115 protein-coding genes, 2 pseudogenes and 1 riboswitch are annotated in these 115,343 nt (G+C 38.1%); of the genes and pseudogenes, 30 read left to right on the plus strand and 87 right to left on the minus strand.

Annotated features, from left to right (window positions below; all coding sequences use genetic code 11):
• Window positions 1-475: 475 nt before the first annotated feature.
• The 4 genes from K9B36_RS08375 to K9B36_RS08390 form a co-directional block, all read right to left on the minus strand.
• Window positions 476-1,219, minus strand: a complete 744-nt coding sequence (locus K9B36_RS08375) for a YqcI/YcgG family protein (RefSeq protein ID WP_223701593.1) — start codon at window positions 1,217-1,219, stop codon at window positions 476-478.
• A 103-nt stretch (window positions 1,220-1,322) separates the two neighbouring features.
• Window positions 1,323-2,336 carry a DoxX family membrane protein gene (locus K9B36_RS08380; RefSeq protein WP_223701594.1) on the minus strand — a complete coding sequence of 338 codons (1,014 nt, stop codon included), beginning with the start codon at window positions 2,334-2,336 and terminating at the stop codon, window positions 1,323-1,325.
• Between the two features lie 49 nt (window positions 2,337-2,385).
• Window positions 2,386-3,132, minus strand: a complete 747-nt coding sequence (locus K9B36_RS08385; protein WP_317889867.1) for a DUF2161 family putative PD-(D/E)XK-type phosphodiesterase — start codon at window positions 3,130-3,132, stop codon at window positions 2,386-2,388.
• Between the two features lie 34 nt (window positions 3,133-3,166).
• On the minus strand, window positions 3,167-6,346 hold the full coding sequence (locus K9B36_RS08390) for a DEAD/DEAH box helicase (protein WP_223701595.1): 3,180 nt from the start codon (window positions 6,344-6,346) through the stop codon (window positions 3,167-3,169).
• Between the two features lie 209 nt (window positions 6,347-6,555).
• On the opposite strand from K9B36_RS08390, the gene K9B36_RS08395 reads away from it, so the two are divergent.
• Complete coding sequence (locus tag K9B36_RS08395) at window positions 6,556-6,711, plus strand: YpzG family protein (protein ID WP_223701596.1); 156 nt, start codon at window positions 6,556-6,558, stop codon at window positions 6,709-6,711.
• 317 nt (window positions 6,712-7,028) lie between these two features.
• A complete protein-coding gene (locus K9B36_RS08400) occupies window positions 7,029-7,238 on the plus strand; it encodes a heavy-metal-associated domain-containing protein (protein WP_223701597.1) in 210 nt (69 codons plus the stop codon).
• Window positions 7,239-7,362: 124 nt separating this feature from the next.
• Here the strand turns inward: K9B36_RS08400 and K9B36_RS08405 are convergent, their stop codons facing one another.
• The 3 genes from K9B36_RS08405 to K9B36_RS08415 all read right to left on the minus strand — a co-directional run bounded on the left by K9B36_RS08405 (window position 7,363) and on the right by K9B36_RS08415 (window position 9,939).
• The gene (locus tag K9B36_RS08405; protein WP_223701598.1) at window positions 7,363-7,989 is read right to left on the minus strand and encodes a metal-dependent hydrolase; all 627 of its coding nucleotides are present in this window, start codon (window positions 7,987-7,989) and stop codon (window positions 7,363-7,365) included.
• A gap of 145 nt (window positions 7,990-8,134) precedes the next feature.
• Window positions 8,135-9,220, minus strand: coding sequence for an ABC transporter permease (locus tag K9B36_RS08410; RefSeq protein WP_223701599.1), 1,086 nt, complete (start codon window positions 9,218-9,220; stop codon window positions 8,135-8,137).
• The gene (locus K9B36_RS08415; protein WP_399201599.1) at window positions 9,220-9,939 is read right to left on the minus strand and encodes an ABC transporter ATP-binding protein; all 720 of its coding nucleotides are present in this window, start codon (window positions 9,937-9,939) and stop codon (window positions 9,220-9,222) included. Before K9B36_RS08415 ends, K9B36_RS08410 begins: the two co-directional genes overlap by 1 nt.
• Window positions 9,940-10,283: 344 nt before the next feature.
• On the opposite strand from K9B36_RS08415, the gene K9B36_RS08420 reads away from it, so the two are divergent.
• Window positions 10,284-10,901 (plus strand): TetR/AcrR family transcriptional regulator, encoded by a 618-nt coding sequence (locus K9B36_RS08420; protein ID WP_223701601.1) that lies wholly within the window; start codon window positions 10,284-10,286, stop codon window positions 10,899-10,901.
• Here K9B36_RS08420 and K9B36_RS08425 read toward each other — a convergent pair.
• On the minus strand, window positions 10,894-11,394 hold the full coding sequence (locus tag K9B36_RS08425) for a hypothetical protein (protein WP_223701602.1): 501 nt from the start codon (window positions 11,392-11,394) through the stop codon (window positions 10,894-10,896). The genes K9B36_RS08420 and K9B36_RS08425 overlap by 8 nt on opposite strands.
• Before the next feature lie 97 nt (window positions 11,395-11,491).
• Here K9B36_RS08425 and K9B36_RS08430 point away from each other — a divergent pair, with 97 nt between their 5' ends.
• Window positions 11,492-12,079, plus strand: a complete 588-nt coding sequence (locus tag K9B36_RS08430) for a vWA domain-containing protein (RefSeq protein ID WP_223701603.1) — start codon at window positions 11,492-11,494, stop codon at window positions 12,077-12,079.
• A gap of 53 nt (window positions 12,080-12,132) precedes the next feature.
• Here the strand turns inward: K9B36_RS08430 and K9B36_RS08435 are convergent, their stop codons facing one another.
• The gene (locus tag K9B36_RS08435; protein WP_223701604.1) at window positions 12,133-12,408 is read right to left on the minus strand and encodes a hypothetical protein; all 276 of its coding nucleotides are present in this window, start codon (window positions 12,406-12,408) and stop codon (window positions 12,133-12,135) included.
• The gene (locus K9B36_RS08440; RefSeq protein WP_223701605.1) at window positions 12,405-13,880 is read right to left on the minus strand and encodes an amidase; all 1,476 of its coding nucleotides are present in this window, start codon (window positions 13,878-13,880) and stop codon (window positions 12,405-12,407) included. Before K9B36_RS08440 ends, K9B36_RS08435 begins: the two co-directional genes overlap by 4 nt.
• Before the next feature lie 528 nt (window positions 13,881-14,408).
• Here K9B36_RS08440 and K9B36_RS08445 point away from each other — a divergent pair.
• The 6 genes from K9B36_RS08445 to K9B36_RS08470 all read left to right on the plus strand — a co-directional run bounded on the left by K9B36_RS08445 (window position 14,409) and on the right by K9B36_RS08470 (window position 21,660).
• Entirely contained in the window at window positions 14,409-15,839 is a 1,431-nt protein-coding gene (locus K9B36_RS08445; protein WP_223701606.1) for a hypothetical protein, read from the plus strand.
• Between the two features lie 384 nt (window positions 15,840-16,223).
• On the plus strand, window positions 16,224-17,351 hold the full coding sequence (locus K9B36_RS08450; RefSeq protein WP_223701607.1) for a GerAB/ArcD/ProY family transporter: 1,128 nt from the start codon (window positions 16,224-16,226) through the stop codon (window positions 17,349-17,351).
• On the plus strand, window positions 17,326-18,903 hold the full coding sequence (locus K9B36_RS08455; RefSeq protein ID WP_223701608.1) for a spore germination protein: 1,578 nt from the start codon (window positions 17,326-17,328) through the stop codon (window positions 18,901-18,903). The genes K9B36_RS08450 and K9B36_RS08455 overlap by 26 nt, the downstream gene beginning before the upstream one ends.
• Before the next feature lie 3 nt (window positions 18,904-18,906).
• Entirely contained in the window at window positions 18,907-20,091 is a 1,185-nt protein-coding gene (locus K9B36_RS08460; protein ID WP_223701609.1) for a Ger(x)C family spore germination protein, read from the plus strand.
• A gap of 292 nt (window positions 20,092-20,383) precedes the next feature.
• Complete coding sequence (locus K9B36_RS08465) at window positions 20,384-20,944, plus strand: RNA polymerase sigma factor (protein ID WP_223701610.1); 561 nt, start codon at window positions 20,384-20,386, stop codon at window positions 20,942-20,944.
• Complete coding sequence (locus K9B36_RS08470; RefSeq protein WP_223701611.1) at window positions 20,941-21,660, plus strand: anti-sigma factor; 720 nt, start codon at window positions 20,941-20,943, stop codon at window positions 21,658-21,660. Before K9B36_RS08465 ends, K9B36_RS08470 begins: the two co-directional genes overlap by 4 nt.
• Before the next feature lie 97 nt (window positions 21,661-21,757).
• Here the strand turns inward: K9B36_RS08470 and K9B36_RS08475 are convergent, their stop codons facing one another.
• From K9B36_RS08475 to K9B36_RS08490, 4 genes are all read right to left on the minus strand, one after another.
• Complete coding sequence (locus K9B36_RS08475; protein WP_223701612.1) at window positions 21,758-22,672, minus strand: GNAT family N-acetyltransferase; 915 nt, start codon at window positions 22,670-22,672, stop codon at window positions 21,758-21,760.
• A gap of 524 nt (window positions 22,673-23,196) precedes the next feature.
• A complete protein-coding gene (gene ptsG, locus K9B36_RS08480) occupies window positions 23,197-25,224 on the minus strand; it encodes a glucose-specific PTS transporter subunit IIBC (protein WP_223701613.1) in 2,028 nt (675 codons plus the stop codon).
• 188 nt (window positions 25,225-25,412) lie between these two features.
• Window positions 25,413-26,243: a glucose PTS transporter transcription antiterminator GlcT gene (gene glcT, locus K9B36_RS08485; protein WP_223701614.1), complete on the minus strand. Its 831-nt coding sequence runs from the start codon at window positions 26,241-26,243 to the stop codon at window positions 25,413-25,415.
• An 84-nt stretch (window positions 26,244-26,327) separates the two neighbouring features.
• Entirely contained in the window at window positions 26,328-27,257 is a 930-nt protein-coding gene (locus K9B36_RS08490; protein WP_223701615.1) for a GNAT family N-acetyltransferase, read from the minus strand.
• A 180-nt stretch (window positions 27,258-27,437) separates the two neighbouring features.
• Between K9B36_RS08490 and K9B36_RS08495 the strand changes: the two genes are divergently transcribed.
• Together K9B36_RS08495 and K9B36_RS08500 are read left to right on the plus strand one after the other, a co-directional pair.
• Window positions 27,438-28,811, plus strand: a complete 1,374-nt coding sequence (locus tag K9B36_RS08495; RefSeq protein WP_223701616.1) for a copper amine oxidase — start codon at window positions 27,438-27,440, stop codon at window positions 28,809-28,811.
• A gap of 95 nt (window positions 28,812-28,906) precedes the next feature.
• Complete coding sequence (locus K9B36_RS08500; RefSeq protein WP_223701617.1) at window positions 28,907-29,563, plus strand: class F sortase; 657 nt, start codon at window positions 28,907-28,909, stop codon at window positions 29,561-29,563.
• A 133-nt stretch (window positions 29,564-29,696) separates the two neighbouring features.
• Here the strand turns inward: K9B36_RS08500 and K9B36_RS08505 are convergent, their stop codons facing one another.
• The 7 genes from K9B36_RS08505 to K9B36_RS08535 all read right to left on the minus strand — a co-directional run bounded on the left by K9B36_RS08505 (window position 29,697) and on the right by K9B36_RS08535 (window position 34,923).
• Window positions 29,697-30,716 (minus strand): DUF3231 family protein, encoded by a 1,020-nt coding sequence (locus K9B36_RS08505; RefSeq protein WP_223701618.1) that lies wholly within the window; start codon window positions 30,714-30,716, stop codon window positions 29,697-29,699.
• A gap of 460 nt (window positions 30,717-31,176) precedes the next feature.
• Window positions 31,177-32,106, minus strand: coding sequence for an EamA family transporter RarD (rarD, locus tag K9B36_RS08510; RefSeq protein ID WP_223701619.1), 930 nt, complete (start codon window positions 32,104-32,106; stop codon window positions 31,177-31,179).
• A gap of 137 nt (window positions 32,107-32,243) precedes the next feature.
• The gene (locus K9B36_RS08515) at window positions 32,244-32,528 is read right to left on the minus strand and encodes a hypothetical protein (protein ID WP_223701620.1); all 285 of its coding nucleotides are present in this window, start codon (window positions 32,526-32,528) and stop codon (window positions 32,244-32,246) included.
• Window positions 32,529-32,885: 357 nt separating this feature from the next.
• Entirely contained in the window at window positions 32,886-33,359 is a 474-nt protein-coding gene (locus tag K9B36_RS08520; protein WP_223701621.1) for a hypothetical protein, read from the minus strand.
• Window positions 33,360-33,505: 146 nt separating this feature from the next.
• Entirely contained in the window at window positions 33,506-33,757 is a 252-nt protein-coding gene (locus K9B36_RS08525) for a histidine kinase (RefSeq protein WP_223701622.1), read from the minus strand.
• A 50-nt stretch (window positions 33,758-33,807) separates the two neighbouring features.
• The gene (locus K9B36_RS08530; RefSeq protein ID WP_223701623.1) at window positions 33,808-34,209 is read right to left on the minus strand and encodes a hypothetical protein; all 402 of its coding nucleotides are present in this window, start codon (window positions 34,207-34,209) and stop codon (window positions 33,808-33,810) included.
• Between the two features lie 114 nt (window positions 34,210-34,323).
• Window positions 34,324-34,923: a GNAT family N-acetyltransferase gene (locus K9B36_RS08535; protein ID WP_223701624.1), complete on the minus strand. Its 600-nt coding sequence runs from the start codon at window positions 34,921-34,923 to the stop codon at window positions 34,324-34,326.
• A gap of 91 nt (window positions 34,924-35,014) precedes the next feature.
• On the opposite strand from K9B36_RS08535, the gene K9B36_RS08540 reads away from it, so the two are divergent.
• Entirely contained in the window at window positions 35,015-35,173 is a 159-nt protein-coding gene (locus tag K9B36_RS08540; RefSeq protein WP_223701625.1) for a hypothetical protein, read from the plus strand.
• 59 nt (window positions 35,174-35,232) lie between these two features.
• Here the strand turns inward: K9B36_RS08540 and K9B36_RS08545 are convergent, their stop codons facing one another.
• From K9B36_RS08545 to K9B36_RS08580, 8 genes are all read right to left on the minus strand, one after another.
• On the minus strand, window positions 35,233-35,733 hold the full coding sequence (locus tag K9B36_RS08545; RefSeq protein WP_223701626.1) for a hypothetical protein: 501 nt from the start codon (window positions 35,731-35,733) through the stop codon (window positions 35,233-35,235).
• 88 nt (window positions 35,734-35,821) lie between these two features.
• Complete coding sequence (locus K9B36_RS08550; RefSeq protein WP_223701627.1) at window positions 35,822-36,244, minus strand: hypothetical protein; 423 nt, start codon at window positions 36,242-36,244, stop codon at window positions 35,822-35,824.
• Window positions 36,245-36,281: 37 nt separating this feature from the next.
• Complete coding sequence (locus K9B36_RS08555; protein ID WP_223701628.1) at window positions 36,282-37,109, minus strand: GNAT family N-acetyltransferase; 828 nt, start codon at window positions 37,107-37,109, stop codon at window positions 36,282-36,284.
• Between the two features lie 171 nt (window positions 37,110-37,280).
• Entirely contained in the window at window positions 37,281-37,835 is a 555-nt protein-coding gene (locus K9B36_RS08560; protein WP_223701629.1) for a hypothetical protein, read from the minus strand.
• A 1,199-nt stretch (window positions 37,836-39,034) separates the two neighbouring features.
• Complete coding sequence (locus tag K9B36_RS08565) at window positions 39,035-39,415, minus strand: glyoxalase superfamily protein (protein ID WP_223701630.1); 381 nt, start codon at window positions 39,413-39,415, stop codon at window positions 39,035-39,037.
• Between the two features lie 39 nt (window positions 39,416-39,454).
• Complete coding sequence (locus tag K9B36_RS08570) at window positions 39,455-40,057, minus strand: hypothetical protein (protein ID WP_223701631.1); 603 nt, start codon at window positions 40,055-40,057, stop codon at window positions 39,455-39,457.
• 320 nt (window positions 40,058-40,377) lie between these two features.
• Complete coding sequence (locus K9B36_RS08575) at window positions 40,378-41,244, minus strand: hypothetical protein (RefSeq protein ID WP_223701632.1); 867 nt, start codon at window positions 41,242-41,244, stop codon at window positions 40,378-40,380.
• A gap of 58 nt (window positions 41,245-41,302) precedes the next feature.
• Window positions 41,303-41,740: an RNA polymerase sigma factor gene (locus K9B36_RS08580; RefSeq protein ID WP_223701633.1), complete on the minus strand. Its 438-nt coding sequence runs from the start codon at window positions 41,738-41,740 to the stop codon at window positions 41,303-41,305.
• 356 nt (window positions 41,741-42,096) lie between these two features.
• Between K9B36_RS08580 and K9B36_RS08585 the strand changes: the two genes are divergently transcribed.
• Window positions 42,097-42,984 (plus strand): EamA family transporter, encoded by an 888-nt coding sequence (locus K9B36_RS08585; protein ID WP_223701634.1) that lies wholly within the window; start codon window positions 42,097-42,099, stop codon window positions 42,982-42,984.
• 27 nt (window positions 42,985-43,011) lie between these two features.
• Here the strand turns inward: K9B36_RS08585 and K9B36_RS08590 are convergent, their stop codons facing one another.
• The 4 genes from K9B36_RS08590 to K9B36_RS08605 form a co-directional block, all read right to left on the minus strand.
• Complete coding sequence (locus K9B36_RS08590; protein ID WP_223701635.1) at window positions 43,012-43,464, minus strand: helix-turn-helix domain-containing protein; 453 nt, start codon at window positions 43,462-43,464, stop codon at window positions 43,012-43,014.
• 238 nt (window positions 43,465-43,702) lie between these two features.
• Window positions 43,703-45,124: a dihydrolipoyl dehydrogenase family protein gene (locus tag K9B36_RS08595; RefSeq protein ID WP_223701636.1), complete on the minus strand. Its 1,422-nt coding sequence runs from the start codon at window positions 45,122-45,124 to the stop codon at window positions 43,703-43,705.
• Between the two features lie 6 nt (window positions 45,125-45,130).
• The gene (locus tag K9B36_RS08600; protein ID WP_223701637.1) at window positions 45,131-45,718 is read right to left on the minus strand and encodes a CDP-alcohol phosphatidyltransferase family protein; all 588 of its coding nucleotides are present in this window, start codon (window positions 45,716-45,718) and stop codon (window positions 45,131-45,133) included.
• Entirely contained in the window at window positions 45,711-46,385 is a 675-nt protein-coding gene (locus K9B36_RS08605; protein ID WP_223701638.1) for a TVP38/TMEM64 family protein, read from the minus strand. Before K9B36_RS08605 ends, K9B36_RS08600 begins: the two co-directional genes overlap by 8 nt.
• Window positions 46,386-46,422: 37 nt before the next feature.
• Here K9B36_RS08605 and K9B36_RS08610 point away from each other — a divergent pair, with 37 nt between their 5' ends.
• Window positions 46,423-47,499 (plus strand): FAD-dependent oxidoreductase, encoded by a 1,077-nt coding sequence (locus K9B36_RS08610; RefSeq protein ID WP_223701639.1) that lies wholly within the window; start codon window positions 46,423-46,425, stop codon window positions 47,497-47,499.
• Between the two features lie 23 nt (window positions 47,500-47,522).
• Here the strand turns inward: K9B36_RS08610 and K9B36_RS08615 are convergent, their stop codons facing one another.
• Genes K9B36_RS08615 through K9B36_RS08630 form a run of 4 tightly spaced genes read right to left on the minus strand, consistent with a single transcriptional unit; the run spans window position 47,523 to window position 51,363 of the window.
• On the minus strand, window positions 47,523-48,479 hold the full coding sequence (locus K9B36_RS08615; protein WP_223701640.1) for an ABC transporter ATP-binding protein: 957 nt from the start codon (window positions 48,477-48,479) through the stop codon (window positions 47,523-47,525).
• A 6-nt stretch (window positions 48,480-48,485) separates the two neighbouring features.
• Window positions 48,486-49,286, minus strand: a complete 801-nt coding sequence (locus tag K9B36_RS08620; RefSeq protein WP_223701641.1) for an ABC transporter permease — start codon at window positions 49,284-49,286, stop codon at window positions 48,486-48,488.
• A 3-nt stretch (window positions 49,287-49,289) separates the two neighbouring features.
• Complete coding sequence (locus K9B36_RS08625; RefSeq protein ID WP_223701642.1) at window positions 49,290-50,153, minus strand: ABC transporter permease; 864 nt, start codon at window positions 50,151-50,153, stop codon at window positions 49,290-49,292.
• Entirely contained in the window at window positions 50,131-51,363 is a 1,233-nt protein-coding gene (locus K9B36_RS08630) for an ABC transporter substrate-binding protein (protein ID WP_223701643.1), read from the minus strand. Before K9B36_RS08630 ends, K9B36_RS08625 begins: the two co-directional genes overlap by 23 nt.
• A gap of 429 nt (window positions 51,364-51,792) precedes the next feature.
• On the opposite strand from K9B36_RS08630, the gene K9B36_RS08635 reads away from it, so the two are divergent.
• Window positions 51,793-52,143 (plus strand): hypothetical protein, encoded by a 351-nt coding sequence (locus tag K9B36_RS08635; RefSeq protein WP_223701644.1) that lies wholly within the window; start codon window positions 51,793-51,795, stop codon window positions 52,141-52,143.
• A 205-nt stretch (window positions 52,144-52,348) separates the two neighbouring features.
• On the opposite strand, the gene K9B36_RS08640 is transcribed toward K9B36_RS08635, so the two are convergent.
• Both K9B36_RS08640 and K9B36_RS08645 read right to left on the minus strand, forming a co-directional pair.
• The gene (locus K9B36_RS08640) at window positions 52,349-52,903 is read right to left on the minus strand and encodes a GNAT family N-acetyltransferase (RefSeq protein WP_223701645.1); all 555 of its coding nucleotides are present in this window, start codon (window positions 52,901-52,903) and stop codon (window positions 52,349-52,351) included.
• A gap of 27 nt (window positions 52,904-52,930) precedes the next feature.
• The gene (locus K9B36_RS08645; protein WP_223701646.1) at window positions 52,931-53,290 is read right to left on the minus strand and encodes a YybH family protein; all 360 of its coding nucleotides are present in this window, start codon (window positions 53,288-53,290) and stop codon (window positions 52,931-52,933) included.
• Between the two features lie 567 nt (window positions 53,291-53,857).
• Between K9B36_RS08645 and K9B36_RS08650 the strand changes: the two genes are divergently transcribed.
• The gene (locus K9B36_RS08650) at window positions 53,858-54,484 is read left to right on the plus strand and encodes a LysE family translocator (protein WP_223701647.1); all 627 of its coding nucleotides are present in this window, start codon (window positions 53,858-53,860) and stop codon (window positions 54,482-54,484) included.
• Between the two features lie 47 nt (window positions 54,485-54,531).
• On the opposite strand, the gene K9B36_RS08655 is transcribed toward K9B36_RS08650, so the two are convergent.
• The 4 genes from K9B36_RS08655 to K9B36_RS08670 form a co-directional block, all read right to left on the minus strand.
• Entirely contained in the window at window positions 54,532-55,824 is a 1,293-nt protein-coding gene (locus tag K9B36_RS08655; protein WP_223701648.1) for a DUF4179 domain-containing protein, read from the minus strand.
• A complete protein-coding gene (locus tag K9B36_RS08660; RefSeq protein WP_223701649.1) occupies window positions 55,817-56,362 on the minus strand; it encodes an RNA polymerase sigma factor in 546 nt (181 codons plus the stop codon). The genes K9B36_RS08655 and K9B36_RS08660 overlap by 8 nt, the downstream gene beginning before the upstream one ends.
• 225 nt (window positions 56,363-56,587) lie before the next feature.
• Window positions 56,588-57,589, minus strand: a complete 1,002-nt coding sequence (locus K9B36_RS08665) for a hypothetical protein (protein WP_223701650.1) — start codon at window positions 57,587-57,589, stop codon at window positions 56,588-56,590.
• Entirely contained in the window at window positions 57,579-58,130 is a 552-nt protein-coding gene (locus tag K9B36_RS08670) for a sigma-70 family RNA polymerase sigma factor (protein ID WP_223701651.1), read from the minus strand. The genes K9B36_RS08665 and K9B36_RS08670 overlap by 11 nt, the downstream gene beginning before the upstream one ends.
• Before the next feature lie 206 nt (window positions 58,131-58,336).
• On the opposite strand from K9B36_RS08670, the gene K9B36_RS08675 reads away from it, so the two are divergent.
• Window positions 58,337-59,461 (plus strand): YibE/F family protein, encoded by a 1,125-nt coding sequence (locus K9B36_RS08675; RefSeq protein ID WP_223701652.1) that lies wholly within the window; start codon window positions 58,337-58,339, stop codon window positions 59,459-59,461.
• On the plus strand, window positions 59,458-60,216 hold the full coding sequence (locus K9B36_RS08680; protein ID WP_223701653.1) for a YibE/F family protein: 759 nt from the start codon (window positions 59,458-59,460) through the stop codon (window positions 60,214-60,216). The genes K9B36_RS08675 and K9B36_RS08680 overlap by 4 nt, the downstream gene beginning before the upstream one ends.
• Before the next feature lie 61 nt (window positions 60,217-60,277).
• Here the strand turns inward: K9B36_RS08680 and K9B36_RS08685 are convergent, their stop codons facing one another.
• Window positions 60,278-60,856, minus strand: a complete 579-nt coding sequence (locus K9B36_RS08685; RefSeq protein WP_223701654.1) for a hypothetical protein — start codon at window positions 60,854-60,856, stop codon at window positions 60,278-60,280.
• Window positions 60,857-60,925: 69 nt separating this feature from the next.
• The gene (locus tag K9B36_RS08690) at window positions 60,926-61,354 is read right to left on the minus strand and encodes a VOC family protein (protein ID WP_223701655.1); all 429 of its coding nucleotides are present in this window, start codon (window positions 61,352-61,354) and stop codon (window positions 60,926-60,928) included.
• 186 nt (window positions 61,355-61,540) lie between these two features.
• Here K9B36_RS08690 and K9B36_RS08695 point away from each other — a divergent pair, with 186 nt between their 5' ends.
• Window positions 61,541-62,092 (plus strand): complement C1q domain-containing protein, encoded by a 552-nt coding sequence (locus K9B36_RS08695; protein WP_223701656.1) that lies wholly within the window; start codon window positions 61,541-61,543, stop codon window positions 62,090-62,092.
• Between the two features lie 41 nt (window positions 62,093-62,133).
• On the opposite strand, the gene K9B36_RS08700 is transcribed toward K9B36_RS08695, so the two are convergent.
• Together K9B36_RS08700 and K9B36_RS08705 are read right to left on the minus strand one after the other, a co-directional pair.
• Window positions 62,134-62,412, minus strand: coding sequence for a hypothetical protein (locus tag K9B36_RS08700; RefSeq protein ID WP_223701657.1), 279 nt, complete (start codon window positions 62,410-62,412; stop codon window positions 62,134-62,136).
• A 271-nt stretch (window positions 62,413-62,683) separates the two neighbouring features.
• The gene (locus K9B36_RS08705; RefSeq protein ID WP_223701658.1) at window positions 62,684-63,619 is read right to left on the minus strand and encodes an NADP-dependent oxidoreductase; all 936 of its coding nucleotides are present in this window, start codon (window positions 63,617-63,619) and stop codon (window positions 62,684-62,686) included.
• Window positions 63,620-63,979: 360 nt separating this feature from the next.
• Here K9B36_RS08705 and K9B36_RS08710 point away from each other — a divergent pair, with 360 nt between their 5' ends.
• The 3 genes from K9B36_RS08710 (at window position 63,980) to K9B36_RS08720 (ending at window position 66,450) form a co-directional block, all read left to right on the plus strand.
• Window positions 63,980-64,942: a calcium/sodium antiporter gene (locus tag K9B36_RS08710; protein ID WP_223701659.1), complete on the plus strand. Its 963-nt coding sequence runs from the start codon at window positions 63,980-63,982 to the stop codon at window positions 64,940-64,942.
• 436 nt (window positions 64,943-65,378) lie between these two features.
• Window positions 65,379-65,504, plus strand: coding sequence for an FbpB family small basic protein (locus K9B36_RS08715; protein ID WP_223701660.1), 126 nt, complete (start codon window positions 65,379-65,381; stop codon window positions 65,502-65,504).
• A gap of 160 nt (window positions 65,505-65,664) precedes the next feature.
• A complete protein-coding gene (locus K9B36_RS08720) occupies window positions 65,665-66,450 on the plus strand; it encodes a TerC family protein (RefSeq protein WP_223701661.1) in 786 nt (261 codons plus the stop codon).
• Window positions 66,451-67,054: 604 nt separating this feature from the next.
• Here the strand turns inward: K9B36_RS08720 and K9B36_RS08725 are convergent.
• From K9B36_RS08725 to K9B36_RS08750, 6 genes are all read right to left on the minus strand, one after another.
• Window positions 67,055-68,353 (minus strand): hemolysin family protein, encoded by a 1,299-nt coding sequence (locus K9B36_RS08725; protein ID WP_223701662.1) that lies wholly within the window; start codon window positions 68,351-68,353, stop codon window positions 67,055-67,057.
• A 474-nt stretch (window positions 68,354-68,827) separates the two neighbouring features.
• Window positions 68,828-69,364: a sigma-70 family RNA polymerase sigma factor gene (locus K9B36_RS08730; protein ID WP_223701663.1), complete on the minus strand. Its 537-nt coding sequence runs from the start codon at window positions 69,362-69,364 to the stop codon at window positions 68,828-68,830.
• Between the two features lie 65 nt (window positions 69,365-69,429).
• Window positions 69,430-70,638: a hypothetical protein gene (locus K9B36_RS08735; RefSeq protein WP_223701664.1), complete on the minus strand. Its 1,209-nt coding sequence runs from the start codon at window positions 70,636-70,638 to the stop codon at window positions 69,430-69,432.
• 13 nt (window positions 70,639-70,651) lie between these two features.
• Complete coding sequence (locus K9B36_RS08740; protein ID WP_223701665.1) at window positions 70,652-71,485, minus strand: hypothetical protein; 834 nt, start codon at window positions 71,483-71,485, stop codon at window positions 70,652-70,654.
• A complete protein-coding gene (locus K9B36_RS08745; protein WP_223701666.1) occupies window positions 71,482-72,171 on the minus strand; it encodes an ATP-binding cassette domain-containing protein in 690 nt (229 codons plus the stop codon). Before K9B36_RS08745 ends, K9B36_RS08740 begins: the two co-directional genes overlap by 4 nt.
• 2 nt (window positions 72,172-72,173) lie before the next feature.
• Window positions 72,174-72,554 (minus strand): GntR family transcriptional regulator, encoded by a 381-nt coding sequence (locus tag K9B36_RS08750; RefSeq protein ID WP_223701667.1) that lies wholly within the window; start codon window positions 72,552-72,554, stop codon window positions 72,174-72,176.
• Window positions 72,555-72,808: 254 nt separating this feature from the next.
• Between K9B36_RS08750 and K9B36_RS08755 the strand changes: the two genes are divergently transcribed.
• Complete coding sequence (locus tag K9B36_RS08755) at window positions 72,809-73,204, plus strand: VOC family protein (protein ID WP_223701668.1); 396 nt, start codon at window positions 72,809-72,811, stop codon at window positions 73,202-73,204.
• Between the two features lie 118 nt (window positions 73,205-73,322).
• On the opposite strand, the gene K9B36_RS08760 is transcribed toward K9B36_RS08755, so the two are convergent.
• From K9B36_RS08760 to K9B36_RS08790, 7 genes are all read right to left on the minus strand, one after another.
• Window positions 73,323-74,132, minus strand: coding sequence for an aminoglycoside N(3)-acetyltransferase (locus K9B36_RS08760; protein ID WP_223701669.1), 810 nt, complete (start codon window positions 74,130-74,132; stop codon window positions 73,323-73,325).
• A gap of 363 nt (window positions 74,133-74,495) precedes the next feature.
• Complete coding sequence (locus tag K9B36_RS08765; RefSeq protein WP_223701670.1) at window positions 74,496-75,587, minus strand: alpha-hydroxy-acid oxidizing protein; 1,092 nt, start codon at window positions 75,585-75,587, stop codon at window positions 74,496-74,498.
• 10 nt (window positions 75,588-75,597) lie between these two features.
• Window positions 75,598-76,263, minus strand: a complete 666-nt coding sequence (locus K9B36_RS08770; RefSeq protein WP_223701671.1) for a methionine ABC transporter permease — start codon at window positions 76,261-76,263, stop codon at window positions 75,598-75,600.
• Window positions 76,260-77,273, minus strand: coding sequence for a methionine ABC transporter ATP-binding protein (locus K9B36_RS08775; protein ID WP_223701672.1), 1,014 nt, complete (start codon window positions 77,271-77,273; stop codon window positions 76,260-76,262). Before K9B36_RS08775 ends, K9B36_RS08770 begins: the two co-directional genes overlap by 4 nt.
• A 57-nt stretch (window positions 77,274-77,330) precedes the next feature.
• Window positions 77,331-78,140: a MetQ/NlpA family ABC transporter substrate-binding protein gene (locus tag K9B36_RS08780; RefSeq protein ID WP_223701673.1), complete on the minus strand. Its 810-nt coding sequence runs from the start codon at window positions 78,138-78,140 to the stop codon at window positions 77,331-77,333.
• A 15-nt stretch (window positions 78,141-78,155) separates the two neighbouring features.
• Window positions 78,156-79,334: an iron-containing alcohol dehydrogenase family protein gene (locus K9B36_RS08785; RefSeq protein ID WP_223701674.1), complete on the minus strand. Its 1,179-nt coding sequence runs from the start codon at window positions 79,332-79,334 to the stop codon at window positions 78,156-78,158.
• Window positions 79,328-79,445, minus strand: a riboswitch (SAM riboswitch). (Overlaps the previous gene by 7 nt.)
• Before the next feature lie 253 nt (window positions 79,446-79,698).
• Window positions 79,699-80,577, minus strand: a complete 879-nt coding sequence (locus tag K9B36_RS08790) for an SMP-30/gluconolactonase/LRE family protein (RefSeq protein WP_223701675.1) — start codon at window positions 80,575-80,577, stop codon at window positions 79,699-79,701.
• Window positions 80,578-81,341: 764 nt separating this feature from the next.
• Between K9B36_RS08790 and K9B36_RS08795 the strand changes: the two genes are divergently transcribed.
• Window positions 81,342-82,241 (plus strand): macrolide 2'-phosphotransferase, encoded by a 900-nt coding sequence (locus K9B36_RS08795; RefSeq protein WP_223701676.1) that lies wholly within the window; start codon window positions 81,342-81,344, stop codon window positions 82,239-82,241.
• A 525-nt stretch (window positions 82,242-82,766) separates the two neighbouring features.
• Here K9B36_RS08795 and K9B36_RS08800 read toward each other — a convergent pair.
• The 15 genes and pseudogenes from K9B36_RS08800 to K9B36_RS08870 all read right to left on the minus strand — a co-directional run.
• Window positions 82,767-83,447, minus strand: a pseudogene (locus K9B36_RS08800) (HAD hydrolase-like protein); the annotation flags it as partial.
• A 632-nt stretch (window positions 83,448-84,079) separates the two neighbouring features.
• On the minus strand, window positions 84,080-84,523 hold the full coding sequence (locus tag K9B36_RS08805; RefSeq protein ID WP_223701678.1) for a GNAT family N-acetyltransferase: 444 nt from the start codon (window positions 84,521-84,523) through the stop codon (window positions 84,080-84,082).
• Between the two features lie 107 nt (window positions 84,524-84,630).
• Window positions 84,631-85,092 (minus strand): annotated as a pseudogene (locus K9B36_RS17050) (DUF1648 domain-containing protein); the annotation flags it as partial.
• A gap of 406 nt (window positions 85,093-85,498) precedes the next feature.
• Window positions 85,499-86,140, minus strand: a complete 642-nt coding sequence (locus tag K9B36_RS08815; RefSeq protein WP_223701679.1) for a Type 1 glutamine amidotransferase-like domain-containing protein — start codon at window positions 86,138-86,140, stop codon at window positions 85,499-85,501.
• 115 nt (window positions 86,141-86,255) lie between these two features.
• Window positions 86,256-86,420: a PspC domain-containing protein gene (locus K9B36_RS08820; protein ID WP_223701680.1), complete on the minus strand. Its 165-nt coding sequence runs from the start codon at window positions 86,418-86,420 to the stop codon at window positions 86,256-86,258.
• 812 nt (window positions 86,421-87,232) lie between these two features.
• The gene (locus tag K9B36_RS08825; protein ID WP_223701681.1) at window positions 87,233-88,870 is read right to left on the minus strand and encodes an ABC1 kinase family protein; all 1,638 of its coding nucleotides are present in this window, start codon (window positions 88,868-88,870) and stop codon (window positions 87,233-87,235) included.
• A gap of 303 nt (window positions 88,871-89,173) precedes the next feature.
• A complete protein-coding gene (locus K9B36_RS08830) occupies window positions 89,174-89,857 on the minus strand; it encodes a DNA alkylation repair protein (RefSeq protein WP_223701682.1) in 684 nt (227 codons plus the stop codon).
• Window positions 89,858-90,054: 197 nt separating this feature from the next.
• Window positions 90,055-91,581: a multicopper oxidase family protein gene (locus K9B36_RS08835; RefSeq protein WP_223701683.1), complete on the minus strand. Its 1,527-nt coding sequence runs from the start codon at window positions 91,579-91,581 to the stop codon at window positions 90,055-90,057.
• 168 nt (window positions 91,582-91,749) lie between these two features.
• Window positions 91,750-92,463 carry an ABC transporter ATP-binding protein gene (locus tag K9B36_RS08840; protein WP_223701684.1) on the minus strand — a complete coding sequence of 238 codons (714 nt, stop codon included), beginning with the start codon at window positions 92,461-92,463 and terminating at the stop codon, window positions 91,750-91,752.
• The gene (locus K9B36_RS08845; RefSeq protein ID WP_223701685.1) at window positions 92,463-93,527 is read right to left on the minus strand and encodes an ABC transporter permease; all 1,065 of its coding nucleotides are present in this window, start codon (window positions 93,525-93,527) and stop codon (window positions 92,463-92,465) included. Before K9B36_RS08845 ends, K9B36_RS08840 begins: the two co-directional genes overlap by 1 nt.
• Window positions 93,528-93,554: 27 nt before the next feature.
• Window positions 93,555-94,208 carry a permease prefix domain 1-containing protein gene (locus K9B36_RS08850; RefSeq protein WP_223701686.1) on the minus strand — a complete coding sequence of 218 codons (654 nt, stop codon included), beginning with the start codon at window positions 94,206-94,208 and terminating at the stop codon, window positions 93,555-93,557.
• Entirely contained in the window at window positions 94,198-94,551 is a 354-nt protein-coding gene (locus K9B36_RS08855; RefSeq protein ID WP_223701833.1) for a PadR family transcriptional regulator, read from the minus strand. The genes K9B36_RS08850 and K9B36_RS08855 overlap by 11 nt, the downstream gene beginning before the upstream one ends.
• 501 nt (window positions 94,552-95,052) lie before the next feature.
• On the minus strand, window positions 95,053-96,300 hold the full coding sequence (locus K9B36_RS08860) for a DUF4153 domain-containing protein (protein ID WP_223701687.1): 1,248 nt from the start codon (window positions 96,298-96,300) through the stop codon (window positions 95,053-95,055).
• A gap of 41 nt (window positions 96,301-96,341) precedes the next feature.
• Window positions 96,342-96,557, minus strand: coding sequence for a helix-turn-helix domain-containing protein (locus K9B36_RS08865; protein ID WP_223701688.1), 216 nt, complete (start codon window positions 96,555-96,557; stop codon window positions 96,342-96,344).
• Between the two features lie 10 nt (window positions 96,558-96,567).
• A complete protein-coding gene (locus tag K9B36_RS08870; RefSeq protein WP_223701689.1) occupies window positions 96,568-97,050 on the minus strand; it encodes a DUF2975 domain-containing protein in 483 nt (160 codons plus the stop codon).
• Window positions 97,051-97,248: 198 nt separating this feature from the next.
• Here K9B36_RS08870 and K9B36_RS08875 point away from each other — a divergent pair, with 198 nt between their 5' ends.
• Window positions 97,249-97,599 carry a DUF2200 domain-containing protein gene (locus tag K9B36_RS08875; protein WP_223701690.1) on the plus strand — a complete coding sequence of 117 codons (351 nt, stop codon included), beginning with the start codon at window positions 97,249-97,251 and terminating at the stop codon, window positions 97,597-97,599.
• Window positions 97,600-97,694: 95 nt separating this feature from the next.
• Here the strand turns inward: K9B36_RS08875 and K9B36_RS08880 are convergent, their stop codons facing one another.
• On the minus strand, window positions 97,695-98,240 hold the full coding sequence (locus tag K9B36_RS08880; RefSeq protein WP_223701691.1) for an MFS transporter: 546 nt from the start codon (window positions 98,238-98,240) through the stop codon (window positions 97,695-97,697).
• Between the two features lie 322 nt (window positions 98,241-98,562).
• Here K9B36_RS08880 and K9B36_RS08885 point away from each other — a divergent pair, with 322 nt between their 5' ends.
• From K9B36_RS08885 to K9B36_RS08895, 3 genes are all read left to right on the plus strand, one after another.
• Entirely contained in the window at window positions 98,563-98,877 is a 315-nt protein-coding gene (locus tag K9B36_RS08885; protein WP_223701834.1) for an ArsR/SmtB family transcription factor, read from the plus strand.
• An 86-nt stretch (window positions 98,878-98,963) separates the two neighbouring features.
• Window positions 98,964-99,392: a DMT family transporter gene (locus K9B36_RS08890; RefSeq protein ID WP_223701692.1), complete on the plus strand. Its 429-nt coding sequence runs from the start codon at window positions 98,964-98,966 to the stop codon at window positions 99,390-99,392.
• Window positions 99,393-99,403: 11 nt separating this feature from the next.
• Window positions 99,404-99,868 (plus strand): DMT family transporter, encoded by a 465-nt coding sequence (locus K9B36_RS08895; RefSeq protein ID WP_223701693.1) that lies wholly within the window; start codon window positions 99,404-99,406, stop codon window positions 99,866-99,868.
• A 452-nt stretch (window positions 99,869-100,320) separates the two neighbouring features.
• Here the strand turns inward: K9B36_RS08895 and K9B36_RS08900 are convergent, their stop codons facing one another.
• From K9B36_RS08900 to K9B36_RS08920, 5 genes are all read right to left on the minus strand, one after another.
• The gene (locus tag K9B36_RS08900) at window positions 100,321-100,656 is read right to left on the minus strand and encodes a hypothetical protein (protein ID WP_223701694.1); all 336 of its coding nucleotides are present in this window, start codon (window positions 100,654-100,656) and stop codon (window positions 100,321-100,323) included.
• Between the two features lie 264 nt (window positions 100,657-100,920).
• A complete protein-coding gene (locus K9B36_RS08905) occupies window positions 100,921-102,294 on the minus strand; it encodes a PD-(D/E)XK nuclease family protein (protein ID WP_223701695.1) in 1,374 nt (457 codons plus the stop codon).
• 81 nt (window positions 102,295-102,375) lie between these two features.
• A complete protein-coding gene (locus K9B36_RS08910; RefSeq protein WP_223701696.1) occupies window positions 102,376-103,254 on the minus strand; it encodes a phosphorothioated DNA-binding restriction endonuclease in 879 nt (292 codons plus the stop codon).
• Entirely contained in the window at window positions 103,244-103,585 is a 342-nt protein-coding gene (locus tag K9B36_RS08915) for a nucleoside triphosphate pyrophosphohydrolase (protein ID WP_223701697.1), read from the minus strand. Before K9B36_RS08915 ends, K9B36_RS08910 begins: the two co-directional genes overlap by 11 nt.
• Before the next feature lie 75 nt (window positions 103,586-103,660).
• Window positions 103,661-105,457 carry a DUF262 domain-containing protein gene (locus K9B36_RS08920; protein WP_223701698.1) on the minus strand — a complete coding sequence of 599 codons (1,797 nt, stop codon included), beginning with the start codon at window positions 105,455-105,457 and terminating at the stop codon, window positions 103,661-103,663.
• A gap of 189 nt (window positions 105,458-105,646) precedes the next feature.
• On the opposite strand from K9B36_RS08920, the gene K9B36_RS08925 reads away from it, so the two are divergent.
• On the plus strand, window positions 105,647-107,017 hold the full coding sequence (locus K9B36_RS08925; RefSeq protein ID WP_223701699.1) for a Sau3AI family type II restriction endonuclease: 1,371 nt from the start codon (window positions 105,647-105,649) through the stop codon (window positions 107,015-107,017).
• A gap of 31 nt (window positions 107,018-107,048) precedes the next feature.
• On the opposite strand, the gene dcm is transcribed toward K9B36_RS08925, so the two are convergent.
• The 6 genes from dcm to K9B36_RS08955 all read right to left on the minus strand — a co-directional run bounded on the left by dcm (window position 107,049) and on the right by K9B36_RS08955 (window position 115,090).
• Window positions 107,049-108,296 (minus strand): DNA (cytosine-5-)-methyltransferase, encoded by a 1,248-nt coding sequence (dcm, locus tag K9B36_RS08930; RefSeq protein WP_223701700.1) that lies wholly within the window; start codon window positions 108,294-108,296, stop codon window positions 107,049-107,051.
• A 756-nt stretch (window positions 108,297-109,052) separates the two neighbouring features.
• Window positions 109,053-110,906, minus strand: coding sequence for an AAA family ATPase (locus K9B36_RS08935; protein WP_223701701.1), 1,854 nt, complete (start codon window positions 110,904-110,906; stop codon window positions 109,053-109,055).
• A gap of 70 nt (window positions 110,907-110,976) precedes the next feature.
• Window positions 110,977-112,752: an HNH endonuclease domain-containing protein gene (locus K9B36_RS08940; RefSeq protein ID WP_223701702.1), complete on the minus strand. Its 1,776-nt coding sequence runs from the start codon at window positions 112,750-112,752 to the stop codon at window positions 110,977-110,979.
• A 30-nt stretch (window positions 112,753-112,782) separates the two neighbouring features.
• Complete coding sequence (locus K9B36_RS08945) at window positions 112,783-113,037, minus strand: HNH endonuclease (protein WP_223701703.1); 255 nt, start codon at window positions 113,035-113,037, stop codon at window positions 112,783-112,785.
• Between the two features lie 9 nt (window positions 113,038-113,046).
• Window positions 113,047-113,538 (minus strand): hypothetical protein, encoded by a 492-nt coding sequence (locus K9B36_RS08950; protein ID WP_223701704.1) that lies wholly within the window; start codon window positions 113,536-113,538, stop codon window positions 113,047-113,049.
• Between the two features lie 418 nt (window positions 113,539-113,956).
• A complete protein-coding gene (locus tag K9B36_RS08955; protein WP_223701705.1) occupies window positions 113,957-115,090 on the minus strand; it encodes a PDDEXK family nuclease in 1,134 nt (377 codons plus the stop codon).
• Between the last annotated feature and the right edge of the window lie 253 nt (window positions 115,091-115,343).

Genomic DNA, 115,343 nt, shown 5'->3' on the forward strand with positions numbered 1-115,343 from the left:
TCCTCTTTTCATGTACTTACTTTGCCAGGGAATGTACATCATCCGATGCATTCCCCTCTTTTCATGTACTTACTTTGCCAGGGAATGTACATCTTCGGCTGCATTCTCCTCTTTTCATGAACTTAATTTGCCAGGGAATGTACATCTTCGGCTGCATTCTCCTCTTTTCATGAACTTAATTTGCCAGGGAATGTACATCTTCGGCTGCATTCTCCTCTTTTCATGAACTTAATTTGCCAGGGAATGTACATCTTCGGCTGCATTCTCCTCTTTTCATGTACTTACTTTGCCAGGGAATGTACATGATCTGCTACCTTTCCCTCTTTTCATGTATTTACATCGCCCTTGTTGATACATCATCTTGGGCCAACCTTTCTTTTCATGTACTTACTTTGCGCCTGCTCCATCCTAACTCTATAAAAAAGAAACCAGCCCCCACCGCTTCAAAGCAGTGAGGGCTGGTCTCCTATCTATACTACCCATTATGATGGAATGGACATTTTCCTTCTATTGGTTTTACATCATCACCAATAAAGTATTGCTTCCATTCACGATGCTCAGGGTCACCGTAATGACTTATGTTAGGATGCTTTGGAAGCTGATCCCATTTTTCTACGCGTTCTCTTACTTTTTCTCGTGACATGCTGCCACCTGGGGAGGTACCTTCTAGCCCTTCAAAAATGCGGCGTGGCTGGAATCCTAAGATCAAACTGTTTCCAAGATCTCTCGTTTTTCTCTGCTTATATGCTGGAGCGTTTCCAAAAACGAAGTAAGGTTCCTCTGCAAAGGAGAAAGCCCAGAGATGGTGGTCCGGATCGGTAGGATAATCCTCTGGCCAAGGCTTATCATCCTGGTTATGTAAAAATTGCAGGATGTTCCAAAAGTATTCACGATAATGTGGAATCGACTCTACTTCCTTTTCAGGCTCTACAAACAAAAAGAATCCATGCCTAATGAGCGGTTTATCTGGATCAAACAGGGCATTAAAATCTTTAAGTGTTTCCGGCAGGTGTGCCCAATCATCATGCGTAATGTACGAATATCGTAGCTCACCTTTCTTCTCTCCAGCCATTCCAAAATAGCAGGGGAATGTTTTATCTGTAACCACTTCATGGAATTTTTTATATTCTCGAATGACCCAATCTGGTACCTTCGTCGGATCTGTCATGTCTTTCTTTGTTAATAGTTTACCTTTCGTCCCACTAACTGCGGTTTCCATGCACTCACCTCATATGTTTTTCTATAAAGAAGAAAATACCCTATATTTAGATATTCTAAACATTGAAGCAATAGAACACAGTCAGCAGGTGAGGCGATAATTCTTAAGCAAATCGATAATAAATCAGCAAAAATGTTGCTAACACGAAGAGAAAATTAAGAAATACAAAAATTAGCTGGTTTATTTTACTTTTGTGAATTTTGATTGGCGGATCATAGAACGATACTCCTTCAATAATGAAAATGATCAGTATGAAATGAATCATTAAATGACCTATTATTTCTGTGACCCCAAATAGGAGGGTAGTCGAAAAGAAAATCAAGGTTAAAACAAAAGCTAAAACTCGGTTTAGAATTCCTACTATCAATAAATAACCTACTATGAATTCGATAAAAGCAGCTAATACCACAAAGGTTTCCGGTGCAAACCCGAATGTAGGGACACCATGCCTTTGAATGATATCGACACTCATTGCTGGATACACCCATTTTTCGGCAGCTACCCAACAAAGAGACAACCCTGTTCCTAGATATAAGAAAGGGAATCCCCAATTTTCTAATTTCGTTTTGCCTATTAATAGTACCGCAATAATGGCTAAGTAAAATCCATAATCAAGCATGTGGAATAAGCCAGATTCCATTAATTGATAAACGAACAATCCCAGTAAGACAATAGCTCCTGCCTTAGTTGCATAATGGATAGGAATCAACAGCAGAATGATACTTGCCCATAATGCCATTAAGACTCCTGTATTGCCTATTGCAAACTCGGGAGCAAAAATGGTACCAGACAAAGCTTGGACTATCAGAGCTATGGCCGTTCCGTATTTAAGTATATACCTAGAAGAAATTCGATATTGATCAAGATACGTATTTATCTTCTGCACAAAAGGAATCTTCTCGATAATTGGTTGCAATAGTAACGTTAATATCGCCAAGAATACTGCTGTGAAAAGGGCAAGACCCATAAATAGAGGGGTTAATATATTTTCAATCGTTTCTTTCTCAGGCGTGATTTCCGAAAACCACTTCACATGCGCTTCGGCAAAAATGGGAGTTAATATGATTAAAAAAAATAAGATAAGTATTGGAAAGCGTTTTCGTAAAAATAGTTGCATATTTACCTCCATTATTTAGATTTTTAGAAAATCGTTGCAACCTTCTTCCCTACTTTCCCTTATCTCCTTCCTCCTTATTCACTTTCTCTAAATAATAGCCTGCAAGCTCCCCGTACTCCCCCAATTCCTTTTTCCCTTTTTCACTTAAACAATAGGTTCCTCGTTTAATTCGATCGAACCAGTTATAGTAGTTTTTCGTTAAAATGGAGGAGGTTTTCGCTCCTGTTCCCAACTCAACTAATCTTTTCGGGGATAGCGGACCAAACTCGTGCAGATACGCTGCTATTTGAATGCAATTTTCCTTATAGGCTGTCATTATTTTTGTACGGTTGCTGCCTCCTATATTAGTATCAGTGCTTCGCCCGTTCATCTCTTTTAACAGTGCGTCCCGTTTTCGTTTTCCTTGACGGATGCTTTTGCTTCGATCAAACGGGGTGGGAGAAAAGACAACTTCTGCTTTGTCACGCTTGCCAGTTAAGGTAACAACAATTAACCCCAGCTCAAGCCTTCGAATTAAATGACAAAGATCTGTCCAGCGCTTGGACCTCAAACTGTAGGTGGGTCTCGGAATAGCGATGTATACCTGGTCTGTTAGTCGCTGCCGTTTGGTTGCCTGAATAAGCAGATGCACATTTAAGGTGAGTTTTAGCTCAATTACGACTACCTCTTCCTCCTTCACCATGGCAATATCGCAGTCGTTCACCTCTCCATACACCTCATAACCTTCTTTGACAAAGTGCTTTTGGATTGGCTTATACAAGTCCATTTCATAGATTTTTTTCTTTTCTTCCATCATTAACACCAACCATTACTTATTTCCCTTGCTCTCTTTAGATCATCAATATCTCTCTAATGTCCTCTTCCGTTAGTGCTGTAGAGGCTTTCCCATCATCCTGGATAATTTCTTCAATAAGGTGCTTCTTTTTTTCTTGAAGTTCATTCATTTTATCTTCAATGGTTCCTCTTGCCACAAGCTTAATCACCTGTACCACATTTGTTTGACCTATGCGATGGGCTCGGTCTGCTGCTTGTTCCTCTACTGCAGGATTCCACCAGATATCATAGAGAATGACCGTATCAGCCCCTGTCAGATTTAGTCCTGTTCCTCCTGCTTTTAAAGAAATGAGAAAATAATCCCGCTCTCCTTCATTAAATCGTTTGCAGGTTTCCACTCGCTCTTCTGATGGTGTTTGTCCGTCAAGGTAGAAAAATGGAACACCTTGATAAGATAGTTCATTTCCAATAAGTTTTAACATTTTCGTGAATTGGGAGAAAATTAACACCCTTCTTCCCGAAAGCTTGGATTCTTCAATTATCTGCAATAGCATGTCAAATTTGGCAGAGCTTCCTTTATAGCCATCCACAAACAAGGCTGGATGACAACAGATTTGCCGCAAACGGGTCAACCCTGCAAGAATTTTAATGCGGTTTTTTCGAATAGTATCTTTGTCAAGATGCTTCAGAGTGTCATGACGCAGCTTGGCCAAATAGGCCGCATAGAGCTTTTTCTGATCAGGAAGCAGCTCAACGGATTGCACCATCTCCAGTTTTTCAGGCAACTCTGCTAGAACATCCTCTTTTAAGCGGCGCAGCAAAAAGGGACGGATTCTTCGTGCAATCTTTTTTCTAGAAAGATGACTATATTCCTTCAAGCCCATAAACAACTCTGGGAATACTACATGAAAGATGGACCACAACTCTTCAATGGAATTCTCCACAGGTGTCCCTGTTAGGGCAAAACGATGGTCCGCCTTGATTCTTTTTACCGCCCGTGCAGTTTGTGTTACAGGATTTTTAAAAGCTTGCGCCTCATCGAAAAACACTGTATGGAAGTTATGCTTCTCAAACCAATTTAAATCGCTACGTAGCAATGGATACGATGTAATAATCACATCAATCTCTCCTAATTCCTTTTGCAACTTTGCTCTCGCTGCTTTTGTACCATCAATAATAATAGCTTGAATTTCAGGAGCGAACTTAATGATTTCACTTAGCCAGTTGTACGTTAAAGACGACGGGCAAACGATGAGAGCAGGCAGCTTTCTTTTTCGAATCTCAGGCAGTTCCGAAACTAAATATGTGATGCTCTGCAACGTTTTTCCAAGTCCCATATCATCGGCAAGAATCCCACCAAAGCCGTAGCTAGCAAGAGTCTTCATCCACTGATAGCCTCTTTTTTGATAATCCCGTAAAATGCTCTCCAAGCTGTTTGGGACCGTATACTGCATAGAAGAAGAATCGCTAAGATTGTCTAGAAATTGTCGAAAAGATTCTTCCATTGTGAAAGTACTTTGATCATTAACCGAATCTAGGAGCTTAAGCCCTTGAACAATCGGATAATCCAACTGGTGCTCGAAGTCCTCTTCTTGAACAGGCAATGCGTGTAAAAAACGTTGAATTTCTTCAAATTCCTTTGTCTGAAGCGATAATAACCCACCACTCGGCAAACGATAATATTTCCGTTTTTCTTCCAGTGCCATAATGACTTCTTTAATGTATTTTTCCGGGATGCCATCCATATCAAACTTAAACTCCAGCCAATTTGTCCGTTCCTTCTTTACCTTCACCCGTATCTTTGGACGTGTATTTTCACGAAATATCCGGTTTCTCACGGCGGTAGTCGCATATAACTGCACAAGTTTTTGAAGCTTAGGCACCGTATGATACAAAAATTCGTACTCTAGCTCTTCATTATGCAAATAGTAGCCTTCTTCCGTCGTGGCAAATTCACTATCTTCCATTAATTGTAGAATCGCTTCTTCCTTTGCTACATCGCGTACAAGCATGGGACCAGCTTTAATTTCCCGGTTTTCCAGTGGGTTAATTACTACATGGTCATAGTGAAATTCAATGCTTGCTAGAAGACGGTTTTTTACTCTGTCCAAATAAAGCTTGGCAATGAGTGGGGTTTTGTTAAACTTCTCATAAACAGATGCTGGGAGTTTGACTTCCCCTATTTTCCTTAACCCTGAGACCACCTTTTCGAGAAAGAATGGAAGTTGCTTAGGTTCAATCGGTATTTGATTGGTACCAGAGCCATCCAACATCCGTTTTAACTCTGAAAGACGCACGCAGTCGTCCTTTTTCACGGCAATAATCTTTCCATAATAAACAACCGAGTGATAATCCTTCATCACGATTAGCTGTTTAAAGCCAGTTACTGAAAGCAGATATTTTCCACCTGCTGTATCTGCTTCTGTTAGGTTGAAGAATAATGATAGTTTCTCTTTTGAAAGATGCAGGTCTTCATATACTTGTCCGCCATTCTCCAATTTTACTAATGGAGCCATAGTAAGAATCGGAAGCATTCTCTCCCATGTAGATGGTGGAAGGAGTAATGTCTCTTGTAATTTTGGCAGGTGTTCCAAATAGACCTTTTCATCATTAGTGACCCTGCTTAATTCCTGAAGCACCGCATCTGTTTCTTTTTGAAAACAATGCAGGCTAGGGTCAAAATGGTGTGTAGCCGTAAGCTGATATGGTGTACCTTTACTTACCCTCCACAGAAAATCCCTTATATTTTCAACTTCGTATGGACCAATGCTCATCCTTATACCAAACAGGTGCTGATCCTTACTTACTTTAACGGGTTTACAGATAAAGGTAGCATCAAGAACCTGTCTTTTTTCAAAATGAAGCTGACTGGCACTTGAATAGGTTGGTTTTTCATGAAAAAGCGTGAGCAACCCATTTGTCAATTCATCACCTGACGAAAGGTTAGGCACATTTCGTTGATGATTTTCAATTGCAAGGAGAACAGCGGCAATATGCTGGCAATCCTTTTTTACCGAAGCAAGCGTTGGACAGCTGCAAGTTGCTTGGAAATTCCCGTTCTCTGCTACCTCAACCGTAACATGAAAATCTTCCACACCCGCTACCGTAGCTTCACACCTCTCAGAGCTATAATGTTCTATTGTTACTTTTTGAGAACGATAAAAAGCTTCCCCTCTTTTGAAGGAGACAGTTCCGCACTTTTCTTTTATCGTTTTTTGAGTAATTTGTATGTTCAATGCCTTACTCCTTCTTAGAGGATATGCCATTTCCTTTACCATAATTGTATCACAAGGGGACAGGCGTTGAAGAACCTGGTGTCAAAAAGAGGCTAATGAAACATTCGCTAAAAATGTATTATTTCAGTTGCTTATTCACATACTTTTAATGATATTCCTAAGTATTCTTTGCTTGGCGATATCCTATTCTGACTATGAGGTGAGGACGAATGAGCTATAGAGATCAGTTAGATCAACAATCTCAAAAGTTTCACCATAATACGACAAGACGGAAACATGCAAGCTCCCAAGTTAATGGGCAATCGCAAATGTCACAGTCTGTTATTATAGCTCGTAGCGATGCAAAGGCACATAGGATGTTTTAGGAATATTGCTTAAGAAGAAAGAAGGTACTTGCTGCCTTCTTTCTTTTTGGTTGTTTTCGCATTGATTGTTGCTTATATGTATGAGGGGACCCCACGTTACAATCGTTGCTATCGTGCTCTTTTCCTTTTAAATTCAGAAATTACTCCTGAATTTGAGTGAATCGGACAGTTACGGACTTATCGCAAACAAACTTTACGAAAAGAGCCTCCTTTTTTCATAGCTGCATTTTATCCTTACAAATGAAGTATAAGACGAGATAGTGGGTATAGTTAATTATGTAGGCAAAATCAAAATCTTGGAGAGGAAGATTTTTTTTATGGCAGAAATGACGATTAAAGTAGAGGAAGCTGTGAAAGAGCAACCTATTAATTATTTGGAAAAAGTATTAATTCAACTGAACGGAATGGAAAGAGCTCTAGTCGACATTGAAACCGGCGAAGTGAAGATTGAGTATAATGAACACAAGGTCTCTAAAGAGCGGATCATGAAAAGCATCAAGGAGAATGGCTTCCGCCTGATTGATTAACTTTAAGAATTGGTAAATTAACACACATAAAATATAGCAGAAACGAGGATAGGCCTTTGTGGCTTTTATCCTCGTTTTACTATGCTCAGTATGTTATTCTATCCTTCGAGCACGATAGGAGCCTCTATATTTCTTTTGAGGAAAAAGGCAAGAATAGTTTAATTCCTCGTTTGCTGAAGGGCAATATTTTTAAATCCCCGACAAGGTGGGTGATATATCCAGCAAGAAGGGTATAGAAAACACCGTCAACCCCAAGAGCAATTTCCAGTTTTGCTGCAATAAATCCAAAGAAAATGACGCCAAGGATGGAATGGGTGTAACTGCGATGAGAAGTAAAAGAAGCAATTAAGATATAAATGCCAAAGAGAATCAACCATGTTTCCTCAAGCGAAAATCCACCAGCAGCAACACCTAGCCCCGTGATCGTCAGCATATGCTTTTGCTTAATAAACGAGGAGATGAGCATGATCGCTAATCCGAGTCCGATGCCCTGCCACCTTTCCGTTGCGTTGCCTTCGTAGAAACTATAGATAATCATCAGTACTCCGATCAACTGGGCCACCGACCTGGTAACCTTATGAGACAAAGTAATTTTGCCGCGCAACGTTCCATCAATATCTAGATCTGGTATCAGTCCAGAAACTCCTCCCAATCCTACTAAGATAAGCGTAGTGGTTGGAGTGGTATGGAAAGTGTTGGCGACAATAAAGCCTGATGCCGCCCCAATTGCTGCATGTGCTGTTCCATTCATGTTGGTATCCACCTTTAAAGTACAATTTTTCATCTTAATTTATTTTACTATAAAACATATGTTCTGGTTAGAGCAGAAATAAAAAATGCTACCTTAGTCCTAAAATATAGAAAAACCCTATCTAAAATAGATAAGGTAACTTTTGTTATATTTTTCGATACTTTTTTAAAGCTAGAACATTTAATAAGCTTATGGAAAAAGCGATAACTACTAGAATAAGTAGACTTATGGCGATTGCATCGATCCCCTGCCCCTTCATCATAATTGCTTGTAAAGCTTCCCCACCATAATAAAGCGGCATTAGCTTGGCGATAATTTGTAGCCAATCGGAAAGTGAACTGACTGGAAGAAGACCGGCGAAAAAAATTTGTGGAATCACAACAATAGGTATAAATTGCACCATTTGAAGTTCGGAATTTGCAAAGGTAGATAAAAGTAAACCGAGTGATAATGCGACAAAAGCGATTAGTATATTGGTTAAAAAAACGAGCCAAATATTGCCTGCAATCTGTATATCTAGAACGTAGATGCTATAGGTCACCACAATCAAGGTCTGTAAAATAGCAAAAACACCATAACCAAGCAGGTAGCCAAGCACAATCTCATAGCGTTGGATTGGGGTCGCAAGTAGACGATCCAGCGTTCCAGTTGTCCGTTCCCGTAAGAGAGAAATCCCTGAGATGAGGAAAACAAAGAAAAATACAAAGAAACCAATGAGAAACGGACTAATAGTATCAAAATAGGTTGTATTCTCTGTGCCGTGTACATACCGGTCTTCAAGTTCGATGAGGGTTGGAAGTTCTTCAGGAGAAAGCCCCCCTGTTGCCACTGTCTGTTCCAACACTTCCTGTACATCTTTCATAAAGCTTTGCTGCTGCAGCCCGTGAAGTTTTGCTTTAATTCCTGCTGTAGTAGAACTTGCGTCATAGGTAACAATCATCGTCGAATCGTTCCATTCGATGAATGCATCAAGGTCTTGTTCTCTGATTTTTTCAGAAATATCTCCCGGCTGCTCGTAATCTTTCAGGTTAAAACCTGCGTCTATCAACTGTTCCTCGTGCATCTCGGGCAAGGAGGTAACACCGAGAGTTGCTTCATTATCCGCATTGGTTTGAAAAAGAAAATAGACGAGCGTCAAAATAAACAAAGGAGCAAGCAACATCAAGGCAAGTGTGCGCCGATCACGAAATAATTGTTGCATTATCCGGCCAGCGATGGCAAATGTACCCATTATGATTCACGTCCCTTCTCTTGCAGAAAAATTGCTTCAATGGTATCTGTATTAAAGCGTTTCTTTAATTCCCTTGGCGATCCTGTAGCCAAAATCCCGCCTTCAAGCAATAGCACCAAACGGTCACACCGTTCTGCTTCATCCATAACATGTGTTGTGACAAGTATCGACTTTCCTTCTTCTTTTAAAGAAGTAAGCTCTTCCCATATTTCTTTTCGTAGACGGGGGTCAATCCCAACTGTTGGCTCATCTAGCACTAGAAACTCCGGGTTTTGCAGCAGTGCCATGGCAAGGGAAAGTCTCCGTTTCATTCCGCCAGAGAAATTCAGTACGCGTTTTTTCCTTTCTTCATGCAAATCAACAAGTTTCATCACTGTTTGGATCCGTTCTTTACGCTCCTTATTAGGAACATTGTAAAGCTTTGCGAAAAACATCATCTGTTGTTCGGCACTTAGCTCTAAATATAAGGAATCCGATTGCGCCATATAACCGATTTGACCAAGAATTTCCCGGTTGGGCATTAATCGATCATAGACCGTAACAGCACCAGAATCTACTTGCTCCATTCCGATAATCGTTTTGACAAGCGTTGTCTTTCCAGAACCGGAAGGACCAATAAGTCCGACTATTTCCCCTCTATCTATTTGAAAAGAAACATCCTGAAGTACAACAGTTTTCCCGTAACTTTTTGTAACTTGCTTTATGTGAATAACTCCCAATTTCATCCCTCTTTTCATTTGGCTCTGTTAATGTTGAGTTTTGATAATAACGCTATACCAGCGATGATCGGAGTAAAAGGCGGAGACTCCAACGGGCGATAGCGGTAGGCTGGAGACCCCGCAGGCACAGCCGAGTAGGCTCCAGCACAGCCCCGTGGAACGCGTAGCCTTTTGCGCAAATCAATAGCGGCGTTTAACACAGGCTTTCATTTATAGTGGATATTGAACACTCTGTTCATTATTATTATAAATAGAAGAAGAAATGTTCTACAATATGTAGTTTGGTACGTTCTGTTGAATAATAGACGAATGTAAGATTTATGTTCATTAAAGGTGGAATAAATATGACAGAAAAACAAGATTTGAGAGTAAAGAAAACCAAAAGGGCGATTCGTATGGCATTGCTGAAGTTGGTCAAAGAAAAAGATTTCCAAAAAATCAGTGTTCGGGATCTTTGTGCGTATGCAGAAATAAACCGTGGAACATTTTATCTTCATTATCAGGATAAGTATGATCTTTTGGAAAGTGTAGAACAGGAGTTGCTGGATAACTTACGCATAATTATGGGGGAAAGATTGGCGAAGAAGTTTGACAAACTTGTCGGTCAACCGGAGATTTTAATGTCATTTGCTACGGAGCTTTTCCACTACGTTGATGAGGAAGCGGAAGTTTTTAAGATGCTTCTGTTAGATTCGGTAAGTCCTTCTTTTCAAAACAAGCTAAAAACAGTGATTCGCGAAAATTTCCTGCGAGTTCAAAAGGAAGACTTTTCCCCAACCTCCCTGCCGATCCCTTTCGATTACATCATGGCTTATGTGACAAGCGCACATGTTGGTCTTTTGGAGCAATGGTTAGCGGAAGGAAGAAAGCATACGCCAGAAAAGATGGCAGAGGTGTTGGTAATGACAACCATGATGGGACCTGTGCGAGCCATGGGATTTAAGGGAGGACCACTTAATTAAGTCCCCCACCCAATGGTTTTAAGCTCAAGTAGTCTAGCGTCTCATTTATTTGCTGGAGATTATAGATTTCCCTCTCCAAGAAGAACTGGACGACAAGATCAAATGTATCGCTGTTCGACAAGGAGAAACCAGCCGCTCCAAGTAGCTCATCAACGTCCTCAGCCTTTAGCTCAAGGGCAAAAGCAAGCGACAGTACGGTTTGTTTTCTAGGTTTGTAGCTAGGATTAGTACGTATCTTGGAAAAATGCTTCCGATCCATCCCCGCTTTTTTATAAACATCCGCATCCTTCAGGCCCTTATCATCAATATAGCTAAACAAAAGCTCTTGCAAGGTAAGGGTCCGGTTTTTTTTAAGATAATCATCCAAGTCATATGGAATTTGTTCTTTCTCATATATTGGCTCTGCCATTTTAAAAGTAGATTCGTAGGTTTCTAGGAAAAGATGAGCTTGAATATACTCCTCTAGCTCCTCAAGTAGTTTCTTATCAAGCATTACCCCGCCTCCTGAAAATGTCGCTTATCAGGCGACCAAATAATGGATATATCACGCTATTATTATAGCATGATGAACCTTAGGAGGATGATGATTTATGAAAAAGAAATTAACAGAAATAATTTTTCTATTAGACAGAAGCGGATCAATGTGTGGGCTGGAACAGGATACGATTGGTGGGTTCAATGCTTTTATTTCAAAGCAGTGCAAGCTTGAGGGGGAAACCCGACTAACGACCGTACTTTTTGACGACACATACGAAGTGTTATGGAATGGTGTAGATGCCAACATGGTAAGGTTAACCGACAAGCAGTATTATGTGAGAGGAACAACTGCCCTCCTAGATGCAATAGGAAAAACCGTCTTAGATGTAGGTCACAGACTGGCAAACACTAGAGAAGACGAGCGTCTTGATCATGTAATATTCGTCATTACAACAGATGGGTTAGAAAATGCAAGCAGTGAATTCTCCTATAAAAAAGTCAAAGAGTTGATATCACACCAGCAGGAAAAATATAACTGGGAGTTCATTTTCATGGGCGCCAACATCGATGTGGCTAAGGAGGCAGATAGCTTAGGTATACATGTCGAGCATGCCTATAATTTTGAAGCAACAAATCAAGGTGTGGAGAAGATGTATGATATGGTTTGTGAGACGGTTTCGGAGAAAAGGTTGATGGAATAGAGTAATGTTGTGAACAACCTTTTAGCTCAGAGCCTATCAGCTCTGAGCTATTTTTAATTTGGAGTAGTTATCTTGTAGGCATCTATTATTTTTAATACCAAATAAAGTAAGATTCCTAGAATGGTAAAGACTCCCCCACCAAGTAGCACTTTTGTATAGGAAGTTGTTATGATAATTGTTTCATCACTGGCTTCCTTCACATACAGAACGGTCCACCAATCATGTGGAGAAGAGAAAAAGCTGGAACAGGAAAGCCAAATTAGAAAGCTTAGCCACGCAAAAACAAATACCCCTACTTTTTTATTCCATCTTCTCTCTATTCTATTCATTTAAGTTTCCACAATTCCGACTGTTCAAGCTGTCTCGCCATTTGTAAAAGCAGATCTTCCCTGCCTCTTGCCGCCATAAACTGCACCCCTACCGGCAAACCTTCCTCTGTAAGATGGAGCGGAACCGACATGGCTGGTTGACCTGTCAGATTAGCAAGTTGTGTAAATGGCACTCTTTTTAGACTATCCTTCACCAGCTGATCAACAATCCCCATTTTTTTTAGAAGTTTAGCGGAGCCGATTTTCCCTGTAACTTGAAGTGCTATTTTTTCCACAGACTTTAAATCATGTTCCCCTATTTTTGCTGGTGGAAAAGCTGTAGTGGGAGTGACATAGAAATCGTACGTTTCATGAAACCTTTCCATCTCATAGGCTGCAATGTCCCATTCTCGTAAACCTAAAACAAACTCCTGCGCAGTTGTCGCTTTTCCTAACAGACCAAGCAGCCAAGTGGTTGGCTCCACATCGCGAAATGCCGCTTTTCGACCTAACACTTGCTCCATACTTGCGAGACTCGCACTCACTTCTCCAAAGTACATCGTAAGATAGCTATTCGCAATTTTCTTACCGTCCACTGGTGCATCCACCTTTTCTATTTTGTAGCCAAGCGATTCAAGGTGCAGGACGGTTTTCATTACCGCTTCGACACATTCTGCGTGAACCTCTGTGCCAATTGGAGACTTTGTGGAAAACGCGATTTTCCGTTGTCTATCCAGAGGTTTATCCAAACTGATTAGATAGCTTTCATCATACGGTGGCGCAGAAAATGCACTCGCTTTTTCCGTTCCAGCAAGCTGATCCAATACTGCCGCACTGTCTCGAACCGAACGAGTTAATACATGCTCCGCCGAAGCCCCCTGCCAATAGCGTCCAAACTGTGGACCAACAGGGGTTCTCCCTCTTGTTGGCTTTAAGCCGAACAATCCACAATAGGCAGCAGGAATCCTGATTGACCCTCCTCCATCATTTGCTCCAGCAATTGGTACCATTCCAGCTGCAACAGCTGCACCTGACCCACCACTTGAGCCACCAGGTGTAAAATCAGGATTCCATGGATTCCGGCTAGGTCCATAATGGCTAGGCTCCGTTATTGCCATTAACGCCAATTCAGGCACATTGGTCTGTCCAAGAAAAAGAAAACCGCTTTGCCGTAAACGAATGACATACTCCGAATCTTCCTTCGATCTATAGTTAAGAAGCGCCTTGGAACCTGCTGTTAACGGTTCGCCTTTGATTTCTTGTGAGATATTTTTTAGCAGCATCGGAACACCTGCAAATGGTCCCTTCAGCTCCTGATTGGAAGCGTTTTTCGCTTGTTCGTACATCGTGTGGATAACTGCATTGAGTTCAGGATTTTTTGTCTCGATTCGAGATATAGCAAGTTCTACGAGTTCCCTCGGTGTAATTTGATTATTTTTAACTAGTTCTGCTAGAGCTAGCCCATCGTATTTTATATATTCTTCTAGTTTCATCGTGAATCACCTCAATAGATACTATTCTGCTGCTTGGATGAATACACCTGCTTTTGTGTGTGGAATTTGAAATAGACATGCACACCGTGGTGAGGTGGTGGATTCATTTATGCTCTTTGGGAGCATCGACACGACGGAATTAGCATGCCGGAGGGGCCATTCTCCCTCATTGAGACCACCGACCCGCCAAAAGGAGCATGCCGAGGGGTCCATTCCGGCCATTGAGACCATCGACCCTTCCAGAAGAGCATGCCGAGGGTTCTATTCCAACTCTTTGAGACCATCGCCCCCCTCAAAAAAGCAATCCGAGGGTGCCATTCCACCTCTTTGAGACCATCGACACTCCTAAATGAGCATGCCGAGGGTGCCATTCCGGCCATTGAGACCACCATTCTTCCCATATCAGCAATCCCACACCCCACACCACCCCAAACACCAAAGCCCACCCAAATTCATACACTACTATACAAACAAAACTTTCTTTTTCAGCTTTGCGTATTAAGTAATTTAGGAAAGGGGTTTTTTCACATGGAATTGGCAGCGGCTCATTGGATGTATTTGGCCGGTACATTGATAATAATTTTCACCATGCTGTTTCGGCAGAATGTGGTGGTTCCTGCAGTATTGGTTACCTTCTTGGTTGGCTGGATTTTTAGTGGATCCTTCGCATTTGGGTTACAGACGATTTTTAATGCCAGTTTAATTGCGGCTGGAGAGCTATTTAATATTTTTCTAATTATCGCGATAATGACGGCTCTTCTCCATTCTTTAAAGTCTCTAGGTGCAGATGAACAAATGATTACGCCGTTTCAAAGGGTGATGAAAAACGGGCATATTTCGTTTTGGGTGATTGTGTTTGTTACCTATTCCATCTCGTTGTTTTTCTGGCCGACACCGGCTGTACCTCTCGTTGGGGCTTTATTGATTCCGGTTGCTATCAGAGCAGGGTTGCCGCCTATTGGTGCTGCGGTTGCGATTTCCCTTGCAGGCCAAGGAATGGCGCTATCCTCTGATTACATTATTCAAATTGCTCCATCCTTAACAGCAATAGCAGCTGGAGTGGACATTGGAACGGTGGCGGACCGAGGATTAGTGCTGTCCATAATTACAGGGACGGTGGCAATTGTTCTAGCCTATCTTTCCATTCGCAAGCTTATTCTACAGCCTTCCACCAGTCATCTTGTTAAATGGAATAACGTAGAAAATCAATCGAATGTTTCCGAGGAAGCAGAAAAAACACAGCTCTCACAACGTAGCAAATATAGTCTCCTATTTGCCATTCTTGTACCAGGGACCTTTCTCACCATCATAATTTATATGATTCTTGCAAAGTTCTCCGATTTTCTTCCTTCTCTGGAGGGCGGCGCCGGAGCAGCGTTAATAGGGGGAGCATCTGTTATCCTTCTTATTGCCGCTTCGTTCTTTAAACAGGCTCGCACCTCTCTTACGAATGTTAGTGATCATCTTGTAAAAGGGTTTGTTTTTGCATTTAGAGCGATGGGACCTGTTATTCCGATTGCTGGTTTCTTCTTCATCGGCAGCGGGGAATTGGCAGCAAGAATATTTGGAACGAACGCAGAAGAAACGCCTTCCTTCCTATTTGATTTAATTTTGGCAGGTCAGTCCTATATTCCGGAAAGCTCATTTGTAGCAGGCTTTGGAATACTCTTGATTGGGATGATTACTGGGTTGGATGGCTCAGGCTTCTCCGGACTTCCACTAGTAGGGGCATTATCCGGTGCATTAGGGGAAAGTGTCGGTGTGGAGGCCGCAACACTTGGCGCCATTGGTCAAATGGGGTCGATCTGGGTTGGCGGTGGAACCCTTATTGCCTGGTCCTCACTTGTAGCGGTCGCCGGCTTTGCAAAAGTTCCCGTCATGGAGCTAGTGCGCCGAAGCTTTATACCGGTAATGGCTGGGTTAATAGTCTCCACCATTATAGGGTTATGGATATTCTAAATTTTAGAAAAAGGGGCCAGACCCTCACAGCGGTTTGGCTTCTCCTTTTTTAGTTTTTTACATATTTCTCCACCATGTATGAAACACTATACTAAGTGTAGCTATAGTTAGAAAGTGATACTTTGTTTTTCTAAGGTGGGATGGATAGATGCTGGTTACTCGCGTGACGGTGATGTTGTTTTTTCTAACTTACTTACTTGTAATTGGACTTGACTTTCTTCTTAAAAATCTCAATTTCCAGCATGTTTTGAGAGATCTGTTTGATACACAACACAATCCAGGAAATATTTATAGTTACTTAATGATAGCGGTTGCTCTTATCTATTCCTTTATTGCAGACTACAGGATCAAAAAAGGACACATATTTAAGAAAAGGACAAGCAAATGAAACCTACTTCAGAGAAAATTTCTCTTCAGCAGTTTATATTACTTATTGTGTTTTTTGAATTGGGAACTTCAATTGTTATCGGGATTGGGACAGAAGCCAAACAGGATGCATGGATTGCTGTTATCCCAGCTACAATAGCCGGTGTTATTCTTGTACTTATGTATTATAAAGCCTTTAAATTAGGTGATGGAAATTTATATGATTTATTTGCTCAGTGCTTTGGTAAATTCCTTTCGAAAATATTGATCTATACCTATGTGGTTTATTTTTTGTATGCAGCTAGTCGTGTTTTGCGCGATTTTAATGAGCTATTAGTTACCGTGGTTTTGCCAAATTCACCAATTGAATTTACTTCCTTTTTGTTCATGGGGGTTGTTATTTACGTCATTTACCTCGGATTAGAAGTGTTTTCAAGGACCGCAACTATCTTTGCACCATATATGATACTTTTTCTTTTAGCTATAACAGTTTTTCTATGGGTTAATGGAAATATCGATTTTTCTAACCTAAGACCTGTGTTAGCAGAAGGGATACAACCTGTGTATCAAGCCTTTTTCCCACAACTTCTTACCTTTCCCTTTGGAGAAATGGTTGTTTTCACGGTTATTTTTCCACATGTCAATAAACTCAAGAAGAGTAGCAAACCTCTTTGGATGGCGACAGCAGTCTCCGGCTTCATAATCATCCTCTACATAGTCATTAATATAGCTGTGTTGGGTCCGGAAGGATATGCTAGAACCACCTTCCCTTTATTAAGTTCCGCAAGAGAAATTAGCATAGCTGATTTCATAGAACGGCTTGACGCCTTGGTTGTTTTTATTGAGATGTTAGGGGTTTTTGTAAAGGTTTCGATTTATTTCTATTGCGTCTTAAAAGGACTTGAGGCAGTACATAAAGTTACCTATCGTTATTTTGCGTTTCCAGTCGGGATGCTTATAGCTACCTTCTCCATTATTATTGCCTATAGTTTTAACGAACATCTGATTGAGGGTCTAGATATAGTCCCTCTATACCTTCACATTCCTTTTCAATACCTGATACCTTCCTTGGTATTTGTTATCCTGCTAATCAAATCGAGGAAAGGAGGAAACTCAAATCATGAAAAGAAGAATTACGACACTTAAAGAATTGCTTGCTAAACAAAAAAAAGCAGAATCAAGTAAACCTAGTGAAGAATTTGTCAGTACAGAGAGCCTCGAGGAAAAATGCAGCACATTAGAGAAAATGATGAATCATTCCAGTGACGTGGTATTGGAGGACCTATTTATAGGCAACTTGCATGCAAAGCTCTGTTATCTCGAGTCGACTACTGAAATCAAGCTCATTATGGAACAAATACAGGACCCGATTATAAATATTGCACCTGGAGGTATTGAACAAGCAATCCTCTCTAATAGTAAAAAAGAACTTACTAGATTGTTTTCAAGCTCACAATTAGCTTTTTCAGAAAAATGGGAAGATGTTGGTCAAAAACTAGTTGCAGGCTACGCCGTTATAATAGTAGAGCAAATTTCAACATTTTGTTTTGTCCTTGTAAAAAGCACGCCAAGCAGAAGTATTACCGAGCCCACCACTCAAACGATCATTAGAGGACCAAAAGACGGATTTGTGGAAGATTTACCAACAAACCTAGGGATATTAAGAAGTAGAATTAAAAATCCAAACCTATGCTTTCAAGATTTTTTTATTGGCGAAGATACACAAACAAGAGTGACATTAGGGTTCATAAGTAATATTGTAAACGACAAAATCCTAAAGGAGGTTACCAAAAGAGTGGAGGAAATCAAAACCTATGCCATTTTTGAATCCTCCAACATCGAAGAGATGATTGCTGATAAAACTTTTACACCATTTCCTTTAGTCTATAATTCAGAGCGGCCGGATACCATCGCATCACACCTTGTTTCGGGGAAGGTGTGCATCTTTATAGATGGGACTCCATTTGTATTAACCGCTCCAGCAACCTTTCAAGACTTTTTTTCGATTTCAGAAGATTATTATCAACCATTTTTCATGGCAACGTTTTTACGTATCATCCGCTACTTTTCTTTTATAATTGCATTACTTCTTCCCTCCTTGTTTGTGGCAATTATAACGTATCATCATGAAATGATCCCAACCGCACTTATTGCCAGCATTATCTCTCAAAGGGAAGGAATACCCTTTCCGGCAGTAATCGAGGCTTTTATTATGGAAATCACCTTTGAGATCCTACGTGAAGCCGGTATCCGAATGCCAAGAGCCGTAGGACAGACTGTCTCCATTGTTGGGGGGCTTGTAATTGGTCAAGCTGCAGTTGAAGCAGGTGTGGTATCAAGCTTCATGGTAATTATTGTAGCGTTAACGGCAATAGCAAGCTTTGTTTCACCTGTTTACAACCTGGCGATATCTACAAGATTATTGAGATTTTTATTTTTGATCCTTGGTGGTTCATTGGGGTTTTATGGAATCATGCTCGGTCTTATCTTTATGATAGGACATATAAACAGCTTGCGTTCCTTCGGAGTACCCTATCTTACTCCTGTTTCTCCTTTTAAACTAACAGATCAAGAAGATGTCTTTTTTAGACTGCCTTATTACATGATGAAACAAAGACCAAGTTACCTTAAGACAAAGCAACCAAAGAAACAGTTTGCCGACAATTCACCAACGCCCCCTAAAGCAAAGGATGACTAGACCATGAAAACTATTAAAATTTTACACATCTTTATCCTTCTCGCTTTTCTGACCGCGTGTTGGGATTTACATGAGGTTAATGAGGTTTCTATTATTTCTGGCCTGGCAATTGATAAAGGGAAGGATGCTAAATTTAGGCTAACCGTAGAACTACTCAATGCTAGTGAAATGGGAACAGATAAAGCTTCAGGAAACACAGCAAGCATTGTACTAGGAGTAGAGGGACAATCTATCGGAGAATTGACTCATAAAATCAATCAGGCTATCTCAAGAAAGCCAATCTATTCTCATATGAAGACCGTAATCATCAGTGAGGAATTAGCACGCGAGGGGGTAGTAGAACTATTCGATCTGATGGACCGGCACAGGGAAATAAGAAATGACTTTAACATTCTTATAGTAGAAGCTCCCCACATGGCAGCGGATGTATTGAACATTACGTATCCTTTACAAAAGGTAGCCACTCAGAAGATCAATACTCAAGCAGATACATTTTATGAAGAATGGGGGGGATATTCTAGAGTAAGGTTAAAGGATTTAGTGGATGCATTTAGTACAGATGGAAGAGAGCCTACAACTGCAATGATTGGAATTGTAGGCGCATCTCAAAAAGGGGCCTCTGTTGAAAACCTCCAAAAAACAGAGCCCGATGCTTATATAGAATTCACTGGAAACAGCATCTTCAAAGATAATAAAATGATTGGCCAAATACCATTGATAGGAAGTAGGAGCTATCTTATTACACAAGATAATTTAGAGCGAACATCCATCTCCATTGAATGCGAAGAAAACAAAACGGTTGATATACGTCTTCAAAGCATTAAATCAAATACTTCTGTAAAAATGAAGGCCGGTGTTCCCCATATTCAGATTACCATTGGAGGAGAAGGAATCTTAGAAGGTACACAATGCTCAGATCCCATTTCCAGCTTTAAGGTTACAGATGAGTATGAAAAAAAATCTGGCGAACTACTGGAAGAAGAGGTTCGCAGCACGATCAACCTCGCTCAAAAAGAATTCCAAAGTGATATTTTCGGATTTGGCGAAATTCTTTACCGAAGTGAACCAAAAAAATTCAAGAAAGTAAAAGACAACTGGAATGAAACCTTTGCCAAAGCAACAGTCGAAGTTAATGCCACAATCAAGATTAGACGTAGTGGATTAAGAATTGACTCTTATTTGGATTAGGGGGTCGGGGGGACTTCCCTTCTTTTCCCCCTCCCCGATTCCTTCAACACTTTTTCAGATAGTTCATAACCTCTTTATAAAAATCCCTTAATGAAAGTAAATCCCACCCTAAGTTTTTCTAAATCTATTGTACTATACATCCCATAATTAGTAATATGAGTACAATAGAACAATAAAGTTTTCTCCCTGCACATCCAAATTACAGTTTGCAGCGTAAGGAAAGTAGATACTTTTCTTCTTTAATGACACAATTGGATGGTATAAAATAATCACATATAAAAGGAGAAAATCGATGCAGAATAAGGACTCTCTTCTATACGAGCGGATAAGGAGCAAGGATAAAGAAGCTCTAGAGGAATTGTACGATAGATATGAGAAAGTTTTATATTCCTTTTTAATAAAAGTCACTGGCGACGAAGAGATTGCTGAAGAAGCGATTCAAGATGTGTTTATGAAACTTTGGCAAGGTAGCACCGGGAGCTATGACTCCACAAAAGGGAAGTTCTCGTCTTGGTTGTTCACTGTAGCACGTAACAAAGCGTTGGATATTATCCGAAAGAAAGCTAGAGCCAAGAGCATCTCTATTGACGAGGTAGAGCCTTTCCTTTCATCCGATGACTCGCCAGAACAACAAACAGAGTGGAAAGAAGAACAAGAAAAAATCAGAAAAGCAGTTTCTACCCTCTCAGATGAACAGAAAAAGATGGTGCATTATATGTATTTTAAAGGTTATACCCAGCAAAAGATCGCAGAATTAACCGGCACACCGCTCGGTACGGTGAAAGGACGACTGCGATTGGCATTAAAGAAACTGAAACGAACATTAATCGAGGAAAGGAGGGGGAGTATATGAGCCACCAGTGTGAGAATCTCCTAGATTATTTTAACGGGCACTTATCAAAAGCAGATAAAGAGCAATTCGAAAAGCATCTAGCTGAATGTCCGGAGTGTCAGGAAGAATTACAAGAGCTTCAGGAGATATTAGGGGATACTGCCCTCCTATCTGAACAGGTTTCTCCCCCACCTGAAATGAAGGAAAGAATATTAGCGAATGTATTTGCTGAAGAAACGGTAAAGGCGGAACCAACACCTATTCCAGTCCATTCCACCGGTAAAAAGGCGTCAATATCCAAACCATGGCTTACAAGCTTTTTAGCCGCCTCACTTTTACTTTCGGTGCTAGGAAACGGCTATCTCCTATTAAATGAGAATAGGTCTGGAACAGAGGAATGGAAGCAACCTGATAATGTCGTTAAATTAGAACCATCAGACACCGCTGGAATCGGATTTGCGACCCTTTTCCAACAAGAGCAAACACTTTCTGTCATGATTCAAACACAAGAGCTTCCCGCACTTACTGGATCAGAAGTATACCAAGTATGGTTATTAAAAGATGGTACACCAATACCAGCAGGAAGCTTTACAGTAGACAATCAAGGAAAAGGCTATGTGCTTCACCGTATCGACGAGGCAGAAAGCCAGGAATGGGATACAATTGCCATCACCCTTGAGCCTCACGAAGGCAATGACTTGCCAGAAGGAAACATTCATCTTTCGGCTGGTTTATAAAGATAGGGCTCACTAAAAAACGATCTTTCCTATAAGCAGAGCGATTCGCTTTTGAATCGGCTCTGTTTTTTTTATTACAATGTTCTAGCATCTCTTCCTATAAATCAATCCCAAACTCAAGATGAATACTCAACATTTGATACCCTAGTGACTTATATAGAGCAATCGCACTTTCATTATCTCCGTAAACACTAAGAGTCGCTTCCTTCATGCCTTTGTTTTTTAGAAAATGCAATGCCTCAGTGATGACCGCTCTAGCAATTCCTTTTCTTCTCCAATCTGGAAGAACAAATATATTTTCGGTAGCACTTCTTTCCTCCCCAAGCCCCCAAGTCATGACGCTGCCGACAACCTCATCCCCTTTAAAAGCTGTGAAGGTATCCCATGCCGAACCACTCTTCATCCACTTTAGACGATTTAAACTCCAACTAATCCCATCCAAGGCAGCTTCAGCCTCCGCTCTCAGATATTTTTCCTGTTCAGCTTGAGTCTCCATTTTCCAATGAACCACTAGAATACCCTCTATCAGAGGCACATTTGGAATCTCCTCTGTTAAGTCCCGTTTCATAATAAAATGCGTTCGGCGTGCAGTAAAGCCTCTTGCTAGAAAATAGTCAACCTCCTCTAATTCATCAGCAGGAATAATGTAACTGACTCGAATATTTTTATCAGGAAAAAGGTCACTTATTTCACGTGCCCTTGCTAGCAAAGAGTTCAATAGTTCGTCCTGCAATTCTGATGGGCAGGGGACATGATGATTCCAGTACATATCAAGATTTAGTTTGTAGATAAAATTTGATTGTTTTAGAGGTTGATCCCTGGTAGTCCACGGTTGGTCCGGCTCCAGATGTCCCACCCCGACTATAGTATCTTCTGAATCAACTGCGCAAAATATGTTGGCAGGTTCATAATCTTTGTTATATCGGTAGGCAAGCATCGCCAAAAAATTAAATTCCGCTATTTTATCTGCATCCTGATCAAGGTAATTTCTTATCTTGTAATAACCATTCATGAAGGGGACTCCTTCCTTGCTCGTTTTATATAGATACTAACATAATAAACCTATTTGAATGTAGAATGGGAGGCTTTTGGAATAGTGGAGGCAGAGTTGTTAGCCAGTCTCCACGGTTATGGTTAATAAGGAGAGTAAAGTAACTGTCAGCAATGCACTAAACTAAGAAACAGGCAGGTTATTCGGTGATTTTTGAGTTGCGGACTAGGTTTCAACGGGGTGACGCTCGACGGGGAGTCAAATCACGGTGGTCGTGCTATAGCGAGATGCACGAAAATTCAGGTTCCGCACCACTTCTCATGATTTACGCACGGAACTAGCTTTTTTCGCTTCACTTCTCGTGATTTGCGCACGGAACTAGCTTTTTTCGTACCACTTCTCAACATTTGCGCACGAAACCAGCTCTTACCCACCACCCCTGCCCCCCTCATAAACAGCCCCCACCCTCACTCAATAAAATAAAAAGCCAGACCCCTCAAGCAGTTAAACATGCTTGAGGGTCTGGCCCTAATAATCCACAATCCTTATTTCTCCACTACCTCAACTCGACCCGTCTCCCCAAAACTAACTTTTCCATCTTTTATCTCAACCACTTCGCCAGCAGCTAAGTTAGTAAAGACTATTGGAGTGATTGTTGAAGTTGCTTCCCCTTTTATGATACTTAGATCCACATTCAACAACGGTTGTCCAAGATCGACAGTGTCGCCTTGCTCTACTAAACTTTCAAAGCCGCGACCTTTCAAGTTAACAGTATCAATTCCCACATGTACAAGAATCTCTCTGCCATCAGCAGTTTCGATTCCGATTGCATGCTTGGTTGGGAATAGGTTGACAATAGTTCCGGCAACCGGTGATACGACTGTTCCTTCCGTAGGTTCAATGGCAAAGCCGTCACCCATCATTTTTTCCGAAAAGATTTTATCCGGCACCTCACTAATAGGCAGAAGCTTTCCGCTCATCGGAATTGCCACTTCAAATCCAGTCGATGACACCGCTTCGGTCGTTGCTGCCACTTCACTCTTCACTGGCGTTTTGCCGCTAAGGATATCTTGGATTTGTCCTTTTATGATTTCAGAACGAGGTCCGAAGATAGCTTGGATGTTTTTATCGATTTGCATAACACCGGAAGCACCAAGCTTTTTCAATTTCTCTTTGTCTACTTTTTCTACTTCACGCACACTTACACGAAGTCTTGTGATACAAGCATCCAAGTCTGCTAGATTTTCTTTTCCACCAAGCGCCTGCAACACGCCATAAGGAAGATCAGTTGCTGCTGAACCTGATCCAGATCCATCTGCTTCTTCTTCCACTTTTTCCTCACGACCAGGTGTCATCAGGTTGAACTTCTTAATTGCAAAGCGGAATCCAAAGTAATAGATGACTGCGAACGCTAGACCGACTGGAATCACTAACCACCATGCGGTCTGATTCGGCAGGACACCAAACAGAATATAGTCAATGACACCTCCTGAGAAGGTCATTCCAATTTTCACATCTAAAATATGCATCACCATGAAGGATAATCCTGCAAACACGGCGTGAATACCGAATAGAACTGGTGCAACAAAAAGGAAGCTAAATTCTAGCGGTTCTGTGATCCCTGTTAGGAAAGAAGTTAATGCCGCTGAACCCATGATTCCTGCTACATACTTCTTCTGTTCTGGACGCGCACAATGATAGATTGCTAGAGCCGCTGCAGGTAAACCGAACATCATAAATGGGAATTTACCCGTCATGAACGTTCCTGCTGTCAGTTCTGCACCGTCTTTAACCTGCTCCATGAATATACGCTGATCGCCACGGACGATTTCTCCAGCCGCATTTGTATAAGAGCCAAATTCAAACCAGAATGGTGAATAGAAAATATGATGCAAACCAAATGGAATCAATCCACGTTCAATTACCCCGAAAATAAAGGCAGCAAGCGTACGATTCGATTCTGTCATAAAATAAGAGAATGTATTAAGCCCCTCTTGCGCAAACGGCCAAAGGAAGTTCATAACTACCCCTAATACCAAGGCAGAAGCAGCCGTTACAATTGGAACAAAACGCTTTCCTGCAAAAAATCCTAAATAGGATGGTAATTCAATATTGTAAAACTTATTGTACATATAGGCTCCGAGCACCCCGGCGATAATCCCGCCAAACACTCCGGTCTGTAGGGTTGGTATTCCGAGTACATTTGCTAATGCAGGATCACTTCCAACCTGATCGGCTGTGACACCACTAATTACACTCATCGTCACATTCATAATCAAATAACCGATCATCGCAGCAAGTCCGGCAACCCCGTCTCCTCCTGCTAAACCAATCGCTACCCCAACAGCAAATAGAAGCGGTAGATTCGAGAACACAATACTACCTGCCTGCTCCATAATTTGCGCTAACAGTACAAGTGCATCCGCTTCTAAAAAGCCAAGACGACTTGTCAGATTCGGATTTTGCATCGCATTACCAAACGCAAGCAAGATCCCGGCAGCAGGAAGCAACGCAACCGGCAGCATTAACGCGCGACCAATACGCTGCAGTAATCCAAAAGATTTTTTAAACATCACGATTCCTCCTAAATATCTTTCTGCCAGACAGAAATACTTTTTCTATGTAAAACAACAAAAAAGACATGAGAATTAAGAAAGGGTACAACAAGGAAAGTACATAAATGTACCTTCTCTTCTTTACCATCTTTCTTCCTCTCATGCCTGCATAACCAGTAACACGTGAAAAAAGTGTCTGAATTATTCTATTGTTTTGAAAGCCTTTGCAGATGTAGGGTCAAATAAACGGCCTCGGCATCTGGTACAGACTTTTGAAATTTCTGCTGCATAATCTTAATTAATTTCCATGCTAGATTGTAGCACACAGGGTATTCCTCTTGCAATACCTTTGCAAGCATTTCTTGTTGGTCCGGTCGGTATTGATTAAGTTGGATCCGCTCAATGGATGCATGAAAATGACGAATAAGCCTCAGATAGTTCACATCCGTGCGATCGATCGTAATCTTCAATGAATTTTCAATCAACTGTACCATCTCACTAATCAGCTGCGTATGGCGATTAATCTCCGATAGCTTCCGATTTGTCAGCGCACTATGAATGTGCAGTGTGATAAAACCTATTTCCCCCTCTGGAATCGATAGATTGAGCTTATCGTTCAACCACTCCACAATTTCCATCGCAGCGATGTATTCCTTAGGGTAGGCAAGCTCTGTCTCCTTCAGAAAAGGATTCTTGATATCCAATCCTTGCCGAATCCGCTTTACAGCAAAGTATAAGTGATCTGTCAGGCCAACATGGATATGTTCATTAAGCTTCACCTGAAATCGTGCTTCTATCCGTTCCATACACTCATTCATCAGCCCGATAAAGGACTCATCGACATAATCAAGGAGCTGCTTATACTGCTGCTGTTCCTTCTGGTCCCTTAGTACAAAGAATTTCTCCGCACGATCGACCGTTATAGTTTCATCCGTCTTTTTGCCAAATCCAATCCCTTTACCTGTAAGGATTACCTCTCCAAACTCAGGATGGGTAGCGATTAGGACGTTGTTATTTAAGACTTTTTTTACTTGCATACTTACGCCTCCACTGCTTAGAAACTGCAATATATATAAAAGTACGCTAGGATGGAGACAGAGTCAAGAGAGACTCACTCTTGTCTATTTTTTATGTACTTGATAATATGCTTTAAAAAGCTCTTCTACCGGAACATTATCAATCTTCATTCCAGTGATGTCGCAATCTTGAATTACAAGATTTTGAAGATTACTGTTGTTTATTGCAGTACCTTGCAGATCACAGCTTTCAAAAGAGATTGGCTTTTTGTCCTCTCCAAGAACTGTTTGAATAAAACGAACCCCTCCTAATGTAACGAATTGGAACTTGCTATGAGAGAGATTTAAATCGGCATAGTGGGATTGTCTAAGATTTATATTCCTGAACGATGAGTGACTAAGATTACTGTTGCTCATGTGAGTATTCATTAGGTTGCTGTTACTAAATACACTATCTTGTAAATTCACAGAATAGCACTCCGTTTTTTCCATATTACAATTTTCGTATTGAACGCTCGAAATATTTTTATCCTCTACTACGTTTTCTTTACCAGCAAAAGAGGGTTTTCTCTTAATATAACAGTATTCATCTTCCGTTTTAAAAGTAATTTTATAGCCCATTTTTTCATAAAAATAGTGATTGTTCACTTGTCGGCTCGATGTCTCAAGGTCCCATGCTGTTACGTTCGGAAATTCTTCCTCTATTAACATGATAGCCCGTGAACCAATTCCCTTCCCTTGATAATTAGGATGAACGAAAATACGGTCAATTCTTCCAAAAGACCTGCCTGATATCGTAGCGATAATCCCCCCCACAATTGCTTTATCATAGACTATTTTATAAAACTCTAGTTCTTCCATCATATATTTAGTCATTTCAATAGAAGAATATCCAGGAGGTTTGATATTATAATCCACCACATCTTCCTGATCAGGAAGCCACTTTTTCGCCTCCGCATTAAAGGTCGTTTTCATTATTTCTGTTAGTTCCTCCGCATCCATCATGACTGCTTTTCTTATTGTAACCACCGACATATATATTTCCCCTCTCTATAACACTTATTTTACCATCATAGAACCACCAGGGACAGGTCCCTCGTCCCACTAGGACGAGGGACCTGTCCGCAAAACCCCAACTTTTTTTTAAAAAAAGTGATCCAAAAATTAATCCGGCGCGTTAGGTAGGTGAAATCAAATTTAAAGGAGTGTTTGTAGATGAAGAAAAATGTTAATTGGAAAAAAGCAATGATTGCCGTACCATTAAGTGTTGGTTTATTACTGCCATCCTACCACGTAGCGAACGCACATGATCACTCAGGAAATCATAGTGACCATATGGCTTCTGTATCAACACCTGCCTCTGACATTCGTGCTTCCCTGGATGCATTATTTTCAGAGCATGCATTCCTAGCAGTTGTGGCGATGCAAAAAGGAATTGATGGAGCGGATGACTTTGATCAAGCAGCAGGCGCTTTAAATGCTAATACTGATGATCTTGCAGCAGCTGTTACTTCCGTCTATGGAGAAGAAGGCGGAGCTGCATTTAAAGATATTTGGAGCAGCCATATCGGCTATTTTGTGGACTATGTGACTGCAACAGCTGAAGACAATGAAGAAGGTAGACAAGCAGCACTAGCCGAGCTTGATGAATATACAGTGGAACAAGCTGCATTTTTAGACACTGCAACGGAGAGCCGCCTAAAAGCGAGCGAACTGGAAGAAGGATTAAAAATGCATGTAGAGCAGCTAGTATGGGCTTTTGATAACTATGTTGCCGGCGATTTTGACAAAACATATGAAAACCTTAGACACGCAATTGAGCATATGTATGGACCTGGTAAAGGTTTATCATGGGCTATTACGGATCAGTTTCCTGAAAAATTCGAGAACACAAGCGTGGACACACCAGCAGCAGACTTACGCTCTGATTTAAACCACCTATTCTCCGAGCATGCGGCACTTGCCATTCTTGCCATGCAAAAAGGAATTGACGGAGCTGGCGACTTTGATGCCTCTGCAGCAGCTTTAGGAGAAAACACAACAGACCTATCTGCAGCAGTAGCTTCTGTATACGGTGAAGAAGGCGGTACACAGTTTGAAGAGATTTGGAGCAGCCATATCGGTTATTTTGTTGACTATGTAGTGGCGACAGCAGAAGAGAATGAAGAAGGTAAAGAAATGGCCTTAGCCAACCTAGAAGAATACAAAGTAGAGCAAGCAGCATTTTTGGAAACAGCAACAGAAGGCAGATTAAAAGCTGAGGTTCTAGAAGCTGGACTGCAAATGCATATCGATGAGCTACTGATGGCATTCAACAGTTACAATGAAGCTGACTATGAAACTGCTTACGAAACGATTCGTGAATCTTATGCACACATGTTTGGTGTAGGCGAAATGCTATCCGGTGCGATTGTTGACCAGCACCCGGACAAATTTGCTCAAGAAAAACCATCTGACATGCCGAATGCTGGTATGGGTGGTGCTGCAACGAACGGAATCAACCCTGCGATCTTGTGGAGCATTGCCGGAATATTCTCTGCTCTTTTCGCCTTGCAAGTGATTGCTAGAAGAAAAGCTAGTAACCTATAATAGTTTGATAGATGAGAGAGGGACCTCCCTCTCTTTCTATTATGCTATTTTCGTAAGCGAAAACATCCTCTCATTCAAAAAGGAGTCGAAGAAAGATGAAGCAACTTATCATTCTAACCACCACACTTCTATTACTTGTCGGATGCTCATCCGCCAACGATACTGCAAACAAAACAAATCAAGAACAAACCAAGCAACCCGAAACTGCTACAACGGAAGCAGCAACCCCGAAACAAGAAAAAGCAAGCACCCCCATCCGCACTCCTTCCACAAATGTAAATGGGAAAGTAGTAAAAGAAGAACGCACCACGATTAAGCCATATCGCCTCGTCATCCCTGCTATTGATGTAGATGCAAGAGTCGAACAGGTGGGTGTTATTGAAAATGGGCAAATGGGCGTACCCGAATCGTTCGAAACCGTCGGCTGGTATAACGAGGGTCCCCTTCTAGGCGAACGTGGCAACACCGTCATCTCCGGACATGTTGATAGTCGCAATGGCCCAGCCGTTTTTTTCGAGCTTAAGGATCTAAAACCAGGCGATGAGATTCAAGTTTATAACGACAAAGAGGTATCTCTGACCTATATAGTAGAACGCATTGAAACCTATGCGGAAGGAGAAGCACCCGTTGAAGCCATTTTTGACTATTCGTTTCAGAGTAATTTGATTTTGATAACGTGCACAGGTACATTTGACAGAAGTGTCAGGGAATATTCAGATCGGTTGGTTGTGTACAGTAGTTTAAAAAAATAGACTTAAGGGGCTACCCGATTATGGATAGCCCCTTAAGTCTATGTGCAAACCTCTCGCTAAGCACTCCTTGCTATCGTTGCTCCCTCACCCTAAACTCTACACTAGTTACTCTTAATTCTGCAGCTCAACTCATCTAATTCTCTTTTTTCTGTTTTGCTAACTTCTCTTTATCCAACGTTCCAGGAGGTTGTTCTAGCCATTCATTAGCTATCATCAAATAAGCGATGTCTTTAGCATACTGTGCTATTTCAAGAGAAAATCGTTCATAATTTAGGATCAAATCACTTCTTTGACTTGCCGCTGCAGCGGTGGCATAGTTACCTGTTCCGGCAGCTGTTAAGAAGCCTTGATGAAAAATGATTAGTTTGTCCGAAAATACTTGTCCCGTTGAATCTGTAATGGCTACATCAGATGAAATCGGTGCTTGCGTGTTATTATCAAGTAAGGTCGAAGTGAATACTTTTACATGTTTTTCTGAAATATCCTTCCCCTGCAACATCAGCTTTTGTACTTCTTTTCGTGGAGAAGTCTGAGCAAAACTAAGGCATAATTTAGCCCCGATTAAATTGTTTTGGATATTCATATGTAAGTGCGATAACTCAACTGTATTCAATGGGCGTTTATTAGAAAATGGATTTAATCCACTTAAATATTTTTTGCTATCAACATAATCTTTCTGCTTAGGATAATTAATATAAGGGGAACGTACAAGAAGCCCTTTTTGTAGTAAAACATCAGTACTTTCATCAAATAAGTCGGAGGTCATTGAGAGCACTTTTCTAAAAATAGCTCTGGTATCTTTCCTTGCACACATTGCTAAAAATCCACTATATCCAAGCATACCTGCTTTGGACACATGGTTTATATAACTAATCATAAAAGTGTCCGTATATAATCTGGGGGCATTTAGGTTAACATCGCTTTCAGAAAAGCCAGTAGGAAGTGGAATATCTTCTTTTTTAAACAAATGACTCAGATCAGCAAGATGAGTCAAGGAAATTCCGTGAGCAGTTTCAACGACTTTCTTTATTTCAGAATCCTCAACATTCTTTAGAAAATAGCTCAAAATACAGACAGACATACTATTATTTATATAAGCTGTCCATATAGAAGCTATCTCAGATGATGTTAGCCGAATGGTGTTTTCAGACATTGATGATACCCCTTCCAAAAGCATGTGTACACTTATTGTTTCTCTATTAACACTTCCTATCCATAAAAATGGAAAAAGAAATAGTCATTTGACTTTCTATATTTTACTTATTTTGATTAGATGTTACTCTGTTAAAAACAGATGTTAACCAGTTAAAAGTCGATGTTTACGATTTAAAGGCAGGACAAAAAACGCTCGTGAAAGATTTGGTTGCATTTAAACAAGAATACCGAAAAGACATGCAAAGAATAGATGTAAGGCTAAATGGTACAAATGAGAGATTAGATTCTTTTAAATTTGACTCTGATTTTTTAATAGAAAATATAGAGGTTCAATTTTCTAGGATAACTCTCCCCCAGCACAACCTACAACTACTTCTTCTCCATAGTCTCCATCATGTCGTTAATAAAAAAACCGCCTTGATCATAAACTCAATCAAAGCGGTTTTCATAGTTAATTATCATCCACTTTTACTTGGTACAATCGGCTGTTTTACACGAAAGCCCTTTGTTAGGGTTAACGTATAAAGGACAAGCGCAGTCCAGATACATGTAAATGCAATAAGGTGTACACTTGTAAACGGTTCATTGAATAGGTAGACCCCGAGGATGAGCTTTATGGTTGGCGCGATATATTGCAATAATCCTATCATGGAAAGCGGGATACGTTTTGCTCCGCTTGCAAATAAAAGCAATGGAACAGCCGTTACAATTCCTGCACCGAGCAACAATAACGTGACGCTTCCGCTTTCCCCTAATGCTCCCCCACTATTGCCATGAACACTCATTAAAAAAACGAGGGCAAACGGAGTAATGAGTAGCGTCTCAATCGCAAGCCCTACTAATGCTCCTAGCTGAACCATTTTCTTAATCAAACCATAAAAAGCAAAGCTTAGCGCAAGCATTATTGCAACCCATGGAAATTCCCCAAAGTTGACAGTAAGCACCAGCACACCAATTCCAGCTAGTATAATAGAGACCGCCTGCATCCCGGACAGTTTTTCTTTTAGTACGATAACTGCTAACAAAATACTAACTAGCGGATTAATATAATAACCTAGGCTCGCCTCTACGATTCGATCTGCATTCACCGCCCATATATACAAGCCCCAGTTAATGCTAATAAATACCGATGCACAAGCTATAGCGAGCAATCGTTTCCGATTTGTCAGAAGCGCCTTCAACTCGGTAAAAAAACTCGAAAACTTCCTTAAAACTAGCAAGATGAGTATCATGAAGACCAACGACCACACAATTCGATGCGCTAATATCTCACTAGCAGGAACACCGTCAACCAGCTTCCAAAATAACGGGAGAAATCCCCAGAGCATATACGATAATCCAGCAAAAACAATCCCTAAACCAAGTTCTTTGTTTGCTGTTTGATTCATGGCAGCAACCTCTTTTTCCCTTTGTATTTGTACCTAGTTTAGGGGGGCGAACTAAAAAAAGCAATGAAAATGTTTCAAGGGCCACCAGGGGCAGTTCCCTCGTCCAAGTGGGACGAGGGAACTGTCCCCAATAACCCTTATTTAAAACTCAGCCTTATTCCTATCAAAAGAAACAGGATACCTATAACCCAACCAAAAGCAGCCATATACAAATGAAAAGTAAATGTATCTAATGCCATAGATTGAGGGTATTCATTATAAAATCTTGGATTAAGTGAAAATAAAGCCCAGCCAGTTGATAATGCTAAAATAATTATATTAGCAATAAACCATATAAATGGAACTTTATTTATTTTTCCTTTAGAAATCAAAAGAATAATAATAATCGCTGCAATGGTTACTCCAGTTAATCCTATTAGCATTTTAGAAAGTTCTTCAGCGACCCATAGATGTAGGATAATATAACCTCCTCGTTTTCAGCTTTGTTCAATTAAAAAAGCGTTAGCCCTTATGAAACAACACTTTCTTAATTAAATGGCTATGTCAAACGCCGCTGTTGATTTCCGCAAAAGCCTACGCGTTCCACGGGGCGGTGCTGGAGCCTCCTCGGCTGCGCCTGCGGGGTCTCCAGTCTACCGCTATCTCCCGTTGGAGTCTCCGCCTTTTGCTCCAATCATCGCTGATGAAGTACTTTTATCAACATTCATCTTTAACAGAGCGAAATAAATATATAACCAAACTCAAATTAAACAGCCCGTTCAGCATAAACAATTAGGTGATTACGCACGACTTACTAAATTTTTATACTTAATGAACCATTCTAAAGACAAGTACACTAATAGCAGAATAAAAATACCTGCCAAATTTATTAAAGGTAACATAAAATTCATTAAAGGCAGTGAGGTAATTTGACTTAATACAAGGCTGGAAATCACTATTCCGAATGATAAAAAGGCATTCACTACAAAGAACTTCCTAAATATGTTACTATCTGATTTTCTCTTAAAAAAGCAAAAAAGCACCATTCCAATAAATATAAAAATAAATAATACCTCGAGATTTTCTGACCACTGTCCTAATTGTCCAATCGTCGCACTATCCTTTGAAGTTATTAGGTTTTTAGACCCCCAGACCTCTGACATATTCATTCGATAATTAAATAGTAATACATATCCTCCATAAATTAATACCATTAAGGTAAAGTAAATATAGAACAATCTTTGATAATTAGAATCTTTTAGATTGATACTCATTCTTTCAACGCCTCCCCAGATAAAAACCGAAATTACCTCTATAATTCTAGTAACAATATCGCTCGTGTTTGAAAGGTCTGTTAATTCTTAATTTCCCATCAAAAACTCATTCAAGCATAGCATGTAATCGAAATTTTCTTAAATCCTTAGATAAACCTGATCACAAGAACAAGGGATAGACCAATGATCACTCCAATGTCGCCCGAAAAAATTTTATTGTCTTTTCTCTTTTCGTGTACTGTTAACAGCTTGCCTAGCACTACTAGTACAATAGCTGAAGAAATTATAATATTACTGACAGTTGAACTGAATGTGCTGCCGGATGCGATAGCAAGCATCGTTGGAATACCAACCAATAATACAGCACTCAAATACAAAAACCATTTAACCTTTTCCAAAAGGTCACTCCCTTTTTTATTTTCTATATAACCTGGTTTAAATTTAAATTTCAGCCGGTAGTTATTTCCTCATTTTTGAAGATTTTGATGCTAATCAAATTTACCACCGCTATATAAAATGGAAATGCTGCCATTGCACCAATCATTAGTAAGCCGCTGACAGGATTCGGATAATCACCCTGGTAAGTAATAGGAAAAAGAGAGGCAAAAGCGAAAATAAATAATGCGTAATATGGAAACCAAAGAACGGTTGTCCAGAAGCTTGCTTTTCTACCTTTTAACAAAGACTTAATCAAGTAAATAAAGAGAAACGGTAAAGACAGAAAGCCTACAAGGCTTACTGTTTCTAGTATAGGGACAATGATATCAAGCCCCCACCCTGTTATCCTGCTAATTCGGTATACATTTAGCATCAGTTCAACAAAGATGAATAAGACAAAACCATATAGCAAACTGATAAAATTCAGTTTAATAAAAAAAATAATGGAAAGAACCTCCTAATAGCGCTGTTTTTCTATAGGTGACGTTTCTTCTCTTAAATCATGTCTGTCTTGAAATCAAATCTATTAAATTAACTGAAGAATAATAGATGATACGCTTATTTGGTTCTTAAGATAATCCTCTTGTAGAATCCCGTATACCGCGCAGTCCTTGTACTGATTTTTGTAGTTGCGAAGCATATGTCTGATGATCCCTTCCTGTACCATTCCAACTTTCCTCATGATTTTTCCTGAAGCTGGATTATCGGTATTATGGGCAGCGGATATTTTATGAATGTTCATATATGTAAAGCCAAATTCCACTACTGCTCTTAAGGCCTCGGTCCCGTATCCTCTATTCCACCAGCTGTATCCGATTGAATAACTTACCTCGCAATTATCAGTGAGGCTGTCAAAATCATAGAGGTCAATTTCTCCGATCAGTTCGCCGCTTGCTTTCAATTCAATAGCCCAGTAACAAAATTCTTTTGCGTCATAACCCCTAACAATGTTAACGACCCTCTCGGTTGTTTGGAATATATTCTTATGAGCTGCATTAACTCTGTTTTCTGCTACACGTTCATCGGAAAGCCAGTTGTCAAACACACTTTGAGTATCTACGAGTCTCATCCTTCTAAGAATTAATCGCTCTGTTTCTATTTTTGGTGTTCCGGAATAATTGATCATTACTTCACTCCTAAATTATTTTCCGAGCAGGATGATTAACTATTGTTTTATCAGGGAATTAATTACCAAGAACTTTTAGAGGGGTGTAATCATGAAAAAGAATGAGAATATTAGCCGTGAGCCTGAAAAGGAAAACGCTATAGAAAAAATTAATGAGGTTTACAATGAGGATAGCAATACGTCCACAAATAAACCTGATAAAAACAAAGCCAAACAAAAGCTGAAAGAGGAGCTTGAAGAAAACAAATGATAAAAAGCGGCGTTACCTTTAAGCCTCCGGTGTTCCCGGGGCTTTTGATATGCGTTCTGTTACAACAATAAATAAAATGCCACAAACAAAATTAGCGTCCAAAAATACGATATCTTTATCGTCTTTTCATAGGGGCGCCGGTATCCTTTGTTGCGATGCTCTAGTGAAAAAATAAACAAAAACAGCAACAATAGAAAATAGACAAAAAAGATATACAACAAAAAGCGCCACTGCTCCACCCACTCGAAAAGCGGTCCAAATGCTCCTGCGGCAATAAAGAGAAACACTGAAAAGAGTCCTGTAATCAGACAGATAACAGGCATTTTACGCCAGGCACTATTTTGAAAAATACTCTTCTCCTTCTTCGCTTCAAAAAGAAAAATCAAGAAAAAACAGCTGATGACCAAAGCGATGATAAGAACTGTCGCATAACCGGGAATGACCACTGCCCAGCCTGCAGACTGAAACTGAAAAGCCCTTTTATCCGAAATAAACTCAAGCCCCCACATTAGCAGACTGAGTAAAACTAAGGTTAAAACTTGATATAAAGTCCATTTCATTACTGCCCACCTCCTATTAATTCTACGTAGAGAAAGAAAGAAGGTTTCAATTTTAGTCTACTAGAATTTAAGGGATTTTCCACAACTCTTATATTCTCATGTCCCCTATTCTCTGCAAAATCTTAGGAATTTTGTGCCAATTTAAACATTCATCCGCACACCAGAAAAAAGTAGAAGCAACCATTGCGGTATAAAATAGCACGTTTTGATACAAGCTTGCCGGGTCCATGTACATCCTATTTGGTTCGAACAGCAATAATAGTAAAAAGACAAATAAAGCTGCTCCAATGACATGAATCATCCATGCAAAGCTTCTTCTCCTCCAGCCTAAACATCTATTTGTTGCCAAATCCGAGAGAATCGATACCGGAACTCCAATAACCAAAAGTATCGGAAGTAGATAGATTCCTATAAAAAAACTGAACCCCACCGTCTCCATCAGTGCCAATGGAATAAGTATGATAAAACATGCAATAAGAGCAGAGACAAACTTTCTGATAATCATCCACATACTTTTGGTCACTCCTCATCTACAACTCTTAAAGGTATCATAATACAAATTCATATCCTCTGTAGCTACCTGTTTGTTGAAACCCAAGCTTCTCGGCAACAGCAATGGACGGTTTATTTTTCTCCATGCAATCCCAATAAGGGACATGATTCTTCTCCATACACTCCTTGACAAAATGATGAGCCGCCAATTGAGCAAGCCTTCTCCCGCGGTGTGTATCAAGTGTCACGATATCAATACAGTGTACATTTCCCACGACAAAACCTGACAAACAGAGACTAACGAGCTGGTTATCATGCACCACGCAGTACCCTATACCTTTTTTGAAAAAATCTTCAGCAGAGGTCCAGGTTTCAGAAATCTTAGACTGGAGGAATCCGATGTTCTCAATAGCACCGCCCCTGTTTTCCACAAGCAAGCTATTGATTCTTCTCACTTCATATCCTTCATCTACTTCCAGCTTCAGGTTCATAATAAAATCTTCTTTATTCAATCTATAAACTCTCTGATTCCAACTTCCTAGTTTACGATTCACAAAAATTTTCTCAATTGTGCTATCCCATTTAGGATGGTTACCGATTCCCTCAAACCACTCCAGGCCGACCTTCTTAGCCTCCTCCAAGATGACCTCATCGATAAAATTATTCAGCTCCGAATTAAACTTCTCATTTCCTTCATCACCTATAAAAATAAAGCCATCATTATTACCAAGCCAGATCACTCCGGTTACTGGGTTAATTGAATCATCCACAAATACCCTGCCAGGATTAACTCCTTCAACCACAGCTCTTGCTTCTAGTTGCCCGTTATCATCTAAAAGTCCCTTACACATATAAAAATCCTTTTGTTTTAACTCTACTATCATTGGTCTGCCTCCCTGACGTTCCCCTCATCCGCTTTCCAGTCAATCCTTGTATCGGAGTTGACCTCGAATACTTCCAATTCAGGATTCTGCAAAAGGTTCTGGATGATTTCCTCCGTCGCACCAACTACGGTAAAATCCAGGTCATCGTCCGTGCAGATGCACCAGCTTTTGTTACCGCTCCACCAATAGGTTGGTCTTACCATGCACAACAGGGCTGTCGTAAAAATCCAGCACTTCATCGAGATCTCCTTCATATAAAAGATCCTCCACTGCCCCGTTCTTCCAAAAAGCCTGCCCTTTCATATAGGTAAAATAATAATAAACCATCCCGCTTGTATACTTCTCAAGCTCCCGAGCCAGGACGTCGGCATCCTCTATTGGAATGAACCCTTCTTCCGGGGCGATCAGGTATCTGGGAAGGCCACCCGGCATGCTGGTGAAGGAATGCGTACTAATCTCTTTCGTATAATTAAAGCCATATTTCCTGCAAAGTTCCTGGTATCTTATCTTTTCTCTAGGATTCAATTCCAGCGGAGGCTCGCCGTCTCGCCATAGCAGGGTTTCATCCTTGATTTGAATATCACGCTGCATCGGGTGGAGGATTTTGCAATAATGGGTATACCGCTTTGGAATGATATGGGACACTTGACTTCCCCTCCACTCTCCCTCCAGCGAATCCGTCTCCTCCTGAATCCAGTTAAAAAGCTCCAAACTGACCTGTTTCATTTTTATACCTCCTGTGAAGGGCAATTGTATTGATTGCATCTGTTCTGCTTTATTGGGGGACATTCTTTTTGATGAAACTCACTATGCATGTACTTACTTTCCTCTTTTAGATACATCATCCGGCGACTTGCACCCTTTTTATGTACTTACTTTGCCAGGGAATGGACATCATCCGCTTACTTCTCTCCTTTTCATGTACTTACTTTTCCAGGGAATGTACATCATCCGGCTCCAACGCCTCTTTTTATGTACTTACTTTGCACGGGAATGTACATCATCCGCAGTCCTCTCCCCTTTTTATGTACTTACTTTGCACGGGAATGTACATCATCCGCAGTCCTCTCCCCTTTTTATGTACTTACTTTGCCAGGGAATGTACATCATCCGGCTCCAACGCCTCTTTTCATGTACTTACTTTGACCGGGAATGTACATCATCCGTAGTCCTCTCCCCTTTTTATGTACTTACTTTGCACGGGAATGTACATCATCCGCTGACTTCTACTCTTTTCATGTACATACTTTGCCAGGGAATGTACATCATCCGTTGACTTCTCTCTCTTTTCATGTACTTACTTTGCACGGGAATGTACATCATCCGCTGCCTTCTCTCCTTTTTATGTACTTACTTTGCACGGGAATGTAAATCATCCGCAGTCCTCTCCCCTTTTTATGTACTTACTTTGCACGGGAATGTACATCATCCGGCTCCAACGCTTCTTTTAATGTACTTACTTTAACCGGGAATGTACATCATCCGCGGTCTTGCACCCTTTTCATGTACCTACTTACCTCTTTTAGATACATCATCCGGCGCCTTGCACCCTTTTCATGTACTTATGCAACTACATATCACCCACCTCTCAACCTCACCCATCTAGCTTCTAAATTTAATAGCCCTATCAATATACTCTTTTGCATCTTTAATAATATATTTAAGTGTAATAGCGAGAGTGAGACTAAAAATTGATAAAATCAGAAACACCAACGAATACATATTAATTGCATCCTCATCGTATGCGTCGTTCATATAATTGATGATGATAAGAAAAACAAACACTCCACTTACGCCAAGAATAAATTAGACAATCTTTTAACCCTCTCAAAATACGGCATAGGACACGCTCCTTGTAACCTGCTATTAGATGAATTTTTATCGGAGTTAAGTACTGTATCCTCAAACCACCTACCCGAAAATTCCTACAATCGCTCGCAAAAAATAATCCGGTTACCAAAAGGATCTTTGAGGCAAACCTCTAAAAAACCCCAAGCAACTTTCTCCATCCGAGGACTAACATTTACGTAAGTTTTATTGACTAACTCCTCATAGTAATCTTTCAAACTAGTCGTTTCGATTCGAACCGCTCCAACTGGCTGGCAATCACCCTCATGCTCCGACACATGGAGGATGCACCCGTCCCTAGAGAGCATCATATACAGGGGCATTCCTTCCTCGAAACGGTGCTCACCGTCTACCTTGAACCCAAGATAATCCACATAAAACGCCTTTGCTTTTTGTTCATCCAAACTCCGCAAAATTGGCACAACATTTTTCATAGACACATTGTTTCTGTTAATCATCAAAACCCCCTCCTTAATATAGTCACCAAAACCCGCAATTCAAGGATTATGTACATCCCTGACAATTGCGTAAAGCAGCCATTCTTCTTCATGTTCCTGATAAACAAATCTCAGTGCTTGCCAATCTAATTCTTTATCCGACGCTGGAGAAAAGTATTCAACATATTGTGCCTCAGGGAACTTTGTGGGAATAGTATTTATTACCCCACCACTATGTACTGACGATTCATTTAAATTCACTTCACTGTAGTTAACGTCCTCACCAAAAATTGTTTGAAAAAGATAGGTATCTACGAATTCTTCCTTTGTAGCAACTATCTCCCTGTCAGCAAGGTCCTTTCCCCACACGATTTCTTTATCTGAATCTGCTATCAATTCTTCTTTACTTAATAGAACTTCATTAGAATTTCCTAGGTCAGCAAATAACGTAAAAACCAGGCCTTCTGGGTGCATTTCTTTTGAAATTTCAACCCAATCATGACTCTCCAATGAAGAAAGCAATGAATCACTTTTTTCTACCAATACCTCCTTCTTTTCAATCGTTGTTTCCTCTTTCGAAACATTCGTAGAATCACTGCTACAAGCAGTAAACATCAAAACAGTAAGCACAATAGTTGATAAAACCATTAACCATTTTCTCAAATCCATTCCCTCATTTATGATTTTTTGTTTTAAAAATAATACAAAAAAGCAATGCATGAATCCCCAAGATTTAGCCTCTTCTCACTATCTATCTAAATAATAACATAATTTCCCTTATTTCTTTCTTTCGTTATTGAATTTTCTGATAAAAGCACAATTACCAAAATTATTATCAAAAAAAAAAGATGGTAAGTTTGTCATAAGCCAAACCCACCATCTTTACTAATTTCATAGTTATATGCATCCAATAATTAACCTTTTGTTCTGCGTCTTATCTGTTATCAACCTGAGAAACTCTTTAATTGTATTCGATACTCTAATCAGTAATCCAAATCTAAAGTTTTCCCGGTTATTACATTTTTATATATTTTTTCACCTTGATCCGTCTCTATTTCAAAGATTCCATATCCACGTGCAATGACTGTGTAGATTTCATCCTCTGCTGGCTGCTTCGCTAAAATTACCGCGTATTCTTTTCCAGGCTCCATTTTGTAATCGTATTCAGATGTATATGAAATAAATTTGGTTTCCTGTTCTTCTTTAGAAAGTTTAGTTAGTCCCATTTTTTCGAATTTATGTTCGATCCACGAATCCAATAGTTTGGATATTCTTATGTCCCCACCTTGGATATAGATCGTTTTATTTCCGGATAAAGCACTGCCATAGACGGTTTCTCCTATTTCGACTTCCATTGGAGTGTAGGGCATATATGTATAGAAATTTTCATACTTGGGAAGTATTTCAGCCTCCCCGATGGATTGAACTTTTAAATGCACTACAGATGCCTCTTCCACATTCATAAGTATAATCCTTGGTTCTCTAGGATTCCATGCCCACAAGTTCTCGCTCTGAGAGACCGAATAAATATCCTCGGGACTAATCTCTTCCTGGATATTCACATTTTCTTTCTTCTCAATTGTTTGTACCTTATCACTATGAATTCCAGCTTGCTGTTGAATGTTCCTATCTTGACCACTAATACTCCAAAATAGGATTACTGCCAAAGTCATAGTTAGCAAGCCGGTAGCAATTACTTTTTTATTAAAAAATGAACCTTTTTGGTATTTGACCTGTCTCTCTGCCAATTCCTTATCGATGCTTCCAGAGATTTTGCCAAGGGTTTCTTCTTTTAACCTATGATTTTTCGGAAACGATTGAAGTTCATCATGGAGTCTGGAATCCTTCATACTATTCGGCCTCCTATCTTTTTCTCCAGCGCTTTTAAAGCCCTATGGTAGCTAAGATTCACTTTATTTTCACTGCTTGGGCAGTCTCCTGAACAGACAGCTCGTTGATTCCTCTAAACATGAGTACATCATAATAGCTTTGCTTTAACGTCCTTATCGCCTTATAGAGTTCCGCCTTTGTCTCGCTTAACCCGACAATTTCCTCTGGAAGATCAGTTACCTTTGCTGACACACTGAATTGCAGAAGCCGATTCCTTTTCATCTCTTCTTTCCTTCTCTTTCTGCTTTCATCAATCGCCACATTTCTAGCAATGCTGATCAGCCAGGTTCTTGGATTCGAATCTCCCTTAAACTTATGTATATTTCGTACAGCCTTCACAAAGGTTTCTTGCACAAGATCCTCCACATCCATTCCGCCTGTATAATAGATGAGGAAATTATAAATGTCATTATGATATTCCCTGAACCAATCTGTTATCTCGTTTTCTTCTCTCATTCCTTCTCCCCCGTAAAACGCATATACCTATTAGACGTTAGTTTTCATTGTTACTTTCACTTCGATGATAGATTTATCTTATAAACAAAATTGCCCTCTTTCCATCTTACAGAAATGAGGACAATTTTCAGAATATTCTTTCTTATAACATTATCACACTAATTTTTTCTAATATAAAAAACCGCAAAATTCCCATTGTCAAAAACACCATTATCCACTATACTTTCCTATAGAAACTCAATAATAAAATCTTTATTGTGGATTTTTCTAGAGGTTACTCTATTTTCGCCACACGACTGTTTTAGGACAGTTGTGTGGCTTTTTGTTTTTTCATTTATAGGAAAGAGGGAATTTTTATGAAGACTTGGCATTATGCATTACTTGTATTTATTGGAGGCGGCTGCCTTGGAATATTATCAACGTTTGTGAAGCTTGCCTATTCGGCAGGGTTTTCTGTTGTGGAGGTTACAGCGAGTCAAGTGCTGTTTGGCACAGTGATTATTTGGCTAGTAGCTTTGTTCGCAAAGAAAACGACCATCCGTTTCAGGCAAGCCGGGATACTAATGTTAGGTGGAGTACCAGTGGGATTGACAGGATTGCTTTACTATCAATCCTTACAAACACTTGATGCTTCCTTGGCCATCATTTTTTTATTCCAATTTATCTGGATTGGATCCTTGATTGAATGGATTGTGTATAAAAGAAGACCCTCAGCAGGAAAGCTTGTCTCGATAGCGATCCTCCTTGTTGGATCGTTATTGGCAGCAGGATTATTTATAGGAGAAGTCGGATCATTCTCTTTACAAGGGGCAATCTGGGGAATGCTTTCGGCGATCACTTTTTCCATATTTCTGTTTTTGAGCGGTATTATCGGGAAACATGTACCCGCTATTCAAAAAAGCGCCCTTCTTTCAACCGGTGCAATGATTGTTACTTTATTATTATTTCCACCCGTATTTCTTTTGGATATACCGACCCTCACAGGGATAATTCCTTATGCACTAGTTCTCGGTATATTCGGTGTGGTGCTGCCGCCGATATTATTTTCAATTGGGATGCCACATGTTGGTCCAGGGCTTGGAACAATTCTTACAGCATCTGAGCTTCCTGTTGCCATTATCATGTCAACAGTTGTCCTATCAGAAGAAATAGCTTCAATCCAATGGTTTGGAGTAGCTCTTATATTAGGCGGAATCATCATAGGGAATCTAAAACAAAGCCAGAGGGACATTCTCTCTGGCTGATTCCTAGAGCTTCTTCCCTTAGTACGATCAGTCTTCCTTATATTTATCCTTCAACACACCAGAACCGATACCAGCACCAACCATGAGAATCAGCGGTCCGAAATTCCAAAAAAACGAGCCACCGTACAGAGGAATGGATAGACCTGTGAACTTATTTAAAAACAAAACACCTAGTTTGATTATCAGAAAAAGCACACCTAATAAAAATAGCACATCAAATGCATATTTCGCCCTCGGAAAAGCTAATTGCTTGCTGTCTTTTATTACCTTCTCTTTCAATTCATCATCACTTCGCAACAATTCATCAATTGTTACTTCGAAAAGATCACTTACCTTTATAATCACTTCTATGCTCGGGTAATTTTGGCCGTTCTCCCATTTGGATACCGCCTGGCGGCTAACAAATAGCTTTTCTGCCAGCTCTTCCTGAGACCAGTCTTTTTTCTTTCTTTCCGTTTTTAACTTTTCACCAAATATCATCTCTTTCATCGCCCTTCATCAGTCTACTTTCATTATTGTGACATCAATAATAAAAGTAAAGATAATCCTAGTTGCACCGGGCCGCAACCGGGAGTTGCCCTTTAATGAAACCCCATTGATGCAGCTAATTACTTCTGAATAAAGATTATAATTCTGATCTGTGGCGTTAGTTTGTAAAAAACAAAAAGACAAAAACCTTTTCAAAATGGAAAAGGCTTCTGCCAATAAAAACTAAAGATCAATGCTTCCACTTTACATACCTCTCCAGAAGCTTCTGAATTTTGCCTTCAAACAATGTTTCTCTCCAATAAAGGTCAGCTGCTTGCTGAACGGCTGCACTGTGACTCGGATAGGGATGAATGACATTCGATAGCGACCCGATTTTCTTGTTAAACTGCTTTGCTGCAATCAGTTCTTGCATAAAATCGCCCGCATGCTTTCCAACAGCATGTGCACCGAGGATTTTTCCTTTTTTATCTGTAATAACTTTAACAAAGCCCTCTGTTTGATGATCGGCGACAAACCGGTCGACTTTGGATAACGGTACACGAAACACTCTGATATCACTGTTTTCATCCCGTGCCTTCTCTTCGGTTAATCCTAGATGGAAGACTTCCGGGGAGGTATAGATAACCCATGGCACGTGGTCGTAGCTGACTTTCCGCCGCAGTCCAAGGAGTGCGTTCTGCACAACAAGCTTGCCTTCCATTCCGGCAGCATGGGTGAAGGGGAATGCACCGTTCACGTCGCCAACTGCATAAATGTGGGAGACATTAGATTCTAATCGTTCATTAACTTTAATATGGCCTCGTTTATCGGCGTGAACACCTGCTCTTTCCAGCGCAAGGGATCCAGTATTCGGTACTCTGCCGGCCGCAACAAGGATTTCATCCACCGGAAGTTCACTCAGCATTCCTGCTCTTTTCACGAACAAAACTTTCTTACCGTCCCGTACTTCCACTTTTTCAACAGAAGCTTCGGTCAGAATGGTCATTTCTTTTTCCAGTAGCTTTGAGATAGTTTCACCAACTTCATTGTCCTCTTTTCCAAAAAGAGCTGGCGAACGATCAATGACGGTTGTCTCACTTCCCAATCGCGACATTGCCTGGGCAAGTTCCACCCCGACAGGTCCTCCACCGATAACAGCAAGCTTTTGAGGCAGCTCTTGTAAGCTGAATATACTTTCGTTTGTCAGGAACCCGCATTCCTTTAGTCCTTCTACCTCTGGCACTAATGGACGTGAACCAGTGGAAACGACGATTTTTTTTCCATAAAGCACGGTATCATTCACGCTCACTTCATGTGGAGACTGAAAGCTTCCCGTGCCAAAATATACATCCACTCCTAGCTTTCTGAACCGCTCAACATCGTCGTGTTCCTGAATATGGGAGATAGATTTTTGCACATGATGCATCACGGCTTTTAAATCGACTGTTCCAGAGGTTTGGATACCGAAACTCTTTAGGGAGCGGGCTTCATAGATCCTGTTTGCCGCTTCAATCAGTGTCTTGGATGGAACACAGCCATAGTGCAGGCAGTCTCCCCCGAGCAGGTTATTTTTTTCGATCAGGGCAACTTTTCCTCCTAATGAAGCAGCACCAGCGGCAACGGTTAGCCCGCCAGAACCTCCACCTATAACGATTAAATCATACTTTTTCATTCCGCTTCACTCCTTATCTAAGATTCGTTTCGCCTCCAATAAACGTTGTGTGCCTGTAAATGTCTCGACAAAAAAGAATAAAAGCGTTGTCCATAATACATAGGCAGGTAGGAGCATCATGAGTGAGAGAAATATAAAGCCTTCCGTACGCTCTGCCAAGCCTGCTTGATAGTAGAAGGATTTAACACCCTGCTTTTCCGATACGGCCCCTACTGTCAAAAAGACCGTCATCGAAAAGATGATTGACACACTCAATAAAAGGAGAGCCCATTGAACATCAGGTATGGCAAAAGCTATTCCAAGAATGACACTGATTTCCACTAGTCTGTCAAAAGTCACATCCATGACTGTTCCAAAGGCGGACGGTTTTGTCTGACGAGCCATCGTTCCATCGACTGCGTCCAGATAACCGCTCAGCCATAACACGATAACCGCGATGATAGGGAACCCGTAGTAAAAAAAGATTCCAGATGAAATTCCGATGATAAAAGAGAGAATGGTAACCTGATTGGCACTCATCCCAAGCTTAAGAAAGCCTTTCGCCGTCTTTTCAATGGCAGGTTGTACATATTTTCTTGCATGAGTATCAAGCATCTTTTTTTCCTCCTGTTTTAGTTATACCTAACTTCCCCCGAAGTTTAGGGCTTACTATTACCGGAACAAGTGTTATAAGTAAAAAGACAAGAACTGCTGCGATTATTCTTCCTGTATTATCAGCAAGAAGGCTCGATCCTAAAAAGTTGTAAGCGAAAGTTCCAGGGATAATACCGATAAAGGTACCTAGCACAAAGGCCATAAATCTTACTCTCGATACTCCTGCTGCATAGCTGATTAAATCAAAGTTAACAAGAGGAATCAGCCTTAAAAGGAGAACATAAACAAAACCGCGTTGTTCTAGCTGCTCGGTTATTTTTGTCATTCTTGGACCGCTGGTTTTTCCTTTCACAAAGCCTGCGCCCACTTTTCTAGCAACAAGAAAAGACAAAATAGCACCGGAAGTTGCTCCAATAATGGTATAAACTGTTCCCCACACCGCTCCAAAGGCTAGCCCGGCCGTTAGTGACAGGACGGAAGCAGGAAATAGAATCAACGGGCGGAGGGTATACAAAAGTATGTATAAAATCGGAGAAAATAATCCAAAAGAAAGTATCCATTTTCTGATATCCTGTGGACTCAAATCGAGGTAGCTATTGTTGATATATAGTAGTACACCAATTATGATAACAATACCTATTATTTTTCCACTATTCTTTTTTAACATAAAATCATCCTAGTTTAAGAGTGAGGTGTAACACTGATTGAATACTGTTATTTTAGTAGGCGGCGGCCATGCCCATATACAATGCTTAAAACAGCTTCAGAAAGAATCACTCCCGAGCGCGAGGTTTATCTTAGTGTCCTCCAATAACTATCAATACTACTCCGGGATGTTCTCAGGCTTCACCGAAGGGATTTATGAAGAAAAGGACATCATGATCGACTTAACCGAGCTTTCCCGTAAGGCAGGTGTACAGTTTCTTGAAGCGACTGTAACAAAGATGGACCCTGAAAACAAAACGATTTTCTGTGATAATGGTGAAGTATTAACATACAATATTATTTCCTTTGATATTGGTTCCAGAACGAACCTTGTATCTTTACCATCAAGTGAGGTTAGAACGGTAAAGCCAAACTATACCTTCCCTGATACGATAAAAGAACTTAGGGATTCTCCTTCTCCCTTGATTATAGGAGGAGGCGCTGCAGGTGTAGAAATCAGCTTGTCCATTCTTGCGCGAAAAAAACGAATCGGTCAGTCAGGACAGGTGACATTGATTAGTTCCTCCCGCCTTCTTCCACATGCTCCCAAAGGGGTATCTACTAGTCTTGAAAAGTTATGCAAAAGTAAGGGACTTCACTTCTATTTGAACGAAAAGATTGAAACTATCGAAGAACAGCTAATCCAAACGAGCAATCGAATCCTCAAGCATTCCGGCGTTTTACTGCTAACGGGACCAGCATCCTTTTCACTTTTCCAAGAAGGTGGCTTGAGCTGCACAGAGGACGGTTACCTTCTTGTCCGCTCTACGCTTCAAAGTGAGAGCCATCCGGAAATTTTCGGGGCTGGGGACTGTGTGACACTTTCCTCCTATACAGAGCTTGCAAAGAATGGTGTTTATGCGGTGCGTCAGGGACCTGTGCTGTGGGAAAACATTAAGCGTACCCTCTTAAATAGAAAGCTGACTACCTTTGAGCCGCAAAAAAGATTTCTTTCCATTCTCTCCACAGGCGGAAAAGAAGCGATGCTCCTGTACGACAAGTTTTATTATCAAGGAAAGCTTCCTTGGAAGCTCAAAAATAAGATTGATAGTGATTTTATGAAAAAATATACATGACAGCAGCGATCTTCCCCCTGCTGTCATTTAATTTTTATAACATCCTCTGCCTTCTTTATACCTATTAGAAGTTCTTCTCCTTCTTGATAGACGTCCTCTCCCAAAATGGTTAACTGCTTTTGATTATCTTTGAGTTTAATATCATAAAAGATTTTTCCATGCTTCATTCTTTTATGTACAACGTTTGCACCCCATGAACGAGCATAGCTTTCTTGCTTGTGAAGGATAAAGAGTTTTTCGGTATGTACAAACGTTACCGGATCGAGCATGAATCCGTCGGAATAGAATTCTGCCACAAAAGTGCTTTTTGGGTGATAGTAGATATCGGACGGATCCCCAATCTGCTGGAGCTTTCCTTCTCCAAAGACTGCCACCCTGTCTCCTATAATCATTGCCTCTTCAATATCATGGGTGACGAAAATTGCGGTTGTGTTCTGCTCTTGAAGCAGCTTCTTGACCCAGTCTCTTGTTTCCTGCCGAAGCGCATTATCCAGACTGCTGAAAGGTTCATCAAGTAAAAGCAGGCTTGGATTGGTTACTAGAGCACGGGAAAGTGCCACGCGTTGCTGCTGTCCTCCTGACAATTCATAAGGCATGTACGCCCCATAATCGGAAAGACTGACCTTTTCTAGAAAATCCCTTGCTTTTGCGGTTTTCTCCTTTTTACTACCCTGTTGGAACTTAAGGCCATACAAGACATTATCTAGTACCGTCATATGCGGAAAAAGAAACGGCTGTTGAAATATCATGACAACCGGTCTTTTGTTGGCAGGTATTGCGGTCATTTCCTTTTCTTCAATGTAAAAGGTGCCGCCAGTTATTTCCTCGAATCCCGCCAGACATTTGAGAAAGGTCGACTTTCCGGTACCTGAAGGACCGACAATACTGACGATCTCTCCCTTTGCCATTGTAAAGCTGACAGATTCAAAAACGTACGAAGACTTGTTAAAAGCTTTTTTCATTTCCTGAATGACAATCATGTAAAATCACTTCCTGAGCGAACGGTTTTTATAGGGATTTATTAAATAAAGCATACTTTCAAACAATATAACCACCATTATTGGAAGAAGCGCAAACAAGAGCGAAAAGCTTGCGATCACCGAAGTATCGACACTGCTCAGATATGGAAAATACAGCAGAGCCAATGTTAGAACATTTCCTCCTCCAATGATGGCGGTGAGGGCAAATTGACTAAGTGAAATAACAAAAATGAGAAACACCGCACTGCGAAAGCTGTTGATCATCTGCGGCAGGTACACCGAATAGAATGCGTATGCCTTGTTTCCACCTAGTGTTACCACTTGATTCTCCAAGTCACCGCCAAGCCGTTCAAAACCGGCGCGGAAGATCTTGATGGAATAGGGAACCGTCGGAATGAGGTGGATCAGAATCACACCAAGAATCGTGTCGCTTAATCCGATGCGAATCATCGCAATATGAATCCCCATAACGACAGCGAGACTCGGAATGAGAATCGGGAGAATTAATATCGTTTCAAGCCATGCTTTGCCTTTAAAGGAATGAAAGGCCAGCTTTCTTGCTGCAGGCAAGGCGATGACAAAGTTCAGTAATATAACAAAGATTCCGATAACAAAACTTGTAAGTACCGCTCGAATTAATTGCGGCTCTCCCAGAAGAACCGACCAGCCTCTCAGGCTTAAACCGGGAGGCAACACCTCTCCCCATCGCCAGTTATAGGCAAAGCTATTGATGAGAAGTAACAAGACTGGTGTGAGAAAGAATAGTGCCCAAAGGTATTGCCAAGATCTTTTCATAAAATCATCCATTTTCTAATTATTTCCCCTCATCATCTGATACCGCTTTTTATTTAACATTGAAGAGGCGGCTGCCGTGATGAGCAAAATGAGGACTGTTATACAAATCATAAAAGCGAAAGACAATGGTCGTCTGCTCCAATCTCCTTGGAAGAACCATTCATATGCTACGACCGATACCATTTGAGGATAGGTCGTTCCAAGCAGATAAGGAAGTTCAAAAGCAGCGATCACAAAGGCAAAAACAATAATTCCTGCCTCTACAAGCACCGGATAAACCCATGGCCACTCGACCGTCTTGAACACGTTCCACTCTCTTCCTCCAAGAGTCCTTACCACCTGAGGCAGCTGACTAGGCATATTCAGATAAACCGGTAGCAATAGCAAAACGACAAAAGGAACCTCTTTTACTATATACGTAAGGATGATGCCAATACCTTGTTCATCTTGAATGATCAGTGGAAAAGAGGACGAGGTCTCAATAACTCCCAACTGATAGAGAATCGATGAGATCCAGCCTGTTTGTGAGAATAAGAGAATCATCATGTATCCCCAGACAAAGTGTGGAAAAAGCATTGGCAGCCAAAGGAGGCTCCGCGACCTTCTACTTAATACCCTATGATAAATAAGCTTTGTCACAGCCAAGCCGATTACAAGGGAACATAGGGTGGATACCCCTGCAATAAATAAACTGTAGGTCAACGAATCTCGGAAGCGCTCCTCTTCAAACAACGCTGCATAATGCTCCCACGTCCAGCCTGTGCTGCACGCTACGCTTTCACAAAAGGAAAGAAAGAGGGCATAAAGGACGATAACGCTGATAAGGAAGAGTGCAGGCAAAAATGCCAAAAAATGCTTAGTCTGTCTTGACCACTTCATCAATCCAATGCTCCTTTAGCCAATTCACATACTTTGCATCCACTTCCGGAAGGTTCTTAGCGGCAAGAGCTTCAGGCGACAGGACAGATGCTCCGCGGTTTATCGCCTCAAGCTTAGCACGATCTTCTTCTGATAGTTTTGCAGGATCCAGTGCAATATTTTCTCCCCAGTAGGTGGACTCATATTTTGTTAGCTGGGCTTTTGGGGAAAGGAAGAAGTTTATCGCCGCCATCGCCCCTTCTTTGCTCGGACTGTTGAAAGGCACCGCAAGAAAATGCGTGTTGCCAATCGATCCGGAGTCCATAATGAAGGATTTCGTACTCTTAGGAAAGTTTCCGTTATTAATCAGACTCTCGGCACGAGCTTCGTTATACCCGAACGTCATCCAAACTTCCCCCTGATTATACAGGCGGTCGAGCTCCGTCAGGTCGGAAGGATAGGTTCTTCCTTCTCTCCAGAGGAAAGGCTTGATATCTCTTAGGTAATTCCAGAGATTCTCCTCTCCTTGTTCCAGCAAGTCTTCACTGTACCCTTCTTCTAGTAAACTGTCCGCACTTGCCACTTTTTCATATAAAAGATGCCTTAAAAATGCATTTCCTGTAAAATCAGCTGCTTCCGGATACGTGAACTTCCCTGGATTCTCCCTGACCCAGTCTTTTAACTCGTCAAAGCTATTAGGTGGATCTGCTACTTTTTCTTCATCATAAAAATAGACAAACTGCACCTTGCCCCATGGCGCCTCGAGTCCTTCCACTTCTGTGCCGAAGTCATATTGAATATCAAGACTTTCGGTATCAACAAACTCCTGCACATTCGGCAGTTTTTCTGTAAAAGGACCGAACAGCAGCTCATTGTCCTTGGCATTCTTGAAGTTCTCGCCATTAATCCAGATAACATCAATGGTTCCCTTCTCTTTTCCAGCCTTCTTTTCATTAAACAGTTTTTGCAGGATCTCGTTCGTATCCATCGGAACCCGTTCAAGCGTAATATCATGCTCTTCCATTAAGCGCGGTGAGGCATATTCATCAATATAACGGTTGATTCCGTCATCTCCTCCCCACATATACATACGGACAGTCGTTCCTTTTGCGGAGTTTTCAATTTCACTCCAGTCCTGCTGCAGCAGTTCCTCTGCACTTTGGCCGTTTTCGGACTGGCAGGCTGCTAGCATAAATACGGTTATAATTATAAGGATAAGCTTCTTTACCACAGATGGTTATTCCCCTTTCTATATGTATCTCATACCCTTATCATACTATTAATACGTGCGAGGTAAGAACTTTAATGTTCTGCTGGAGGTGGTATAAACTGAAGCGTTATTATTTAGTGGTTTCCACAGTAGATTTTTGAAAAATTCCTGGATTTTAGTAGCTTATATAGCATTTGTATATAGTAGGTATTTGATTGCTACCTCATCCCATTTACAAATGGTAAGATAGTAATCACCACGATTAAGGAGGAAACCGTCATCCGCCAGATAGAATTCAAATACGAAGTTACAAGACATGCCTTATCCACGCTGGTTGATCATTTTAAACCTTGGCGTTATGGAAGAATTCTCTTTTATATAGGAGCTTTCCTATTCAGCATCTATTCCTTCTTCGACCTGCTTCAGATGTACGGGGAGATAGATACCGGATTGTTTGTCATGTCCGCTATTATGTCATTTATTGTTCCTTTCTTTGTTGCATTCCTTCTAATAAAGATGGTCACTTTTCTTGCTGGGATTATTTTATTAAAGAAACCAATCTTTGATGAGGAGATGGTTATTCAATACCAAGAAGGAGAGGACTTTTTCCTTGCAGGTAAAGAACCTTCGAGATTCAACTTTTCCAACAACAGTAAAATGATAGAAACGAAGGACTACTACATTCTGTTCAGGGGGAATCTTATGCAGGACGGGATTGCGATTCCCAAGTTCTCTTCGCTTGATGAGGGGTATGAGGAAAGGGTCGGATTTCTGATCAGAAGAATACAAAGCGTAAAATGAGTAAGAAGTCTTTCGAAGAGGTCCCCAAAAAAGCCGCTTTCCCGAATGGGAGGCGGCTTCGAAACAAACAAAAAGGTATTTGATATTATACTTGCGAAGGCACAACAGTTTTTGCAAAATAACCGAAATTATATAGAGCTATAACTTTCATTTTTTTTATTTATCATCATTGTCTTTCTTCCATTTATACGGTACTTTCTACCGATTATAAAACTTTTCGTTTGTTCCAGTCATCCGCTAGCATCCCGTACACCGCGTGATCTACATAATGGTCATACAGCCACTCTGCCTGACGGATCTTTCCTTCCATTGTAAAGCCAAGCCGCTCCGGGATACCTCTGCTCTTCAAGTTCTCTTCCGCCGCACGGATATCAACCCGGTTCATTCGTAGTTCGCTGATGGCATAGTCTGTCAGTGCTTCCGCCACCCTTGTCATGATGCCATTCCCTTGATAATCCTTATCCAACCAATAGCCAATGTATACCACTTTATTCGTCCAATCTATGGTGTTGTAGCCTGCTGTTCCGACAATTCCCCCTTTGTAGAGGATCATTGTAGACATCGCTTTATTTTCCGCGTAGCTTTGTCTTGTCCCCTTAATAAAATCCCTAGTGTCCTCTACCGTTTTCGTGGAGTCCAGCCATGGGAGCCACTCACGCAGATAATCCCGGGAGTTGTCGGTCAGCTCGAATAGCCGCTCCGCATCTTTTTCCTCTGTTAGTTTCAAAGATAGTTGCTCGTCAATTTTATGTATGAACATAGTTGTACTCCCCCTATTTTTATTATATTATCGGCTCAAATGTTCGTGTATCAACTTCCATTTTCCCTCTTCCTTTACAAAAACATTCGTTGCCCTACCGCTGCCGGAAATGAACTCCCCATTCATGTATCCTTCATAATGAAAAGTGTAGAGACATGTGGCAGTAAGCTCATCCACAGCAATCCACTGCACATCTTTTGCAGTGTAAACTTCCTCTTTAATTGTGTCCCATGCATGTTCAAAGAAAGCACGAATTTCCTCGCGGTTTGTACAGGTTTTATTAGTAAACCAGTACACAACATTCTCGTGTAGCATTTTTTCCACATTGTCGAAATTGTGGGTGTTCGTAGCTTTTATGTACTCTTCTAGCGCTTTATGGTAATCCATTCTCATTCTCCTTTACGGTCGCGTTTCCTTCAGCAGCCTAAATGTACTTGTATGCGAGGTTAACTTCCCCCTTTTGTAGAAAAAAAAAACACTTCTACATCTTTCGACTTTCTTCCCTTTTACTCCTTTTAAAATTGTAAAACCGTACGAAAATGTGAAAAAGAAAGGCAACATCACAGGGGTACTGGATAAATAAATGTATGACATTCTAAGGTTAATTTGTAATTTTGCAACCGCAGCGGCTCTTTCTGCACAGGGATTGAGGACTTTTAGCGCCAGGAGTGAGGATTTTGTCAAATTATCCTGCACTTAGAAATTATATAATCCAAGTTTCTATTTTATCGACCAATTTCATAGATTTATAATCTACTTTTTCATTTTATAATCCATTTGAAGCAATATAAACGCCATTCGACACAGACCGACACATTATGCACTATTAGAAGACAGGAGACAGGTCCCTCGCCCCACGGGGACGAGGGAGCTGTCCCCAAAACCCATATGCATGAATTCCCCACATCCCCGCATATGAATATATGGACAAGTCTTTCCAATAGGGGTAAAAATGTGGAATATTTATGGACAATCTTTCATTTTATAGTGCTTGGTATAAGCTTGGCCGCGCCAATCGGGCCTATTAATCTTGAGATAATCAAACGAGGTATTAGTTCAGGATTTTATGCAGCTTGGCTCGTTGGGTTAGGCGGGATGAGTGCAGATATTTTATTTTTACTGATTATCATGATGGGAATGGCGCCCTATCTTCAAATTGAATCAGTTCAGATATTCATGTATGGATTAGGCAGCCTGATGTTATTTTATCTTGGTATACAAACCATTCTTAGCTCGATAAAAAGCAAAAGAATATTAGACCTTGGAAAACCTATTCAGAAAAGTTCATTCTTCGTCGGGTTTGGAATAGCGGCATTTAACCCGATCAATTTTGTGTTTTGGTTTGGTATTTTCGGATCTTCTTTCCAGTCTCTCTTAACAAAAGGATGGTTAATCACGTTGGTGGGTGTCATCTCGCTAATACTAGGCATCTTTTTGTGGAATTTAAACGTTGCTTTCACCGTTCATTTTGCAAGAGCATTTATAAAGGAAAGAGTCCTGAAAGTCGTGAATATAGGGGCAGGTATATTTTTAATTGCATCTGCCTTCCCCTTAATAAAAAGACTATTAATCCTCGTTTAGTAGCGTAGTTATTGGTTATTGGGGACAAGCATGCCCCCAGTAACCGGCTACTCACCAACTGGTATCTCAATCTTTTTATTGTACTTTTTCATAAAATGCATCCCTTCTATCAAGAGGTAGTCAGGATCTATTTTCGTATCAAATACAATAGTCCTCACCTTCCATTCCCTTCCGTCTGCTTGCTTATCATGCGTCTGGTTTTGGGTTGTAAGAATCTCCACCTTATTATTTTCATCTCCTATATAAACACCATCGAGCATAACATCCTCCTCTGTTGCGATGGTGATTTCCACTCCTTGGGAAGTGTTCGAGACATCCTTTATCCACAACGCTTTTCCACCAAGCTCAATCGGTGTCTCTTCAATGGAAGAAAGGGAAATCTCATCATTAAGCTTTTGATAGCCAACAAATTCCTTCACTACAAGTTCCAATGACGTTAAACTTTCCGGCAAGGCATCAAAGTTTATTTCAAACTTTTGGCCACTAAATGAAGACCCACTTCCTCCACCTCTTAATTCTACCGGACTGCCATTTGCTACAAGCTCAATCCCGCCGAGGGCAAAATCCACTCTATCAAAATTATCCACCTTTAACGAACCATCAATCACTGTCAACGTTGGAGTCGCTTTAATAGAATCAAAAGTGATTGACCCTTTGTCAACATCGACTGTTTTCTTTATCGACTGTTTGAATTGCGTTTGCAAGGCCAGGTTTGGATTATAAGGAAAAGTAAGTTCTTCCGCTTTGAGATGACCATTGCTTTGGGTTTGGGTAAAATGAACCGTTAATTTTTTCGAGAATGCACTAACGTTTTCAAAATGCATCGTCCCTTTTACCTCGGTACCTTCCTCATTGATGATAGCCGTTCCTCCTTGGACCATTGAATTTGTCAAAAACCCAGTTATTTTTGTAGGAGAAAAATGTGAGTTTGACAAATCCCCAAGGCCATCAGGATTATTTAAGGTATAGTAGAGTATCAGCTGATTGTCATCTGTCATCATGCCATCTATAACCAGTTCGGTTCCACCTTCCAACCTCATTTTTTCATCAACAAGCTGTCCCATCCCAGCCTCATTCAAATTCTTCAGAGTGCCTGACATCACTTCATCAAATCCAAGCAGCTTTTTTCCATAATAGGCTAACCCATTGTAATGGTATCCTACAATCAGCAGGGAAAATAACATAACCGCTGCAAACTTCCAGATTGCCTTATTATGTTTTGGCTTTCTTGGAACCGCAGTATCTAATGCACCTCTTAATCTTGCTTCTAACTCTACTGGTGCTATGGTGAGATTCATTCGCTCCTTCTCTTTAGCCAATCGCTTTTCCACATCATTCATCTTTCTCACCTCCACAGAATTCTCTAAGTTTTTTTAACCCTTGGAATACCCTTGACTTGACTGTACCTACCGAGACCTTCGTGATTTGTGCGATGGTTTGGTAGTCAAAGTCGTGAAAATACTTTAGTTGGATTGCTTCTCTTTGATGTTCATTTAGCTGCAAGAGCACCTGTTGGATATCTATTTGGCGTTCACTGTCTATGTAATCATCACGGGCAATTGTCTGAGGGGAACGAGTTTTATAATCAGTTTCCATGTTGTCTAACAGCACAATCTTCTTTCTCTTCCGGAGTTGGTCTTTACAGCTGTTAACCAAAATTGTTTTACTCCAGCTGTAGAAGGCCTCTTCTTTTTTAAGCTGATCTATTTTTTCATACAAAATAACAATCATATCCTCCATCGCATCCATGGCATCGTGCGAATCTCCCAAATAAGTGAGAGCAAGCCGATAATAATCATCTTGCTTTGCCATAATTAGTTGTAGCAAAGCCTCTTTACTTCCTTTTTTCGCCTTTTTCACCAACCGCACTACATTCATAACTTCACCTCTCTCCCCTATAAGAGTAATTATCATGAAAAAAAGTTCATTTTGTAATGAAAGATTTTAAGTGTTTATTATAGAAAAAAAAACCACCCTCTAAAGGTGGCTTGTACTTCTAATTATGGCATGATACTTAGGATATTTGTACATCAACGTATGAAAATGGTAGGCAGAAAATGTTTATGAGGGTGGCTGGGACAAGGGACCTGTCCCCAAAACCCACTATTCCTTTATTTCATAAACTAAGATATCAAACAGTTGATCATTTGTATAAAGCAGGAAGGCCCATTCCCCAGGTTTGGGAATTGTAACTGATGATGGTATATGGGCATCTGCGACATTATTTTCTCCAGCAAGTCCAATGGTCCAACCATTTATTAAAATAGGATGTACGCTTTTTGTATTCCGGTGGTATCCGACTATCGTTAATTCCTCCGCTTCTGTTCCCCAAAGATGCCACATCCACTTTTGTTGGGTGAGACTTGGCATTTCCATCCCGATTACGCCGGATTTGTTTTCATTTCCTACTATGTTTCTACCAAACGGTATTGCTTTTCTTTTCCAATCAATTTGCTCAAAATCCCTCTTTTCCACAAAATCCGGAATACTTTCCGGCAAACTTATATTCATTTCCTTTACGGATAAAACTACATCACCATAAAATTCTCCGTCCAAAAATACTTCATATTTCCATATGCCACTAAAAGGCACTTCGTACGTCGCGGTATATCTTTCTAAGCTTGGGTATCCTGAGGATGCTTCTGTAATCTTTTCGGGAGAGACCACCGTAACCCGCTCCTTGGTTTCCTTATGCACGGCATAGATTGCTAGTTCTTTTCTTTCAAAGACTTCAAAGGGTTCTGAGAAACTAAAGATATATCCATAATGTTTCCCTGCGGTAATTCCTGGTTCAGGAAGAATTCGAAATAGCACCTTCCCTTCTTTCCTGTATTCATTGCGAATCGCCCAATCCTCATTTACTTGATTTGCCCCACCATGATTGTGTGGCGTGATTTCAACTTCGCTTGAAAGGAACAAAGCAAGCAAGGTGATCACAACACCCGTCATCACAAAAGCAAGAAAACCTTTCGCTCTGCTTGGCTTATGCTCTTTTTCTGTAAGGATCGCTTTTCTTATATTGTTTTTCTGTAGTTCTGTAAAATGCTTCCCCTTATGAGTGGTTGAATTCATCACTTTGCGTAAATTCCTGAGCTTACTCTCCATCTTTTTCACACCTTTCCATCAAGTGCTTCAACTTGGCTCTCGCTCGATGCAGCCTCGTTTTAATTGTATTTCTATTCAACCCAAGAATCCTGCTAATTTCTTCAACAGGTAGTTCCTCATAATAATGAAGAGTAATTACCTCTCGATACTTAAGCGGAAGGGCAAGAACACATAACGAAAGCTGCTCCTCCTCACTCCGCTTAATATAATCCATTTCTGGTGACGGTTCTTTCGCTTGAAAAAGACGAAACAACTTCGGGTTGATTATCACTTTCTTTATTGTGGAGCTTTTTAGTACATCCTTTGATTTATTAATTGTCACTCTATAGATCCACGACTTAAAAGAAGTGATCGATGCTAAGCTGTCATACTGCCTGTAACAGATAATAAAAACCTCCTGCACAACATCTTCCGCCAACTTCCAATCTTTTAAATAGGTATAAGCCATCTTCGTAAGCTTCTCCCCAAAAACATCCATGATGTTCTCAAACCACACATGCTTATCCATCGAGTCTATTTTTCCGCAATTATTCTCGTTCAACTTGCTCTCACCCCACTTTTCTCTATTGCTAAGACGATTGACGAGGAATCTGGTTTCATTTTTTTAAAAAATCCTCTCTTGAATTATGAGGTCTTGTGGGAGGTCCCAAGAATGAACTGTCCCCCCTTCTTCATTTGGTGGTATTATGTAATAGTCATTAAAGGATAATAGCACGTATTTTTTCCACATTAGCTGGAGGTATAACTTTGAATCTCATAAAGCAATTAAAGAAATTAACCAAAATCGAGCTCTTTTTATATATAATCTTAATCACTTCTTTTGTTATCTCGATAATTTTTGTAAATAACAATTATTCATATTACGAGCAGCCGATAGCTGAGGTTGTGAAGACAGAGTTAATAGAGAGCACTGAAATGATTGATCATCATGGGAATGAGGACATTTTATTCACACAGAGAATCACTGCCGTATTAAAAAATAGCGAGGATAAAGGGGAGCATATTCTTTTACCTAATGAATATTCCTTATCAAAAGCCTACGACAACGAATACCAGGTTGGTCAAAAAATATTTATTTCGGTTGATAAAGTTGAAACGGAAAATGGTGAGTTAACAGGCTATATAATAGACTTTAAACGGGATACCTATGTATTACTGGTCGCCTGGGTATTTATTCTCAGCTTAATTATCATCGGAAGAAAGCAGGGGCTTTTTTCTATCTTAAGTTTGGCAATCAATGCTGTTCTACTTTCATACGCCTTAGATCTATACATAAGTCATTCGAAAATAAGCCCAATCCTGCTTGGCGTTGTTAGTGTTTTTTTATTTACTGGAATTTCTCTGTTACTCGTTAACGGCTTTAATGAAAAAACATATTCCGCTATTATAGCAACCTTAATTGGAACGTTCAGTTCTCTTTTCATCGCGTACTTTGTTATTTATCTAACTGGCGGGAATGGGTTGGGCCAATTCTTATCGCGCCCCTCCCAGATGGTGTTTATGGCAGGATTATTTATCGGTTCGCTAGGAGCAGTTATGGACATCGCAATCACCATGTCTTCCTCTCTTTTCACCCTCTATGAAAAAAATAACCTTATAACAGTAAAGGCACTGCGAGCTTCAGGCATGGAAATTGGAAAAGATATTATGGGTACAATGACAAATATATTGTTTTTCGTTTATATAAGTGGTTCGATCCCAATGCTTCTATTGTATTTGAAAAATGACTCTCTACTAGGGTTTACACTGTCCATGAACCTTTCCTTAGAACTGGCGAGAGCTCTGGCTGGTGGGATAGGTATTGTGCTAACTATTCCTATTGGAATTTATACAACTATATTTTTCATTAATAGAAAGAGGGCAAAATTATGAATGCATTGGTGCTACTATCAATCATACTATTTTTCTTGATGACTTTTATTGGAGGGTTAAAAGGGATAAAGTCATTTCTTGCTATATTCTTTAATTTTGGCGTACTGATTGTCATCCTTTTCATTATGAACGATCCTAATGTTAATCTGATTATTTTAACATTAGCTGCCTGTATAATAATTGCTTGTATTAATCTGTTTTTTATAAATGACATCAATATCAAAACAAAAACAGCTTTTCTCTCTACGATAATCACCACTGTTATTCTGCTGGTTTTTATTTTACTAGTGACGGAAAAAGCAATGATTCAAGGATTTGGTGAAGAAGAAATTCGCGAACTTAATGGCTTTTCCCTTTATATTGGAATCGATTTTGTTAAACTCGGCGTATCTGTCATTATTATGAGTACCATAGCTGCTATTATCGATGCAGCCATTGCAATTTCCTCACCGATGCGCGAAATCCATTACCATAATCCAACAATTTCCAGAACAGATCTGTTCCGATCAGGATTAAGCATTGGCAGAGATATCATAGGGACAAGTACCAACACACTATTCTTTGCCTTCTTTGGCGGGTACTTAGCAATGTTCATCTGGTTCAAAGATACATCCTATACTCTTGGGGGAATAGTTAATTCAAAGATATTTAGTGCAGAAATGATTACATTACTTAGCGCTGGCATTGGAGTGATTATCGTTATTCCAATTACTTCGTGGATTACCGCTTTGGTGTTAGTGGGAAAAGAGAAATGATGGGGCTCTCACAGCTCCCATTTTTTTTTGGAAAAAACAACATAGTTCTGCTTTTATAAAACTACCATTCAACTATCACATTATTTTCACTATCTAATATTTGGTAGTAAAGATTATGAGTCATCTCCAAAATAGCATATGGCACTTTCTCATATACGGAGTTTGCCTCTGATATTTCAACGTCTGATGTATAGATAACATTTCCTTGTTCATCCTCTAAGGTATAACTAACTGATTCAGCATTAGGGTAATCATAAAAATATCCCCATATGGCCCCAATGGAACGATCCCCAACCGATGAAACTTTTATAATTTCATATTCACTTGATAGATCTACACTTTGACCATGTTCACCGGTACCAGCATTATATTTGTATCCTGAATTTTCTTTAGTGAAAGTATTTAAGCATAACAATGGCTCTCCTGTATAATCTTCTGTCATGAAAAGGACAACTTCATCAACATCATCCTGATACAAGATCTCAACTTTTTGGTCGTGATTTTTTTCTATTGCTTCCTGAAGAGTTGGTGAGGAACAGCCAACAAGAGTAAAAATCAAAATAGATAACCAGATTAGTCCCTTCAACAATAAATCCCCCCTAACTTGATGTACACGTTCAAGCCTAGCTTGTGATTTCATTCTTCTACCACTTCGGACACGATGGAATGTACGACACAGGGTCCAGCGCATAAAAGCTGGACCCTATCTTTACATTGTTGTTTCACTATTATCGTAGTTTAGCTGCCAATGAATTCCGAATTTATCGGTTACTTGGCCATAGAGCTTGCTCCAGAAGGTTTCCTGCAGTTCCATATCGATCTTGCCACCTTCTTTTAGTTGCTCATACCAGGATTTTAATTCATCTTTATTTTTGCTGACCAAAGCAAGTGTTATATTATTGCCGATAACAAATTCCTGTCCCGAAAAAGTGTCAGAAAACATAACGTTGCTTCCATCAATATTGAGGCGGGTGTGCATCACGAGTTCCTTTGCTTCTTCAGGAAGTGGATACTCCGAGCTTTGTGGGCTTTCCCCGAAAGTCATAATTTGTGGTGTTTCTGTTTGAAATACCTCTGCATAAAACTCGACAGCTTCTCGACAGTTTCCATTAAAAGTAAGGTATGCACCTACAGACATTCTCATCACCCCTATAAATTTTTATTCTCAAACCTATTTTATCAGAAAATTCAAATACGCATACTATGAATAAATTATTTCTCTCAAAATAATAGACAAAATAGTTTACCTACCTTAAGTAATCCACACAATCCCTTTTACTAGAGTTCCATACAATAGTAGAAAGAAAGCAAGGAGGTGAGTAAAATGAAAACTTATTATTACAAAAATGAACAAGAATCTACTTTTCACCACAAAAATAAAAAGGGAAAGGACACTGAAAATATCACGATTAACGTGAATTGCGGAAAGGACAAGAGAGATCGCAGAACACCTGCTTTCCGTGCATTAAAGGAAACAAACCAACCACTTGAAGCAGGTCAATCTAGCAAAATTACGTTTGAGGATGAGCAATATGATATAGGAAACATCTACAATGCCGGCAATTCTACCCTCGTACCACGCGAGAGTGGAATTTACTATGTAGCAGGCAGCTTCACCTTCACCCCTAACATGAATGTTCCCTATCGTACAAGAGCAGACATTGTGGTGAATGGAATTAGCGTTCAAGTCGACAATGATTATTGGGACGAACTTAGCTTCCTAAACGTCGTCAATGTCTCTGCTGTTCTGGAACTGCAAGCTGGTGACCTGGTCGAAATCTTCGGTCAAAGTTCAACAGACGGAACAATCCTTAGTGACGTCGAAGAACCAGGTTTAGCATTCAGCTCAAACTTTGAGGCATTTAAAGTATCGTAGGAATACAAAAGCGGGTTTTAGGGACAGGTCCCTCGACCCGCTTAATATAGGTATGCTATTATTTCTCCCATTGCTAAACTAAGGTCCAAAAAATAGTACCCCACATACATAAACAAAAAGAAACTAAAAGTCATAATCAAGTTTAATACTGCCAAGAGATAATGCTTCCCTAACAGTCCAAAAACAAGACCAACCGGTCCAATAATAAAGGTCAGCAACCAAAACGGACTGGCAACCTCGAGCAACACATTCGGTAACCAAAGCAGGACACAAATGACAAAACAGATTAGGGACAATATTTTTAGTGCATTCTTACTCATACTTACGCCCACTTTCCTCTAGAAGAGCATTGAGACGGTCCACTCCACCTTCACCTAATATAGATGAACAATCCCTACTTTTATTTTATCAATAAGAGACATAAACAGAACATTATAGTTAAGTTAAATCTCCGTTCTAGAAAGAGATCAGTGGAAAGTTTGGTTGGATACTGGGTCGATGTACCCTTGACCCTTCTATCGCATTAAAATCCGTTTTACGCAACAGAAAAAATGATCAAACCACGATTGTGATTTGATCATAAATTTCTTTTTACTTTACGTGAATGACAATCTTCCCACGTGCATGATGTGTTTCACTTAATGCATGTGCTTCTTTTAAAGATTGTTCACTAAAGTCAAATGTTTTACCGATGACAGGTTTCACCTTACCCTCTACATAAAGATCAGCTAATTTCTGTAGCTGTTCTCCATTTGGCTCTAGCCAAACGAATCCAGCTTCGGCGTTAAAGTTTGCAGCTTCTTCTTCATTCGGTGGTTGGACAATAGAGACAAGCTTTCCATTTTCTTTTAGCACTTTATAGCTTTTAGACTGAATGTCTCCACCCATAGAGTCCAACACCAGATCGAATCCATTTAGCACTTCGCTGAAATCATTTTCCTTATAATTAATAACTTCATCTGCACCAAGCGATGTTAAGAATTCAATATTGTTCTCGCTAGCCGTTGTTGCAACATACGCACCAAAACTTTTCGCGATCTGGATGGAAAATATTCCAACCCCACCTGCTCCAGCATGAATTAACACCTTCTCGCCTTCTTGAATATTTCCAAAGTCAACAAGACATTGCCAGGCCGTTAACCCAGCTAGGGGAATAGATGCTGCTTCTTCAAAACTCATTTCTTCTGGCATTTTTGCTAGTAAATTAGCGTCTACAGAAAGGTATTCTGCATATGTTCCTCGATTTGTAGTTGCTGGACGAGCAAATACACGGTCCCCAACTTTGAAATTTGTTATATTGCTTCCAACTTCTACAATGACTCCTGCTGCATCCCATCCCAAAATAATTGGAAATTCAAATGGAAGCATTTCTTTTAAATAGCCAGCTCGCACCTTCCAGTCAATTGGGTTAATAGAAGTTGCATACACTTCCACTAAAACTTGGTTCTCCGAGATGCTTGGTCGTTCAATATCTTTCTCTACCAAAACATTTTTATCTCCATACTCTTCGATCACAATTGCTTTCATTTTTTGTTTCCTCCTCGTTTTTCAAAACACCAAGATAAACTATGTATTCTTGGCTATAAGCACCACCTGGATAAGTACCCTCTGTAATGATGAAACTAAACCCACCTTGGGCAAATTTTGAAATACACTAGATGTCCTTTCAATTCCTTTCTACTTGGAAATATCTTATGTATTTTCTACATATACTTCAAAATAAATTCACCTTCTCATCCAGCGAGAGAAATACATTTGTATAATTAAAACGGTTGAGTGTTAGCAATATTCCCGACTACATAAGCATACTAGCCCATATCATCCAGGTTTATGAAAATCACTCTATTGGTAAACAATACAAAAGACTTATTGAAAGGAGGTAAACAAATGGCCTATCTTTTTTTGTTAATCGGATTCGCTCTTTTAATTAAAGGTGCTGATTATTTTGTGAATGGAGCCTCGAATATTGCACAAACTTTAAGAGTTTCACCAATGCTAATCGGTTTGACCATCGTAGCATTTGGTACGAGCGCACCGGAAGCATCGGTCAGTTTTATCGCTGCCTTTGAAGGAAACAGCGCTGTCGCGATTGGAAATGTTGTTGGTAGTAACATCTTTAATGCAACCTTCATTTTGGGAGTTACAGCAATTGTTTATCCACTAACCGTTCAGAGCGATACAATAAGAAAAGAAATACCATTTGCTTTGTTAGCAGCTGTTGCTTTGCTTTTTCTGATTAGTGATATTCAGCTTCAATATGCAGATATTAATCTGATTACGAGAACAGAAGGTATCCTTTTGCTGCTTTTCTTTGTTGTTTTCCTTTACTATGTATTTGAGATGGCAAGGAATAATCGTGATCAAATTCAAATAGACGAGACTCCTGCTAATCCGGTGAAAACATCATGGGTAAAAAACAGTCTATTTACAGTTGGAGGCCTTGCTGGAATTGTGTTTGGAGGTCACATTGTAGTTACAAACAGTATCAAAATTGCGCTCTCGCTTGGGATGAGTGAAACTCTCGTTGGATTGACTATAGTGGCTGTAGGTACATCTCTTCCTGAATTGGTCACTTCTGTCACCGCAGCACTTAAGAAACAGACGGAGATCGCTATTGGTAATATTGTTGGTAGTAACATATTCAATATCTTTTTCATTTTAGGAGCTTCAGCCACCATCCATCCATTAGCGGTTGATCCAAAAATATTTTTAGATATGTGGCTTATGATTTTTGTGACAATTTTATTACTTGTCCTATCAAGAACCCAGCACAGAATTTCAAAGATAGAAGGGATAATTTTAGCCATTATCTACATCATTTACGTAACTTTTATTATTTTCCGAAACTAAATATATTAAAAGTACAATCAAATTTTTGCCCGATATACCTAGAAAAGCTAGTTCTTAGCCTTTTTAATAACGAAAACAGACAGAACCAATAGATTCTGTCTGTTTTTTAATAGTACAAATCATTTAATTAAAATAACAATTGACAGAATGTTAAATCTAACATATTATTATCCTAACAGTTGAATATTATCTCCTAAGGGGAGTAGCTTTTACATTAAAGTCGTCATTTCGGAACAATAGTTCTCGGCTTTAGTGGCAACCTATGTTGTTAGCAAGACCTTACCATATATACGGTAAAGGTCTATTTATGTTTTGTAAACCTTTACCACCACTGGTAAAGGTTTTTTTTGTGTAATAAGAGATAACCTTTATCAATAATAGAGATAACAGTCTGTTGTTTGAAAATAATTAACATATAAAAGGAGAGCGACAAAAGATGCGAAAAACAAAGGTTAATTTTATTGAGTTATTAAAGAAAAACAAAGAAGAACTTTTAAAAGATAAGGTTAGAATTGAAATGATTGAAAAACGTGTTGACGAAAAAATAATGAACTTCAAATAATTAATTGATCAAGACATCATAACGATTGTTTAAATAATAGATAGATATACTAATATGATAAAATTAACGATTTTCGAGTTATCATGGGGAAATTATCTAATATAACCCTATTTCCTGCTTAACAACATTATTGGTTAATATTTAAAGGGGATATTATAAAATGGAATTTTCAATTTTATTTGAATATGCATGGGTATTGCTTTTGTTAATAGCAATTGAAGGACTACTGGCAGCAGATAACGCACTCGTGCTTGCAATTATGGTTAAGCATCTTCCAGAAGAGCAGAGAAAAAGAGCCTTGTTCTATGGGCTTGCAGGTGCCTTTGTTTTCCGTTTCGCTTCACTGTTTGCGATCTCGTTCCTTGTTGATGTATGGCAGGTTCAAGCACTAGGTGCGCTTTACCTCTTATTCATCGCATTAAATCATATTTTCAGAAAGCTATTGATCAACAGAGAAAAGAAAATAGCAGGGCTTGTAAAAGAAAAGAAGAAATCCGGCTTCTGGATGACGGTATTTAAAGTCGAGTTAGCGGATATTGCCTTTGCAGTTGATTCGATTCTTGCAGCAGTTGCATTAGCTGTCACCTTACCAAATACAAACCTTCCGAATATTGGTGGCCTCGATGGTGGAAAATTCCTTGTCATTTTTGCTGGTGGATTAATGGGTCTAATCATCATGCGATTTGCAGCAAATCACTTTGTAACCTTACTTCATAAGAGACCTGGATTGGAAATCGCTGCATTTGCAATTGTAGGATGGGTTGGAGTGAAGCTAGCAGTCTTTACGTTATCTCACCCTGCGCTTGCCATTTTACCAGTTGGCTTTGCGAAAACACCTGAATGGAAAATTACATTCTATGTTGTCCTTGTCCTAATCGCAGTAGCAGGTTGGTTCCTATCAAAAGAGAAGGAAGAAGAAAACCCACGGGTAGAGAATGTTAGTTAATGTTATCATTTCTCCTAGAATCTTTTATCACAGCTATAAAATTGCCGGAGCAATACCTTAAAGGTGTTGCTCTTTTTTTATTTTCTTAAAATGAGCAACGAGTGTAACGAATGGAACCCGCCGCTTAAGTATAAGCAATAATCGATGCTAAACAACCTTAATAAAAAGTAAAATGGCTTTTTTATATAAGAGGTCTGCGGCGATTAATTGGGATGGATGTCTATTTTTTCCCCTTTTAGGTCAAAAATGCTCGTGATTATGAGGATTAAAGTTAATATATTCAAGATAGTGGACTTATTTTGGGTCAAAATTCGATAGCTGGGCAAATTTTTTAATCAATCTTATATGATTTGTGGTTTCATCTAACACTTATTTGTCTATCATCTAACACTTTTCGAAATTCATCTAACACCTTTCGAATTTCATCTAACACCTTTCCAAATCTATCTAACAAAACCTGAAATTCATCTACCTTTCAAAGTTGACCTAAAAACTCGCCTGGCAAAAACAAACTACACAAAAGCAACAATCAATACAAAAACAACCTAAATACCTAAATTAAACAAGAGTGATGTCATATTTGACATCACTCCCATATTCTCAATTATACTAAAACCCTTATTTTGGTAACCCTTTTATCATCTATTTCTTCAACTTGAAATACCATGCCATTATATTCAACAACTGGACGTTCATTTTCATTAGGAATGGACCCGAGCTCCCCTATTACAAAACCACTTAATGTATCAAATTCTTCAACAGGTAGCCTAGCTTTCAGAACTTCCTCGACTTCAAATAAATTAGTTGTACCCATAATAATAAAGGTATTGTCATCTATCCTTGTTATTTCTTCTTCTAACTCTAGTTCGTCATGTTCATCGCTTATACTTCCGACTATTTCCTCCATAATATCTTCTATCGTAACTAATCCATCTGTCCCCCCATATTCGTCGATTGCAATCGCCATGTGGGTGTTATTCTTCTGCATCTCTTTGAATAAAGCATCAAGTTTTTTTGACCCTAGAACGTATAATGGTTCTCTTGATAACTTTTGGAGATTAAAATTAGCCTCATCATTATTCTCCATGAATTGAATCAAATCCTTCACATGGAGGATACCGACAATCCGGTCCAAGCTATCTTCATAAACAGGAAATCGAGTGTATTTTTCAATATTAACGATACGAACAATTTGATCAAGACTTAAATTAGAAGGTAAGGCAATCACATTCGTACGATGAGTCATTATATCTGATACATCTTTGTTATCAAGCTCAAAAATGTTATTTATCATGATCTTTTCGTTTTCTTGAATCGTGCCTCTTTCTTTTCCTACATCTACCATCATCCTTATTTCTTCTTCCGTTACATTTTCATCTTGAGCATTAGGATCAACCCCAAAGAGTCTAACGATAGAATTGGTAGAAAAGGTTAAGAGTTTCACGAAAGGTGAAGAAACTTTTGATAAGATTGTAAGTGGTAAAACAGCAAAACGGGAAATAGCTTCCGCTTTTTGTAAGGCTAGTCTTTTAGGGACTAATTCACCAAATACAAGTGTAAAGTAAGCTAGAACCAAAGTGATAGCAATGACAGAAAATGCCTCAATCATTTTTGGTGAACCTGGGACTCCCATCAAGATAAGCCAGTCGGTTAAACTCCCAGCAAAGCTCTCAGCTGCAAAGGCACTGGCTAAAAACCCAGCAAGAGTAATCCCAATTTGAATGGTTGCTAAGAAACGACTTGGCTCTGATAGAAGTTGCTGAAGTAAGATTGCCTTTTTATCTCCTCTTTCAGCCATTATTCTTACTTTGTTATCATTTAGAGAGATTAGTGCAATTTCTGATGCAGCAAAAAATGCATTTAAAACAATCAGAATCAAAAGAATAGGTATTTCTATACCCAAAATTAAACAACCTCCATAGGCGATAAATATAGTAGTCTGAATTTTATTCAGGTTGAGAATATTATAATATAAAGGGTTTGAACTATTCAATACGAACAGATGCCAATATAAGACCATTATGTGTCACTTTTAGTCATCAATCCAAACCGATTTTCCCTTGTATTATTGGGTTTTTATTCAAAAACTATCCATAAGGATTGAACTGGTAACTTTCTTCCTTGTGGTGGTTAGTGCTATTTTGTATAGAAAAGTCCCTATGAATTACCTACCGTGAAATAAAAAAGAGCGGGTTTCCGCTCTTTCACACACACCTATTATTCCTCTTTTGATCTAAAGCCGTATACTTTTCACCTTGTTTTCTTGGTAGGTATTAAGCACCTCTTCATCTTAACAGGGAACCAATTGCCTTTTGACTCGCATCATCGATCATAATTCCTTGAAGCAGACTATGTAAATCAACAGATTCACGACTCCCTAGTACATCTCCCTCAACATATGCTTCGCCCGAAACAACCTAGTTTTTATCGTTGGAAGTTTTATATTCAAATCTTGTTCGATTTCTTTCAGTGTTCGTTCCTTAATATAGTAGAGCGTAATGACTTTTTCATATTTAAGTGGTAGCTGTTTTATCTTGCTTCTGAGTTCTTCTTTGTCACAACTAGTTATAGCTTCGAATTCTGGCGTACGTAATTCCTTTTGGTTCAATAAGTCGATTTGTTCATGAAGTAATTCTCGTTGACGGGACCTTTTTCGTAAAAAATCGATACAGTGATTGATGGCAATTCTATGCATCCAGGTAGGAATAGAACATTCACCGTTAAACCGGTTACGAGTAAGGTAGCATTTTAAAAGAATCTCATGGGAAAGGTCTTCTGCTAAATAGTTATCTTTCACATAGGAAAGTACGAGGCCATAAATCTTTTCTTTGTATTCAAAATAGAGCTCATTTATTTTTTGTTCATTTAGATCCTGCTCAAATCTAGTTAGAAACATAGCGTTATTAGAACTCATTTTTCACTGGCCTCCTTTTCCTTGAAAGACGATTATCCTACTTCTGTCCTCCCCCTAGATTTTCTTTACTTCATAAAAATTTCATGCACATATAATTCAAAATTCCCTTTTTCATCAGATGCATTCTTTAATGTAATTTGACCTGTAGAAAGTGTTTCTCCTGTTTTCGCGTCTATCACTGCAACATCTCCAACTGAGTTTGAAGTTATTTGGTGGGGAGCAGCATATAGTTTACCGTCTTTTATCTGTATCATTGGAATTTGGTCAAGTTCCAGATAAATCCGAACTTCTTGACCAGTTTGTTTGTCATCCAAACGATAAGGAGTCACTACCAGTTCCTGCTCCTCTAATCTCGTAAAATAAATGATAGATTTATCTACATAGCTAAGTTGGTTCTCCTTGAGATCCAATCCTGGCACATTAATAGACTCTTTTTCTTTCGTTACAAGATTATAAAGAATTATTTCCTGCTTAAAGTCAGTAACTCTAGTAGATTCTGGTTCTTCAACCATTGTTTCTTCTGTTTTTAGAAAGATAATATTTTCGTTCGCTGCAGAAGGATTACTTTCAACTAAACGTACGTATGAATGGGTATGTTCTTGCCACTTCGCAAATGTATAAATGTCTTCATGGGTAATTATTTCTTGATTAACAATATCAATCTCATAGATATGCTTTTTATCATGATAGTCATCATTCTTTCTTACCATGTTTTGTGTAATGAGGTATAACTTATTATCAATCAGTTGCACATCTTCCACAAAAATATGATCAAGTTCTACAGCACCCGGTACTTCTAGCGCAAAGGAGTTTGTTTTATTATCTTCTTTGTTTAACACTGCTATTTCGAATTTAAAATCATCCGGTCCAAACGTACCAAATGTATACTCTACATTTGCATACGCCAAAAACTCATTATCCTCATAATATAAGCTGCTGCTGGGAAATTTCCCTCTCATGAACGTACGATAGTCTTGTTGTAATTCTTTAATGTATGTCGGGTGATAGCCGATTATCTGATCCAAAAAAGAGCGACTATTATAAGTAGATCCTTCAGTTGTGATTCTTAAATTTGTACTAACATAACTCATAGAAGAAGTATTAGAATATGATCCCTCTAACACCAGTGAATCCATTACTTGCTCATCACCGCTTTGTGTTTCAATAATAAACTCTGGGTAGTGCTCAGCTGACCTGGCAGAATTCACATAGAACGTTGTGATGCTAAGCACAATACCAACAATTATCGCTAACGATTTCCAGTATTTTTTCATATTACACACTCTCCTATACGGTGATCTTTTTAATTAATAAAAATCCACTTAGCCAAGTTGTCGCTGCAAGCACTATTAGTCCAATTACGATTTCAAGTATCAACAATTCAAGTGGATAAAAGAAATCATTAAGAACAAATTCCTGTAAAAGTAGTGGCGAAATTAGGACAACAATCGCAATGGCGCTATAAATAAGACCAGCAAAGATTCCTTTCCACCTGAAACTTCTTTCCATTAGCACCAAGGTAAAAAGTATGGATACAACTAACAATCCAGCTCCATAAGATATGAAAAATTCAATAATGCTACTTGGAATAAGAATATTTAATCCTGGCATGCTGGTCACAAGTTCAACCACACCCATATCATTGCGGAATTCATTTGGGACCATCGTTTTCATCACAAGCATCTCTAGTGGAAGTAAGATAATTTGAAAAGCAACTAGACCAACTGTCATCATCATGATTGTCGTAAGCTTTGCAAAGAAAATATTAAATCGTGTTGTTGGTAGCATTAATAGTCGATAAATAAATGTATTTTTTCCAAGCCAATCTCTGTACCAAATAAGAAAGATATAAAGTCCAATCCCTGCTACACATAGCGCGATGGGTGCTGCAAACCACAAACTATTTGTAATCTGTAAGAAACTCATTTGACCGAAAGTATCTAAGAACGCCGCTTTAGACATCATCTCTTCATAAATTTGTTCATTAGCCATGTTCAAATACCGTCTTGATGACATAAAAACACCAATCATCTGCATAAGAAATGTAAGCCCAAGTAAGACTGCAAATAGTTTTGCTACACGGTTAAACTCAAAATTTACGAGCTTCAAGTAATTGTTCATCTCTGGTACACCTCTCTCATCACATCAATGACAGATTTGCCTTCGTTTTCACGAGCTTCTTCTGCGCTGAATTCTTTTGTAACTAACCCGTTATCTAGTAAGACCACCTTATCAATTAAGTGTTCAATATCTCCTACTTCATGTGTTGTAATGATAACGCCTCGATTTTCAATTAAATGGCTCGTAAACACTCTCGCAATATCCTCGCGACTAAACATGTCAATCCCCGAGAAAGGCTCATCCATTAATATATAATCCACCTCAAGCGCTAATCCAAGTAATAGATTAACTTTTGCTGTATTTCCCTTTGATAAGGAAGAAATTCGTTCACTTTGATTTAATCTAAAAAAACCGAGTAATTCGATTGCACGCTCCTGGTTCCAACATGTATAAAAGTCTCCCATAAACTCCATTGCCTCTCCAATTGTCATACTTGGAAGCATCGTAATCGCATCAGGGACAAATGTGATTTTTTCAAATGTTGTCTTATCTAACGGTTTTCCGTCTATTAAAATCTTTCCTTTATTAATAGGGGTAAGCGCCATAATAGCATTTAGTATCGTTGTCTTCCCAACCCCGTTTATTCCTATTAAGCAAGTAATCTCACCCTTGTTTGCTGTAAAAGAAACGCCTTTTAGTATTTTTTTTCGTCCGTAATTTTTTTCAACCTCTATCACTTCAATCATGTTTAATCCCCCTTATCAACGTGCGCTGTATACTTAGCCCTAACCAAATCAAGCAGTTCCTCAACAGGTACCTTAATGGAACCAACAGATGTCGCAAACGTATTTACTGCTTCAATAATCAACTCTTCTCTCACTTTACCTAGTGTTTTTGTATCTGTTGTAATTTTGCTAGGATGATTACGTTCCGTATAGATCAAGCCCTGCTCCTCCATTTCCTTATACGCTCGTTGTGCGGTATTAGGATTTACATTCATCCTGTTAGCCAACTCCCGCCTAGACGGTATTTCTTCACCTGGCTCCAACTCACCAATTGCAATTTTCTCTTTAAAATAACGAATGATTTGTAAATACACTGGATCACGGTTATTAAACTTCACATCCATCAGAACAACTCCTATAGAACTTATGACGTAACTAGCTTAGAATGAAGTGTATGTATTAAGTGGTTCATACACTATTTATAGGTGTATTATATGGTTAATACATTATGGTTGTCAATCCTTTCCTAAATAATATTTTTATCCTTTTTAACCTAAAAAGAGTGCAGTGAAGAAGGAGTGCCCAACAGATATGTAGAAGACATATTCAAGGGGAATTTTTTGAATTTTTTATATTCTTGTAACAATAGGAGGGACCCATGGGGAGATTAATACATTTTGAAATACATGTAGATGACATGAACCGCGCTAAAAATTTTTATGGTGAAGTATTTGGATGGGCATTTGAAGATTATAGCGATTTTGCTGGCATGCCTTATTTTGGGGCAGTGACTGGCGGTGAAGATGAGCCCGGAATTAACGGTGCACTAATGCAGCGTCAAGGTCCTCCTCCAGAATCCAACCAGCCTTTAAATGGTTATGCTTGTACAATGGGAGTAGAAAATTACGATGCGATCGAAGCGAAAATTCTTGGTAATGGTGGCGTGGTAGCATTGCCAAAATACGCGTTGCCTGGTATGGCATGGCAGGGGTACTATAAGGACACAGAAGGAAATACATTTGGCATTCATCAACCAGATGTTAATGCAAAATAGACTATCTGCATATTAGAAAAGGCGCTTTAATTGCGCCTTTTTTTTCAATTTCTGTGGAAGGACCCATTACTCTGTAGTTATATGTGCTTTCTTTACTTTAATAAGACTAAAGGAAGATCTAGTTGTGCTTTTCATCATATTCCTTAAGCCATTTTTCAGCAAAATCCACACCTTGCTTAAATGAAAATAATCGGCTTTCTGCAAGTCCAATTTTATTTATAGATACTTCAAAGTTACTCTCGAATTCTCTTCCTATCTCTTCAAAAAGCTCTTCTCTTGTCTCAATTTCTCGATAGGTTTTCCAAACACGTTCACCCTCTATAAAAATTGGATTTCCTTTACTTACAATTTCACGATAAGGAATCCTATATTCTGAAAGGTGGAAAGAAGTGTTATTACCATATCCAACTCCTAATAATAGGACAAAACAATCCAATTTATATAATTCAGCTAAAGGGGAGTTCTCACCCAAGCCAAATTCCAAACTATGTTCTTTAATGATTGTTTCCTTATCCTTTCCCCAAGCAGCAAAAGATACCTCTGGATGATTGCTCCTTATGACACCAGGAAAGTTTCGAAATGTTTCAGGTATTTTCCCCATAGCATAAGTTGGTGTATAAGCTGGGTGAAAAGCAGGCATTGTATCTCGAATAGGTTGCCACCATTCTTTAGGAACAGGAGGCCTTTCCCATCCTGATGGATCAGAAAGTAAGGCTGATTGAGTTGGCATAACTAGATTACCTTCTTCTGTTATAACTTCCATTAAGGCTTGAATAACAGCAACTTCTCCTCCATTTACCCATCCAATCGAGGATAATGAAGAATGAACGATAATGGTCATTCCTTCTTTAACTCCAATTTCTTTCAGATCATCTATAATAGAATTTATTGTATTAGGAAAATCAACTCTCTCTATTGCTTTCTTCATAATTTCTCTCCTCCAAGCTGTCTTAATTTGAAAATCTCCTTATCCTTAGAATAGCATTCGGTAGCGTCTTGGCGAAAGGTTCCGGATGGCAGATATAGTGCAATTCGTGTCGATGCGTGTCGAATGGCCTTTATATTGCTCCAAATGGTTGATAAAGCGAAAAAGTGGCTGATAAATTTAAAAGTTGGACGATATATTAAAAAGTTGGACGATAAAACAGAAAGTTGGATTAAATAATTATTCAAGATGGATAAATTAACCAAATTAACAGCTAACTCCACCCAATTCTCTTATAAATGTCCTCCAAAACTACCTAAAACAAAGAACCCATTCCTCAATTAGAGTAAGGGTTCTTCTAAAAGACTAAACTTTTATCAGCAAATCTCGGGAAAGAGAGGAAACGGAGCTTATTCCCGCTGTTGCCATTGTTACATCTAGATCCTTAATAAAATTTTCCACCACACTTTTTACTCCCTCTTCCCCATTAACCGCAAGACCATAAACGTAAGGTCTGCCAAGAAGGACTCCATCTGCTCCAAGGGCCAGGGCTTTTACTACATCCGCCCCTTTTCGAATTCCGCTATCAAAAAGAACAGGAATACGTCCCTCTACACAGTTAACAATGTCAGGCAAGGCCACTATGGAAGATAGGCATCCGTCAAGCTGTCTGCCTCCATGATTGGATACAATTACCCCATCTATACCATATTGAATTGCTTTCTCTGCATCAGCAGGATGTAAAATTCCTTTTAAGAGAATTGGAAGCTTTGTCACCCTACGAATCAAGGAAATATTCTCCCATGTAAAGCTTGGTGCAAAGAGAAGCTTCGTTTGTTCACTAATAGCAGCATTAAAGTCACTTTCCGGAAAACGAGTAAGCTTATCCCTGAAAACAGGATCTGAAAAATAATTTCCCGAGGCAGCCCCCAATTTAAAGGGAGCATATTGATTCGTGAAATCAGTGGCTCTCCAACCAAGTGCTGGCATGTCTACAGTTAGAACAATTGCACCATATCCAGCCTGTTCTGCCCTCTTCACAAAGCTTACCGTGATTTCCGGATCACTACTGCAGTATAGCTGAAACCATTTATCCTCTACCTCAGCCGCGATTTCCTCGAGCGAATTAGTGGAAACTGTACTCGCAATCATTGGAATCCCTAACCTATCTGCTGCCCGGGCAACGGCAAGATCCGCTTCTGGATGGACGATCCCTAAATTGCCGACTGGTGCTAAGAAATAGGGAGTTTTATAGGTTTTGCCAAATAAGGATATCGATAAGTTGCGTTCTGATACATCCTGTAAAAATCTCGGCCTGATTTTCCACTTCCTAAAATCCTTTACATTGTCCTGTAATGTTTCCTCATCCCCTGATCCGCTTTGCACATAGCTAAATGGATGTGGGTGTAAAGCATTCCGGGCTTTATTTTCCAAATCAATATAATGAAAAATAGTCACTGGCACACACCTAGTCTTTCTTTAGTTTAGCAGCCAGATAATTTCCAAGTGACTGCAGACCCTGCACAAGGATGATTAACAACACAACGGTTACATACATAACATCCACTTCATAGCGAAGATGGCCGTATCTATATGCGAGATCCCCTAGTCCACCAGCTCCTACTAAACCTGCCATTGCAGTTGCTCCGATGAGTCCTATCGTTGCGATGGTCAAACCTAACACGATGGAGGACCTCGCCTCCCTAATCATAACGTTCCAAATAATATCCTTCGTTCTAATACCCATCGCTTCATATGCTTCTATAACCCCTTTATCAACCTCTAAAAGAGACGATTCCATTAATCTAGCAATATACGGAGCAGTGTATACTACTAACGGTACAATTACACCGGTTACCCCAATGGAAGTACCAACGATGAGCTTAGTAAATGGCAAAATAAAGAATAGTAGAATAATAAATGGAATAGAACGAATGATATTAATGATGACGTTTAAGGCACCATGTAAATATGTATTATCCAAGCTTTTCCCCGGCCTGGTCAAAACAAGTAATACTCCAAGCGGCAAGCCAATCACAACAGAAATGGATAGAGAAATCGACAACATTTGAAAGGTTTGGATAATAGCCTCCCAAATATCTATCCCCCATTCTTCTATAAAGCTTTGAATCATTGTGCCACCTCCTCAATAATGACACCTTGTTCTTTTAAGTATTGAATGGAGCGGTCTGTTTCCTCAACCGGTCCCTTCAGATGAACAAGCAGGCTTCCGAATGGTTCGCCCTTTAGTTGTGTAATATTGCCGGAAAGAATGTTCGGGTACACATCATATTTTTTACTAATCGTTGCAAGTGCAGGCTCCTTCGAAGATGATCCGATGTATTTAAAAGACACGATTTTCCCTGTATCACGAAGAGACGTAAGAATTTCCTCTGACAGCTGATGGTTAAACAGACTATCAATAAATTTTTTGGTCGTTTTTTCTTTTGGATGGGTAAAAATATCGACTGTTTTTCCTTGTTCAATAATCTTCCCGTTTTCCATTACTGCTACCCTGTCACAAACTCGCTGTATAACATGCATTTCATGGGTAATGAGGAGGATTGTAATACCCAGCTCTTTGTTTATTTTTAAAAGAAGATCTAAAATGGCTTCCGTTGTATCAGGATCAAGAGCACTTGTCGCCTCGTCACTTAGAAGAATTTCAGGCTCATGAGATAATGCCCGGGCAATTGCCACCCTTTGCTTTTGGCCGCCTGAAAGCTGACTTGGATAAGATTCTGTTTTGTCAGTAAGCCCAACTATCGATAAATATTTTCTCACTCTTTCATCAATCTCTGACTTGGGTAGTCCCGTTAAGCGGAGTGGGATGGCAATATTTTCGTAAACCGTTGCTGTCTTCAACAGGTTAAAACCTTGAAAAATCATGCCAATCTTTCTGCGTGCTAATAACAGTTTTTGTGAGGATAAAGAAGTCAGGTCTGTCCCGTCGATAATCACTTGCCCTCCAGAAGGCTTTTCAAGCAGGTTAACACAACGGATTAGTGTGCTTTTACCCGCTCCACTGTAGCCGATTACACCAGAAATTTCTCCCTTTTGAACTTCTAAAGAAACATCCTGTAAGGCGTCAACCTTCCCCTTTTTAGTAATAAAGGTTTTCTCTATATTTAATAGCTTAATCATGGGGTGTTCTCCTCCCTAAGAAGTAAGGGTCACTATAAATAGCGACCCAATTATTTTTTACCAAGATGCCACTACAGATCCTTCAAATGTGTCTGCAATAAATTGTTTTACTTCGTCTGAATGATAAGCCTTAATCAGCTTCTCTAATACAGGGTCATTCTCGTTTTCTGCGCGTACTGCAAGTAAGTTAACCCAAGGAGAATCACTTGGCTCAATAAAGATGGAATCTTTTGTCGGTACAAAGCCGTGTTCAACAGCAAAGTTGGTGTTAATCGCAGCGGCTGCCAGTTCATCCAGCTGTCGGGGAATTTGAGATGCTTCAAGTTCTACAAATTCAAGATTCAGGTTATTTTCTTCAATGTCTTTTACAGTAGCTCCAACGTCTGCATCTTCCTTAAGTTTAATTAAGCCTGCCTGCTCGAAAAGGATAAGAGCGCGTGCACCATTTGTAGGATCGTTTGGAAGGCCCACTTTATCTCCCTCTTTTAACTCGCTAACATCCTTTATTTCCGATGAGTATATACCCATTGGAAAGTTTACCGTATTGGCAATTTCAACAAGATCTAAATCGCGGTCTTCTTTAAATTTATCTAAATAAGGCTTATGCTGAAAGCTGTTTACATCTAAATCTCCTTCATCAAGTGCTACGTTTGGCATTACATATTCGTTAAACACAACGATTTCTATTTCCAGCCCATCCTCTGCAGCTACTTCCTTTACCTTTTCCAGGATTTGTTCATGTGGACCTGCCGTTACTCCAACCTTCAGTTTGTCTTCACTCAGTGCACTTCCTGCTTCTTCTCCTCCACAAGCGGTAACTACAAGTAGCAAAAGGACATTTAAAAATACAAATAAGATTTTTTTCATATGTGATCTCTCTCCTTAGTTTTGTAATGTTCCTAGCTTTTCAATGGCAGCTATAATATCCTGCTGCGAGAATGTATCTTTCATAAAATGAATGGATTCGTGAGGTGCTAACGCTCGGTTTGCAATAACTTGGACTTGCTCACTGTTGATAATCTGCAAGTGTTCCAATTTGGACGGTAACCCTATCCGCTGGAAGAACGGCAGCAACAAATTTATTTCTTCTATATTTTTTTCTAGAGCGAGCTGTACTAGAATACCGTATGCTACTTTTTCACCATGAAGAAGATGATGAGTACTGGGTATGTAAGTGAGTGCGTTGTGAATGGTGTGGGCTCCTGCAATTCTGCCATACTCATCTCCAAATCCCCCGACCATTCCCCCAAGCAAAACATTGGACTCTAGAATGGTTAAAAAGGCTGGTGACAGTCTGTGATTCTCACAATCTTCAATGGCCCGATGACTATCTTCTAATAGGCGATCTCTACTCAACTTCGCTGCGTAAAGCGCAACTTGGACAGACATGGGGATATAGTCTAATCTGTGAGCAAGCGCTCTTGCCTCATACCATTTTGCCAGGGTATCCGCTATTCCAGCCTTTAAATAAGATAATGGTGCTTTCAGTATGACCCTAGGTTCCACTAGAACCATATAAGGACTACGCGGAAAAATCGTGTACGTGACAAAACGTCCCTCATCATCATATATGACGCTTAATGGTGTCCATGCTGCACATGTTGAAGCTAATGTTGGAACGAGGATGACATCCTTTTTTGCCACATGACCCACAGCCTTAGCCAGATCCAGCGCCTTGCCCCCGCCTATTCCGATCACCGCGTCAACCTCTAACGATACCGCCCTTTCCTTGCACCTACTAATCTCTGATTCTGAGCATTCTCCTGCATACTTTGTATAATGGACTTCGAAATCAGGAAGTTCCGGCCAGTAATCCTGAACCGCTTCAAACGACTTCTTTCCATGAATGACAAGTAGAGAATGAATGTCTCTTTCTTTTAAAAGTAACTCCAGTTCTTGTAATACACCGACATTGCATTTGTAAAAGCTCGGTGCTCCTTGTACTCGGATTGATACGATGTTCTTCACCTCCTGAAAGTTAGTATTAGAGAGGACAAAACAAAAAGCCTCTCTTTTAAAAAGAGAGGCATACGTATATAAAATACATCCGTCCTCTCTCATCTTTCAAAACACACAAATTGTGTTTTGCTGGAATTAGCACCTTTCCTTACACAATGTAAGAATGGTTGCCGGGCGTCATAGGGCCAGTCCCTCCGCCTCTCTTGATAAGAGATTTAGCTATTAAGTTAGTAAAGCAGTAAAGTGGTAAATTACTAAACTTTAAATGTAAGTATAGACCCCATTTTTCGTAGTGTCAATATAGTTTATTTAATGTAAACGTTTTATAGAATATTTTTTTTGAAGATTTTAATTAATTACTTATAGCTCATTTGTTCAGAACACATTTGTGCTCCTTTATTTTTCACTTTACTTCCTTTAACAGCATTTCCACTACCCACCTTGCTCAGCCTTCTTCTCAACTTATTTATCCTTTAAATGCATAACTTGGGCTTCCTTTTACATCTGTTTTAATTCTAAAAAGCCCCCCTGATAAAGGATAATCATTAAGTTGTTCTTTGTTCAGCCCAGTCCTTGCCGTTGTTATATATAATTCATTTAAATCTTTACCTCCAAAGACACACGACGTGACGTTTAATGCAGGAACCTCGATGGAATCGATTTGTTGACCTGTTGCAGGGTTCCATCTGGACACTTTTGAGCCCCCCCAATGGGCAATCCACAACATTCCTTCTTCATCAATAGTCATCCCATCAGGAGATCCTTCTCCATCCGGGAATCTAATAACATCAATAGGGGTATCAATATCTCCCGTCTCAACATTAAAATTAAATCGACAAACTTTCTTCGTTAAAGTATCTATGTGATACATAAACTTATTGTCCGGGGACCAGGCTATTCCATTTGATAATCCAACTTTATCTAACTTTTTTTGCACTTTCAAATTTGTATCCAAACAATATAGAGCTCCCTGGCCCTTATCATTAAACTTATTCATTGTTCCTGCCCAAAACCGTCCAGATGCATCGCATTTTCCATCATTAAATCTATTATTCGGCAAATGAATCTCTGGCTCATCGATGGGGGTAACTTTTTCCGTATCAAAGTTTAAATAATTAAAACCGTTTTCCAATGCCAGTACAGCCTCGTTTCTAGTTGTAAAAACAATTGCTCCAACATATTGCTCTAACTGAATGCTACGGTTTTCATTTGTAGCTGGATCAAAAATGTACACTTTCTTTTCTAAAATATCTACCCAATACAATAATTGCTGTATACTGTCATAACACGGACCTTCTCCTAGTGCCGCTTTGACATCTAGGACTAATTCTAATTTTCCTGCCAACTAAAAACACCTCGCCTTTCTAAATAAACTTAATTCTAGTAAAATTGCAAAATTCCTTTAATGCAACGTCTTGGCCATCACAAGAAATTTCGCTTTTAGTTCTATGAATCTTTTACCGATTGTAGGTTAATCTAAACAGTTTTCTTATAAGCTCGATTTCATCTCCATATTTAGCCCTCTGAAATAGCGACGACTTTTCTACCTGTTTTCGCCACTGTAATAAATTGGCCGTTCAGGAAAGCTTTGGGTCGAGGGACCAGTCCCCTTGACCCGCTGCCAGCAAAGGCTTTGCTTTCTCAGTACTTATCATTGACAAATAATTAAAAGGGAATGTATAGTGTATGTTATATTACGAAAAGGAGGGTTATTAAAGATGATGCATGCAGGAAGATTACGCCAGCAAACTTTGAACAATAGGTAACTTAATATGTTCATAGGCTCTGTTTTCATAAACAGAGTAAACGGGAGTAGTCTGCACATTTTTAATAATCTTCTACGGGGAAGTATACACTTTTACTTGGAAGAAAGGCAGCTATCTATCTATCTGCCTTTTTTTCTTATGTCTTTTTTTGCTGCTCTTTGCAAAGGAAGATGACTATTTGCTATACCTCGTTTACTCTTCACCACAGACAGCAGCCTGTCTGTGGTTTTTTTATGAATACAGTTACCGTGGCTTTGTCCAACGGGTAGCAGATTATAGGTAAGAGATACAAGAAACATGAATTAAACAATTTCATTAGAATGAACATTTGGAGGAAATAAACATGAATACACTGAAACTGAAACAATTAGCAATGAGTAATGGATTGGATATTGTAGAAGACAGTATTAAAATCAATGAGTCTGGCGTTGACTTTCAAGTAGCCTTCGTCCAAGATCAAAACGAAGATAAATGGATACTGAGAATTCCACGTAGAACAGCGTCAATGAGGAATGCAAATCAAGAGAAAAAAGCGTTAGATATCATTCAACACCATGCAAGCTTTCAAGTTCCTGATTGGTCTATCTTCTCTGAAAATTTAATTGCTTATAAGCAACTAAGTGGAATTCCTGCAGCAACGATTGACGTTGCACAACAGAATTATGTATGGAGTTTTGATGAATCTAATGTACCACCTGTTTTTCATCAGTCATTAGGTAAAACTCTAGCAGATTTACATTCATTGCCACAGGAAGAGTTCAAACACATTGGGATTGAAATTCTTCAGGCCAATGAGTTAAGAGCTTCTATGAAACGGCGAATGGAACGGGTTAAAGAACTATACAATATCAATCCAGCTTTATGGGATCGCTGGCAAACATGGCTGGCTGACGACTCCTTTTGGCCATCCCATGTAGGGGTAAAACATGGCGACCTACATCCAGGTCATATCCTTATTAATAGAAAAAATCAAGTAACTGGCATAATTGACTGGACCGAAGTCGGAATTGCTGATGTGTCTGTGGATTTCATGTCACATCACCTCCTTTTTGGAGATGATGGACTAACGAAGTTAATTGACGCTTATGACAACGCAGGTGGGAAAACATGGTCTAGAATGGATGAGCATATTGTAGAGCTTCTTACAACAAGCGGAATCACTGTAGCTGAATATGCTCAAGTTTCAGGTCTGCAAGAGATGCATGAAATGGCTGCGCACATGCTTGCTAGCGAAATGGAATGAGACGGACTGGTCGTTAAGCAAGGAAGAATAAAATTTTAAAGTTACTCTTGCTCAATGAGAGTAACTTTAAATAGTGTAAGATAACGATGAAATGAAACAATATTTATAATTTATGAAGAGCAACGCAGATAAAACTGCGTTGCTCCTTTTGGACTCGTTTATGCAAACTTGAAATTCTCTGTTAAGCAGTATTTAGTCTTTCACGCCATACCATCTTAACAGTTTGCTTGCAAAAGTGTGATGGATTTTATTGAAAGCTTTTCGCACATTTACAAAATATTTCCTGCTCCATTTGCTCATAGGCATTTTAGCGATTACCTTGCTATCCTATTTTTCTATAGCAAGGTAAAATTTGCTTTATGGTGCAGGGCAGTTAGCATGGTTACTGGGACAATGGGGTCGATGAACCTGTCCCCTTGACCCGCTGAAAATGAATAAGCCCTTTTATCGACACTGTATCACCTCAACTTTTTTTAAAATAAGGGAATAGCTCTTTTTGAAGAATAGCACCAAATAGTCAATAAGCTATTTGTTTAATTTAGTTAATATTGTTTGTAGCTCTGTCAAATCGTCAATGACCATATCAGCTTGAGAAAGTTCATCTTCTCGTGCAAAGTCAAAGTTGCACCCAATGGAAACTAAACCATTATCTTTGGCTGCATTTATATCTGAAAGTCGGTCTCCAACTACTGCTCCATTCGTGATGCTGTATTTCTTTATAATACCTTTTACCAGATCCGATTTATTCAACGATTCAATTTGTTGGATACTGAATGTTTCCGTAACCCATTCATCCAAATGATAATAACTGACAATCGCTTTTAAATATTCCGTTAAGCCATTGCTCGCTATGTATATCGAACAATCATTCTCTTTTAAATAACGAAAGACTTCCTTTACGTTAGGGTATAAAGCACCTTTACCGCTTTTTATATTTTCAATTAGTCTTGCTAGAAAATAAGTATCCGTTTGTTCTCTTTCCTCCACGGAATGATTAGGTAACAAAGTCCCCCATACTGTAGGTAAAGGCACACCCATAATTTCACGGTATTTATCAATAGGTGTAACTGTATCCCATTTATCTAGCGAACGTAAGTGGTTAAAAGTATCCTCAAGTGATAATTCTAGTATCTTATCTGTTTGAAATAATGTTCCATCCATATCAAAAATTAGTGACTGAGACATTTTTCTATCTCCTTTAAATGAACCTAAATCAATGCATTAATAGTTCAATTAACCCGCCTGTTTCTTATGAAAGGGGCGATCCAATGTGCTGCAATCGCTCCAGTTACTTGAATAAAAAATCCTTTGCTAAATTTAATTGTTCTTTTCATTATTTCGGATATATATCTTTTGTAGTGTTGAGTTGATATTATATAAAATTAAAAAAATAAACCATAACATAAAAAAAGTAACTATTTCACCAGAAAAAAAAGCCAATACTCCAATAATTATAAAAGAAATCCTATACCACCAATCCATTTTCCTCATTAACTCCTTTGAAGATATAAACATCTTTGTTATAATCCACTTGATTATTTTATCGCTTAATTGCCCAATTCAAGAGCGAACCAATTTGCTACTACACTCCTAGATGTTCGGTAATCTAATCGTTTCCATATTTCTGGTTTAATAATAAATTTCAAATATCAGACATTTACTCAAGATATATTCCCATAAAAAAGAAGCTTATCTTGTTGCAGATATGCTGCAGATAAGTTCCCGTTAATTTAAGTACATTCTTTCACAATTAGAGTTAGTTTTATATCAATTATTGGTTAATTTTATTCTAACACCTGTCTTTTCTTATCCAATTAAAACTGCATCTACCTCTATACCTATAGTTTGATGTCCTTATGCAAGAAAATGATTCTTTCTATTTCTTCAAAACCATTTTTCTTATAAAATTCTTCGGCAGGTATACCTCTATCTGTGAGAAGTGCAATGTTACTTATATTACTGCTATGAAGCTCTTTTATTAAATGATTTAACATCGCCCTTCCAATACCCTTATTTTGACTTTGTGTCTTTACACACATTTCATTAATAAAAAACTCATCTCCGCTCCACCATACTCTGTTTACCCCAAAAATAAAGCCGAGAATTTCGTCGTTTTCTACCGCTAAAACGCCTAAAAATCCAGGTGTCTGGTAAAAATTCAGTAAATATTTTTCAGCCTTTGTAAATGTCCATTCATCATTCCAAGGCTCATCGTTGAATACTTCAATAAATGTCTCCGTACATTTAACTAAATCATTTTTTGCTAATAGTTTAAATTCCAAGGTAAATCCTCCTTATCGCTAAATTCATTATTAAAACCACCTTAACCGTTTATTTCATGGATTATTCTATCACAAAAAGTAAAACTCCTTATTCGCCTACCTGCTCGTTACTTCAATAAGCAATAGGAGCTGCCAAATGACAACTCTTGTTTCACTCTAGCCCGTTTGTTGAACAAGGGAATAACACTAATATTCTTAACTAATATTTCAAGGATGCCGCCCAGGTGCAATAAAATAAATAGCGCTAAAAGGACAATTGCAATTGAAAAAGGCAAAATTGACCTCATTTCAACTGAATTTCTTAGAAGTGCTTCATTATCAAATATAAAGGTTATAGAGCCAACGTATTGAATTAGTAAAGTTACTTTTTCAGATTTAGAATATTGTATTTCTTTGTTTTCTTCTGTGAGATTGATATAGTTTAACTTCTCTGGATTTTTGACTAATAACCCGATAAGGTACCAAGTTAAAACACTAATAGAGGGCATTATAAATAAAATAAAATTCGAACCCCATTTATCAGCCTTTCCACTAGTAAAATGAACAGCTATTTGATTTGGAATATCTGACCAAAGATAAAATAAATTGAAAACATGATATCAGAAGATAGCAGTTGAGATTATAATAATTGTTAATTTAATCGACTTATTTTTCATTTATCCTCCAATTCTTATTGCTCATCACACTGTTTTCTTCCAGTAATATTTAATGTGTTTTAAAATTATTATTAGTTTCACTTTCTTGAACATTCCTCCATTGTGAAACAAGGTTCATTAGCCTTTTTCAAGTAATGGGCGTTTGTTTAAGAAGAAACTAAACCGAACAACCCTAAAATAGAATACAAAATAAATCCGACACCGATGAAAATTATGATAAATCTAATAATCCAAGGCAATTTAGGTGGGGGGGGAAATGCTATAATGCCAACCGCTAAGAATAAAACACCTATAATTAGACTAAGAGTAAACACTTAATCTAATCTTGACCGCTAATGACAACAATGTCTCCAACCATTTGTATTTTATTATCTTCTACAATGATTCCGTCCCCATCATTTCCGGCATAAACTGTTGTTCCAGTTGTTTTCGCATAATTGTGAACTTCTGTTTTATATTTTTCATTCCAGCGGTTGTAGTGAGGTAAAAACTCAAAATCAACTAGTTGTAATGTCTCTTTTTCACTGCCTGAATCCCCTATAAACATCTGAAATAACTTCGTTGATTTCCCAAGTTGCACTGCTCCACCACTTACACCTACGATTGTTCCTCCCTGTTTAAAATAATTGCTTAAAACCATTTCCATATTACGCTTTTTGATAGCTTCCCTAAATTTAATAGGGTCTCCTGCAGAAAGATGAATAATGTCGCATTGAATTAACTCATCAATCTTTAGTGAATTAAATTCATCATAAAGGTCAAAAAACATAATATTTGTGATTCCATATTCACGATAATATTTTACTTTAGTATTGAAATGAGTCTTTTCCTTGTCTTCAGTAGAAGGAATATAACCTATTTTGATAAATTTTAGCTCCTTACTCGCCAAAAGAAGGTTGTCTAACCTTCGATTACCCGGAGACTCAACTACTTGGTCACTATAAAAAAATAACTTCCCCATTTTAACACCCTCTTTGTTCTCTTCTTCTACAAAAATTGCTTCGTTCATTAAAACTTATTTTTATTACAGAAAAACTCTCTTTTTTCATTAGGAGTATCTGCCGTTAATAATTTGGTTATTTTTTCTGGGTAAAGCCAACAAGTAGTATATATACAAAAATAGAAACAGGTGCAGTAACCAAAAATAGTGCCCTTAAAATTAAAACTGGTATACCAAATGACTTAGAAATCCAGCGACACACCCCAAAAATCATCTTATCAGTGGTTGGTTCTTGTAACATTTTAATCTCCCCATTCTCCCATTAATGTCTTTTAATCTATATTCTTTATATTCGGAGTAGCATTTACGTAGGGGCCAGGTTGTTTAACAAAGGATTATATATTATTTTAGATTTTTAGTTCTTGTTAAAATCTCTGAAACACCTATTGCTATACTTGCATTAAGCATCACTAATACAGAGCCCACCATAGTGGTACTTTCATAATCAGAAAAGAAATTCATAACAAAGAATATAAAACTAAGAAAAAATACAATAATGCCGAAGATAAATAAAAGTCTATCCATGTCACTCACCCCAGAACAATAATTTTCATTCTTAATCTACACTCCTGCCCTATTGCTTCTTACCAATTATTTCAAAAATCAGACATTTAAACAAGGAATATTTCCATATAAAAGAAGCTTATCCTGTAGCAGATAAGCTTTCGTTAATTCAACAACCTCTATCTATAATTGAAACTTTGTTATTATAATGCCTATGAAAAAAATGAAACCAGAAATGAAATATATGTACGATGTCACTTTGTTATTAGTTTGTAGATGGTAACCTCCAATCAGCAGTAACGCCACCCCAAAAAGTAAAATAGCAATATTATAATCAAGAAATACGATTACAACTGAAATAATTAAAAGTACAAGTCCAATTAGTCTCACATAGCTCACCCCTCTAAATACAAACTCCTTCTTCCACCAGCACATCAAAAGCAATACCGAACTTCCCACCTCCAAGGGTTACTAACTCCTTAGAACTGCACTCCATATCGATTACCCTGCTAACCTAGTTTTCTTTAGCGACGTTAAATACGCACTGGGTCAATGTACCTGTCCCCTTGACCCACGTTTTTGGTGCATGTATTTCATCCATTTTTTTAGCTTTAATGTGTAGATAAGATATCCGAAGCTAGATATTAGAGATACTCCGACGGAAAGTTGAATAATTAGTTGATGGGAAGTATATATTCCTATTCCCATTCCGATTAAACCGAGGAGTGTTAATTGAAAGAATTGTTTTTTGTTATTTTCATATATAGAGAATTGAAAATGTCTTCGTTGTTCAGTTTCTTTCATATTCTCCAGTGTTTGAGGTAGTTTTAGAAATTCTGTAAAAGAATGGACCGTTTTGAATAAAGGTTGCGACTGCAACCATATCAAGAAAAATGACCACTTGTTATTACCTTGTTTACTTAACCACTCTATAAAAACTGGTTTTACAACGCTAAGAAGTTCATCCTCTTGCGACAAGTTACGAAGCTGTCCTTCTAGCGTTAGGAAAGACCGCCCTAAGAATACAAATCTCGTTGGCACTTGGATAGGTAATGCTTGAATCATATCATTCATTTCCAATTTTAATTGTAAAAAATCCATTTCTCTCCATTTTTCAGGTTGAAAAGACATTAATTCGGCCAATAGCCTTTCCATCGTTCTTGGTTCTGCTTCAGGGAGCAAGAATCCTAAGTGAGTCAAGCTCTCTACAGCTTTATGGTAATTCTTTGATAGTAACCCTTCTATTAATGCTTGAAAATATGTCGCATCCCTTTTAGAAATCTCGCCTACCATTCCAAAATCAAGTAATATAATTTGTCCTTCATTTGATACGAGTATGTTTCCTGAATGGGGATCAGCATGGAACATACCTGGTTCAAGCCACTGAGGAAGAAAAACTTCAAGAAGACGCTCTGCCAAATCATGTTGGGTAACTTCTAATTGATCTATCTTTTCTTTATCTGTTAGCTTGTTTCCAACAATCCACTCCATTACCAATACCTTTGGCGTACTCCATTCCGGATACACGTCTGGAATTTTTACTTTATCTACATCCTTAAACCTTTTTTGAAAATGAACTAGGTTATTTTTCTCCTGTAAAAAATCAAGTTCTCTTACAATAACTTCCTTGAGTTCTTTAAATAAAACCTTTAAATTGATAAACCCTTTTGGCATTGGAACAAAATGATGCGCAAACCATATGATCATACTCAACGTACGCAAATCAGTTTTTATAATGGATTGAATATGTGGCCGTTGAACTTTAATTGCAACTGATTGACCATTTTTAAGCATCCCTCTATAAACTTCTCCTATAGAGGCGGAAGCTACTGCCTTTTTATCAATGGAAAGCAGGGTTTGTTCCAAAGGACCTTTCCATTCTTCATGAAGAACTTCCTCAATCTCTTCCCATTCTGAAGGGGGTACTTTGTCTGTAAGGTCTTGTATTTGCCGGATAAACCCTCCAGGGAGTAAGTCCGCACGAGTGCTTAGTAATTGCCCAATTTTAATAAGTAGTCCTTCTAATTCAAATACTGTACTCCGAAACCTTCCCCCTATACTCTCCCATAGTTTTTCCCAATCAGATTCCGGTTTTTTCCTTAACTTATACCAATAGATTTGAAGAAAGATGATAAATGCCATTGATAACAACTTTGACATCCGCTTTAACTTATTCCTCGTTTTCATCCAATCACTTCTTTTCATTAATAATGAAAGATTAAGTCATCTCTTTGTTAAATACATTTTTTCACAAAATCACCTAAAAATGAAGACATTTATTGCGACAGTATGAGTCTAATATAAAAAGACGATCACATGGAATGTAATCGTCTCTTAAATGGTTGAACTATTACCAGTGTCGTTGTACTGTGTGACTGGTTAGTTTTATCTATTGCTCTTAAACAATCTAAATTTTACTCAAGCGTTAAATGTAGACTAGCTACTTTTCGGTTTTCGTTCATCTGATAGCTTTTATATCAATAACTTAATTTATATACTCCTCAGATTTTTCAAGGCTTCTCGTCTACTCAGTGGCTTTAAATCGTTTAATGAAACAAATTGTTTCACAGCTACCGGGTTAGTTTTCCCATATTCTCTTAACACCCAGCCTATTGCTTTTTGAACAAAAAACTCTTCACTGTTAGCCCTGTTCAAAATATATAGAAATAAACGCTTTTCATCTGTTTTATTCTTATAATAAAGCTGATATAGTAACGCTGACCTTTGTAACCAAATATTATCATCTAAAATCCATTGATCTGTATATGGAGAAATTAATTTTGGATAGGCTGAAAACATATGCCCCATTATATGAGGGGAAAGCACATCCACGGTATCCCACCATGACTTATTAACTAATAAAGAACTTAACCAAGGCATATCATCTGGGGTGAGGTCTGCTTTTACTTTTTCAAGCATATCGAGAGCTGCTTTTTGATACTCTCTTTCTGAACGTTCCCATAATGTAAGAATGATATATTCTAGGTTCTCTTTTGTCGGTACACCATATTCATGAACAAACTGTTTTGTAAGTTTTCGGCGTAAAGGTGTTCGAATACCTATAAAGTCAAATTGGTTCCTCAAATAATTTTTAGACCAGTTAGCATAATTCAAATCAATATGTTGGGTATATAGCTTCACAAGTTCATCAACATAACTATCTTTTAAAATCATCGCGTACTCCTAGTTTTTTATATTTTAAACTCATCCAAAATCCATTAATCCTATACTTGTTCCTGCAATCTCTCTCGTTGCTGTCGTGCTCTTTTCCGTTAAATAAAAAAACCCTCTAAATTTTAGTTTAATAGCCCGTAAAAAATCCAAATACCGATTTGTACGGGCTATCCCTCTGATCTATTTAAGTCAAATAATTAATGATTGTGGGTATGGTCATGAGAAGGTAGAGTTTTTTCAGGATTAGCCCCTGGTTCCACCACAATAAACTGTCCCATCATTCCTTGATCTTCATGCATTAAAATATGGCAATGAAACATATAGGGGACCTCGTGATTGACATAACTTTCAAATCGCGCGATTACAGTCACTTTACCTGTTGGTGGTAAATAAACAGTGTCCTTCCATCCTTTCAAATACTCAGGTGGTTCTTCTCCGTTTACATCTAGAACAGAAAAATGAATTCCATGTGCATGAAAATTATGATAGGTTTCTTCTCTAGGATTAACAAGTTTCCAAATCTCTGTAGTCCCCGCTACTACTACCTCATCCACACGGTTCATATCCATTTCTTTTCCATTAATTAGACTCGTACCCGTGAGTTCAAAATGACGAGTTTCAACAACATCTGATGGTAACGGCCAATCAATCTTTACTAATTCTGAAGGAATCATTGGAAGTTCAGTTAGGTCATTACCGCTCTGAATTTTTAAGATATCAAATGTGTCGTCTCCTCCATTATACCTTTGGCTCCAGAACGGAGATTCCAGATCCGGGCTATTACTTTGAAGAACTACAGAATCATTTGGTTTAATTGGGACAACTATTTCTGCTCGTTCCCCGGGTGATAATAATAGACTTTCGATTTCTACAGGAGTTTCTACCAGACCGCCATCTGTAGCTATGAGTTGGTACGTTCGCTTGTCGTCAAATTCAAAGTTGTAAACCCTGGCAGTAGAAGCATTTAATATTCGTAATCTTACTAGGTTGGTTGTTGCCTCAAAGTTAGGACTATGTGTACCATTAACTAAAATTTCATCGCCTAATATACCAACATTACTGAAAATCTTGGATTCATTAGACATGGAACCATCATTGTTAAAGCTTTTGTCTTGAACAATAAGAGGAATATCATTAATTCCATAATCGTCCGGAAGATTCAACTCATTAGATTCTTTGTCATCAAGAATAAAAAGTCCGGCTGCACCTCGGTATACATGTTCTGCCGTTTCTCCATGCAAATGAGGATGAAACCATGTTGTTGAAGCTGGTTGACTGATTGTCCAGGTAGGAGACCAAACTTTACCAGGTGAGATTAACTGGTGAGGACCTCCATCCATTTCCGCAGGTAAAATCATTCCATGCCAATGAAGTGTAGTGGGTTCATTAACATCATTTTTAATATTAACTACTACCTCATCCCCTCGTTCAGCTCGTAATGTCGGTGCCAAATAAGGAGCGCTTATCCCCCAGGTTTTTGTGATTTTCCCATCTATAAACTCCACTTCTCCATTATTAAATGTTAAATCAAACACTTTTCTTCCTTCACTATCTATCGTTGGCTCTAATAATTCTGGTATTCTTAAAGGGTTATCAAAGGACAGTTCCCCAACTGTAGAAGTCTTGGAGGAAACAAAAGTCCAAGCCATAAAACCTGCCGTGCAAACAATTATAAAAGAGATAGCTATAATAAAATAAAGAAGATATTTTTTCACTTTAGTCACCATTAAACCTCCATCTGAGTTGATTGAGCTATAGCATTGCTTCACTAAAGCCAGCTTGATATAAGAGGGAACTTCAAAGTATAATAAAGAAGAAGTGCGCCAACACTTCTCTTTACACTGCTTTAAAAGTAGGGATATTTCGTAATTTCCTAAAGAGCCACCTTTTGCTTAGCAGGGCGTAGGGTGGTTATCTTTTTGTTTAACAGGTCCCTCATAGATCTTTCCGTCTTCAATGTGTAGAACTCGGTCACAAAGCTCTAACATTCGTTCATCATGTGTAACCATAATCGCTCCTTTATTTTTACCCTTGACTTCCTTTAACAGCATTTCCACTACTTGTTTTCCACGAGTATAATCCAAACTCGCAGTAGGCTCATCCGCCAAGATAATATCAGGATTATTCATAAAAGCTCTTGCAATAGCTACACGTTGTTTTTCTCCACCTGAGAGCTGGGCAACATGGCTATTTACTCTGTGAGTTAATCCAAGATCCTCCAACAACTTAACAGCCTTTTCTTTATTTTGTTTATTACGTATTTTACCTATTTCAGAAACTAACAATAGTTGATCCTTTACTTTTAAAAACGGAATTAAATTTGCAGATTGAAAGATAAACCCAATTTTGTTTAAACGGACATTCTTCAGTTCTGCAGAATTGTAACTGGAAATCTGTTCTTTATTTATCTCTATCATTCCACTTGTTGGACTTAACAATGCTCCGATAATCGATAACAATGTACTTTTCCCAGATCCGGAAGGACCAACAATTGCAACAAACTCTCCTTTTTTAATTTCAAATGAAATATCTTTTAACACAGAAATTTGAGTGTCACCATCCATAAATGTTTTAGTGACATGTTCAACTTTTAAGATCGATGTCATTAATCTACCCTCCCAATTGCTTCTAATGCATCTACTTTTGCTATTCTATACACGGATAAGAGTGAACCAACTATATTAAGAATTAAGAACAATAGTCCTGTCAATAAGATTAATGAAATAGATAGCTCAAATGGCATCTCCGCCGGTAACAGCTGGGTCATTCCACTTATGCTAATCAGACTAAATCCAAAGCTAATGAATGTGATAAGCACTACCTGCATGATAATTCCTTTCGCTATGAATCTCGTATTTGCTCCAATTGCTTTTAAGACACCAAACTGATTTGATTTCTGAATAGTAATAACATAGAAAAATACTGTTGAGATAAACGCGGAGATGATAAATAAAAATGTAATCATCATCAATAATGACCCTTGCGTTTCACTGTATCCTGGAATCGCGTTTACCGTTTCTTCCACTGTTAGGACATCATAACCTTGAAGTTCCACTTGCTCCCCGTAGTATAAAATGGCATTGTTCTTATCATGGTTTCGCAATTCCCTTTCCTTCCAGTGAGAAATACTAGTATAAACAACAGGCAAATGATTAAGTGTTTGATTCTCAAAGAAACCTACTATTTTAAACTCAACACCTAAATTCTCATCATAGAATGTATCATGTAAGTCATATCCTTGATTTTTAATGGAGCTGTCAACAATTACTTCATTATTACTAATTTCATTAACTGGTTTACCCTCCATTACATTTGGCATCGTGTTATGGTGAGGGTTTAAAGCAAAATAGACAACATCCGTTAATTGCCCATCACTTTTTATTGATGACATCGTTATCGTTAACGGTGTAGAGTGGTTAACGTCTATTTGTTCATAAATCTTTTGTGTCTTACCCTCATCAATTTCAGATTTGGTCAAATTACCATCCGCTGTTTCATTCATCATGACAAAGTCAGCTGGCAGGTTCTTAATTGAAGAACTATCTGCATTAGATAATCCACTTGCCAAACCATTCATAAAAAATAACAGAAAAAGAATCGCAGTTAAAATTACTCCCACTAAAATATATTTCAGCTTTGACGAGGAAAGCTCCCTAATCGCTAAAAACATATAGTCACCCCCAAATAATTGTATTTACTATTTTTTTCGATCTGTCCCACCAAAGATGAGACTTAAAAATAAGCCGATTCCGACTAAAAAGAAAACCATAAATGAACTTATTGCAATAAACATCTCACCGGTAGCAGACTTTGTAACAAATGCAATGAATAAGCTAAATAAAATTAAACCATTGGATAATGAATAAAGAATTGCCCGAACCTTATTCATCGCATATTTTTGACTAGTCTCTCTAGTTAAGAAACTATACGTTACAATCGCTCCACCCAAGACAATAAAAATAGCTGGACCTGAAACAGCTTCTAATGGAAGGTCCATAAAATACAACATGGAAGTAGTTAAAATCCCAAATATGACGACTAATATTCCTACTATCAATCCAGCAGTCGAAACACGAGCTGTCAAACTTGTATAAACAGCTTGCTTTGCTTTATCTTGACCAAGCACTCTCATATCATCAACCAATCCGCTAAGGTCACCCATCGAACTAACAGCCTCTTTAAATGCCTCCTTTTCATCCATTCCTGTTTTTTGATAGTCATTTATTTTTTCTTTTAAATTGGTTGTCAACTCTTCCTTTAATTCAAACAATTGCTGACTTTCTCCAACACCAGAAAATAATTGATTAACATATGACTTTACTTTTTGATCCAGATCATTTTTAATCCTCATTGGTTTCAACTCCTCCTTCAATTAAATTGTTTAATACACCTTTTGCGAAATGCCACTCTTTTTTGTATTGTTCATAGCGCTCCAATCCACCTTCAGTTAATCGGTAATATTTCCTTCGACCACCTTGGGTTTCATCACCCCAATAAGAAGCAATAAATCCTTCTTTTTCTAACCTCCGAAAAGCTGTATATAATGTTGCCTCTTTTAACTCATATTGGTTCCCACTCATTTCAATAATGGTTTTGTAAATCTGATAACCGTAGCTATCACCATGCCGTAGTACATTTAAAATAATCGTATCCGTATGACCACGTATGATATCTGTAGATATTTTATTAACCATCATACATCACCTCCCGAAATATAATATACAACACATTACTATGTCTGTCAAAGTAATATGTCGTACTTCCTTCTTTTCTATTGTTTTATTTTTTACTAATAAATAAAAATTAGCCGATTTGTCACCTGGCAATACGTTCGAAACAATCTTTTACTTTCTTCACGGATTGGATAGTACCAACGAACCCTTGTGCATTTAGAGCTAAACGGCTCACTAAGATGCTATCTTTTCTTTACCTTGAACATCAGCACCGAAGCTAGACTAACTTCATAGTTCTAATACAAAACTTAAAATCTTACAAATTTCTACCAAAAAAAAACCGCCGAAATTTGGCGGTTTATCTCTATCAGTTCAGTTATATCAAAGTTTCACTTTAGTAAAGAAAATAAAACAAAACTATGCAGCTCTTTATAAAAAGATGCATAGTTTTGGCTCTGGCTCTAAAGATTTTTGTTCATTATAGTAGGTTAGCTTATCGTTCGTTACATTTACAGCGCCATTCTAGTTAAAAATTAGAGGAAATAAAAATGTAACGAAAGCTGCCCAAAGTCCGTAGACTGGCAAATATTTAGTAATAGAATCTTGGATTGTTGAAGGTCCGGATTTGTTTTTCAGAAAACGCATATAGGAGATCATTATCCAAATTAGATTTGCCCAGATCAGTATGTTTACTCCTAAAACAGCAAGTCTATTAGGAGTAATCCCATATGAGGAAAGTCTGAAAACGATGGCTGATAGAGCCACGCTGTTAATGATAAGCGCAAGAACAATTAAGGAAAAATTTATATAATCTGAAATGTTCTTTTTCTTGTCTGAGTCGCTTTCAGTAATGGAGAATATGGTAACCGCCAATACACCAAGAAGGATCCCATTAAAGGCTATTAGGAAATTACGATCCAAGAAAGGATTTTTTTCGAGCCATATAACCGCTATAAGATAGACCAACAATGTGACCAGGACAAGAGGACTAAAGATTTTCGCTATATATGGTGTAATATTCTTAGCAAGTTTAAGATTCATTGATACCAGGTATGCGGCCACAATAGCGAGAGCAGCAGCACCAAATAAAACGACATTACTAAAATAAAAATCTCCTATATCCAAGCCAATAAAGCTGAATAACTGCATGGTTAATGCTGCCAGTATCATTCCACTAACAGCCATGCTGGCGTAGAGAATACCATATTCCAAATTAAATTTGATATAGGCTAATCTAGTACTCCCTTTTGAATATTCATTTCCTGTAAATGCGAGCCCTAATAATATCCATAAGAATATGGGAAAGTGTAAATAAGCAAGGATAATACTGTCTTTATAATTTAAAGGCAACATATTAAGATAAACCCCAGAGAATAGGAACAACGCTACAAGGGAATAAATAACACTTTTTTTCGGAGTATTCTTGTAAACAAAATAGGCAGCAATAAAGGGAGTTATACCAAAGGCCAGATTAATTGGAGCAATTACTTCCTGTTCGACAAAATGGAAAATGATCCTGGTACATATTCCTGCCAGAATAGATAAAATGCCCATGAATATGAATTTTTTTTGAAGCAAGGAAGATCTTTCTGTATTTGCTTTCTCCTTGAAATACAATCTTTCATACCAAACGCCAAGGACCTGAGAATCAGGATTTTGTTCCCATACCTGCAAGATTGACTTCTTAAAAGTTTCTGGGTCTTTTCTATACATTCTCTCTAGTTCATGAGGGTTAGCAATGTTTTCAATTATCGAATTGTTAAGTTCCATCGTTATACCTCCCTTATTAATTGTTATTTCTTCCACAATGTTTAACTGTCTTCGTCACTTTTGTATTCTAAAATATCCCCTGGCTGACACTCTAAAGCCTTACATATTGCCTCTAAGGTGGATAATCGAATTGCTTTTGCCTTTCCATTTTTCAATATAGAAAGGTTAGCCATCGTTATCTCAACCCTCGCCGAAAGCTCTGTTACGCTCATTTTCCTCTTTGCTAACATCACATCAATATTGATTATAATTGCCATTGAATTCACCTCAGACCGTTAATTCATTCTCTGATTTTATATCAATTGCTTCTTTTAATAGTTTCTGGAGAACTGCCGCAAAGACTGCGATAACCATCGAAGCAAAAGGAACAACCAATCCGACAAAGATAACTCCTGGTGCGTCGTCTACTTCCGCAAAGATATAGAAGAGTGGCAAAGCTAGTACATGCAACATACTGATTGTGATTGCACAATATTTGATTTTCTTTAAAGCTTTTACAGATAAATCAGAGAAAGCTTTATTTTTGTCAATGTAACGAAGGAGTTTGAACGCCTGATACAAAGCAAAGTAATAAGGTATAGCTGATGCTTCGAAAACGATGAAAACGAAATATTTTAAAACCGCATACTCTGGTAGTACTTTTGCTATAAGATTGGCCATCTCAGGCACCAAAAAGATGCACAGAGCAAGAACCGGGACTCCTAAAAAAATAACCGCTATTTTTAAAAACAACGTTGTAACTTTTTCCATATAAAGCACCTCACATGTTTATTCTGATTTTGATTTTAATATATTATTTATTGATTTACAATAAATATTTATTAATTTTAATGAAATTTTTATTATTTTGTTCTGTTTGCACAAATAAAAGCATTCTACGGGTACTTCGTTTGAACCCATATATTTTTCGTACTATAATAAAGAAAACCCTATAAGGGAGCGTGTATCATGGCCAAACATAAGATCTATACAATGAGTGTCACAAGTGTCTATCCCCATTATGTTACGAAGGCGGAGAAAAAAGGACGTACCAAAGCAGAAGTCGATCAAATTATCCATTGGTTGACAGGATATAACCAGGAAGAGTTAGAAGCACAACTGGAAAAACAGACAGACTTTGAAACCTTCTTTGCGGAAGCTCCCCAACTAAATCCTTCGAGGGCTTTGATCAAAGGTGTAGTCTGTGGTGTCCGAGTGGAAGATATCGAAGAACCAACTATGCAGGAAATTCGCTATTTGGACAAACTGATCGATGAGTTAGCAAAAGGAAAAGCCCTTAATAAGATTTTGCGGAAATAACAAAGAAACACAGATCGCCGCTGTTGATTACCGTAATGCGGTGTTTTTCATATAAAAAAGCAGCGGAAAGGTAAATTCCTCTGCTTTATAATTTGTTATTCCTTTGTTGTAAATGAGAACCCATACGTGTCTTTTAACTCTAAGAGCATCGAACGCATACTTTGAACTTCGCTGTTGTTGTCAACGACGAAAATATGATTATCTTTATAATGGAACTCCAAACTTTGTTCCCTTGTTTCTTCGTTGATAACTAAGTATACCTTTTCTATATCCTCCCAACTGTATTTGATTTCGTCTTCGAAAGGTCCATCAACAAAGGTAAACCCAGCAGTACTCATCACATTAATTGGTTTTAACCCAATGAACATAAAAGCAATTGCCACAACCAGGCAACCTATAATTATAAGGATTTTTTGTTTGTAAAAAAAGTAAGATGCAATGGAGCCTACCATGAGAAACAACCAAGCTATTCCAAAGTACCAATAGGTTATCTTAGGTGTTTCTACAACCCAGACAGAAATCATATCCAAAGAAGCTCTTTGAAGAATATACGGAAGTAACCAGATAATTAATGGAGATAAAACGAATAAGGCGATTGCACTCACCATAAAGTAATGTTTTTTTTCGTAATTTTTTTTCAAAGCTATTCCCCCTTCTTAATAAATACGTACTATCGGAAGTTTAGTTTCGAATTATTTTAATTATTTGAAAATATTTCGTGTAACCTTTTCATATTTCTCTGTAAACAAAGGTATTTCTGTAAGAGTTCTAATGTCGATGCTTTCGTAGAATCATCATAAAGGGTTAGTTTATTGAGCAGTAATTTCTACTACTTAACAATAACTGATCCGTTTGGGACGGTGTGACTGAATTTAGGTAGTTAAAATAGTGGCTGGGACGATGGACCTGTCCCCTTGACCCACACTAATTGACATATCGGAAAAAGTCGATATAATGGGAGCTATGGAACCAATCGATGTATTTAAGGCGTTATCAAACAATACTAGACTTAACATTTTACTGTGGCTGAAGGAACCAGAGAAGCATTTTCCTAAACAAGGCGCTCACCTGCCAAAGGAGGTAAGTTATAAAGGGGGAGTATGTGTAGGAGACATTCAAGAAAAAGCCGAAGCTTCTCAATCTACGGTATCTCACTACTTAAATATGATGCAGAAAGCTGGTCTTCTTGAGTCTGTGCGTTATGGTCAGTGGACGTATTATCGAAGAAACGAAGAAGCCATTCGTCAGTTTGCAGACTATCTTAAAACAGAAATCTGAGTTGGTTGATTTCTGTTTTTTATATAATTATATATATCGATTATTCTAGATATTTAGAAATAAGGAACTCGGGAGGTATTCATTAAATGCGTTACATTTCATATATATTAGCGTTATTAGCAGGGGCAGCGCTTAGTTTTGAAGGAGCTATTTACGGTGAATTAGGGAAAACGATTGGAAAGCTCGAAACAAGTTTTTATAACTTCTTTGTGGGTTCAATTATCCTTGGATTATTATGGCTTTTCTTTGGAAAAGGTAAGCTTTCCTATGCCGTTAAGGCACCTAAATGGACATTACTTGGTGGTGTCTTGGGGGTTGTTTATTTAACATCTATTGTGATTAGTGTTCCATTTGTTGGTGTCGGAATAACGATGGTTGCAGTAATTATTGGTCAATTAGGAATGAGTATGGTGATTGAACATTATGGTTGGCTTGGAAGTAAGAAATCTAGTATCAATAAAGAAAAAATATTAGCTATAATCTCAATGATTATTGCACTTGTTTTAGTTTACTAGGAGGTCTAAGAATGAGTATATTAATGGTTCTATTCACCTTTTTAGGTGGTATCACATTAAGCGCACAGTCAGCTATTAATGGGACATTCAGTCGCAGGGCAGGAACAATCGAAACGACACTGTTAACGTTTCTAACTGGGACAATGTTTCTCGCCATTTTAATTCTTTTTTTGGGTAATGGAAACGTGTTTGCCATTTTAGAGGTACCTAAATGGCAGTTGAGCGCCGTATTTTTGGGTGTAATGTTTTTACTTTTTATTATTGCCGCTGTTCCTAAAATTGGGGTTATTGCAACCAATATTACCGTTATCATTGGTCAGCTTGTAATCGGCATTGTTATTGACAATTTCGGGTGGTTTAATAGTTTAGTCATTCCTTTAGATATGAAACGTTATTTTGCATTACTATTTATGATCATTGCTCTTTATTTTATCTATAAAGGAAATAAACGTGCCAGCGAAGAAATTTCTGCGTAATAAGTAAAATAATTCAAAACGCTGCAATCGTTAAAATATGATTGCAGCGTTTTTATTAGATAGAATAAACCTATTGAATTTATATGTCCGATATTTTAAGTGCATTTAAAATCGATTGATTGACCCTTTTAAAAACAAATCATCATAAGCTCGTGAGACACTATCTAAAAATAATAAAAGCAGACCTTACTCAATTCGTAAGATCCGCACTATCAACTACCACCCTATTACCTTCCATCCCCAAGCATCTGTTAGAGAAACACTCCACCCCAGTAGTTAAAGCCGATCTTGATAGATTGGATGAGCCAACAATAAGGTTTTCTTCTTCCTCTTGTTTGAACAAATAGGCTTTTGGATGAAAAGAGACGCTGTTACTTTTCCAAAAAGTGATTTAATTGTCTCAACCAATCTAATTAAGATCAGCCACTGAAATTTATAATAAGTAAGAATTATTAATGTTGAGGGGCTAAATTTTGAGGTCCAGAATATAGCATCATTAGCATTTCAAGTGCTGTCATATTTGGTAAATTGGCCAAAAACTCTTTTGCCTGCATATAGTTAGAAAATGCAAAGGCTTGAAGTTCTAAATAAATTGTATATTTGTTAGTTAATTTATCTCTCTGTAAGCGATACACTCTTATAACAATCTCCCGTGAGAATCGATTAAATCCTTTAGTTAAAATAAGGACCCCAACATCCGGTTTATTTGGACTAACCATAGTTCCATGTATTTCCATTTTATTTAATAATTCATCCGGTATGATAACATCTACATTAGTTGACCACATACTCTACCTCCTTTTTTTTATTACTTTCGACAAAAAAGGATAAGTTCCCTTCTTTTTCCTAAAAAAATAATTTTTCACATTTTTTACTCTTCCATACACTATTTATTTACTAAATTCTTCCGACTCTTGTCCACCACAAAATTATAGCTAAACCTCTGTTGCGTACTTGAATAAATATAAAGCAAAGAAGTACTAGATTTAACATCCAGTACTTCAAAGAGAATTGTTATATCTTTTTTTATGTTGTTTCATGTCAGAAGGTTTCTAAACCAATACTTCCTCCTCCAGCAACGGCGTCCCCACTCCAACACCTAACTCTCTCAATACCTTCGCAATTGTCTTCATCGCGCTATGAGGGTTAATCTTCGTCTCTATGTAGTAGGTCTCACCTGTATGAATCGATTCATAGGTATGCATGGAAGCAAATTTCTTTCTGTCCTTATGGATAGGTTGGAATGCGATAGCAAATCGTTTTCCTCTGCTGCCTCCACCTAGAATAATGCCTTCTTCAACTTTTTGTCGGAGCGGTAGGTTTTGTTCTTCCATCCAGCATAATGTTCTTTTGAAGAGGTCTGGGACATTGTCTACAACAATAGTAAATTCTTCACTATTATATTTCACAATGACTCTAAGTTCCTCCCACCTTTTATAGATGTTCCTTTGAAACGGATTAACAAAATTCCATGTCTCTTCTATATCATTCTCTTCATCTAGTATCCACTTGATGGTTCTAAACACTTCACCATAGGTATCATTTACAACGTTTTTCACATAGTTTCTTTCTTCACTTTCGTCTTCCGCTGCTATTTTCGTGATGGCTTTAAATACATCTTCAAAGCGGTCATATAAAGAACGGACCAAGACTCGTTCTTCTTCGATAGTGGCTAATTTTTCACGTTTCCCTTTATAGGGCATACGTAAAGCATCCAAATACTGCTGGATAATCGGTTTTGCGAAAGCATTTAAATCTGGATTTTCAAGGCATGGCATTAAGACAATGTCCACTAATTGCTGATAGTCCATTCCAATCCACTCGGAGCTTCCAAATGTTTCTTCATTACTTTCCTTGATTTGACTCTTTGGAACTAAACCAACCAACAAAAACTGCTCATCCTTATAGGTATCTTCGAATTTCCGCAAGTATTTGTTGCACTGTTTTATATCCACTCTTGCATACACCTTTTGCTCTACCGCGAGAACTAACTTTTGGACTTGGTTGGGATTTGTTTCATCCACGATATTCACCTTAAAAAATACATCTAATCTTCCTTTATCATCCTTACCTGCTGTTTCCTCCAGTGCATCCTGCTCCATGATGTTTAGCTTATTAATATTTTTTTCAGCTACTACCTCTGGGTCTCTAAACTGCTTTACATTTAGCATGGCAATATCGGTTATTTCATCCATGTCTGCATCTGCCGAGTCCGCCACTGCCATCAAAAACCTTTGAAAAGGATAATAGCCAAGCCTATGTCTTTCTGTAGGATCTAATAACCAAGACAAAAATCTCGAATGCCAAGTCTCCAAATGGGTAGCCCCTGCTACATGAAAAACATTCGGTCGATCAATAAGAAACTTTAATGCCACAAAATCTTTATCCATAGTTAATTCATAAAGCATTCTTTTAAGTGATTTCATAATTTCCCCTTCTCTTTATCTCGATTTGAGACTTAACATATTCTTATCCTATCATTCTCACGTAGCTTTTTTCCCTATGAACTAATTGATTATATACCTCTCCGGCCCCTTAAATACTTCCTTCACATGCCAGTAAATAAAATCATCCTTCGGGTAGTAGCTTGTCTCAATTGGATTCAATATCTCATTCCCGTGGTATCTCATTAACCATTCATCAAATCCATTTGTCCCATGCGCATCCTGGGATACAATCATTCGGCGATTATTGTTAATGGTAAACACACCTCTGTCAAAAAGCTTATGATGCAGGGAGCATAGGGCAATGCCATTTTCCTCTACATCTGGACCTCCAGCTTGGTGCCACTTGATATGTGCTGCTTCTACTCCTACCAACGTATGCGCCAGCCGAACATTGAACCCACAAACAGCACAGCTATATCCGTAAGCTCTAAGTATCTTATCTCTGAACTTCGAATCTCGTTTTCTCTTTTTTGTATTAGTAAAAGAAAAATCCAATCCTACCGCACTCAAAATATCATCATGGATGGAAGCAGGAAAATGCTGTTCAAGAATTATCTGTGCAAGCTCTGGGATAAGATTTATATTATCTTTTAAAGTCTTATAAACCTCCGGAATAAAGCCGCCTGCAACAGCTTCTTCAATCAACTTTCTATTATTTGGGCTTGATAGGTTAACAGGCTTGTCTAATTCCCAAATGCCATCTCTCGAAAGTCTAACAAACGGTTCCTCAGGATGATATGACTTCCGGATAGGTCCAAAATCTACTAACAACTGCTTTAAATCCTGCCCCGCTTGCTCATAAGGTAAGAACCTTGGATTGCCCTTCTGCAGTTGTCCCAATGCATACAATAACAGTAAAGGTTTATGTGGAGCTCTTTGGTTCCCCTTTTTCCAAATGGTTAGGTTACTAATAGAGTTTTTTATTTCTTCAAGATTCATCCTGCTTACCATCCTCAACTTCTACTAAAAATATCTTCTCTTGGAATCCACCGCGCTTATTCGCTTTTTCTTTTCGAACTTCCTCTACTTCTTCCATAGAAAAACCATGATGTGTTGCTAGAGCATGGATAACTTCTAGTAAGTCGGCTAGTTCCTCCACTGCTTCCTCGTTTGATTGGGATGCACAGTATTCGTCCAGTTCCTCATAGCTTTTAAGTTTGAGGTATTTTATGTAATCATGGTCATTTAATATTTCTGATGTGTACTTCTTTCCTGACTCTTCAATAATTTGTGGTATTTTGTCTCGGACTAGTTTGTTGTAAGTGGGCATTGGCGGTACCTCCGATAAACTGATAAAGTTTAGAACGGTATTCTTTAAATTTAAGTTGAATACCGTTCTTAGTTGTTAAAGTTTACTATAATAATCACCAATTTTTTTCGCCATAAGTGACCTTCTTTGTTGTAAGAATTCTTCATAGTTACTATGATTCAAATTAAAGATTGAATCCGGAATACAGTTCATTTCCAAATTACGCGTTAAATAATCCCAGTTATCAATCTCACCTATCTTTTTGCTATCATTCTCAATCTGTTTTATGACTGTTTCCATGTAGTCCTTTGGTGATTGAGCTTTGACTGCTAAATTCACTACTTGTTCGGTGTAAGCGTAATTTGCAATTTGGTTGTACTGCCTAGTATTATTAAATCCATTGTTCTGTAAATATTTTTTAGGGAAGACGTGGTGAACATCTCCTCTTTCTTCAATCAACTGTTGAACTGTAATGGATTTTGATAGAAAAGCATTATCTTTATCGTAAATCTGTGACATAACAAATAGATTAAAGTAAGGACTACTAGTTACAGAAGTATCTAAATTAGCTGGCAGGATATTGTCCCAATATGCTTGTGATAATTCCCCAGCTTCCACCTTTGTTACATAGTCCATTGGATTCTCCGATGAATTAAAACGTTTTATGTCGAAATCAAACATAGATTCGGGCGAACCTGAATAACGTTCCGTCAATAAGGATGCCACCAACCATTTTCTTACCACTTTATTTATGGTTGAGTCATTTACCTTCTTTTCTCTCAATAGCAAGAACAAGGCATAGGCAAAATTTAAAGCATTTTGAGAACGTACAAGCTTTGCATTTATGACACCCGCCGATTTCAGAATCATAATAAACCGTTTAAAGTTAGTTTCACTTATAAACTTCAGTACCCCATCATGAAGTCTTTCGAAAGAGTCTTTTACAATATCTTCTTTATATTCTCTTGTTTCAAAGTCCCGTCCAGACAATAAACTTACTAGATTGGAAAGTCTCCCTCTAAGGAATTTAAACGTAAATGCAACCCTTAAGAGGTCAGAATAACTTGGTTCATAAATATTTGTATTGTACCCTTTAAGCCACCTAATCTTGTTAAAGTTATCTGTTTCAGCAAACTCTTGATCATTGTGTACAATGTTGTCGTAAATTGCAGGACTCTTAATTAAATGGCAAAAATAATCTATTGTTTTACGAATTAAAGGTCCATTATGTACATCATTAACGGATACTTTAGACATTGCAAAGTCTGCTTGACTTAGTGTAACTCCAGCAGAATTTATCCTTATAAAAATTTCTGTCACAACCTCAATGTCCAAAGTATGAGCAAGTTCAATAACACCTATGGAGCTATACTTCATACTCGTTAACTTCTGTAAAATTTCATTGAGTTTATTATTACTTATTTCAGGATTCGCCTTACAATACTGATGAATAAATCCAAATGTATCAAACCCTTGGTCAAATACTTCAGATATATCTGGTATCCATCTCTTATCTTTCAGTATAGCTGGATTTTGCACTTCAAATGCTTGTTCCATAGGATTAAATGCAATTTTAATCCTTCTTTTACTATATTCTTTTGTGACAACCTCTTTGCCCGACACTGCAGCCATTATGGCAGTTACCCGTTGCTGTCCATCAATCAAAATTTTCTTCCCATGTGACACTGTACCATCCTTGAGTCTAGCATCTGGATTTTGCCACGTAATTATATAACCAACTGGATAATCATTATATAGCGAATCTAACAAGTCCCTTACTTTAGAAGGCTTCCATACAAAAGGACGCTGGATTTCTGGAATAGCTACAATCCCTTGTTCAATCCAACTTACTAACGCATTAATGTTTGTGTTATTGACTTGATAATTGGACATATCTTCACCACCATATTTGAGTATTGTAATATATTTATTGTTTTCGAGGTCCTCCAGCAGAGGGTAGTCTATATTTCTATTCTATCAAAGATTGTTTGTAAAAAAATACTAATAATCATGCAGAGATTAACTATCCTTTGCTAAAATACTATTATAGGCTATAAATATTATTGTTTAGGAGCATTGCTGATGAAATACGAAACGATAGATGAACTAATGGACAAAGCGTATCAAGCGGAAGGTAAAACTTTCGGGGAATTAGATAATACCGGACGGATAAAAAAAATCAAATCTAAAGGAACTTTAGGGCATATTATTGAAGAGAGTTTCTTTGGTTACTCTGTTAATTCAATCGCGGAGCCTGACTTTGTAGAACTGGGTGTTGAATTAAAAGTAACTCCTATTAAGAAAAATAAGAACGGAACCCTTTCGTCAAAAGAACGATTAGTATTAAATATTATTGATTATATGAAAGAGTTTGAATTAACCTTTGAAACGTCTTCCTTTTATACAAAAGCTAATAGAATGTTAATTATGCTTTATCAATATGAGAAGGAACAAAGTTTAGGGGATTATAGGATTTTAAAAGTATTTTTAAACGAGTTCTCTGAAGAAGACTTGGCTGTAATCCAAAGAGACTGGGAGATAATAGTAACTAAAATTAAAAATGGCGAAGCTCACTTAATTTCTGAAGCTGATACCATGTATCTCTCTGCATGCACAAAAGGTGCAAATAAGGATTCCGTTCGAAAACAGCCTTTCTCTCCATTAAAAGCAAAACAACGTGCCTTTTCCTTAAAGGCATCTTATATGACAGGAATTATTCGTAAGCAATTAACACCAGAGCATTTAGAAAGTCTTTCTACCAACCAGGAATTAAAAGAGAAAACTTTAGAGCAAATATTAGATGAACGTTTCAAGCCTCACTACGGAAAGAGAATTGATCAACTTTGTCGCGAAGTAGGCATACCTTATAATTCCAGAAACAAATCAATGGTGCCTCATATTATGACAAAGCTGCTCGGGGTTAAGAAAAATAACCTTTCTGATATTGAAGAGTTCGCGAAAGCAAACATCACTTTTAAAACTGTTAGCCTAGAACCTAACGGAAGTTTAAGGGAACATATGTCCTTTAAAAACATAAATTTCAATACATTTTTACACGAGGATTGGGAAAAGAGTGAACTTTACGAGTTATTTGCAGAACAAAAGTTTCTTTTTCTAGTATTTCGTTATACCGAAGAGCACCAGCCAAAAGTAAAGAGAATCCCATATTTCGAAGGAATTAAATTGTGGAATATGCCGCAAAAAACAATTGAAGAAGAATTATACGGGTTATGGAATGAAATTGGCGATGTTTTAAGAGACGGGGTAAAGTTAACTATTAAAGGGAGTAAAACTTATAATAATCTTCCTGGTCCTAAATTTAACAACCTTTGTCATGTTCGACCAAAGGCTAAAGATAGTAAGGATAAAGTAAAACTGCCCGATGGTCAATATATTACAAAGCTGTGTTATTGGCTAGATAAACAGTACGTATTAAGTATCTTGGATAAATAAAAAAACTGGGAGCACACAGGCTCTCAGTTTTTTAATCTTTAAATACCAAATCCAACTCTTCTTGGCGACCACGACTATTTTCACTTTCAATTTCAATTATCCTTTTGCCCATTCGTTCTATTAGTCCTACTACTAGGGCATTTCCCATACAGAAGTATCTCATTCTTTCTGTCATGCCTTCAGTCCAATTATCGGGGAATCCATTTAGTCGTTCACATTCTACTGGTGTCAATACTCTCAATCTTTTTGTTAAGGGATCTTCTACAACATGAGTACTTCTATTAACTGTTCCTTCACTAGTTAACATAGTTCTTCCAGGTTTGTCTAATGGTTCTGGAAAAGACATTCCACCCTCTGAAAAAGTATATTGATGACCTGTGGCAGATGTTCTTTCAATTCTTTTAGGTCCTTTTAAGTATTCAAACTTTTCTATAGCTGCCTCTGATAGATAATATTTTTCATCCACATTGGATTCTAGGATTTCTCCAAGTACTACAGGTTTTTCTTCACTAGGAGATACTTCTTCTGTATAGACCAGACCATCCCTCATTATTCCTGCATTGTAATAATTCATTGAAACTTCATCTGAAATCTCAACAAGGTCTTTCTTCATAATAAATGATTGTGGCTTTTTCTTTTTGCTAATTTCACTTTTAACAGGGAAAGCTTTAGCAAAGAAGCCTGCATCATGTAACATATCACTTTCGGTACGATTTCTATTATTTATAACATATGGTGTTTGATTTTTGGTAGCAAAAATAAAAACTCTTCTTCTTCTTTGGGCTTGTCCATACTCTGCAGCATTAACAACGCGCCATTCAACAGTATAATCCAAATCCCTTAGACTAGCTAACATAATAGAAAAATCCCGACCACGTTGTTTAGAAGGAGACTTTAAGAGACGATCAACATTTTCCAATAAAATGTACTTTGGGCTTGTTTCTTTTACGAATCGAACAATCTCCCAAAAGAGCACACCCTTTTTTCCTTGTATGCCTTTTTCACCGCTGAGGCTTCTTGCTACAGAATAATCCTGACAAGGAAACCCACCAACAATTAAATCTATTTCTTTTCCATTAAAAATATTTGTATCTACAGTTGATACATCTTCATTTGAATGTACTCCGTTATTATGAAATTGACGAGAATAACAATCAAAGGCATGTTGTATTTTCTTAGACGGTTCCCATTGATTTCCCCATACAACCTGAAATCCACTTACGGCCTCTAGCCCAATGCGAAAACCACCTACACCGGCAAATAATTCAATTACATTCATTAAGACCGAACATCCTTTCGATTAGTTACTTAAATTTATTATACAAAAAAATCTAAAATAGATCAACTTTTTTACATTAAATATATAAATGACTATAACATTAATATAAGCCCTCATTATATCAAAAAAAATCAAGTAATACTTTAGTGAAAATATAGTAACAAGTAAATTTCCACTAAATTATTCATAGGTGTAATTACAGCCAATGTATCTTTATTACGTTTTGCAAACTCTTTTACCAAAATAATTTAAAATATTTAAAGCCTAATCCCTTTAATTAAAATAAGGGAATTAGGCTTATAGTCTTTATAGTCTTTTGGAATCGCAAACCAGAATATTACTTATCCTCAACTAATGCATATAGTAGAGTAGAACCAGTATGTTATGTGAAAAATTTCAAGGCAAATACCATATATGAAAACTTGAGAAAAAAACTTTAACATTCCACTTGGTGCACATTGATAATCAGGAGGCAATGCTGTAAATTATAGGTGGCATCCATACTTCTGTTTCTACACAGAGATAAAATCAAAATACACTATATAGTTTTGGTTTGAGAGGAAATGAAGTAATTAGCTTATCTATTGATGCAGTTGACAGTATGTTATGTGACTTAGTAGATACAATCAATATTCTTCAAAAAAACCTAAGCAAAGTTTATCCCCTAATCAGGTAACTCTTGAGTTTGATTTATCTGTGGTTAAGAAAAATAAAGTGCATTCAAGCACTATCTTTTGAGAAGAATAATATTTAAACTTAATTATTATCTTTAATAAATTGATAAATCTTGGCGCATAGCTCATTAGCCTCTTCACTAAGGTCATCTATTCCCTTGGTGTGTAAAATTGCTTTCTTACAGAAGGATAATTTACTACTTATTGTACCAGAGTCAGAGCCATAATTACCTCTTCTCCTTTTATTTATTAAATTATCATCTATAAATTTACCTAAGTATTGATCTTGATATGTCAACTCACTGAAGTCAGTGCTAAACTGCAATTCTTCAGGACAAACATTTTCATAGTCAGCAATAACTTTCAATAATACAGTCTTAGGTAGTATATTTTCTATCTCCTTACAGTTAAGACAATAATAACTTTCACCTAATTTCTCCTCAAGCTTTTGTTGGCGTGATAATTTACGCTCACTATCTTTATCTGTAATCAAAAGTAACTTTCTACAGAGCTTTTCCACGTTCATTGAAGAATAAGGAGATTCTGCTTCTGTCTCCTCGTCATCCAGGAAAGACCAATGGGTAATGTTATTGCCACTATACTCAACAAAAGAAAAATGAAAATCTTCTTTTACATCTATATTATCATCTATAGAGTCAATATAAATTTGAAGAAAGTGTCTAAGATAATACCTATCTGTTATTCCTTCCACCCAAATTGTACAATTTGATAAAAATACCGAGGAGTTCCTAACACCTAACATTTCTAAAACGTTATTGTCTTCATTACTGACGTTGTCCATATAAAATTTAGCATCTTTTTCTTTTTGTCCGGTGTCTTCTAGTTCTTTGTCAAAGGAGTATATTGAAATTTGCTCTATATCTAAAGTTAAATCTAAAAAGTGATTGGAATGAGTTGTAATAAAGTATTGAACACTATCGCCAACTTCACTTACCATTGTTTCTATCAATTTGCGTTGTAACCCAGGATGTAAGTAAAGTTCCGGCTCTTCTATAAACATCAATACATTCTTATCTCTATACTTAAAAATAGGAAATGTCAAAATAATTATTGATTGTATCCCATCCCCTAGTTTGTGAATAGGTTGCTCCCTCTCCTCACCAATCTTTACATTTAATACATCAGAATTTATAGAAGGAACCAAAGTAATTTGTTCTCCTGCAAAAAACACTCTCCCTAAAAATTCCTGAAACTCAGCAATTTTTTCCCTGTCATCTAGACTACCTAACAATAATTTTTTTATATCTTCATATAGTTCTAAACCTGTGAATACATCTACATGCTCCTGGCTCCCAAAGTAGTCGGACTTTGTTCTATCTAGATAATGATTGCGATTTCCATCTAAAGTTCTTAATCCTCGTAAAGTAGGTATATACACTCTATGAAAAGAGTATTTTTCTACTGAGTAAATATCCTCTAACCCATTTGATGTCCTTTGAGCTATATCTCTTAATTCTTTATTCAGGCTATCATAATCGAAACTACTAAAAGTTGTTCCCTGACTTGTAATACTATTGTGCCCGCTTATATTCTCTAATTTTTTAATTAACTTAAACAAGTCCGATAAGTAATCCTCATCTTCTACTATATAACCTAATTCTTCCAGACGTGATACACTCTCTAAAATACTATCGTAATCTACTATTCTTTTGCTTGTTATACATGTCCTCACTTCGTCTTTAAAATATCTTAAAATTGAGTTGAGCCCTTGAAGACTAATATCGCTAGGTGTAAATACAGCCGGAGTTTCAGTGAATAAGTATCGTAACATTCGGCTTTTCCCAGAATTGTTCGAGCCTACAAAGATGTTTATTTTTGAAAGATTTTGGATTTTTTTATCACCTTGACTCGTACTGACTTGATACTTATTGTACTTTTCATCGGAAATAACAATTTCATTAATCAAATAGTTCATCTTCTACTTCCTTTCTCTTAGATATCTTTAACTAGGTAAGCGTTTGAGTAACCAAGGAAGTACTACATTATTAATCTTTTAACGTTCTCTCTATACTATTTAAGGCTGCCTCTCTATCAAAAAAACTCTTCAATAAATTGTAAACTTTTTTCACTTCAGTTTTATTTAATCTTGAAGTTTTTTCATCAGAGAAGAAAACAATAAGTTTAAGGAGGTGAGCAACCTTTCCATAAGAAAGGCTTTGCTCTTCTAGTTGCCCCAAGTTTTGGTTAATCTTCATTATTATTTGTTGTTTGTTATCACTGTCGGTCAACCCTAATTTCAAGGGGGTTAACTTTTCTCTTAGATAACTCTCTGAATTACCTTTATCAGAGTAAAGTAGGGTTTCATGTATTGCCTTTAATAAACTATTTATTTCATGTTCTTCAAGGAGAGTCATATTATCATAATAAATGCCAGAGAAATATCTTTGAAGTCTCTCAACATTTTCCGATAATTCTTTCGGATTTGTTGGCATTCCACCTAATCTTCTTTTAAATAAATTTGATTCATCCGCACTTATTAGTCTTTCTTTCTCTAGTTGTGGAATTAATTCATCGATCAACCAATCATGAGTTATTCTTGCATTCCAAATTTTCCTCTCGTTAATTTGCTCAGATATATCCGTTTTAAGGTTTATTTTTGTAGGGAGTTGCCAAGTCAACCAAACCATATCGTCTTCTTCTAGAAGATTAAAGAGATTCTTATTTTCTTGTTCTGGAATAATAACAGAATGAATACCTTCACTGTATTTACCACTGTTACTTTTACTATCGATTCGAATCATGAAATCGTTCCCGGAAAAAACATGCCAATCTGAACTTCCTAAATCATAGTCATGTTGTTTTGTAAATTTAATCATTGCTTTCCAAATATCCTTAGATACCTTCAACAACCTATAACCATAGTTTGAAGTTGCCAAATCAAAGGTTGTGGTCTCTAACAACTCTTCTCTCTCTCTTAATTTCTTCAAATATATCTGTGCAAAATCATCAAATGCCTCACATATTTCTCTTAGTTCATCTTCACCAAATGAGAGTTGAAGGTTTTTAAGTTTTATGGAATAGATATTTCTTAAAGTATCATGATTTTCAATAAGACTTCTATCTTTCATATCAACTTTATTAATAAGATCCAAACATATTAAATTCACTACTTCACTATGACTAAACTCTATAAGGCATCCTCTTATTTTTAATGAATGAAAGGAAAGAATACAACTTCCATAATTATTTATATTTGGTAGGTATCCATAAAGCATGAAGGTTTGATTTAAATTTTTATATTTGTAATCCTTTTCATTTACTTCTCTTACAACCTCAATGCTTTGCTGATCGTTTGTCAAAAAATCAAAGACATCTTCAGGGGAAAGTTGACTAGTTGCTTTTATTTTTGAAAGTGAAAGTTCTAAATTTCTTGCAACCTGAAAAGAATCAATGTTCTTTTTGACTTTCTCCGCTTTCTCTTTCGACTTAGTTAACAGATGTAAAGCAAATCCCCTATCAATCTTATTTCCTTTTGTAACATTGTGTTTTCGATGAGTAGGGACTAAATTATATATGCTGTTTTTATGAATATCACGAGGAAGTTCGCATTTGTCTAAAAGCTCGTTAAGTTCTTGCCCATACTTATCTCTATTATCAAACCAACTTTCAGGGATTATATGGTCAACATCCATACTGAGATAATCTAGCCTCAAATTGGTATGAGCATCCGTCTTATTATAAGCTTCAAATAGTCCCCATCTCACATTTTCGTTCTGTTTATTAACCCCAGTAGTTAGTAATTCTTTATTTAGTTTACTCATTTCCACAACTCCTTTTTACTTCTAGATATTTTAATAGTCTTCTTTCTTTATGTTATTTATAAGGGCTTTTAACTCTTGAATTGTTAATACGTAATCTTTCTCTCTATGTATCATCCTATGACAATTAGAACATACAGGAACCAAATCTTCATTTGGGTCAACAATAACCTCTTCTCCTATGGTACTTAATGGGGTAACATGATGAACCTCTATATAATTCTTCCCTCTCTCACCATAAACTTTTTCAAAGTTGAATCCACACGCAATACAGGTTATTCCATGCAACTCTATTGCTTATCTTCTGTTCTCCGGTTTGCGTTCATACCTCTTTCCGTAATACACTTTAACTGCACCATCTTTATAATAAGAATCTTCTTCAGCCACTTCAGAATCAATATCTGCTCTAATTAAGTCCACTAATCTATCATTGTTATTTACCTGGCTATTAATACTATTAAGGCTCTGGACCACTAAACTGAAATTAGATTGCTGCCTCTCCAACAACTCTATTGCCTGCTTAATACTAAGCTCCTTAAAAATACCTTTGTGCTTTCCTTTCAAGCCAATGTAATGTAAGATTCCCATAGCTTGGTAGCCACGGCTTTCATCAGCGTCTAAACCTAACACACGCTCATCAAGCCCGCGGTGGCTTTCAGAATTGAACAGGTATTCATAAACTACTTTATTTCTTAGAGATTCTTCATATAAGTTATATTCTCGTGAACGGTTCACAGGTTCAAGCTCTGGAACCTGGATTGTCTCCCGGGTATACCTCTTTCCACTCAAAGTGATACCTCCCTTAATCAGTTGTCGATTATTTTTAACCGTTACATTTTAAAAAGTGTTAAATCCTTTGTAAATTATACCATAATTAAACATTTTTCAACGCAGGTAAGTTAGCTCAACCAAAAGAAACCAGAGGTGTACCTACCTCTGGCAACTAATATTAAGATTTATTCTTTATTATATTCATTAGGTAGCGTCCATTTCTTCCTTCTCTTTTCCGGTAAACAAAAAGGACAACCTAGATATTCTTTTTTTATTTCTTAGAATTATTTACTCCTTCCAACTATAAATATTGTTAGTCTTACAAATCCACAATATTTCCATACTCGACTTAGGCTTAACCTCTGTTCGTTTTTATGTATTTTTATAATTCCACTCTTCACATAATTAGGGTTATGAATAAGGATGCCTTCTTTCTTCACTTTATTTCATCAAACCGTAATTTTTTCTCAGATGAATCGAACTCATATTTAATTAATCTTACATTTGACCACTCATCTGAAATTGCAGGTCTTCTCCCTTTAATATAGTTCCTTTTACAGACCTTGTTTTTATATTCTATAACCTCTTTTGAAAAACCGGAACAAACTAGAAAAGCATTTACCATTGAATAATCTCCATAAGAATATTCTTGATTGACCCAATCAACATACTTCATAATTTGGTCAATAGCATCAGATGTTCCGGGACCTTTTTTAATTTCAATAATTAAGTATTTGGAGATTGTATCAAAGCCATTTATGAATTTATACCCAAATACATCCATTCTGTCCATATAATCTATAGGCTTAAATGGTGACGCAACTACTTGCCTAGAAACATAGTCCCAACTCCCAAAAGGGGAAGGTGTACCCTGTGATATTACATCAATTATCCCTGCTTCAATTGCCATTTCATGATTTATAACTTTGCCATCAGAGCACAATGACAATAAATTTTCTGACGTAATTGAGTAATTTCCGTTTACCTTTTGTTTTATATTAAAAATTGTATCTATAATAGAGTGAAAAGCACCTTCCCGTTGGTCGATGTACTCTTCATTTCTTTTCAATATTATATCTTTCAATGCTTTATTTTCTTCATCATCAATTTTAATAAAACTAGTTTTCCAATACGCCCTTAACATTCTAAAACTGCTAGGCTTTGAAGACAATACATCATCCATGTCAATTCCCCTCTTGAAAAAGTGAGGTGACGGATGGAACGTACATATGCACCTTGTGTTCACATTATGCGGAGTTTGGTTCATTAACATGGAATCCTTAATATCAGAAAAATCGACTGGGAAAGGCAAGTCTGCATTGGGGAAATTCAAATATTTACAATCATGTCCAATATTAATTAGTTCCCCAATACCATAAATCATCCTATCCCTAAAAAAGTAGATATTATCTTCTTCTTTCATACTAAGATAGTCAGCAAAGGTCCCTTCATGTTCTTTTCTCCATATTTTATTATCAGGGACTTTCTTAAACTTCGTCCCATAAATGCCATTTTCAACACAATATACTAGAGACTCTTCACTATCTAAATTAAAAATATATCCAGCCATAAAACTCTCATCCTTAGAATTTTTTTATTACAAGATTTAGATCATATATGGTATTAACTTGTATAATAATGTTCGAAGTTCTGCTTAAGCCAATTTACATTAAGGTTTTGTTGCTGAGTGTACAACTCTTTACTAATCAGGTATCCCTCCCCCTTAATATGATACTCCAGTATCTAGGGTAACCATTTATTTCTTTTGGTTCTTTTAGAGGAGCTCTAAATTTCTTCAAAAAAGGAAAACCAATTATAAACGT

This window comes from Sutcliffiella deserti (assembly GCF_020037475.1).
GTDB classification, from domain to species: Bacteria; Bacillota; Bacilli; order Bacillales; family Bacillaceae_I; genus Sutcliffiella_A; species Sutcliffiella_A deserti.

Coding starts and splice junctions, on each gene's coding strand:
- K9B36_RS08375 (WP_223701593.1), bottom strand. CDS start 1,219: ATGGAAACCGCAGTTAGTGGGACGAAAGGTAAACTATTAACAAAGAAA.
- K9B36_RS08380 (WP_223701594.1), bottom strand. CDS start 2,336: ATGCAACTATTTTTACGAAAACGCTTTCCAATACTTATCTTATTTTTT.
- K9B36_RS08385 (WP_317889867.1), bottom strand. CDS start 3,132: ATGATGGAAGAAAAGAAAAAAATCTATGAAATGGACTTGTATAAGCCA.
- K9B36_RS08395 (WP_223701596.1), top strand. CDS start 6,556: ATGAGCTATAGAGATCAGTTAGATCAACAATCTCAAAAGTTTCACCAT.
- K9B36_RS08400 (WP_223701597.1), top strand. CDS start 7,029: ATGGCAGAAATGACGATTAAAGTAGAGGAAGCTGTGAAAGAGCAACCT.
- K9B36_RS08405 (WP_223701598.1), bottom strand. CDS start 7,989: ATGAATGGAACAGCACATGCAGCAATTGGGGCGGCATCAGGCTTTATT.
- K9B36_RS08410 (WP_223701599.1), bottom strand. CDS start 9,220: ATGGGTACATTTGCCATCGCTGGCCGGATAATGCAACAATTATTTCGT.
- K9B36_RS08420 (WP_223701601.1), top strand. CDS start 10,284: ATGACAGAAAAACAAGATTTGAGAGTAAAGAAAACCAAAAGGGCGATT.
- K9B36_RS08425 (WP_223701602.1), bottom strand. CDS start 11,394: ATGCTTGATAAGAAACTACTTGAGGAGCTAGAGGAGTATATTCAAGCT.
- K9B36_RS08430 (WP_223701603.1), top strand. CDS start 11,492: ATGAAAAAGAAATTAACAGAAATAATTTTTCTATTAGACAGAAGCGGA.
- K9B36_RS08435 (WP_223701604.1), bottom strand. CDS start 12,408: ATGAATAGAATAGAGAGAAGATGGAATAAAAAAGTAGGGGTATTTGTT.
- K9B36_RS08440 (WP_223701605.1), bottom strand. CDS start 13,880: ATGAAACTAGAAGAATATATAAAATACGATGGGCTAGCTCTAGCAGAA.
- K9B36_RS08445 (WP_223701606.1), top strand. CDS start 14,409: ATGGAATTGGCAGCGGCTCATTGGATGTATTTGGCCGGTACATTGATA.
- K9B36_RS08450 (WP_223701607.1), top strand. CDS start 16,224: ATGAAACCTACTTCAGAGAAAATTTCTCTTCAGCAGTTTATATTACTT.
- K9B36_RS08455 (WP_223701608.1), top strand. CDS start 17,326: ATGAAAAGAAGAATTACGACACTTAAAGAATTGCTTGCTAAACAAAAA.
- K9B36_RS08460 (WP_223701609.1), top strand. CDS start 18,907: ATGAAAACTATTAAAATTTTACACATCTTTATCCTTCTCGCTTTTCTG.
- K9B36_RS08465 (WP_223701610.1), top strand. CDS start 20,384: ATGCAGAATAAGGACTCTCTTCTATACGAGCGGATAAGGAGCAAGGAT.
- K9B36_RS08470 (WP_223701611.1), top strand. CDS start 20,941: ATGAGCCACCAGTGTGAGAATCTCCTAGATTATTTTAACGGGCACTTA.
- K9B36_RS08475 (WP_223701612.1), bottom strand. CDS start 22,672: ATGAATGGTTATTACAAGATAAGAAATTACCTTGATCAGGATGCAGAT.
- ptsG (WP_223701613.1), bottom strand. CDS start 25,224: ATGTTTAAAAAATCTTTTGGATTACTGCAGCGTATTGGTCGCGCGTTA.
- glcT (WP_223701614.1), bottom strand. CDS start 26,243: ATGCAAGTAAAAAAAGTCTTAAATAACAACGTCCTAATCGCTACCCAT.
- K9B36_RS08490 (WP_223701615.1), bottom strand. CDS start 27,257: ATGTCGGTGGTTACAATAAGAAAAGCAGTCATGATGGATGCGGAGGAA.
- K9B36_RS08495 (WP_223701616.1), top strand. CDS start 27,438: ATGAAGAAAAATGTTAATTGGAAAAAAGCAATGATTGCCGTACCATTA.
- K9B36_RS08500 (WP_223701617.1), top strand. CDS start 28,907: ATGAAGCAACTTATCATTCTAACCACCACACTTCTATTACTTGTCGGA.
- K9B36_RS08505 (WP_223701618.1), bottom strand. CDS start 30,716: ATGTCTGAAAACACCATTCGGCTAACATCATCTGAGATAGCTTCTATA.
- rarD (WP_223701619.1), bottom strand. CDS start 32,106: ATGAATCAAACAGCAAACAAAGAACTTGGTTTAGGGATTGTTTTTGCT.
- K9B36_RS08515 (WP_223701620.1), bottom strand. CDS start 32,528: ATGCTAATAGGATTAACTGGAGTAACCATTGCAGCGATTATTATTATT.
- K9B36_RS08520 (WP_223701621.1), bottom strand. CDS start 33,359: ATGAGTATCAATCTAAAAGATTCTAATTATCAAAGATTGTTCTATATT.
- K9B36_RS08535 (WP_223701624.1), bottom strand. CDS start 34,923: ATGATCAATTATTCCGGAACACCAAAAATAGAAACAGAGCGATTAATT.
- K9B36_RS08540 (WP_223701625.1), top strand. CDS start 35,015: ATGAAAAAGAATGAGAATATTAGCCGTGAGCCTGAAAAGGAAAACGCT.
- K9B36_RS08545 (WP_223701626.1), bottom strand. CDS start 35,733: ATGAAATGGACTTTATATCAAGTTTTAACCTTAGTTTTACTCAGTCTG.
- K9B36_RS08550 (WP_223701627.1), bottom strand. CDS start 36,244: ATGTGGATGATTATCAGAAAGTTTGTCTCTGCTCTTATTGCATGTTTT.
- K9B36_RS08555 (WP_223701628.1), bottom strand. CDS start 37,109: ATGATAGTAGAGTTAAAACAAAAGGATTTTTATATGTGTAAGGGACTT.
- K9B36_RS08560 (WP_223701629.1), bottom strand. CDS start 37,835: ATGAAACAGGTCAGTTTGGAGCTTTTTAACTGGATTCAGGAGGAGACG.
- K9B36_RS08565 (WP_223701630.1), bottom strand. CDS start 39,415: ATGATTAACAGAAACAATGTGTCTATGAAAAATGTTGTGCCAATTTTG.
- K9B36_RS08575 (WP_223701632.1), bottom strand. CDS start 41,244: ATGAAGGATTCCAGACTCCATGATGAACTTCAATCGTTTCCGAAAAAT.
- K9B36_RS08580 (WP_223701633.1), bottom strand. CDS start 41,740: ATGAGAGAAGAAAACGAGATAACAGATTGGTTCAGGGAATATCATAAT.
- K9B36_RS08585 (WP_223701634.1), top strand. CDS start 42,097: ATGAAGACTTGGCATTATGCATTACTTGTATTTATTGGAGGCGGCTGC.
- K9B36_RS08590 (WP_223701635.1), bottom strand. CDS start 43,464: ATGATATTTGGTGAAAAGTTAAAAACGGAAAGAAAGAAAAAAGACTGG.
- K9B36_RS08595 (WP_223701636.1), bottom strand. CDS start 45,124: ATGAAAAAGTATGATTTAATCGTTATAGGTGGAGGTTCTGGCGGGCTA.
- K9B36_RS08600 (WP_223701637.1), bottom strand. CDS start 45,718: ATGCTTGATACTCATGCAAGAAAATATGTACAACCTGCCATTGAAAAG.
- K9B36_RS08605 (WP_223701638.1), bottom strand. CDS start 46,385: ATGTTAAAAAAGAATAGTGGAAAAATAATAGGTATTGTTATCATAATT.
- K9B36_RS08615 (WP_223701640.1), bottom strand. CDS start 48,479: ATGATTGTCATTCAGGAAATGAAAAAAGCTTTTAACAAGTCTTCGTAC.
- K9B36_RS08620 (WP_223701641.1), bottom strand. CDS start 49,286: ATGGATGATTTTATGAAAAGATCTTGGCAATACCTTTGGGCACTATTC.
- K9B36_RS08625 (WP_223701642.1), bottom strand. CDS start 50,153: ATGAAGTGGTCAAGACAGACTAAGCATTTTTTGGCATTTTTGCCTGCA.
- K9B36_RS08640 (WP_223701645.1), bottom strand. CDS start 52,903: ATGTTCATACATAAAATTGACGAGCAACTATCTTTGAAACTAACAGAG.
- K9B36_RS08645 (WP_223701646.1), bottom strand. CDS start 53,290: ATGGATTACCATAAAGCGCTAGAAGAGTACATAAAAGCTACGAACACC.
- K9B36_RS08655 (WP_223701648.1), bottom strand. CDS start 55,824: ATGAATGATGTGGAAAAGCGATTGGCTAAAGAGAAGGAGCGAATGAAT.
- K9B36_RS08660 (WP_223701649.1), bottom strand. CDS start 56,362: ATGAATGTAGTGCGGTTGGTGAAAAAGGCGAAAAAAGGAAGTAAAGAG.
- K9B36_RS08665 (WP_223701650.1), bottom strand. CDS start 57,589: ATGGAGAGTAAGCTCAGGAATTTACGCAAAGTGATGAATTCAACCACT.
- K9B36_RS08680 (WP_223701653.1), top strand. CDS start 59,458: ATGAATGCATTGGTGCTACTATCAATCATACTATTTTTCTTGATGACT.
- K9B36_RS08685 (WP_223701654.1), bottom strand. CDS start 60,856: ATGAAATCACAAGCTAGGCTTGAACGTGTACATCAAGTTAGGGGGGAT.
- K9B36_RS08690 (WP_223701655.1), bottom strand. CDS start 61,354: ATGTCTGTAGGTGCATACCTTACTTTTAATGGAAACTGTCGAGAAGCT.
- K9B36_RS08695 (WP_223701656.1), top strand. CDS start 61,541: ATGAAAACTTATTATTACAAAAATGAACAAGAATCTACTTTTCACCAC.
- K9B36_RS08700 (WP_223701657.1), bottom strand. CDS start 62,412: ATGAGTAAGAATGCACTAAAAATATTGTCCCTAATCTGTTTTGTCATT.
- K9B36_RS08705 (WP_223701658.1), bottom strand. CDS start 63,619: ATGAAAGCAATTGTGATCGAAGAGTATGGAGATAAAAATGTTTTGGTA.
- K9B36_RS08710 (WP_223701659.1), top strand. CDS start 63,980: ATGGCCTATCTTTTTTTGTTAATCGGATTCGCTCTTTTAATTAAAGGT.
- K9B36_RS08715 (WP_223701660.1), top strand. CDS start 65,379: ATGCGAAAAACAAAGGTTAATTTTATTGAGTTATTAAAGAAAAACAAA.
- K9B36_RS08720 (WP_223701661.1), top strand. CDS start 65,665: ATGGAATTTTCAATTTTATTTGAATATGCATGGGTATTGCTTTTGTTA.
- K9B36_RS08730 (WP_223701663.1), bottom strand. CDS start 69,364: ATGAGTTCTAATAACGCTATGTTTCTAACTAGATTTGAGCAGGATCTA.
- K9B36_RS08735 (WP_223701664.1), bottom strand. CDS start 70,638: ATGAAAAAATACTGGAAATCGTTAGCGATAATTGTTGGTATTGTGCTT.
- K9B36_RS08740 (WP_223701665.1), bottom strand. CDS start 71,485: ATGAACAATTACTTGAAGCTCGTAAATTTTGAGTTTAACCGTGTAGCA.
- K9B36_RS08745 (WP_223701666.1), bottom strand. CDS start 72,171: ATGATTGAAGTGATAGAGGTTGAAAAAAATTACGGACGAAAAAAAATA.
- K9B36_RS08750 (WP_223701667.1), bottom strand. CDS start 72,554: ATGGATGTGAAGTTTAATAACCGTGATCCAGTGTATTTACAAATCATT.
- K9B36_RS08755 (WP_223701668.1), top strand. CDS start 72,809: ATGGGGAGATTAATACATTTTGAAATACATGTAGATGACATGAACCGC.
- K9B36_RS08760 (WP_223701669.1), bottom strand. CDS start 74,132: ATGAAGAAAGCAATAGAGAGAGTTGATTTTCCTAATACAATAAATTCT.
- K9B36_RS08770 (WP_223701671.1), bottom strand. CDS start 76,263: ATGATTCAAAGCTTTATAGAAGAATGGGGGATAGATATTTGGGAGGCT.
- K9B36_RS08775 (WP_223701672.1), bottom strand. CDS start 77,273: ATGATTAAGCTATTAAATATAGAGAAAACCTTTATTACTAAAAAGGGG.
- K9B36_RS08780 (WP_223701673.1), bottom strand. CDS start 78,140: ATGAAAAAAATCTTATTTGTATTTTTAAATGTCCTTTTGCTACTTGTA.
- K9B36_RS08785 (WP_223701674.1), bottom strand. CDS start 79,334: ATGAGAGAGGACGGATGTATTTTATATACGTATGCCTCTCTTTTTAAA.
- K9B36_RS08795 (WP_223701676.1), top strand. CDS start 81,342: ATGAATACACTGAAACTGAAACAATTAGCAATGAGTAATGGATTGGAT.
- K9B36_RS08815 (WP_223701679.1), bottom strand. CDS start 86,140: ATGGGGAAGTTATTTTTTTATAGTGACCAAGTAGTTGAGTCTCCGGGT.
- K9B36_RS08820 (WP_223701680.1), bottom strand. CDS start 86,420: ATGTTACAAGAACCAACCACTGATAAGATGATTTTTGGGGTGTGTCGC.
- K9B36_RS08825 (WP_223701681.1), bottom strand. CDS start 88,870: ATGAAAACGAGGAATAAGTTAAAGCGGATGTCAAAGTTGTTATCAATG.
- K9B36_RS08830 (WP_223701682.1), bottom strand. CDS start 89,857: ATGATTTTAAAAGATAGTTATGTTGATGAACTTGTGAAGCTATATACC.
- K9B36_RS08840 (WP_223701684.1), bottom strand. CDS start 92,463: ATGACATCGATCTTAAAAGTTGAACATGTCACTAAAACATTTATGGAT.
- K9B36_RS08845 (WP_223701685.1), bottom strand. CDS start 93,527: ATGTTTTTAGCGATTAGGGAGCTTTCCTCGTCAAAGCTGAAATATATT.
- K9B36_RS08850 (WP_223701686.1), bottom strand. CDS start 94,208: ATGAGGATTAAAAATGATCTGGATCAAAAAGTAAAGTCATATGTTAAT.
- K9B36_RS08855 (WP_223701833.1), bottom strand. CDS start 94,551: ATGGTTAATAAAATATCTACAGATATCATACGTGGTCATACGGATACG.
- K9B36_RS08860 (WP_223701687.1), bottom strand. CDS start 96,300: ATGGAACTTAACAATTCGATAATTGAAAACATTGCTAACCCTCATGAA.
- K9B36_RS08865 (WP_223701688.1), bottom strand. CDS start 96,557: ATGGCAATTATAATCAATATTGATGTGATGTTAGCAAAGAGGAAAATG.
- K9B36_RS08870 (WP_223701689.1), bottom strand. CDS start 97,050: ATGGAAAAAGTTACAACGTTGTTTTTAAAAATAGCGGTTATTTTTTTA.
- K9B36_RS08875 (WP_223701690.1), top strand. CDS start 97,249: ATGGCCAAACATAAGATCTATACAATGAGTGTCACAAGTGTCTATCCC.
- K9B36_RS08885 (WP_223701834.1), top strand. CDS start 98,563: ATGGAACCAATCGATGTATTTAAGGCGTTATCAAACAATACTAGACTT.
- K9B36_RS08890 (WP_223701692.1), top strand. CDS start 98,964: ATGCGTTACATTTCATATATATTAGCGTTATTAGCAGGGGCAGCGCTT.
- K9B36_RS08895 (WP_223701693.1), top strand. CDS start 99,404: ATGAGTATATTAATGGTTCTATTCACCTTTTTAGGTGGTATCACATTA.
- K9B36_RS08900 (WP_223701694.1), bottom strand. CDS start 100,656: ATGTGGTCAACTAATGTAGATGTTATCATACCGGATGAATTATTAAAT.
- K9B36_RS08905 (WP_223701695.1), bottom strand. CDS start 102,294: ATGAAATCACTTAAAAGAATGCTTTATGAATTAACTATGGATAAAGAT.
- K9B36_RS08910 (WP_223701696.1), bottom strand. CDS start 103,254: ATGAATCTTGAAGAAATAAAAAACTCTATTAGTAACCTAACCATTTGG.
- K9B36_RS08915 (WP_223701697.1), bottom strand. CDS start 103,585: ATGCCCACTTACAACAAACTAGTCCGAGACAAAATACCACAAATTATT.
- K9B36_RS08920 (WP_223701698.1), bottom strand. CDS start 105,457: ATGTCCAATTATCAAGTCAATAACACAAACATTAATGCGTTAGTAAGT.
- K9B36_RS08925 (WP_223701699.1), top strand. CDS start 105,647: ATGAAATACGAAACGATAGATGAACTAATGGACAAAGCGTATCAAGCG.
- dcm (WP_223701700.1), bottom strand. CDS start 108,296: ATGAATGTAATTGAATTATTTGCCGGTGTAGGTGGTTTTCGCATTGGG.
- K9B36_RS08935 (WP_223701701.1), bottom strand. CDS start 110,906: ATGAACTATTTGATTAATGAAATTGTTATTTCCGATGAAAAGTACAAT.
- K9B36_RS08940 (WP_223701702.1), bottom strand. CDS start 112,752: ATGAGTAAACTAAATAAAGAATTACTAACTACTGGGGTTAATAAACAG.
- K9B36_RS08955 (WP_223701705.1), bottom strand. CDS start 115,090: ATGGCTGGATATATTTTTAATTTAGATAGTGAAGAGTCTCTAGTATAT.